Genomic DNA, 115,343 nt, shown 5'->3' with positions numbered 1-115,343 from the left:
AATCAGGGGAAATGCAAAAATAATGACTCATTTTGGGGAAATGGAAAGTGAAATGAAGAAATAGCCTTAAATATGTTATTTAGCGGGTTTTGATATTAATCATTGTTCTTTCATTACGGCGGAAATGTATTTATTTTGTGAATTTCTGCCCATACATAAGCTTTTATGATATAATTGTCACTGCCTTGTTTTAACAAAGGATTGTCATAAATATATAATTTCGGGGAAGCAAGGGTGATTAAATTGCCAGACATTCGACAAAAGTTTACAGACATTAAGGAGCAAGTTGAGCACAAAGTATTTCATCCTTACTTGCTAAAATATATTGAAAAGCCAGTAATTGATGAAGATAAGCTGCTTATTCTCGTGTCCATTATGGATCGACTCGAATTGTCTTACAATGAGATGAAAAATTACGCGCTGACAACTATGCTTATTCAAATTGCCCTTGATACCCATGAGCATATATCTAACGCTTCAGTAGATGAGAAAAATAGACAATTAACGGTTCTAGCTGGGGATTATTATAGCGGCTTATATTATAAATTATTAGCAGAGTCCGAAGATATCAGCATGATTAAAGAACTCTCAAAAGGAATAAAAGAAATTAATGAACATAAAATTTCGATCTATCAAAGAGAACTAAATGGAATCGAAAACTTAATGACTAGTATAAAGAAAATTGAAAGCTCTTTACTCGTCAAATTCTCCGAATGTTTTAAAGTGGACTTGTGGAATGAGTTTATTGCTAATCTATTCTTTTTCAAGCGTTTACTTCATGAAAAAAGGCTTTTTATGGAGGCTGATAGCAGTTTAGTTTTCAAGACGTTGAAAGAATTGACCATAGCAAAAACACATCGCTCGATAGAAAATCTGTCAGATAAACAACAGAGTGATTTGCTTGTAATTTGTGATCGTTACCTAGATTCTTCAAAACAATTCCTCTCAAAAGGAATGAATCAGCTACCATATTTAAATGATATGCTTGAAGCTAGAATTACTTCGATCATTAATGAACATCAACCAATTGCGAAAACTTTAGTGGAAGAAGGGTAAGCATATGCAGCAATCTAAGGAACAACGTGTTCATAAGGTCTTTGAGAAAATATCCGATAACTACGATAAAATGAACTCGGTTATTAGTTTTCAACAGCACATCAAATGGCGTAAGGATACAATGAAAAGAATGAATGTCAAGCCAGGTTCGAAAGCGCTGGATGTATGTTGTGGAACAGGAGACTGGACGATTGCTTTAGCTGAAGCTGTGGGTCCTGCCGGTGAAGTTACTGGACTGGACTTTAGTCAAAATATGCTAAATGTTGGGGTTGAAAAGGTAAAAAAACTAGGCTTAAAACAAGTTAATTTAATACATGGAAACGCTATGGAACTCCCTTTCCCTGATAATAGCTTTGATTATGTAACGATTGGGTTTGGTTTAAGAAATGTACCTGATTACCTTCAGGTTTTAAAAGAAATGAATCGCGTATTAAAGCCAGGAGGGATTGCAGTTTGCCTTGAAACCTCCCAGCCTACCTTAATTGGTTATAAACAGCTTTATTATTTTTATTTCAAATTTATCATGCCGTTGTTTGGTAAGTTATTTGCTAAGAGTTATCAGGAATATGCGTGGCTCAACGAATCCGCACGTAGTTTTCCAGGTATGAAAGAATTAGCTCGAATGTTTGTGACTGCCGGATTTAAAGATGTGTTTTATAAACCATATAGCGGCGGGGCAGCGGCGGTTCATATTGGAAATAAGAAGTAATTCTTTTTTAGATTTGTAAACAGGACGAAAAGCTGGTGAATACAAATGAAATTAAAGATGATGTATTCATTTTTGAATTCAGATATTAATACAATTGAAAAAAGGTTGGAAGAGACCATCCAAGCGGATTCTCTTCTTTTGAAACGGGCTTCTTTGCACACCTTGCAGGCAGGAGGGAAAAGAATTCGGCCTGTTTTTGTTTTATTGGCGGGTAAGTTTGGACGCTACGATATTAATGTGATGAAAAACGTTGCAGTTGCTCTAGAACTCATTCATATGGCTTCCCTTGTTCATGATGATGTAATTGACGATGCGGATTTACGAAGAGGGCAGCCTACTGTTAAGGCAAAATGGGACAACAAAACGGCGATGTATACGGGCGATTTTATCTTTGCACTTTCGCTTGAGTTGATGAGTGATATTAATAAGCCTTTAGCTCATAAGATATTAGCTAATACGATTGTTGAAGTAACGGTTGGGGAGATTCAACAAATAAAAGATAAGTATCGTTTTGATCAAAATCTCAGGGACTATTTACGAAGAATCAAAAGAAAAACAGCGTTGCTAATTTCCGCAAGTTGTCAGTTGGGTGCGATTGCTGCAGATGTGGATGAGTCGATTCATAAAAAACTGTATCTATTTGGTTATTATGTCGGAATGGCATTCCAAATTACAGACGACATTTTGGATTTTACCTCTTCCGAAGAGGAGCTTGGTAAGCCTGCAGGCAGTGATTTGCTTCAAGGAAATATTACGGTGCCTGTTCTTTATGCAATGGAAAACGAAACAATTCGACACGAAATTGAAAAGGTTCATCAGAATATCGAACCAGTTCAAATACAAAGGATTATCACACTTATTAAAGAGTCTGGTGCAATTGAAAAGTCTATCGCATTAAGTGATATGTATCTAGATAAGGCACTGAGGGTGCTGGAAGATCTTCCGACTAATAAAGCCAAAAAAACACTACGGGATATCGCAAAATTTATTGGACGGCGTAAATATTAGTGAAAAGAGAGTAAAACATTTGTTTTCTCTCTTTTTATTTGCATTTTCGGCAGAATGAAGGCGCTTTCGACTTGCGAAATATTCGAAAAAATGATAACATCTTCATGGATTGTCCCACTATGGCAATTATTATACATACTATATTAGGAGTGGAATTCATGGAAAAAACATTTTTAATGGTGAAGCCTGATGGTGTACAGCGTAATTTAATCGGAGAAATCGTTGCTCGATTTGAAAAGAAGGGCTTCCAATTAGTTGGCGCTAAATTAATGAGCATCCCGACTGAACTTGCCGAGGAGCACTATGGTGAGCATAAAGAACGTCCATTCTTTGGTGAATTAGTCGACTTCATTACCTCTGGTCCTGTTTTTGCTATGGTTTGGCAAGGTGAAAATGTGATTGCTACTGCACGTCAAATGATGGGCTCTACTAATCCTAAAGATGCAGCACCAGGAACAATCCGCGGCGATTTCGGCTTAACTGTTGGTAAGAATGTTATTCACGGTTCGGATTCACCTGCAAGTGCAGAGCGTGAAATTGGATTGTTTTTTAAAGATGGCGGAGTTGTAGAATACTCAAAACTAGTTAACGAATGGATTTACTAAGTTAGATATAAGAGGCACTTGTATAGCTTATACAGGTGCCTTTTTGTATGCGTATACATTTGAAAAAATAAAAATATTTTAGAAACAATAGTGTACAAATAGAGTTTCTATTATTATCATTAGATAAATAATCATCAAGCAATTTATGCTATTTTCAGATAATTATACTAGGTTTATTAGTCTGTTTATGGTATATTTATAAAAATCCTTTAATGAGTTGAAGGGGGAAAGTGTAATGGGAATGAGATATTTAACAGCTGGAGAATCACACGGCCCACAATTAACGACAATACTAGAGGGACTTCCAGCAGGAATGCCATTAGTAGCTGAAGATATAAATACTGAGCTTGCAAGGCGGCAGCAGGGGTATGGCCGCGGCAGAAGAATGCAGATCGAAAAAGATACTGTCGAAATTTTATCAGGAGTTCGACATGGACAAACACTTGGATCTCCGATTGCTCTAGTAGTTAAGAACAATGACTGGAAGCATTGGACAAAAATTATGGGAGCAGATCCATTAGAAGAGGGACAAGAGGATGAAGTAAAACGTAAAATAACCCGGCCAAGACCTGGACATGCAGATTTGAATGGAGCAATAAAATACGGGCATAGGGATATGAGAAATGTCCTAGAGCGTTCATCTGCCCGGGAAACAACTGTAAGAGTAGCAGCAGGTGCTGTTGCGAAGCAGCTTTTAGCTTTAGTCGGCGTTACACTCGTTTCTCATGTCGTTGAGATTGGCGGTATAAAGGCAAGTGCTGACTCTAGTTTATCGATGGAAGAATTAAAACAAAGAACAGAGCTCTCACCTGTACGCTGTGCAGACCCAGAAGTAGAACAGGCCATGATGGATGCAATAGACAATGCTAAGAAGAATGGAGATTCAATCGGCGGCGTTGTTGAAGTAATCGCAGCAGGTATGCCTGCTGGGGTAGGCAGCTATGTGCAGTATGATAGAAAATTAGACTCAAAGCTGGCAGCAGCGATTGTGAGTATCAATGCATTCAAAGGAGTAGAGTTTGGCATCGGCTTTGAGGCAGCGAGAAAGCCAGGAAGTGAAGTACATGATGAGATCATTTGGGATCAAGAAAATGGTTATACTCGCAAGACAAATCGTCTAGGCGGTTTTGAAGGCGGTATGACTACGGGGATGCCAATTGTCGTGCGCGGAGTTATGAAGCCAATTCCAACCCTTTATAAGCCTCTTATGAGCGTTGATATCGATTCAAAGGAGCCATTTTCGGCAAGTGTTGAACGTTCAGACAGCTGTGCTGTTCCTGCAGCAGCAGTAGTGGCAGAAAATGTTGTTGCATGGGAACTTGCTAATTCTCTCATAGAACAATTTAATAGTGATCGCTTCGATACATTCGCAGCCGAAATTAAGCGTCAGCGTGAATACGCGAGGGAATTTTAAATGGAGACGATTCAAATTCAAACGAGCTCCAAAAGCTATAAAGTGTTTGTTGGCGAAGGTGTAAGAACTGAAATCAGCAATTTTTTGAATAATCATTTTGCAAATGTGACTAGAATACTAATTATTACAGATGAAACAGTTGCGAAAATACATCTGGATAAACTAATACCGCTCTTGTCTGAATGGAAACCGGTTATTTTTACTGCTCCTAGTGGTGAGAAGGCAAAAACATTCGAGGTATACTATGAAGCCTTATCTATGGCATTAGAAAACCGACTGGACCGTAAATCTGTTATTCTCGCACTTGGTGGTGGTGCAGTAGGGGACTTATCAGGTTTTGTTGCAGCATCTTTTATGAGGGGAATACCATTTATCCAAGTTCCCACTACCATCCTTGCTCATGATAGTGCAGTTGGCGGAAAAGTGGCCATTAATCATCCTCTAGGAAAAAATATGATTGGGGCTTTCCATCAGCCAGAGGCCGTCTTTTATGACCTTGAACTGCTCAATACGCTCCCTGAGCAAGAAATTCGTTCTGGTTTTGCAGAGGTTATTAAACATGCCCTCATTTATGATGCAGACTTTTATCAATGGTTAAAGACAGAAATCCATCATCTAAATGCATTAACCTCTGAACAATTATTTGAATCACTTACAAAAGGGATTCAAATCAAAAATGAATTTGTGTCTAAGGATGAAAAAGAGACGGGAATCCGTGCTTTCTTAAATTTTGGCCATACACTTGGACATGCGATTGAATCAGAAATGGGTTACGGTAATTTCACACACGGTGAAGCAGTAATGATTGGAATGATTTTCGCTTTAAAGCTTAGCAATGAGGTTTCAGGGCTGTCCTTTAAAACGGATGAATTTATTTCATGGGTTCAAGGACTTGGGTATCAAACAGAGATACCAGCGCAACTTTCGCCTGAGCGTTTGCTGTTAAAAATGAAGCAAGATAAAAAGTCATCCGGTGGATTAGTAAAATTTGTCTTATTAGAGCAAATTGGGCAGCCAAAACTTCAAGAGCTTTCGGATGAATTTTTATTAGCACGTATCAAGAATCTGTAAAAACAAGGGGGAGCTTTTCATGATTAGAGGGGTGAGGGGTGCAATCACCGTTGATTGCAATTCCGAAGAAGTAATCATATCAGCAACAGAAGAGCTTTTAAAACAAGTAATTGAAGGAAACAATATCCTTCCAGAACAGGTTGCTTCTGTTTTTATTTCAACTACGGATGACCTAAACGCAGCTTTCCCTGCAAGAGCACTGCGTAAATTTCCTGGCTGGACCTACGTACCGGTTATGTGTATGAGAGAATTGGCAGTACCAAATGCTCTGCCTTTATGTGTAAGAGTCATGCTGCATGTAAATACGGATGTACCACAGGAAGAGATTGTTCATGTTTATTTAGGAGGGGCTAAGGTTTTACGCCCTGATTTAGGCAATACCCTGACTAAGTAAAAGCTATAATAAATCATCAAAAGGATGGAGTGGAAATAAATGAGATGGAAAAAGCAGTTATTAACACTGACTCCATATCAGCCGGGAAAATCAATTGAGTCAGTTAAGAAACAGTACAAATTAGGCCAGATTATAAAACTTGCATCGAATGAAAATCCATTTGGATGTTCAAGTAAAGTGCATTCTGCCCTGCAAAGTCAGCAGCCAGGCTTTGCTATTTATCCAGATGGGTATGCGACCACCTTAAGGGAATCAGTAGCTTCCTTTTTAAAGGTCAACCAAGACGAACTGATATTTGGTAATGGGTCAGATAATATTATTCAAATCATCTCAAGGTCATTGCTCCACCCGGGTGCAAATACTGTGATGGCTACACCTTCCTTCTCTCAATATAAACATAACGCAGTGATAGAGGGAGCAGAGATTAGGGAAATCCCATTACTTGATGGTCAGCACGATTTAGAAAAAATGTATGCAGCGATTGATGATCATACCAATGTTGTCTGGGTTTGCAGTCCTAATAATCCGACTGGTACATACGTCTCAAAAAACAATTTAATTTCATTTTTAGATAAAGTACCAGCACATGTTTTAGTGGTGTTGGATGAAGCTTACTATGAATACGTATTTGCAGATGATTATTATAACTCAATTGAATTAACACGGACTTATTCAAATTTAATTGTATTACGAACTTTCTCAAAAATTTACGGTCTTGCCTCTCTAAGGGTTGGCTATGGTGTTGCAAATCGCTCCATTATTCAAGCTTTGGAACCTGCAAGAGAACCTTTTAATGTTAATTCATTTGGCCAGGTGGCTGCACAAGCTGCACTTGAAGATCAAGAGTTTGTCCAAAATTGTAAAGAGAAAAACAGACAAGGTTTGACTCAATTCTATGAATTCTGCGAACGACACAGTCTGAGCTATTACCCTTCTCAAACTAATTTTGTTTTAATAGATATCAAGGCCGATGCCAATCAAGGGTTTCAATATTTATTAGAAAATGGCTATATCGTTAGATCCGGTAAAGCTTTAGGATTCCCTACTTCTTTAAGAATCACAGTTGGCTCTTCTGACCAAAATGAAGGTGTACTAAATGCATTAGGAGAATTCTTGACTAAACAAAATACAGAGAAGCTCAGTAAAAACTAGGGGGACTACCAATGAAAGGCCGAGTTTTTGTTATTGGGCTTGGATTAATTGGCGGTTCTTTAGCTTTATGTATTAAGAAAGAACATAAAGATGCTATCATAATGGGCTATGATATTCATCCAGAACAAGCTAGACTTGGAAAAATGCTAGGTGTTATTGATGAAGTAGCTGACGATATCGTTGAAGGTGCTAAAACCGCTGATTTAATTATTATTTCCGCACCAGTAATCGAGACGGAAACGATTATTCAATTATTATCAGAGGAATCGTTAAATCCAGACGTAATTATTACGGACACCGGAAGTACAAAAAGTAAAATTGTTACTAATGCAGCATGCTTAAAGAAAAAAGGATACACCTTTATTGGGGGGCATCCGATGGCTGGTTCCCATAAAAGTGGTGTATCTGCCGCAAAAGAGATTCTATTTGAAAATGCCTTTTATCTATTTACCCCAGAGGATCATATTGAAAAATCAAAGGTGGAAAGATTAAAGGAATGGCTCAAAGGTACAAATGCAAAATTTTTAACTGTGACTCCTGATAACCATGATTATTTAACGGGAATTGTTAGTCATTTTCCACATATCATTGCGGCATCGATTGTCCGCCAAACAGAAAGGTTAGCGGAAGGTGAAAGTCTCATTCCACGTTTAGCTGCAGGAGGGTTTAGAGATATTACTAGAATTGCTTCGAGCAGCCCGGAAATGTGGAAGGATATATTACTGCATAATCGTGAGGTTTTGATCGAGTTAATCGATAAATGGAAGGAAGAAATGGATTGGGTAAAGGTGTTGCTTGAGCAAGAAAATAGTGAGGGGATTTTGAGCTATTTTCAGCAGGCAAAGCAGTACCGAGATGGTCTCCCGGTTAGAGAAAAGGGAGCTATTCCTGCATTTTACGATTTATTTGTCGACGTTCCAGATTATCCAGGTGTTATTTCAGAGGTTACAGGTTACTTAGCAAAAGAAAATATTAGTATTACAAACATCCGCATACTAGAAACTAGAGAAGACGAAATTTATGGAGTACTTGTCATTAGTTTTCAAACCGAAGAGGACCGCAGGCGGGCAGAAAGATGTATTCATACCTGTTCTAGCTATGCTACCTCGATTGGAACATAATTTGATTTGAATATAGGTGATGAAATGGAATTAATAGCATTACAGCCAACATTGAATGGTTTAAAGGGCAGTATAGAAATACCTGGAGATAAATCAATTTCACATCGTTCTGTTATGTTTGGTTCTATTGCCCAAGGTGTAACAAGGGTAACAAACTTCCTGCCGGGCGATGATTGTTTAAGTACCATTTCTTGTTTCCGAAAGTTAGGAGTCGTAATTGAAGAAAATGAAGAAGGTCTAACGATTTACGGGAATGGATTTGATGGTTTACAAGAACCTAATGAACTATTGGATGTTGGAAATTCCGGAACAACCATTCGACTATTATTAGGAATTTTAGCGGGAAGACCATTCTTCTCATCACTAATTGGTGATCAGTCAATTGGAAAAAGACCGATGACTAGGGTAACGGAGCCTTTAAGAACGATGGGGGCGAAGATTGACGGCAGAAAAAATGGAGAATTTACTCCACTTAGTATTCGTGGTGGAAAATTAAATCCTATTAACTATAACATGCCAGTAGCAAGTGCTCAGGTAAAATCCGCTTTAATCCTTGCTGGCCTTCAAGCTGAGGGAGAAACGACTATAATTGAAAAAGCTGAATCACGTGATCATACAGAAAGAATGATTCGTAAATTTGGCGGGGAAGTCGGGAAGGATAATCGAAAAATTACAGTAAAAGGAGGTCAAAAGCTTATTGCTTCTGACATTCTTGTACCTGGAGATATTTCGTCTGCAGCGTTTTTCCTTGTTGCAGGTGCAATTGTGGAAGGTAGTGAAATTCTCTTAAAAAATGTGGGTCTAAATCCGACTAGAACGGGAATCATTGAGATCATGAATCAAATGGGAGCTAATTTAGAAATTCATAACAATGATGAAAATTCCTTTGAACCAGCTGGTGATATTACCATTAAAACTTCAAGGCTAAGAGGTACTGTTGTTGAGGGGGATGTTATTCCGAGATTAATTGATGAAATTCCAATCATTGCCTTATTAGCGACACAAGCTGAAGGAACAACAATCATTAAAGATGCATCGGAGCTTAAAGTCAAAGAAACAAACCGAATTGATACCGTCGTTCGAGAATTAACAAAGCTGGGTGCTTCCATAGAAGCAACTGATGATGGAATGATTATTCATGGCGGTACTGCCCTAAGAGGTGGGAAAGTATCCAGTCATGGTGACCATAGAATTGGAATGATGCTTGCAATTGCCTCCTTAATTTGTAAGGACCAAGTAGAGCTAGAAGATCCCGAGGCCATCTCAGTTTCTTATCCGAATTTCTTTAATCATCTAAATAGCCTAAAAAACTAAAGCTGCCTTCGCGCAGCTTTTTTAAGTCTATATTTTCCTGTCATAGTTTTAAAGATGGACTCATAGCTTGTCTTAAGAAGGAAAGCTGTGAAAAGGGTGGTAGGATGGGTTATATCATTGAAAATGCTAATATCTTAAAGGAGACGAAACTTACAAAATCATCACTGCTGATTGAGGGAAATCATATTGCAGCAAAGAAAGAACATATACATCATAATAAACTTATAAAAATGAATGCAGAATCATATATCATGACCCCATCTTATGTACTTTTAGACACAAGAGTACCTCTTAACACTTCCTTTCAGGAATTTCGAAAATACATGGTTGAAAACTTTCTTTTGAAAGGATGTACCACATTACTTACCTACAGTTCAATAACATACGAAAATGAATTAGCAGAAAAGATAAAAGAAACGAAAACGGCTCTCATTAGCAGTCCTATCGATTTTCTCATTGGTGTAAATATTCCACTGCGTCTTTTAACTCCATCATTTATCAGAAAATGTAAGAAAGAAAAAATTCCTGCCATTTTTATCGATGTAGGGGACCTTGATGAACTAACCAACATTCCATGGGGGTGGATTAGAGAGGCACTTTTTCCTTATAACTGTCCAATTGTTCCATTAATTTCCAATCATTTCAAGAAGGATGCAAGAAGGGCTTTGTCGAAATGGAAGGATATAATGGAAAATGAAAAAATTCCTGCCATCCTTGACGAATTGAAAGAGAATCAGCCATTGTCCGTTCCAGTACTAAATAAGCTCGGTTTATATCCGCAAAAGGCAAGTTTATTGCATGGAGCAGAAGTAAGCTATAATCTATACCTTAAAGCTAGAGAAATCATCAATGTTGATGAAGTTGAATTATTTCATTATCATAGTGATAGACTTCTAGTTACAGTCAATAAGGGAAAAGTAGTTCGTGCAGGAGAAGAGGTTTTATTTAAACCTGGATATGGAGAATATGTTAGGGTGCGAATCCCATCTTATTTTGCGTTATAGTTAATTAAGGGAACCGAGAGGAAAGAGATAATGGACAGAGTGAATAAAATTATTACAATGTTGGAAAACGGCCAACATAATGAGGCCATAAATGAATATAATGTTGTATTAACCAAAGGTCAGCCCGATGAAAAATTCCTTCTTGCTGAAGAAATGTTCCAATTTGGATTTTTAGCTGAATCAAAGGCACTGGTTGAAAACCTATTAACCATTTATCCTGAAGAGGGTGAACTGCTCGTCTTACTCGGCGAAATATTAGTCGATGCAGGCGATGAGGAACAAGCAATTCTTGAATTAGAAAAGATCTCTGAACATGACCCCAGCTTTGGACAATCTCTCTTGCTGTTAGCAGATTTATATCAAGTTCAAGGTTTATATGAAGTATGTGAAAGAAAACTGCTGCAAGCAAAGGATTTATTGCCAGATGAGGTTATCATTGATTTTGCTCTTGGTGAGCTCTATAGTGACCAAGGTGAAGTAACGAAGGCTCTGAAATCATATGAGGCTGTGTTAAAGGAGCAGCAAGAGATTGCAGGAGTAAGTATTTACCAACGAATGGCGGAGCTTTTAAGTGCCTCTGGAGAATTTGAAGAAGCTCTATTCTATTATGACAAGGCTATTGATCAGAAATTAGAGATTAATACACTATTTGGTTATGCCTTTACAGCACTTCAAGCAGGATATAATCGGACTGCCATTGAAAAGTTCGAGGAATTAAAAGGGCTGGACCCAGAATACCATTCCCTATATCTACATCTTGCAAAAGCATATGAACGGGAAGAAGAACTTGAAAATAGCTTAAAGGTAATACAAGAAGGAATTAAGCAGGATGAATTTAATAAGGATTTATTTTTCTTTGGCGGCAAGATTGCCATTAAGCTCGCACAACCGGAGCTTGCCGAACGATACTTCCGTGAGGCACTTGCATTAGACCCAGGATTTACTGAAGCAGCATTAACTTTAAATAAGCTCTTCTTTCAGCAAGAGAGGTATGAAGCCGTAATCGATTTGATTTCACAGCTTGACTTCATAGAAGATGAGGAACCCCAGCTCTTATGGGATGCAGCATTAGCATACGATAAGTTAGAGGAATATTCCGATGCATTAGACAAATATAAAATTGCATATACTTTTTTTAAGAATAATGAAGCATTTTTGAACGATTATGGTTATTTTTTAATTGAGGAAGGAAAAATCGACCTTGCTGCCGAAATTTTTAAACAGTTACAAAAAGGTGATCCAACAAATGGAGAGTATGCTGATTTGCTTGACCGTCTAATTAGTAGAGAGAACTAATAAAAAGCTGAATATACAGAGGAGGGAAACTATCATATGGCAACCCCTGTTTCTGTCAACGAGAAAAAGGACTTTATTCGCTGGTTTTTAAATCATTATCAATTAAAACGAAGAGAGTGTGTTTGGATTCTTAATTATTTAATGAGTCACGACCAATTAATGGAGAAGGTCCATTTTGTAGAGCAAGCACAGTATTGTCCGCGTGGTTTAATTATGTCCACTCACTGCGTTGATAAGGTACCATTTCGCTTTTATAAAGAGAATGTTATGACAACTGATGCTGAAAAATCCTTTCATGATATTCGCTTAAATCGTGATGAAGATATTTTTATTCAATTAAACTTTCATGCATCGAATCAAGCGCACCAATACGCTGCTGTATTAGAGGAAAACCCATTTGTTCCGAAACACCTTCAAGTAAATGAAAAAGACGGAATCATTGCAGAACAATTTTTGCAAAACAGCATTGAACGTTTTCAACGCGAGAAGCTGCTTCAATTAATTGATGAAGCCCTTGATAAGCAGGATAAAACAGCCTTTCGTGCCTTAACAGAAAAGCTAAATCAACTTAAAGAAGCAGAACAAAATGGAAGCTTGCGATAAGCAAGCTTCCATTTTGTTTGTTTACTGAATTTTTTCTCTCTTTTCCTTTTATGTTTTATAAAAAAAAATGATATGATGGAACTAATGGTGAAGAAAAGGGAGGTGTGTATAAATGAAGTGGGTATCAAAGGATATAGAAATATATTTAACTGCAAAAGAATACGTGGATACCGCAGTAATCCCATTGTATTCTGTTTCATTTGGAAATGAAATGAAACAATCTGCATCAAACGCAGAATTTATTACGTTACTAACGAATTACCTGGAGAGACAATTTACTGGAAGACTGATGTTGGTTCCTCCATATACATACTTAAAAAGTGATCAGTATGAGGATATAATAAATGGATTGAAGAAATGGGAAGAGAATATTGATAAAGAACAGTTTAAACATATATTTTACATAACGTCTGAGATTGATTGGAAGAACTTTGAGGACGAGCTTAAAGGTTCATTAATTTGGCTTCCATCTCTGCCGCTGGAGCATTTGAATGAATCACAAAGGATTTCAATGGTTGAAAGTCAAGTAAAGCAGCTCCAGTCCCTTTTTACGCAAAAGTGGCATGAAAATTTGTAATTCTTTGCTGATTAACATGTTTTTAAAATAGTATGATATTGACCTAGGATAAAGATTGATATATCATGGTTATGTCCTAGTTTTATATGTGTTTAATTTATGTCCGATGGACTTAACTTGTGAATAGAGGGGGGATAAGCATGAGTAAGCATCGCGTATCAAGAAGACAATTTTTAAGCTATACTTTGACAGGTGTAGGGGGTTTTATGGCAGCAGGTATGTTAATGCCAATGGTTCGTTTCGCCATTGATCCTGTATTAAAGGCCGAAGCAGGTGGAGATTTTATTGCAACTCCATTGAAAATTAAAGACATCACTACAGAACCACAAAGAGTCGATTTCACGTTTGAGCAAAAGGATGCTTGGTATACTTCAGACGTTACTAATACGGCATGGGTTTATAAGGATGAACAGGATAACATTGTTGCCCTATCTCCAGTTTGTAAACACTTAGGTTGTACTGTTGGTTGGGCATCAAGTGAAGACCATCCGGATCAATTCTTCTGTCCATGTCACTTTGGGCGGTATACAAAGGATGGAACAAACGTAAAAGGTACTCCACCACTAGCACCACTTGATGTGTATCCAATTCAAGAAAAAGACGGTTTACTTTACTTAGGCAAAGCTGAACCACGGACAAAGGAGGCGTAATCATTGTTAAACAAAATTTACGATTGGGTAGATGAACGTTTAGATATTACGCCTTTGTGGCGCGATATCGCAGATCATGAAGTCCCTGAGCATGTAAATCCAGCGCACCATTTCTCTGCGTTCGTTTATTGCTTTGGCGGTCTAACGTTTTTTGTTACGGTTATTCAAATTCTTTCTGGTATGTTCTTAACGATGTATTATGTGCCAGATATTAAAAACGCGTGGGAATCTGTTTTCTACCTTCAAAATGAAGTAGCTTTCGGACAAATCGTACGCGGTATGCACCACTGGGGTGCGAGTTTAGTTATTGTAATGATGTTCTTACATACATTACGCGTTTTCTTCCAAGGCGCATACAAAAAACCACGTGAACTTAACTGGATTGTTGGAGTTCTCATTTTCTTCATCATGCTGGCTTTAGGTTTAACTGGTTATTTACTACCTTGGGATATGAAAGCGTTGTTCGCAACAAAGGTTACGCTTCAAATTATTGAAGCAGTTCCGTTTATTGGTGTTTACCTTAAAACGCTACTATCGGGTCATGAGACTATTGTTGGTGCTCAAACCCTTACTCGTTTCTTTGCGATTCACGTGTTCTTCTTACCTGCTGCTTTATTTGCTTTAATGGCAGCACATTTCATGATGATTCGTAAACAGGGTATATCAGGACCACTTTAATACTATTTGATACCCAAATACTTTTTTAGCTTAATTTACGAATAAAGGAGGGGGATTGTTCGATGCATCGCGGTAAAGGAATGAAATTCGTAGGTGACTCACGTGTTTTGGCACCTGAGGCCCGTACGAGTAAAAATATTCCAAAAGATTACTCAGAATACCCTGGTAAAACAGAGGCATTTTGGCCTAACTTCCTTTTGAAAGAATGGTTGGTAGGGGCAGTATTTCTTGTCGGCTTTTTATGTTTAACTGTTGCACATCCGAGTCCACTTGAAAGGATTGCGGATCCATCAGATACAGGTTATGTACCAATGCCAGACTGGTATTTCTTATTCTTATACCAATTATTAAAGTATGAATTCGCAGCAGGACCTTATACAGTAATTGGAGCAATGGTTATCCCAGGACTAGCATTTGGAGCATTATTACTAGCACCGTTCATCGATCGTGGACCTGAACGTCGTCCAAGTAAACGTCCATTAGCAACTGCTTTTATGCTGTTAGCGTTGGCTGCAATTACATTTTTAACATGGCAAGGTGCTTCTACTCATGACTGGGAAGCAGCAAAGGAATATGGTAAAATTGTTGCTGATGTTGAAATTGATAAGACATCTGAAGAATATAAAATTGCTTCCGAAAATACATGTATCACTTGTCATGGAGACAGCTTCCAAGGTGGAGCTGGTGCCCCAACCTTAATAGAAACAGGTCTTTCTGCTGAGGAAATTGCGACCATTGCAAAAGAAGGTAGAGGATCAATGCCTGCAGGTGTCTTTAAGGGTGATGACGATCAGCTTAAAAAGCTATCTGAATACATCGCAAACTTAGGGAAATAATAAATGATTGTATAAAAGCTGACGGATTTTCGTCAGCTTTTATTATTAATAAGTGGAAAAGAGGAATCGTATTGAAATGGTTATATCCTCTGTTGGCTAACAGGTCATTTTTATGGCTTTTACTTATCGTTAATATTGCAGGAACAGTCTATGGGTATGTGTGGTATGGGTGGCAATTAAAAGAAACTCCTTCTATTTTCCTTATTTTTGTTCCGGACAGCCCTACAGCTAGTTTGTTTTTTGTTTTTGTAATCATGGCGTTCCTGTTAAAAAAGAACGTGCCGTTAATTGAAGCCCTTGCGATTGTTACATTGTTTAAGTATGGCATCTGGGCTGTAGTCATGAATCTACTAGTTTTCAATGTTCAAGGCGAGCTGGATTGGGTAGGAGTTATGTTGATTTTTTCTCATTTTGCCATGGCAGTTCAAGCATTATTGTATTCTCCCTTTTATCGGTTTAAATGGTGGCACCTCATAGTAACGTCGATATGGACACTTCACAATGATGTCATCGACTATGTTTTTTTCATGCTCCCGAGATACCATATGTTAAATGAATTCACACCTCAAATTGGTTATTTTACCTTTTGGCTATCGATGTTATCAGTAGGAATCGGTTACTATTTAGTGATACGCCCGAATCGTTTTAAACTTACAATTTAAAAACTAGATTTAAAATAGTTTTTTGATAGGATAAAAGATGGTCTAACCTTGTCCACCCCCTCATACATTTTAATAGTAATGATAGGGGGGACAAGGTTTGAAGTATAAAATGGTTCTAATATTCTTAATTGTCATTATGCTAACTCCCATGACGGTAAGTGCGCATGAGCACACGCCGATAGAGAAGCTTGATAATATCTCTGATGAAGCACTTCAAATGATAAAATTTCAGAGATATGATGATGGAAAAAAACTTTTGAGTTATTTTTCAGAACAATTTACTGATATTTCCAACAAAGAACATCCTTTTACAAGGGATGAATTAAGGATCATTACCGTTTCTCATGACGAGGCAATGGAGGCGGCAGCAAGCCCAAGTATGGAATATGAGGAAAGAGTCCAAAGACTTACGAAGTTTCGTTTAGTCGTTGATGCTATTGCTACTAGTCATCAACCATTATGGACTGAAATGAAGAATCAAATTTTAACGGCATTCCAGGACGCTAAGGAAGCCGCAAGTACAGGCGATACCGCACATTTTCACTCAAATTTCAATAATTTTATGGCCTTATACAACGTTATTTATCCAAGTATGAAAATTGACGTTTCAGCAGAAAATATTCAAAGAATTGACGCTCGTATCAATTTTATTGATGAATATCGCTCTGAGGTTGTAAATAATGTCAAAAGCCAACAGGAATTAGAAGGACTTGAAATGGATTTAAAGAATCTTTTTGAAAACATGGATGAGGATGAAGCAGACCCATCTCTTTGGTGGGTGATTATTTCAACAGGAAGCATAATCATTTTAACGCTTTCTTATGTAGGTTGGAGAAAATATCAGGGTGAAAAGGATATGCGAAAAAACCGTTCTAGAGTTCATAAGGATTAAGTTGAACTTCGCAAAGATGATTACACCGTTAGAAGTACTGGAGGTTCAAAATGGGATTTTTAATTTACTTTCTTATCGTTATGTTGGTACCCCTTTGGGCTCAATTTAGAGTGAAGGGGACTTTTGTCAAATATTCTCGTGTACAGAATACAAGCTATCGGACAGGAGCAGAGGTAGCAAGAGACGTACTTAATGCAAACGGATTGTTAAATGTTGGAGTTGAAGAGGGAAGAGGATTTTTAAGTGATCACTATGACCCGAGAACGAAAACAGTAAGGTTATCCCCTGAAAATTATCGTGGTCATTCCATCGCTTCTACTGCCATCGCAGCGCATGAGTGCGGGCATGCAATACAAGACGCACAGCGATATGCATTTTTACGCTTTCGTCATGCTTTAGTTCCTGTAGCAAATATTGGTTCTAACTTTTCTTGGATACTTGTTCTAATTGGGATATTTTTTCAAATGAGCGGGCTGTTGTTAGCTGGTATTGTGTTTATGGCAGCGGCCGTACTTTTCCAAGTTATTACGTTGCCAGTTGAATTTAATGCCTCTAATCGGGCAATGGACCAAGTCGTGTCTTTAGGATTAATTCGCAATGAAGAAGAGCGGAATGCAAGAAAGGTTTTAAACGCAGCTGCATTAACATATGTAGCAGCGGCTGCTGTAGCTGTTTTGGAGTTATTAAGGCTAGTCCTTATTTTTACGGGAATGAATAGAAGTAATGAATAAAGCAATGTCCAGAAGGACATTGCTTTTCTAGCTGTCTAGCGCAAGCGGCCTAGGGGCTCGGGGTCATAAGCATGTCTAGTTGCGGCTCCTTGGGACGAAGGCATAAGCCTCCACATTTCAGACAATCCGTCAAGAAGGTTAAAAAGCAATCTTCTCGCCAGCTCGTCTTATGCCTGTCGCCCCTGAACAAGGCACTTGCGCTTTTCTATATTTCAATAGGTTTTTTATTTTCATCTAAGGTGAAACCTTCTCCGTGTACATCATGGACAACGGTGACCGAAACAAAAGCATGTGGGTCAACAGAGGTGATTAAATTTTTCAAACGTACAATCTCATTTTTAGCTACGACACAATATAACACTTCACGTTCTATTTTTGTAAAAGAGCCATAACCCTTAAGTACCGTAACGCCACGATCCATCTCATCCATAATTTTTTTCGCAATATCATCATTTCTATCAGAGACAATCATCGCACCTCTGGCCGTATACGCTCCTTCTTGAATAAAATCAATCACCCTCGCTCCGATAAATACTGCGACTAATGTATACATTGCCTCTTTATAATTCAGATAGGTAAGAACAGACGCCCCAATCACACATATGTCAAAGATAAACATAGTCCTTCCTATACTCCAACCTGCATATTTCTGGACAAGTCGTGCAATGATATCCACTCCACCTGTTGTACCACCATAACGAAAGATAATGCCTAATCCAATTCCAAGAAACACACCGGCAAATAGTGCAGCCAGTAATAGGTCATCCTTTAGAGGCATGTTGATAGAATAACGTTGGAAAATCCACAAAAATACAGATAGGCCGACTGTCCCAATAATAGTATAGATAAAAGCGTTCCTTCCAAGTAATTTCCAGCCGATGAAAAAGAGAGGGATATTTAAAATTAAGTTTGTATAAGATGGATCCCATTTAAACATGAAATAAAGAAGAAGGGTTATACCTGTAAAACCGCCTTCAGCAAGTTTATTTTGCATATTAAAATTGACCAGTCCAAAAGACATAATCGCTGTTCCAATTAGAATAAATAAAACATTTTTCATTTTAAGACCAAATATCACGATTTTTCCTCCTCTGCCAAATTTTCCCCATTCAGCGGTTTTTATTATAACGAATTCACAATAGAAGAGCAATTCTAAGCAGGAAAGTTTATACTTAGTATAAAAATATTTGTAAATCGAACTTATTTTAGCTAATGTATTTAGTAGATGTAATTCGCAGGAAGAGGTGAATGGGTGTGCCCGAAGGGAAATCTATCAAAGATCTGCAGACGGAAGTAGATACATACATAGGTCAATTTAAAGAGGGGTATTTTAGCCCTCTAGCGATGGTGGCTCGCCTGACAGAAGAGCTTGGTGAACTTGCTAGAGAAGTTAATCATTATTATGGTGAGAAGCCTAAGAAATCCAGCGAAACCGAAAAGGCGATTGAAGAGGAACTGGGAGACCTTCTTTTTGTCATCATTTGCCTGGCTAATTCATTGGATATTGACTTGGAACAGGCTCATGATTATGTCATGAATAAATTTAATACGAGAGACAAAGATCGCTGGACCAGGATAAAAAATAAAGATGAGGAGAGTAAGTGAATGAATAGTGTAAAAATTATTATAGCGGGACCCCGTGGAAGGATGGGGAGTGAGGCCGTCAAAATGGTAACGAATACTGAACATTTTGAACTAGTTGCAGTAGTTGATCATAAACACGATGGTCACATGTTAAGTGACATAGATGGTTTCCATTCAATTAAGAATGTCCCAATTTACTCAACAATCGAAAAGACCCTGCAAAGCGTTGAGTGTGATGTATTAATTGACCTAACTACACCTGAGGTAGGAATGCACCATGCCAGGACAGCGCTGCAATATAATGTGAGGCCAGTTGTAGGAACGACTGGGTTTACAAAAGCTGATTTAGAAGAGTTGGACAAGATATGTAAGGAAAAGAAGTTAGGTTGTATTATTGCTCCAAATTTTGCCCTTGGCGCAGTGCTAATGATGAAGTTCTCGCAAATGGCTGCAAAGTATTTTAATGATATTGAAATAATAGAACTTCATCATGATAGAAAATTGGATGCTCCATCAGGCACTGCTGTTAAAACAGCTGAAATGATGGCGGCTGTTAGGGAATTTAAAGAGCAGGGTCATCCGGATGAGAAAGAAACAATTAATGGAGCAAGAGGTGCAGAGTTTAACGGAATGCATATTCACTCCGTGAGACTCCCAGGACTAGTTGCACATCAACAGGTTTTATTTGGTTCAGATGGTCAAACATTATCGATTCGTCATGATTCCTATAATCGTGCCTCCTTTATGTCTGGTGTGAAGATAGCAGTAGAAACTGTAATGAAGCAAGATATTTTTGTTTATGGACTTGAAAATATTCTAGAATAGGAGCACTACAATGAATATAGCTTTAATAGCACACGATAATAAAAAAAATGACCTTGTACAATTTGCAACAGCATATCAAACAATCTTTTCAAAACATACACTTTTTGCAACTGGAACTACTGGGATGAGAATCCAAGAGGCAACTGGATTACCTATTACAAGATTCCAGTCTGGCCCGCTTGGGGGAGATCAAGAAATAGGTGCGATGATTGCAAAAAATAATATGGATGCGATTTTCTTCTTTCGTGATCCGCTGACTGCTCAACCACATGAACCCGACGTAACAGCACTCGTTCGTTTATGCGACGTGTACTCTATTCCTCTTGCAACAAATATGGGGACTGCTGAACTTTTGATAAGAGGTTTAGATGAAGGGTTCTTAGAGTGGAGAAATATTCTTCATAAAAACGGTGAAAGTCATGAGCGATAAGTCCTTACATATTCTAGCGTTTGGTGCCCATGCTGATGATGTTGAAATTGGCATGGGAGGCAGTATCGCGAAACTTGCAGCAAATGGAAAAAGGATAGGAATTTGTGATTTAACGGACGCAGATTTATCTTCAAATGGAACCATCGAATTAAGGAAACTGGAAGCAAAGAAAGCGGCTGAAATATTGGGTGTGACAGAGAGATTATCACTGGGAATACCAGACAGGGGTCTCCTTCTTAAGGAGGAATTTATTAGAGAAATTGCTTCCGTCATTAGACGATACCAGCCGCAAATTGTCTTTGCTCCCTATTTTGAAGATAGACATCCTGATCACGGGAACTGTGCCCGCCTTGTAGAAGAGGCGGTCTTTTCTGCTGGGATAAGAAAGTATTTAACAAAAAGTGATGAAGAACCTCATAAGGTTTCAAGTGTATATTTCTATATGATAAATGGCTTTCATAAGCCAGACTTCACCTTCGATATCTCAGAGACAATGGAGCAAAAAATAGCTGCTTTAAGGGCATATAAAAGCCAATTTGAACAAACAGAAAACAGTGTTGAAACACCACTTGTAAATGGTTATATAGAAACTGTAGAAGCAAGGGAAAGATTATTTGGTCAACAAGTTGGAGTAAAATTCGCAGAAGGTTTTAAATCAAAAGTGCCAATCCTCTTGTATCGTGACTTGATTGGAGATTAAAAATGAGGAAATTAAAAATAGGAATTACCTGTTATCCCACCGTTGGGGGCTCAGGAGTCGTAGCGACAGAATTGGGAAAAATGCTGGCTGAGAAGGGACATGAAATTCATTTTATCTCATCCAGCATTCCTTTTAGACTTAATCGAATTTATCATAATATTTTTTATCATCAAGTTGAAGTAAATCAATACTCTGTTTTTCAATATCCACCCTATGACATCGCTTTAGCTAGTAAAATGGCAGAGGTTGCAAACAGGGAGAAATTAGACATTCTTCATGTTCACTATGCGATTCCGCATGCCGTTTGTGCGATATTGGCAAAACAAATGTCCAACGTGGATGTAAAGATTGTCACCACCCTTCATGGGACAGACATCACGGTATTAGGCTATGATCCATCGCTAACAGAAGCCATCAAATTTGGCATCGAAAAATCAGATGTTGTAACAGCAGTTTCGAGGTCATTAATCGAGCAGACTTATGAACTAATTCAGCCAGATAAACAAATCGAAACCGTTTATAATTTTATTGACGAAAGAATTTATCAAAAAAGAGATGCAAATCATTTAAAGAAAGAATTTGGAATTAAAGATAACGAAAAGGTTGTTATCCATGTTTCGAATTTCCGACCTGTTAAACGAGTTCAGGATGTTGTAAAGACATTTGCCAAAATTTCAGCAGCAATGCCGGCTAAATTGCTGCTAGTAGGGGATGGTCCTGAAATGACACCAGTCTGCAGGTTAGTAAAAAAATTAGGTTTAACGGATAAAGTCCACCTGCTCGGAAAACAGGAAAATCTTGATGAATTGTATTCAATCAGTGACCTAAAGTTATTATTATCAGAAAAAGAAAGCTTTGGGCTGGTAGCTCTTGAGGCAATGGCCTGCGGCGTACCTTGTATTGGGACGAATGTTGGCGGAATGCCTGAAGTCATTCAGCATGGAGAGACAGGATACATCTGTCAATTAGGAGATATTGAAGATATCTCTACGAAGGCGATAAAAATATTAAATGACCCACATATACATCAGCAATTTGCTGCTAACGGAATTGCGGTGGTTAACACAAAATTTAGAGCCGAACAAATTGTCGCGCAATATGAACAATTGTATTTTAAGCTCTTAAATTAAGGGTGAATAGTATGAAAGAGTCTTTTATAGCAGCGGTACCAGTTTTAAGAAAACTGGAGAACGCCGGGTTTGAAGCTTATTTTGTCGGGGGTTCTGTGAGAGATTTCCTTTTAAATAAGGAGATAAATGACGTGGATATCGCTACCTCAGCAACTCCTGAGGAAGTAAAGCAAATATTTTCAAAAACTGTGGATATAGGGATTGAGCATGGAACTGTATTAGTTCTTTTTCAAGATCATTCATATGAAATCACTACATTTCGCAGTGAAACAGAATATGAGGATTTCCGCAGACCAAAAGAAGTAGCATTTATTAGAAATCTAACGGAGGACCTGCAGCGTAGAGATTTCACTATGAATGCCATTGCTATGGATAAAGACGGAAATCTTATTGACCCGTTTAACGGAGAAAATTCGATTAAGAACCAAATCATTCGAACAGTTGGAAAAGCAGTTGAGCGGTTTCAAGAGGATGCTTTAAGAATCATGCGTGCTGTGCGTTTTGTCAGTCAGTTATCCTTCAAAATTGAAAAGGAAACGCTAGATGCACTGATTTGTTTGGTACATCTACTCGAGAATATAGCGGTTGAGCGAAAACAAGCTGAGTTTGACAAATTACTTTGTGGTGTAGATCGGAAACAGGCATTAGAACTAATACTTCAAACGAATATTTATTCCTATTTACCAGGTTTATCGAACAAAGAAGACAACATTAAATTAATGTTTGAGTACAAGCTGGAAAAGTTAAACCGACGTGAAATGTGGTCATTGTTAATTTACTGTCTGAAAATTGATAAGAGTGGTATCGAGGAATTTCTCAGAGGCTGGCGAATCCCATTAAAGGAAATCAGGGAAATTCAGCTAATTCTTCATTACTTATATCAGAGATTCGAAACAAGCTGGTCCTTGTATAGTTTATATACTGCTGGCAAAGATGTTTTTGTTTCTTCGGAAACTCTCTACCTTGTTATAAAGGGTATTGAAGATCAAAATACGATTCCGCACTATTTACACTTGTACGAAGGACTGCCAATTAAAAAGCGATCAGAAATGGACGTGACAGGTAATGACTTGATGCGTTGGTTTAACAAACCCGGCGGACCATGGGTCAAGGAGCTCTTGTTTAAGGTTGAGCAAGCTATTATAGCTGGTAAAATAGTAAATAATAAAAAAATCATAAAGGAGTGGCTGATGGAGTGCAATCACAACTGAGGAAAGACTTGCTTGATGCCTTCACAAATGCCGGAGAAGCCTACTTATCAGGGCAGCGGATTGCAGAATTGATTGGCTGCTCTAGGACGGCTGTCTGGAAACATATTGAAGAGCTTCGTAAAGAAGGTTTCGAATTAGAAGCTGTACGACGAAAAGGATACCGGATTGTGAGAACACCCGAAAAGATAACTGCTGATGAATTAAGACTTGGACTAAAAACAAATTTCATCGGTAAAAACGTTCATTATGAGGAAAGCGTTGAATCCACTCAAAAAATAGCACACCGATTAGCTTATGATAATGCACCTGAAGGTACAGTTATTATCGCAGAAGAACAGGTATCAGGGCGTGGTAGAATGGATCGGAAATGGCACTCACCTAAGTATACGGGTGTTTGGATGAGTATAATTCTCAGGCCAAATATCCCACTGCCAAAGGCTCCTCAATTAACCCTGTTAGCAGCGGTCGCAATTGTCCAAGCAATTGAAGACCTTACCGATTTACTGCCGGAAATAAAATGGCCAAATGACATCCTTATAAGAGGGAAAAAGGTAACAGGTATACTAACAGAACTTGAAGCAGAAGCAGATCGTATCAATTCAGTCATTATCGGAATCGGAATCAATGTTAATCAAACAATAGAAGATTTCCCTAGTGAGCTGCAGGAGATAGCCACCTCACTTTTCGTTGAAAAAGGTGAAAAAGTATCCCGATCGGACCTAATCAAGCGTATCTTTATGAACCTGGAAAAATTGTATCTCCTATATTTAGAAGAAGGTTTTCTTCCCATAAAGCTTTTATGGGAAGGTTATGCCATAAGCATTGGCAGAAAAATAACAGCCCGTACCTTATCTAATTCTATTACCGGTACCGCACAAGGCATTACAGATGATGGAGTTTTAATAATGATAGACGACCATGGCAAAACACACCACGTTTACTCCGCGGATATAGAACTATAATGCATAGCAGGTATTATGGATGGCTGTGTTAACGTGAAATTATGATATTAGCACTCTGTTGATTTGCGCGGAAGGCACGAAGACTCCTCGAAAATGCTATCGCATTTTCTTCGTGCGTGGGCGGATTCAAGGAAGGAAATTCAAAGTCCTGCGGGAGGACGGGTCCGGGGAGACCCCACAGGCGCTGTAGCTAGACAGGCTCCCCGGACCGCCCGCGGAAAGCGAAGTGCCTCCGGACAGGCAGAGACCGCCTGTCCCTGCGAAGACTATTCTAAGGAGCATTCCTTAGTGGAGCGCGAATCAACAGAACAATTTAAAGCAGCCTACTGAAAAGATTATCTTGCGGTTTTCTGAATTTTTTCTTATAATTCAAATAATGGGCGGTATCGCTTTCGAGCTGCACCTGAAACTGCTTTTTACAATTAAAAAAGGTTTCTGCCTAGATCCGTAATACGGACCGGGACAGAGGGATAGAACATGTAAAAGAGTACCAAGATCCTCTGCCTTCAGATGGATCTTTTTATTTGCTCTTTTTTAGCCCCTCTTCCTACTAAAAAGGAGGGAATGTTGGTGAAGCAAAGTACAGATTTCTTGAAAATGAAAGAAAGCAAGGAAAAAATCGTCATGCTTACTGCTTATGATTACCCTTCTGCGAAACAGGCCGAGCAAGCAGGAGTGGATGTAATTTTAGTTGGAGACTCTCTTGGTATGGTGGTACTTGGATACGACTCTACAGTACCAGTGACGATGGAAGACATGATTCATCATACAAAAGCAGTGAAAAGAGGAGCTAAAAACACGTTTATTGTTGTTGATATGCCGTTCTTAAGCTATCATTTATCCGTTCGGGATACTTTACTGAACGCCGGCAGATTAATTCAAGAGACGGGTGCTCACGCCGTAAAGTTAGAGGGAGCAGATGAAGTAATTGACCAAATTGCAGCTCTTACACAGGCTGGTATTCCAGTTTGCGGCCATCTTGGATTAACCCCGCAGTCTGTTGGTGTATTGGGCGGTTATAAAGTTCAAGGAAAAGATGCTAAAGATGCAATGAAATTGCTGCATGACGCAAAAAAATGTGAGGAAGCGGGGGCATTCGCTATTGTACTAGAATGTGTACCAAAGCAGCTTGCTGAGGAAGTAGCTAAGAATGTAACCATTCCTATAATCGGTATTGGTGCAGGGGTGGATGTAGACGGACAGGTACTCGTCTATCACGATATCTTAGGGTATGGTGTGGAGAGGGTGCCTAAGTTTGTAAAGCAATATTACTCCCTAAATCCATTTATTATTGAATCCATTCAAACCTACGTAAAAGAAGTAAAGTTGGAGCAATTTCCAGAGGATAAGCACTCCTATACAATGAAAGAGAGAGAGCTCAGCGGGCTTTACGGAGGATTAAAATGAGAGTCATTACCACAATACAAGATATGCAAACTGAAATAATAAAACTGAAATCTCAATCCAAATCAATCGGATTTGTGCCAACCATGGGGTTTTTACATGAGGGTCATTTAACTTTATTAAAAAGAGCGAGAGAAGATAATGACGTTGTGGTGTTGAGTATCTTTGTAAATCCATTGCAATTTGGTCCGACAGAGGATTTTTCAGCCTACCCTAGAGATTTTGAGCGAGATCGATCCTTAGCAGAATGCGAAGGAGTAGACTTCCTTTTTTATCCTTCAGTAGAGGAAATGTATCCGCATTCTTCATCAGTTAGAGTGATCGTTCAGGAACGTACAGAGGTTTTATGTGGGAAATCTAGACCTGGCCATTTTGATGGCGTTGCTACTGTTTTAACAAATCTTTTTAATATTGTGCTGCCCAAAAGAGCTTATTTTGGCAAGAAGGATGCCCAACAAGTGGCTATTGTAGACGGGCTAATCACGGATTTCAACTTTCCGATACAATTAATTCCTGTAGATATTGTTCGTGAAGAAGATGGCCTTGCCAAAAGCTCTCGCAACGTTAATTTATTGCCAGATGAGAGACGTCAAGCTGCAACTCTATATAAAAGCTTAGCCGCAGCTAAGGAGATCATAGATGCTGGGGAACGGAACCCTCGGACAATAAAGAATTTAATTTCAGACATGATTACTTTAGAAACCGATGGACAAATTGATTATGCAGAAATCTATTCGTATCCTCAGTTAAATGCATTGGACAATCTAGAGGGTACCTGCATCATTGCGATTGCAGTTAAATTTTCAAAGGTTCGCTTAATAGATAACATCATCCTAGAGGTCAGCAAGGAAATTGGGGGAGTAAAATAATGTTTCGCCATATGATGAATGGAAAAATCCACCGTGCTACGGTAACGGAAGCAAATCTAAATTATGTTGGCAGTATTACGATAGATGAAGATTTACTAGATGCCGTTGGTATGGTTGCAAATGAAAAGGTTCAAATTGTTAATAACAATAATGGTGCCAGACTTGAAACGTATATTATCCCAGGTGAGAGAGGCAGTGGTGTCATTTGTTTAAATGGTGCCGCAGCACGGCTTGTGCAAAAAGGGGATATTGTGATTATCATCTCCTATTGCTTAGTAGCGGATGAAAAGGTCAAAAGCCATCAGCCTAAGGTTGCCATTATGGATGAACATAACAGAATAAAAGAACTAATTTATGCTGAACCAGCATTAACGATTATGTAATGAAATCCCTGTTAGCCGGGGATTTTTTCTTTTTTTATGATAATTTTATATACTATAACGTGAGGTTTTCTTTTTCTTTTAGCTTTTTTGTGATACCGTTTTAATGAAGGTTTGAGGTGTTATATAGAATGATAAATAAATTTGTTGTGGTGGATTTAGAAACTACAGGAAATAACCCTAAAAAAGGGGATAAAATAATCCAATTTGCTGCTGTGGTTATTGAAGACGGGAAAATCACGGAAAGCTTCTCATCTTTAGTCAATCCCCAAAGGCCAATCCCAGCTTTTATTGAAGAATTAACAGGCTTAGAGGATAACATGGTAAAAGATGCACCATTATTTACAGAAATAGCCCCAAAGGTTAACGAGTTATTAGAAGGTGCTTATTTCGTTGCTCATAATGTTTTATTTGATTTGTCCTTTTTGCAGGAAGAATTAATTCAAGCAGGATTTGAAGGCTTCTATGGGTCAGTCTTAGATACGGTTGAAATGGCGAGAATCATATTCCCTACTGCCGATGGCTATAAGTTGTCAGATCTGGCGGTTAGAGAGGACCTGCAACATGATCGCCCTCACCAAGCTGATAGTGATGCTCAAGTAACGGCAGAGCTTTTTCTAATTCTTGTAAATCGGTTATCTCAATTACCTGAATTGACTCTGCGTCAGCTTTCGCAGCTTTCAGGAGGGCTAAAAAGCGATTTGCAACAATTGATAGATGAAATTATTTTAGAATTAGACCAGATAAGTGTGAGTTGGCAGGAATCGCTTGAAATATGCAATCATACTTTTGCATTGAAAAAACCTCTCAGCATTTCAATGTTAACAAACAGGCAGTATCAGGAAGATGACCAATATCCATCCAGTGAAGATGAAAAAGTCGTAATGGTCAAAAAGGCTTTTACTAACTTCGAAAAGAGAATAGGTCAATTTCAAATGATGGACGGGGTTTACCGTAGTTTCCATTCAGGGAAACATACTCTGATAGAAGCTGGAACAGGTGTTGGAAAATCTCTAGGATACCTGCTTCCGGTTGCTTATTTCTCAAAGCAGAATAAGCAGCCAATTGTAGTGAGTACACATACGATTCAGCTTCAAGAGCAAATTATTTACAAAGAAATCCCTTTATTAGCAAAAATCCTTCCTTTTGAAATAAAGTGCGTTTTGCTAAAAGGGAGAAATCATTATATTAGCTTGGAGAAATTTGCACTGTCCTTGTTAGAGGAAAATGACAATTACGATACCACGTTAACTAAAATGCAAATTCTCGTTTGGCTGACAGAAACCAATACAGGCGATCGAGATGAGTTAAATCTCTCAAGCGGAGGCAATATTTTTTGGAATAAAATTAAAAATGAACAAACCATTTTTTCGATGAATAAAATTTGGCAGGAGAAAGATTTTTATTTACGGGCCCAAAGCGAAGCACAGAGTGCGGACATCATTATTACCAATCATTCATTGTTATTAAGTAATCTTTCATCGGAAACATCCATATTGCCTAATTTTGATTATGCCGTCATTGACGAAGGACATCATTTCGAGAAGGTGGCAAGTCAATACTTTGGCCGTTCATTAGACTACTTAACAACTCGCCTGCTTCTAAGTCAATTTGGGCAATATGAGCAACGCATGCTATATTATGAGCTCGAAATGATCCTTGATTCTTTAAAAACTGCCAGGGAAGAAGTACTAGAGACAGGAAAAATAAATCAACTTGCCGCTGATCTTTCCTATGAGATGGACGAGTTTTTTAAACTGACTGCCCTATATGCAAAAACAAATTCTGCAGAAAGAAGGGGCATAAACCGAGCGAAGGTACGTTTCACACATAACGATGGCGGTAAAGAAAGAAATGCGCTGGTCCATAGTGCCGAGCGTTTCGCCTTTCTTTTGAAAGACCTCCAAACAGCGATAACACATTGTTTAGAGCTGATAAAGAAAAGTAATGGAGCACTAACGAGTAAGCAAAAAGGAAAACTGGAGGAAATTATATCCTTTAGAAATGAACTAGAGGAACTGAGATTGACCGTGCAAGATTGCTTTATTAAAAAGTCCGATGATGTTAAGTGGATAGAAATAGACTTCCGTTCACAACAGAATGTAACGACCTTCTATGCCCAGCCTGCGTTTGTATCAGCTTCGCTAAAAGAGAGGTTTTTTAACATTAAAAGGGGAGTTGTGTTAACTTCGGCCACTCTAACTGTTAATCATTCATTTGATTACGTTATAAACGAAATCGGACTTGTGAAAGACAACACTTTGACAATGGTCATCCCGTCTCCTTTCGATTATAAAAATCAGGTTCAGCTTTTAATTCCTGATGATTTGCCAGAAGTAAATGCAACAAGTCTAGAAGATTACGTGATTGCCATTACCGAGCATATTATAACAATTGCTGAAGCAACAAAAGGAAGAATGTTGATTCTCTTCACGGCTCACGACATGTTAAAGAAAACCTATGAGCTTATTAAAGAAAGTGGATTCCTCAATGACTTTGCGATGATTGCTCAAGGGATTACCAGTGGCAGCCGATCAAGACTAACTAGGAATTTCCAAAGGTATGATAAAGCCATTTTGCTGGGAACAAGCAGCTTCTGGGAAGGTGTAGATATCCCTGGAGAGGATTTATCCTGCTTGGTAATTGTCAGGTTGCCATTTAGTCCGCCTGACGAACCCCTGACAGAAGCAAAGTGTCAAGTAATCAAACAAAGGGGTGGTAATGCCTTTACGGAGTATTCATTACCAGAAGCGATTCTCAGATTTAAACAGGGCTTTGGACGTTTAATTCGTACTGAAAAAGATCGTGGAATTATGTTGGTTTTTGATAAGAGGATTACTACTACGAAATACGGTAAGGCTTTTCTAAAATCTATACCAGATGTACCGATGAAAAAGGGAAATATCGATGAGCTGGTAGAAATAATATACAAATGGTTATAATGAAATTTGGAAAAATTACACATCCTAATAATATGGGAGGTATGTGTATGAAATGGTTATTACTTATGGCAGCAATCTTTTTTCAGTTCTCTTCGATTGCAAGTGCCTCTTCTTTTGAATATGGTAATGTTGAAAGTATCGACTTAAATTTGAACGACCATGAGATTGCTGTTACTTTTTTGGGTTTAGGTGATGGTGAGGCTACCCTTATTCAAGGCTCTAATGGAGAAAATATCTTGGTTAATATGGGTGGAGAAGAAACAGGCGAGGACTTAAGTGAAATACTGAAAACATACGGTGTTAAAGAAGTTTCAACACTAATCATTACAAATCGTCAAAATCTGTTTGTTGACCAACTCACTCAAATCATATCAAAATATAACGTAAAGAAATTGATTTCAACACCTGAGATAACAAACGAATTAAAAAATAAGAAGGAGTCCTTTCCCGAAGTAGAAGTTATATCATGGAACGAGGGCACAACTCAAGACCTATTTCCCGATTTATCCGCCGAGGTTCTATTTGCCGGAAATGGTGAGAATGAAGGAATTGATTTTACGCTGAAGTTTTTTAAACATCGGATTTTTTTAATGACTTCCTCTAGTGATTATGTAGAAGAAAATTTATTAAAGAAAACTTTAGATGACGTTACAATTTTTAAAGTACCGAACTGGGCTATAGAAGATTCGCTATCGGAGAAATTGATTCAATATGTGAATCCGCAAATATCGATTCTGTTTGAGTCAGAGCAGCATCAGCCTGACCCTGATATTATCTATGATTTGCAGGATACATGGTCAGAAGTCTTTTTTACCAAAAAGCATGGGACGATAACAATAAAATTTACTGAAAATAACTATGAAGTATTCACCTTTCCTGTAGAAAAGGAAGACTATAGCTGATATTATTGCTTTAGAGAGATAAAGGAGGAATACTATGGAATCAAAAATAGAAGTCCTCTCGACTGTAAAGCTTCAGCATAGTCCGGACTTATACAAAATTGTTGATGCCCTTAACCGAACATTAAAACAACAGGACCTAATGTTCGGCTTGGCACTCGACAAAAAAGATCAAAGTAAAGCTATCTTTACTATTTATCGTACATAAAGATGTAAAGCGGAGGAAACTGTCCAACTTTGACGGATTGAAACGTCCGAAAAGGTAGGAGCCGTAGCTGGAAGAAGTGGAGTACAATGAAAAAAATAATTTTATTTCTAGTTTTATTTATTGCTGTTTGTGTAGGGTTTTTTGTTAAGGTATATGCAAGCGCCCAAGAGCCGCTCAATGTGGCAGAAGAAAAAGCTGTCTCCTTGGCAAAGGAAAAGGTCGAGTTAAGTGAAGTAGAGGACTTCCATATTTACCACGGAACAGAAACCGTAAGTGTTCTTGAGGGGAAAAATAAAAAAGGCGAAAATATTATCGTATGGATTCCTGAGAAGAGCAAGAAAGTAATTTGGGATAAACGGAAAAATGGAATTTCAAAAGAGGATGCAGTGCAAAGACTTTTGGAAGAGAAAAGTCCAAAAAAGATTATTTCTGTAAAATTAGGAATGGAAAATAGTATCCCATTATGGGAAATATACTATCGTTCTGAAAATAATTTAATAAATTATTATTATGTTGATTTTAAAACAGGTGAATGGCTAAAAAAAATCGAAAATTTATAGCTTCATTGGAGCAGGAGGAGAAGGAAATGGCAGTTAAATTAGCAAATAGGGTACTATCACTAACACCGTCAACCACATTAGCAATTACAGCAAAGGCAAAAGAACTAAAGGATCAAGGGGTGGATGTGATTGGTTTAGGTGCTGGTGAACCCGATTATAACACTCCACAGCATATTTTAGATGCTGCAACAAGGTCTATGAATGAAGGGCATACAAAGTACACTCCTTCAGCAGGCTTACCAGCATTAAAGAAAGCCATTATTGAAAAATTTGAAAGAGACCAAGGTCTTTCCTATAAACTAAATGAAATCATCGTAGGAAACGGTGCGAAACATGTGTTATATACGCTTTTTCAAGTGCTCTTAAATGAAGGTGATGAGGTTATTATCCCGACACCTTATTGGGTAAGCTATCCTGAGCAAGTTAAATTAGCGGGCGGCGTTCCTGTATACGTAGATGGATTAGAGTCACAAAGTTTTAAGATTACACCTGAACAGTTAGGTTCGGTCATTTCGGAAAGAACGAGAGCAGTTATTATCAACTCGCCAAGTAATCCGACAGGTGTTATTTATACAGCGGAGGAACTGCAGGAGTTAGGTAAATTATGCCTCGAAAAAAATATATTAATCGTTTCGGATGAGATTTATGAAAAGCTTATATATGGTGAAAATAAACATGTATCGATTGCGCAGCTATCTCCAGAATTAAAGGAACAGACCATTGTGATTAATGGAGTTTCGAAATCACACTCTATGACAGGATGGCGTATCGGCTATGCTGCAGGCAATAGGGAGATTATCGAGGCGATGACCAATCTTGCGAGTCATAGTACCTCTAATCCTACGACAACTGCACAGTATGCCTCTATTGCAGCCTATAATGGTCCTCAGGAGCCAGTAGAGGAAATGCGGCAGGCATTTGAACATCGGTTAGAAGTGATTTATAATCAATTAGTTTCAATCCCCGGTTTTACCTGTGTAAAGCCTCAAGGAGCTTTTTACTTATATCCAAATGTTAAGGAAGCAGCTGAAATAACAGGATATCCGGATGTTGATGCATTCGTTGAAGCATTATTAGTAGAGGCTAAGGTAGCGGTGATTCCAGGCTCTGGGTTCGGTACTCCAGACAATATCCGTCTGTCCTATGCAACCTCACTAGATTTACTAGAGAAAGCTGTAGCAAGAATGAAGGAATTTGTTGAATCAAAACGTCAAGATTAAAAATATTGGATGACCTGAAAAAGTCTGCTTCTGCAGGCTTTTTACTTTTATTATAAAATCTGGTTATTCCAATCCTCTTACTAGAGAGAGGTTGTTCATGTTATACTAATCAAGAGGTGTCTTATAGATGAAAACAAATATATTATCATGGCTTCAGGAAGGTAATATAACAGTTCCCGCTGTATTATTTTCTGAGTACCGAAATATGAATCTTAATGAATATGAACTTGTTCTTTTATTAAATATTATTACCTTTATAGAAAAGGGAAATGACTTCCCTACCCCAGAAGAGCTTTCCTTACGTATGACGATTAACGTTTCGGAATGCAACGATATTCTGCGAAGATTAATCCAAAAAGGGTTTATTGAAATCATAGATGAATACTCTCAAGATGGAATCAGGTTTGAAAAATACTCCGTTCAACCTTTATGGGAACGACTTGTTGAACAATTTTTAATGAAAAATAAACAGATAGAAGAAGTTACCAAGAAGGCAGACGAAAGCGATCTTTACACGTGTTTTGAGAAGGAATTTGGCCGTCCTCTATCCCCGTTTGAATGTGAATCGTTAGCTATGTGGATGGATGATGACCATCATGATTCCATTATCATAAAGGCAGCACTTAGAGAATCGGTCATGTCAGGAAAGTTAAATTTCCGGTATATTGACAGGATTCTTTTTGAATGGAAAAAGAATGGGATAAAAACGATTGAACAGGCTAAAAATCATGGACGAAAGTTTCGCCAAAAGCAAACACCAAATAGACCTGCTCAAGATACTCAAGCCTCTACAACTACTTCTGTGCCATTTTACAATTGGCTGGAGCAATAAGTATACAGAACGAGAGGAAAATTCCTCTCGTTTGTTTCCATTTTATTTACTAATATATTAATACTCATGGCAGGTGACTTTCTTTGTTAAACAATACACAAATACGTTTTTGTCTAGATAAAATGGACGAAATGTTCCCTGATGCACATTGTGAACTAGTACATTCAAATCCATTTGAGCTGGTCATTGCTGTGGCATTGTCTGCTCAATGTACGGATGTCCTTGTCAATAAGGTGACCAAGGAATTATTTAAAAAGTACAAAACTCCTGAAGATTATTTAAGTGTACCAATAGAGGAACTGCAAAATGATATACGCTCGATCGGACTCTACAGAAACAAAGCAAAAAATATCCAAAGTTTGTGCCGATTACTTTTGGATGAATACGATGGTGAAGTCCCGCGTGATCGTGATGAATTAACAAAACTTCCTGGTGTTGGCAGAAAAACGGCAAATGTTGTTGTATCGGTAGCATTTAATATTCCTGCTATCGCGGTGGATACACATGTCGAGAGGGTAAGTAAGCGCCTTGGAATATGCCGCTGGAAGGATTCCGTATTAGAAGTTGAAAAGACATTAATGAAAAAAGTACCCAAGGACGAGTGGTCTGTTACTCATCATAGATTGATTTTCTTCGGAAGGTATCATTGCAAAGCACAAAATCCACAATGTCCTAGCTGTCCATTATTAGAGCTTTGCAGGGAAGGTAAAAAGAGAATGAAAGCGAGGGAAATAGTGAATGGATAAACTAATCATCCCTTATCTAGAGGAACTGGAATTAGAAGCTTCGGAAGTGAATATTTCTTTCTTAATATCGAAATGGGACGGAGTAAAATCTGACCTTGAAACTCTTTATCGTAATCGAGATCAACAAGCCACACTTCAATTAATGAAGAAAGGGATTATCTATTTTATTCAATTTTTATATTGGTCAAATGGTAGACAAGTTAATTCAAAGGAACCTATTCCTTTCAATCAATTTGAGATCAAACCGGTTAATTTCGAAGAAAGATTAACATATATACTTTCTAGGCCTAACTTATTTCATTCATACCGCCAGCTCTCCGAGTTGTTTATAGAGCAAGAAAAACTATTGGCTAAAAAAAATATCGTAAAAAAGCGTCTAAGCCAAAAGGGCTAGACGCTTTTTTGTTAGCGGAGTTTTATCCTCCATTACCATTACCGTTTCCGTTGCCATTACCGTTGCTATTCCCTGGCTCTGTAGTTACAGGTTCATCACTACCGGTACCGTCACCTTCGTCATTACCATTACCAGTACCATTACCATTTCCGGTACCGTTACCATCATCCGATTCTTCCTGTTGAGGCAAAGGTATTTGGACAGAGGTTGTTGCTGGATCACTTCTCTTACCGTCTATAATAGCTGTGATTGTAATGCTATACGTTGTGCCCGGTGTTGGATTCTGAAGTGTAACCACTCTTTCTGTAACAGTTGATGTGTTTGGTTCAATGCCATCAGAAACTGTTATTTCAAATTGAACATTAGCATTATCTTGTTTGTTGTAATCCCATGTTAGGGTCACATTATTTTTTCCTGCATCATAGACTGCTTGTGGATTGCTAGGTGCAGCAATCTTGTTGAATTTCTCTGAGACCGTTTTTGGTGCATGACCTTTCACGGCATACTCTGTAATGACCTCACTGTTCGGAGTAAATTCGCTTGCTAATGCAGGTGGTTTAGAACCTTTTTCAATTCTAACCTTTTGCACGCTGTCAGGAACAGAGAAGTCAGGTGTCTTGATATCTTTAGATACATATTCCATGAGATTCTTAAAGATTAATTGTGCGATTTTTTGGTCCGCTCCTGGTTGAATAGGTGTTTTAATACTGGAATAACCCGTCCAAACAGCCGCAGTGTAGTTGGTTGTGTACCCTGCAAACCATGCATCGGGAACAACCTTGCTGCTAGTAATATTCCATTTTTTCATATCAGCTTCTGAATAGTTAGTGGTACCTGTTTTCCCTGCAATTGGAAGTCCTGGAACCTTTGCTGCTGTACCAGTACCTGGAGAAACAAGAACGCTCTTTAACATATCTGTAATCATGAAAGCAGTAGAATCCTTCATGACAACTTTTGATTCTGGTGCAGTGTCAAGAACTGTCCCATCTCGAAGGACAATTTTTTTGACTGCATAAGGTTTAGTATACATTCCGTTATTTCCAAAAGCACTATAGGCTCCGGCCATTTGGAGAGGAGATACTCCTACTGTTTTGTCTCCAAAGCCGCCGATGGCATAGGATTCATAAATTTCTTTTAATGGAATGCCCAGGTTAATAGCAAATTCTTTAGCCTTTTCTAAACCAACCTGCTGAAGAGCTTGGACGGCAGGAGTATTTCTGGAATACTGCAGGGCAGTACGCATAGATATTGCTCCCATATATTTGTTATCCCAGTTGCCAAATTCTTGGCCAGTGGAATATTTAATCGGTTTATCCTCAATTGTCTGATAGGTACCCCAATTAAGGTATTCTATAGCAGGGGCGTAATCGAGAACTGGTTTAATGGTCGAACCGGGCTGCCGCTGCGTGTCAATCGCGTAGTTAAACCCACGGCTGACTTCTTGGTTACGTCCGCCGCCAATTGCACGGATTTCACCTGTTTTTGTGTCAATGAGAGCTATCCCTGCCTGAAATTCAGCATCAGGATAGTTGATAACTTCATCAGTATTAAGTATGGTATTTACTTGCAATTGTGCACTTTGATCAAGGGTTGTATGAATGGTTAACCCATCTGAGAAGATATCAAAGTCACCTTGCTCCTCTACTTCATCTATAACCGCATCAACAAATGAATCAAACGGCTTCTCATCTCTTACTCTTTCCTCTTCTTTTACTAATGAGGCTGTTACAGGCACACTTTTTGCTTCTTCTAATTGCTCTTTAGTGATATATCCATGCTGTTCCATTAACATTAAAACAATATTACGTCTCTTTTCTGCTAAATCAGGGTGATCAAATGGATTGTAATTATTTGGGCTTTGCGGCATTCCAGCCAGCTGTGCGGCTTCTGGAAGGGTAAGCTCACTTAATGGTTTTCCATAAAAGATCTTTGAAGCCGTCGCAAGACCATGGCTATTTTCAGATACAAAGACTTTGTTCACATACATTTCAAAAATTTGGTGCTTTGTATATTTTTGTTCAAGCTGATAGGCCATCCATGCTTCCTGGACTTTACGCTTGATGGTTTTTTCAGGTGTCAAAAATGAATTTTTAATAACCTGCTGTGTAATCGTACTTGCGCCTTCAGAACCAAATCCTTCACGGAAATTGGCAACAACCGCACCTGCCAAGCGGATGGGATCCAAACCATGGTGTTTATAAAATCGAACATCCTCCACTGCTAAAACGGCATCTTCAACAAGTTTTGGTATATCCTTGTAGTTTACGTATTCACGATTTACCGAACCAACTTCTGCAATCAGCTCGCCATCTTTATCTAAAACTTTAGAAGAGATGGGGTCTTTTAATAATTTTGGATCAAGTTTAGGAGTATCCTTTACTAAATAAGCAAAAGTTCCAACGCCAGCCAAAATACCAATAATTCCAAGTGCTACAAGAACTAGAAGAATTTTTTTAACGATACCGCTAGGTTTTTTCTTCGCTTTTTGTTTTCCTTTGGACTGTTGGAGTTTTTTACGGCGCTCCTCTCTCGATTCTGCCATGATAAATTTCCTTCCTTTCATACATCAACCATTTTCACTAAATCTAAAAATGAAAAAGTTTATCTATTATTTTAATATAGTCAATTCTTGGTTGAAATCCAAGAGGAATTAGTATTCCAATTTGCTCGATTTCTTCCTTTGTAATCGACTTTCTTCCCCCATTTTTCATTCTATCCCAAAAGGACAACAAGTGTTTGGCCTGCATAAAAAAAACTTGTTCCTTCTTTGAAAATCGAAGAATAACAAAACAGATACCACCTTGCGAAACCACTTCTTGCATATGATCGATTTGATGCTGGTGAAAATTTTTCAAGGGAAACGAGGTTGGATTTGCCGTTTCCTTTGCCTCAAAATCGATGTATTTACCTTTATATACTCCGTTATAGTCAGTTGTCGAAGCTTGTTTGAAATATGCTTCCTTAATGACAGCAGCACTTCTTTTAGGATAATCCACTTGAACAATTTGAACGGGTGTAGGTTTTTTATGAATAACAGCAATATTTCTTTCTCGGTAATACTCATTCGTTTCGTTCAAATCATCTTCAAGGGTCATGCCTCTATTACTATAGGAGTGATTATTTTTTTTCTTTACATTGGTTTCTGTTTCGGTTCCTTTTGGAATATACCTTTTACCGTTTGGATAATTAAAATTCATGATAAGCACCTCTCAAGCTATTACTTATCATATCAAATCTCTGTTGTTATGGGGTGTATAAAATTTTCTGGTAAACACACGCTAATAAAAATAATGTACCTTGACTCTGGGGAAAAAGCATGATTCTTTTTTCATAAATCATCCATTCTTAGAAACTATCTTTTTTGAAAGTAGAAGGTGAATATGAATCATCTTACAATACATGAGATTGAGACCATCAGTCAAATTAAAGCTGATACGATTAAAAAGAATCTTGATAATATAACAAGGACTGATGCGTATTTCGCTTATTACAAAAAAAATCCTGATATTATTTGGTCATTTCTAGCCAGCATGGTATCAAGAAATGGTGGATATAATATGTGTGATTTGGAGGGACATGTCTTTCAAGAAATGTTAGACCCTAAAACTAGAAAAGAATTATTTCTTACCTTTGAACGCGCCAATTGGTTGATTTTTCACGACATCTACCCTCAATTACTGGTCTATCATTATTCGACGAAAATAAAGCGTCCAATGTTTCATTTGCTTCCATACTTTAAATGTTCTGAATTCATCCAAAAAGAGTGGGAGAGGTATTGGAGAGAAGGAGACCGGGAAAGACTTACAACCGCATTGATAATTAATGAGCAAAATGTTATTCATAATCCTGTTATCCAGCATCCAGTATATAAAAAGAGAGTTTTCCAGTCATGGATTTTTAATATTCAAGATTGGCTTCATTTCAGCTGTGTCCTATTTCCGACATGTGGCGGAGAATTATATGGGGCAAGTGTAAATGGCTTTAAATCACTCTCTAAACGAATTAATCTCGGAAAGAGGCTTGCAAGAATTTTAACCCAACCACGTCTATTCCCGTTATTTTTCGAATTTGCTGATAAAACGCCGCATACTGGGTCTCGCTATGATTACGAACAATATTTTAAGACCAAAACAAAACGAAGGACACCCATATTAAGAGCAACCTTTCCGATCATTGAGCACAATCATTATGACTATGAGGATTGGAGCAAGCATAAGTTAATTTCCCCTTCATGGCTGCATTTTCCAGCAAGACATCGCCATCCCATTCACTTAACGGACTGGTACTTTGAAAAATCAAATCAGCTTGATTTAATGCTAGCGTTACATAGAGCGGCACATGTAAAGAAAATATAAAAGCAAGGCGAATGCCTTGCTTTGTTTACTTCCAATTTTATTCTGCCGGACGATTTGGTCCTTCTAGTTTTTTATCGCCGTAGCCAACTTTATTTTCAACTTGTGTTGCTCCGGATTTTTTGTTTTGTTTCTTTTTTGACATTATCAACACCTCCAATTTTAGCTTGTTCGATTTTTCCTTTTTTCATGCGAAAAGAGGCAGTGTCGAAACGGAAGGTAATAATTGCTAAATTGGCACTTTCTTTGCCGAATCTCTTCTAGTTTTGTCAGTGGGGGAGGAAGCCCTAAAAAGAAAGCGAATAATACCTAGTATATAATCGCGAGGAGGTTCTTAATTTGATGAATTCGTCATTGCCGGAAAAGGAAAAGCTGCTTTCTATGCTGACAGAGATACATGATCAATTAGAAGAATTGGAGATAGTTCTGGAAGCATCTTTCTCAGACCTTCGCATTCAAATGAATAATGAAGAGCTAAATAAATTATCCGCACCTGTTCAAAGGCTCTCTAAGCTTGAAGAAGAAATAGATAAAATAAATTCAACAACAAATGAGACAAATGCTGAACAAAACAATTCAGTTACAAAAGCACTAAAACTTGAAATGGGCTTTTGGTTACCGATAGAATATGAATAAGATAAAATTGAGTAGCTTTATTAAAAGCTGCTTTTTATTTTGTAGAGTATTGGAGAAAGGAATAAGGGAAATGTCAGAAGAAATACTGGATTTAACCAAAAAGCTGCTAAACTATAACCGTTTATTTATGCATTATTTCGAGGAAGCTCGGGAGACAGGGACCAGCCATGATTTTCATGAAGTGATTAAGCCTTTTGCCAACGAGGTTAAGGAAGTAGCCCAAGAATGGGGTGTATTAATGAAAAGCTGGTTAGTAATTAATCCGCATAAACATCTCCATCTTAAACAAATCGATACGACTTTAGATCATATTGATCAATTATCCATACAGGCATTTTTCCCGAAAACAAGTCGGTCAAGATTTTTAAACGCAAATCGGACAGTTGAATTTTTTTTGTTAGAAATCGTAAAAGAATTAGAAAAATAAAAGAGATGCTTTGGCTGCATCTCTAATAGGCTTGTCTTACTGTTCTTTTCTTTATTATGATTTTTCGATGAGGGAGTCTTCCTTATAATCGTCAGGAATTACAGCGCCCAGAGCTTCAAGCTCACGTACAAGAAGGCGATATTCTTTGATGTTTATCTCGTTGTGAATATAAGCCTTTTTAGCAAAATCCATTAATGTGTTTACATCATCGGTGATGTAATCCCGACTTTGATTAAATTTGCTTTTAAGTGAGCGAATGTCCATATGTAACTCCTCCTTCATCTTTTTTTTATAGTAACACGAAAAAAAAGGATTCCTAGTTTTTAAAATATTTAAACTTTAGACAAATTTCTCTACATTTTGACATTGAAATCTATTTGGAAATATGCACCCCTCACTTCATTGTTACATAGTGTGTAGTAATGAAAAAAGCGGAGGAGATGTTTGCCCATGCACGGTAGAAATAGATCAAACAATTATATAAATCATGAATACTCGGGGCAAATGAATTACAGGAACATGGGATATTATCCAGCTGATTTTCAATTCGTTCCTCGTAATCAGCCATATCATTACCAAGTACAAAGCATGGAATGGTACCCATATCAACAACAGAACCCTTACTTTCAGCAGAACTATCAATCACCATATCAACCTTATGATTCGACCTCTCAGCCTGGTGGAAATCTTGCGCAAATGTCCAATCCAACGGGGAATTATCCTCCTAAAAATGCACAATTTTTATTTCAAAACCCTCTACAGCCTAAGGAGGAAATGCTGTCAAATCAGTATATGCCGCAAATGAATGGATACAATGTGATGAACCCGTATCCAAAACCGAATGCAATGATCAAGCAGCCTGGGGGAATTCAATCTATTATGAACTCTTTTAAATCACAGGACGGGACAGTCGACGTTAATAAGATGGTCAATACAGCGGGGCAGGTAGTAAGTGCGGTAACCCAGGTATCGTCCCTTGTCAAAGGGCTTGGAGGAATATTTAAAGCATAAAAACAGAAGAAAGACGGCAAAAAGCCGTCTTTCTTTTTGGGTGTTTGTCGAAAAATTTATGGATTGATTTTTTTATTTTACCTCTTTAGTCCTCTATAGTAATCGTTTTACCTCTAACTTGTGGAATTCGAATGGTTAGTAAACCGTCACGATATGAAGCCTTAACCAATTTTTCATTAATAGTCATAGGTATGGGAATAGTCCTTGAAAGTCTTTGTTGTGAAACTCTTTTTTGGAAAAAATGGTTGTTTAAATCTTCCTTTGTTTCCATTTCTTTATTTTCAAGGGAAATACTTACATGATTAGGTAAGACATTAAGACGTATTTGCTCCTTTTTAACCCCCGGAAGCTCAGCTGTAATAATGTATTCATCCTCTGTTTCCCGAACCTCTACAGGAAAAGCTCCACTTGGAAACGGATTATTAAAAAATTCATCGATAGATTGTAAAACTCCCTTTACGGGCTTTTCGTGAATAAAGTCATTCATCGTTCTAAAAAAATCACGAAATTGCTCAGGTTTAACCTTCTTTTGGTTGTTTTGATCACTTGGAGGCATGGAAGACATATAACTTTCCCTCACTTTCCGTATTTTCTCACCATATCATATGCATTAGGCTATTGTTTGTGCAGGGTAATAAGTTTGCGATAAATTATGAACCTTTTATTACAACTGTATTTTAGTGATAAATGTCACATGAAAAATTTTCTATTATTTATATCATGAGAATGTAATTTACCAGAAAGTGAGGGAACAGAATGTTCTGTAATCAATGTGAACAAACTCCTGTTGGAGGCTGTACAGTCGTGGGTGTTTGTGGGAAAGATGAAACGATTTCAAGCTTGCAGGATACCATTATCTACGGATTAAAAGGAATCGCAGCCTACCGGACACATGCAAATCAACTAGGGTATACGGATTCATTTGTTGATACAACGACACAAGAAGCACTTTATATGACATTAACGAATTCTAATTTCAATGTTCAAGAACATATCGAAATGGCAATGAAGGTGGGGCAGGCCACTGTACGCGTGATGGAAATGCTCGATGAAGCACATATAAAGCGTCTGGGTATACCCGAGCCAATTCGTGTTAGCCAAAACAAAATTGAAGGAAAATCTATTGTAGTTTCAGGTCATAACTTATTTGCACTCGAGGAATTACTTAAGCAGACAGAAGGAAAAGGCATTAATATTTATACACATTCTGAAATGCTGCCAGCACATGGGTACCCAGCATTAAAGAAATATCCTCATTTAAAAGGTAATATCGGAAAGGCATGGTATGACCAACGACGCCTTTTCGAAAAATTCCCTGGTGCAATTCTTGCCACGACCAACTGTGTAATGCCAATTAAAGGTACATATGCAGATAGAATGTTTAGTTATGAAGTAGCAGGTCTTGAGAATGTACAAAAAATCATCAATGAAGATTTTTCACCATTAATCGAGAGAGCGTTAGAGCTTCCGGAAGCGGATATCCATTCGGACGAAACCTTGCTTACAGGATTCCATCATGAAACGGTACTTGGCTTAGCACCAGAAGTTATAGAGGCAGTAAAGGCTGGTAAAATTAAACGGTTCTTTGTCATTGCTGGCTGTGATGCGCCTGGTAAAGGGGGAGAATATTATCGGGAATTAGCCACGTCTCTTCCTCAGGAAACGGTTATTTTGACCACATCATGTGGTAAGTTCCGTTTTAACGATGTTGATTATGGTGTTGTTCCAGGAACAAATATTCCTCGTTATATCGATTTAGGGCAGTGTAATAACTCCGGATCTACAGTAAAGATTGCGATGGCATTGGCTGACGCATTTGGCTGCGAAATCAATGAGCTTCCTGTTAGTATTGTATTATCTTGGTTCGAACAAAAAGCTGTAGCGATTCTTTTAGGGCTCTTTAGCTTAGGAATACAGGATATTCGTATTGGACCAAAACCGCCTGAATTTATCTCAGAAGGTGTATTGCAGGTTCTAAAAGAAACTTTTAACCTAAAATTAATTGGTACCGCTCAAGAAGACATGGAAGATATGCTTCAGTTATCAGAAGCTTAATCCATATAGAAAAACCGCAGCTGTAGACGCTGCGGTTATTTAAATTAAGTTAATTTCTGAAAGCAGGACATCTATATCTAGAAGCATATTTCCATTATCATCTACTTCGATTAGTTCGTCCTTTTTCATTTTTGTCAGTGTCCTGCTGATGGTTTCGCGGGTAGTCCCGATCATACTGGCCAAATCACGGTTCGTAAACTCAGACTTAAGTAGAATTGTTCCATCCTCTAATTCCTTTCCATGCTTTTGCCCAAGACGGATGAGGAGTTTGATTATTTGCTCATATGTATTGTTAAGAATTTGTTCTTCCAGCCGGTTTTGCAAATCTACGATTTTTTCTCCCAGCACCTTAAATACTTTAATACTTAATTCAGGATATTCTATGAGAATACCTTCAAATTTTGAAATAGGGACTGCAATCAGTGTTGAGGGTTCAAGAACTTCTGCGTACGCAGGGTAACTGCCTTTTCTAAAGAATCCAACGTGTGGAAACATTTCACCCTTTTTCATCATGGCGACAATTTGTTCTTTTCCGTTAATATCACTTTTGTATACCTTGATTTTTCCATCATAAATGAAATAAACATTTTCTAAAGGGTCACCTTGGAGAAAAACATGACTTTGCTTTTTCCATTCCCTTGCAATGGAAATGTTGGCAATCTTGGTTAATTCGTAGTCATCTAATTCCCTAAAAAGCATGAACTCAGAAAGCACCTTCTTAATATCCTCAATTCTCATGCTATACCTCCACAGACGAAATAAAATACCTTATACTATTGTAACAGACAAATAAATAATAATTAACAAGCTTTTTCTACGAACATTTATTCGCTATAATGGAGTAACGAGGTGATCCTATGAAATTGAAAAAAAACCTGCAAGAAATTCTTGCCGATTTAAAAATAAATGACAGTTTTAAAGAAAATATTGTTACCTGGAAAACACTTGAAGCCAAAGAAGCCCAAACCGTGTCTCTTCCAGACAACCTTCATACGGCATTAAAAGAATCACTGAATAGTAGAGGAATTGAAAAGCTGTATACACACCAAAAAACTGCATATGAAAATATTATGGCTGGAAATAGTGTAGTAGCCGTAACTCCTACTGCTTCAGGTAAAACATTATGTTATAACCTGCCAGTACTACAAAGTATTTTATCTAATCCAAACGCTAGGGCTCTTTATATGTTTCCTACCAAAGCACTGGCACAGGACCAGAAGAGTGAAATAAATGAAATCATCCAGTCGGCGGAAATTGATATTAATAGTTATACCTATGACGGCGATACGCCAGCAAACATTCGTCAAAAAGTACGTAAAGCTGGTCATGTAGTCATTACCAACCCAGATATGCTTCATTCAGCCATCCTGCCTCATCATACAAAATGGGTTTCACTTTTCGAGAACCTCAAATTTGTGGTGATTGATGAGCTTCATACGTATCGAGGTGTCTTTGGAAGCCACGTGGCCAATGTCATTCGCAGGCTAAAACGGATTTGTCGTTACTACGGCAGCAACCCCGTATTTATTTGTACATCTGCTACGATTGCCAACCCGCTTGAACTTGCTGAAAATCTCACCGAAGAAAAAATGGTCTTGATTGATAATAATGGTGCTCCAAGTGGAAACAAACACTTTCTTTTTTATAATCCGCCTATTGTAAATAAGCCCTTAAATATAAGAAGAAGTGCAACACTTGAGGTTCGGAAGATCGCAGGGGAATTGTTAAAGAATAAAATTCAAACGATTGTCTTTGCCAGAAGCAGAGTTCGAGTAGAGATCATTTTAACCTATCTGCAAGAATTGGTAAAAAATCAATTAGGTGCTAAATCGATTATGGGATATCGCGGTGGCTATTTACCAACCGAACGGAGAAAAATTGAAAAAGGCCTGCGTTCCGGAGATATTTATGGAGTAGTCAGTACCAATGCACTCGAGTTGGGAGTGGATATTGGCCAGCTTCAGGTATGTATTATGACTGGTTATCCTGGAACCATTTCCAGTGCATGGCAGCAGGCAGGGAGAGCAGGAAGAAGACATGGGGAAGCCCTCGTTATTATGGTTGCAAGTTCTAGCCCGCTCGATCAATATATTATCCAAAACCCAGAATACTTTTTTAATAAAAGTCCAGAGACAGCAAGGATTAATCCTGATAACCTGATTATCTTAATTGATCATATGAAATGTGCGGCTTTTGAGCTGCCTTTTAAAGCTGGCGAGCAGTTTGGAAACATTGGAACAGAGGATTTGCTAGAATATTTGACAGAGGAACGGATTTTGTACCAGAACGGTGATAAATGGTACTGGATGAACGATTCGTTTCCAGCACATAATATTAGTTTGCGCTCCGCTTCCCAGGAAAATGTTATCATTGTGGATCAATCAGATGTTGCTAATGTAAGGGTAATCGGAGAAATGGACCGTTTCTCGGCTATGACCCTGCTGCATGATGAAGCCATCTATCTGCATCAAGGAACCCAATTTCAGGTAGAAAAACTCGATTGGGAAGAAAAAAAGGCATTTGTTCGGGAAGTGGATGTGGATTACTTCACTGATGCTAATCTAGCCGTACAACTAAAGGTGTTAGAAGAGGACAAACTTAAAAAGATGGAGTATGCAGAAGTTGGCTATGGAGATGTGAGTGTCCGTGCAATGGCTACCATCTTTAAGAAAATCAAATTTGAGACCCATGAAAATATCGGTTCTGGCCCAATCCATCTCCCTGAAGAGGAGCTCCACACGAGTGCTGCGTGGATTTCGCTAAATAAGTCTTTCGCTGAAATGGGACAGGAGCGATTAGAGCAAGGGCTTGTTGGAACCGCACATGCCTTGAATCATATTGCACCTTTATTTGTCATGGCAGATCCACAAGATATCCATGTGATTCCACAAGTTAAAGCTGACCATAACGAAAAGCCGACTATTTTCTTCTATGACCGTTATCCTGGCGGCATTGGCTTAGCTGAGAAAATTCATTCTGGAATGTCAGTGGTATTTTCGGAAACAAAAAAAATGATTGATAACTGTAAATGTCAAACCGGATGTCCATCGTGCATTGGAACAGACGCAGCAGGTGAGACCGCAAAAAGGGATACATTAAAAATAATCGAAGCTTTTATAAATCCTTCCAATTAAATCGAGGAAGTGCTGAAATGTCATTGAAAAATAAATTAAATCGTTTAAAACCGCATATTTCAGGAGGAGCAACAGAAAAAAATACAACTCCTCCCTCTGAATCTGCGAGGATCGAGATACCATTCCTTCCTAAATGGGAAAGTGAAAATGTGTCCCCTTATTTTTTAGATCAGGATTACTGTCTCATTCGTGAAGTAAAATATCCGTTGTCGCAAAAGCATGGTCACTACCATTTTCATGATTTCCTTACAGCTGTTGATATTTGGAATAAGCAGCCGATTAGCCATCCCTTATCAGCCGAAGGGCATTCTGCCGAAGAATTATTCTTTTTTGATACAGAAACAACAGGTCTTGGCGGTGGAGTTGGGAATACGATTTTTTTACTTGGTTATGCGAGTGTAATTGGTCAAAACCTAGTTTTAAGGCAGCATATTCTCCCGCATCCAGGTGCAGAAGTCCCGTTATATCAAAGCTTTCTCGAGAACGTTAACTATAAAACATTAGTCACATATAATGGGAAATCCTTTGATTGGCCGCAAGTAAAAACCAGGCATACCCTTGTAAGAGATCATGTACCGAAGCTTCCAGCTTTTGGTCACTTTGATTTATTTCATGCTGCAAGAAGACTTTGGAAACATAAATTGGATCGTTTAAAGTTGGCGGTTGTCGAAAAAGATGTCTTAGGGATAGAACGGCAAGATGATATCCCAGGTTTTTTGGCTCCGATGATTTATTTTGATTTCATTGAGAGTAAGCAGCCTGATGGAATGCTTGGAATCATAAAGCACAATGAAATCGATATTTTATCGCTTGTTACGTTATATACCCATCTAACCTTTCAACTCTGTGGAATAGACAACAACCAAACAAGGAAAGAATCATTTGAAGTCGGACGTTGGTATGCTTCACTCGGTGAAAAAGATGAAGCTAGAAAGGTACTGACGAAGCTTGTAGACGGCAGCGATTTTACATCCTTACAAGCTAAGCTCGCATTGGCTTATCAATCTAAAAAAGAGCAAAACTGGGAAAATAGTTTACCGTTATTTATTGAAGTGGCGGACGCCGAAAATTCCACGTTGAGTATCGAAGCATGTATTGAAGCTGCTAAAATATATGAGCATAAAATAAAAGATTATAAGCTTGCCTTGGATTATTGCCTAAAGGCTTTGGAAATAGTGGAGAATATCAATATTCCAATACAAAAAGTAAAGCAACAGCTTGAAATAAGATTGACTCGATTAGAGGAGAAATTCGCTAAATTCCCCAGGTAAAACCAACATTCGTCAACTCTCGATTATTTGTAACAAAAATTTCACAATTAACTCTGAATTATTCGATTTCCCATATTGTTTCTTATAGTTGAAACATGTAAAATATTAAACTGTGAGTAAAAAACGACTATAAAACAATAATGGGGTAGATACTATGTATAAAGCAATCTTGTATTTATTTTTTGTTGTTGTTTGTTTGACTGCAGTTCTTTTTTCAAGCTTAAAAGATAACTTATATTCGATGCTATAAAAGTAAAAGCGACATTCGTTCAGATTTAGACATTTATCCCTGTGCGCTTGAACTAGACAGTTGTCTAAGTGAAGTTAATCTTAAATAGATATATGAAAAATAGGTATTTTCATTAGTACAAGAAATTCCCTTCTATCATAGGCTGTTAATGTAAACAGAATATAATTTTGAAGGGAGAGCTTATATTGTATCTTGGAACTAATTTTGCGCCGCCAGTCATTCATCCGACTCAACAATTCGTAAACCACACCTTTTCAACAACCGTGGTTCCGCATATTCATCCAAAACATATAACAACTATTAATCATCACATGTTCCAGCACAAACACTATTGTCCAACTACAGCTTCTTGCGCTGAGGAGTGTTGTAACCAGCACATTAACTGTTGTCCAGGTCCTATGCCGGCACCTGCACCAACGGCTGTTGCTGGAGCTCAGAGCAATGCTTTACCACCAGGGAACAACATGCCGCCTAATATGGGACCAGGCATGATGGGACCGGGCATGGGTCCAGGAATGGGACCAGGCATGATGGGACCAGGCATGATGGGACCAGGCATGGGTCCAGGAATGGGACCAGGCATGATGGGACCGGGTATGGGTCAAGGAATGGGACCGGGCATGGCACCAGGTCAATTCCCTCGTCCGCGTCGTTTCAGGTGATAACATTACTAACAAGGGTAAATCTGCCCTTGTTTTTTTTATTTATTTTGATATCTTAATAAAAAAGATGGCGCTTATTTGCTGCCAAATAAGGAGAATAACCTTGATTAAAGTGTTAGCCATATCAGGCTACAAACCGTTTGAATTAGGAATTTTTAAAAATGACCATCCTGCTGTTTTGTTTATTAAAGCAGCACTAAAGAAAGAGTTAATTCCAATGATGGAGGCTGGATTAGAGTGGGTCTTGATCAGCGGACAACTGGGTGTGGAGCTGTGGGCTGCCGAAGTTGTTATTGAACTAAAATCAGAATTTCCTGATGTGAAACTAGCTGTTATCACCCCATTTCTAGACCAGGAAGCCTCTTGGAGTGAAAACAACAGTGAATGGTATAAATCAATTCTTGCCCAAGCAGATTTCATCGACTCAGTAACAAAAAAGGGATATGAAAAGCCTTGGCAGTTTCGTTTGAAAAATCAATTCTTTATTGAAAAAAGCGATGCACTGCTCCTCCTATATGACCAAGAGAAAGAAGGAAGCCCAAAATACATATATGAAATGGCAGTACAATATCAAAACAAGCATACATATCCTATCCAGCTAGTCACATTTTATGATTTACAAGTAATCGTAGAAGAAGAAGAATTAAAACGTTTGGATTTTTAATGATATGCACCTAATTACTATCGATTAACAGGATAAGAAAGAAAAATTGACAAAACGGCTTATTTTTGAAAAAATAATAGGTAATGATTAATGATTGGCGAATGACTTGAGGTGGGAATTGAATGGTGTCCGATAAAGTGAAATTAACCGCTAAGGATATTTTAGAAAAAGAATTTAAGACCGGAGTCCGAGGGTATAAACAAGAAGATGTTGATAAGTATCTAGACTTGATTATCAAGGATTATGAAATGTTCCAACAGGAAATTGAAGATCTGCAGCAAGAAAATCTCCGCTTGCGTAAACAGTTGGAAGAAACATCTAGAAGACAGCCTGTAACACAGCCTGCAGGTACGACGAATTTTGATATCTTAAAGCGTTTATCGAATCTGGAAAAACATGTTTTTGGGAATAAACTATACGATTAACAGATAGTACCTTGATTTCCTAATTAAAACCATTGATTAATAAATAACAAATGCATATAATAAGAAAGTACTTATTAATAACGTTCGGGTAATCGCTGCAAGGAGCAATTGCGAATTGTAGAGGAAAGTCCATGCTCGCACGAGCTGAGATGCTCGTAGTGTTCGTGCCTAGCCAATTCATAAGCTAGGGCAGCCTGAGCTTTGGCTTGGCTGACGGCCGGGAAAATACCTAAGTCCATACGGATATGGTATGAATACCTATAAAAGTGCCACAGTGACGGAGCCTTTTCAGAAATGAAAAGGGTGGAACGCGGTAAACCCCACGAGCGAGAAACCCAAATAATGGTAGGGGCACTTTCTCTGAGGAACTGAACGAGGAGAAGGACAGATTCTATTGAATCTGTAGATAGATGATTACCACCTAAGTACGAGGCGTTTAACGCCGTTTGTAGTACTATGGAACAGAACATGGCTTACAGAACGTTATTAATGTCAATAATGTTAATGGTATCGACTCTCCTTATGAGGAGAGTCTTTTTACTTTTTGCATGGGCTTACTGATTTTGGTCTATAATGGTATGATAGGCAAGCATACATTCATACATAAAAATGTAAAACAAATAAGGGTGGACGAAATGGGAAAATATCAATTAATTGCAACCGCCGCGATGGGTTTGGAAGCATTAGTAGCAAAAGAAGTACGTGCTCTCGGTTACGAATGTGAAGTAGAGAACGGTAAGGTAATCTATACAGGTGACGAACAAGCCATTGCTCGCAGTAATATGTGGCTGCGAACCGCAGACCGAGTAAAAATAAGAGTAGGTGAATTTAAAGCCTATACCTTTGATGAATTATTTGAGAAAACAAAGGCATTGCCATGGGAACAGTATCTCCCAGAAGATGCGGAGTTTCCTGTAACCGGGAAATCAGTTAAGTCAAAGTTATTTAGCGTTTCAGATTGTCAAGCGATTGTGAAAAAGGCTGTTGTGGACAGAATGAAAAGCCATTATAAGCGGAGTTCTTGGTTCGAGGAGACTGGTGCTTATTTTCGAATTGAAGTGGCATTGTTAAAAGATGTTGCTACCATAACGATTGATACAAGTGGTCAAGGACTCCATAAACGGGGATACCGTGTCGATCAAGGGGAAGCGCCATTAAAGGAAACGCTCGCGGCTGCTTTGGTATCACTGACAAATTGGAATCCTAATAAACCGTTTATCGACCCTTTCTGTGGTTCTGGTACGATTCCAATTGAAGCTGCTTTGATTGGTCAAAACATTGCTCCAGGTTTTAACCGAGAATTTGTGTCGGAATATTGGAATTGGATTCCAGGAAAAGTATGGGACGATGCTAGAACAGAAGCCGAGGATTTAGCAAATTATGACCAGCCATTGGATATTATGGGGACTGATATTGATCATCGCATGATCAAAATCGCTCAGGAAAACTCCTTTGAGGCAGGACTTGGTGATCTCATCCAATATAAACAAATGCAAGTAAGAGACATTACAACCACCAAGGAATATGGTGTTATTGTTGGCAATCCTCCATATGGCGAAAGACTTGGTGAGAAACAGGCTGTTGAGCAGATGTATAAGGAGATGGGACAGGCGTTTAGTAAGCTTGATACTTGGTCCATTTATATCATGACTTCTAATGAACAATTTGAGCAATTTTATGGGAGGCCAGCTACAAAAAAGAGAAAACTGTTTAATGGCTTTATCCGAACAGATCTCTATCAATATTGGGGAAAAAGACCTCCCCGTACAGTGGAATAGTACTGATTAGAACAATTGGAGCCTGCTTGAGGAGGCTCCATTTAATTCGTTTATAGGAGTGGTTATATGCAAGACCGTATTCCATTTGTCGTATCTAAAACCGAATCCTTTTATGACAAGTTAAGTGAATGGATTGGCGACTTATTTTATGATATTTTACCAGAAGCAGGTTTTGAATTACGTGATGAACAAATCTTTATGGCCTTCCAGCTGGAAAAAGCATTTAAAGAAAAAAAGGTCATGTTTGCAGAAGCGGGAGTTGGTACCGGAAAGACCATCGTTTATTTACTTTACGCGATTATGTACGCCAGATATACAAATAGACCAGCCATCATTGCCTGTGCGGATGAAACATTAATCGAGCAGCTTGTAAAAAAAGAAGGTGACATTGCCAAGCTTGAAAAAGTACTTGGACTGAATATTGATGTTAGATTGGCAAAATCAAGGGATCAATATCTTTGCTTAAAAAAGCTTGATTATGTTAGGCATGAGGACTTTAACGATGATATTGCCGGAATCTATGAGGAATTACCAGATTTCGTTCATAGTGATGGCTCTATGCAAAAGTTTGAAAGATATGGTGACCGCAGGGATTATCCATCGTTGTCCGATGATTCATGGGGGAAAATTAACTGGGATAAGGTTCAGGACTGTTTTTCTTGTGAAAAAAGACATCGTTGCGGGCTCACTCTAAATCGTGATTTTTACCGTCACGCAAAGGACTTGATTATTTGTTCACATGATTTTTATATGGAGCATATTTGGACAAAAGAATCACGTAAACGAGAAGGACAGCTGCCGTTATTACCTGAACACTCTTCCGTTGTTTTTGATGAAGGACATTTACTTGAATATGCAGCACAGAAGGCGTTAAGCTATCGTTTCACGGATTCTACGCTAGAGACCTTACTAACAAGGTTGATGGAAAATGAAGTGCGTGAAAAAACGTTATACACCATTGAAGAAGCTCTTTTAGACAATGATAAGTTTTTTAGTGCTATTTCACAGCACGCTGTCCCGTCAGAAGGCTCAGAAAAACAAATGATTACTATGCATCCTTCATTAATTCAATATGGTACAACACTGCTTAATAGGCTCCAAGCAATTGAAGAGGAGCTAGTCTTTGAGAGCGAATTGTATGTAATTAATGAATATGATTTAAAAATTGTAGAAGAATATTTGGAGCAGATTACGTACTCGTTATCACTCTTCCTTAAAGAAATGAATGGAATTACCTGGTTCGAAGAAAAAGGGTATGAACGGACACTTGTCATTATGCCAAAAATGGTTGAAGAAGTCATGAAAGATGAAGTGTTCTCACAAAAGAAACCGTTCATCTTTTCTTCTGCGACATTATCGAACGAAAAGAAGTTTGATTACATTGCAAATAGCTTGGGAATTATAGAGTATTTATCCTTTTCTGTTGATTCACCTTTTGATTATGAAGAAAAAATGGAAGTATTCCTTCCTCGATTCAATCCAACCTCGATGAATGATAAACTAGATTATGTCATCAGTAAAATTGTTCAATCAGAAGGTCGGGCACTGATTCTTCTCAACAATCAAAATGAATTAAAAAGCCTAAAAGAAAAGCTTTCAGGGAATATTCCATACCCTGTTTACTTTGAAGGGGATGAAGAAATAAGCACGCTTGTTTCAAAGTTTCAAAATGAAGAGCACGCTATTCTTTGCACCATTCATCTTTGGGAAGGCCTAGATATTCCTGGTAGATCATTAGAAAATGTGTTAATTTTCTCACTTCCATTCCCTCCTAATGATCCCGTGTTTACTGCGAAGCGAAATGGTGTTAGTGACCCATTTGCGGAAGTGGATTTGCCATATATGCTTCTGCGATTAAGACAGGGGATTGGTCGTCTAATTAGAAGTGAGAGCGATCGAGGCAGTGTTCATATCATGCTGCATGAAAATATCGAACCAGCATTATTGCAGAAAATTAAAGATGTTCTGCCGACAGAAGCAATAGAAGTATAAGCAAAAAGGTCAGCACCGCATGCTGACCTTTTTCCTATCTGCCTAATAAACGAAGTCCCTCAGCAGTCATTTTCTCCGGTGACCATGCCGGTTCCCAAACAAGGGTCACTTCAACCTTTTTTGTTTCCTCGATGCCTTCGATACTATAGCGTACTCCTCTTGTAATACTGTCATGTAGGGGGCAGCCTGGTGTGGTTAATGTCATCGTAACCTCTACGTCATTATTATCCGTTACATCTATATTATAAATTAACCCTAAGTCGACAACGTTAATATTCAATTCAGGGTCATATACACTTTTTAATGCTTCAACAACTTTATCTTTTAGATTCATGATAAACACCTCTTTATTTTTGTAGGACTTTTAGAATACTGATTGATATTAGAATAAATACAAGGGATAAAACAAATTGACCAATATTAAAGATTAGTATGGACTCAAAAATGATTGAAAAGAATACCACAACTACTGCAAAAACAAATAAAGAAAACAAGGGAATGACAATCTTCTCATTCATCATATCTTTTAAGGATGGAACGGATTTTTTGCCGATTTCCTTACTGTATTTATATGTCCACCACAGGAAGGGAACAATTTTATATAGATATCCCATAATGCTTAGGACAATCCATAGTAATAAATATAAGTAAACGAACGGCCCGATTAGAAGTGAATTTTGTTCACTCCATAAAGCCATGAAGGCTGCTAAATGGACGATGTTCCCTAATCCAATTGCCATTAATGCAAATGTGAAGGAATTATCTAGTTTTTTCTTCAGCCTCTTTTTAATAATGATAGAGATATGCCAGCTGAAAACTGAAAAACCTGCTAGCAGTAAGAAAAATCCTGCTTTTAATAGATAATGATTCCCGTTAAAAAATGAAAGTATTGTAATTACTAGACCGGAAATATAAATTCCATATACATATCGTGCTTGCACCATTGGAAAACCGTGTGATAATGAAAACATCGGAACCATTTTATAAGAAAAACCGAATATTAGTAGAGTAAACCAACCAGTTACACCCATTAAAAGATGGCTTTTAAAAATAGCCTGATAGTAGTCAGCAGCAAAGCCTATTTGTAGTGAATATATCAACGTTATCCCCAAAAATATAGTTAAGAATAAACAAACCAGTGCACTTCCAACAAACGCAGTTAGAATATTTGGCTTTGCCTGCTTTCTAAGGGTCATAAACATTTGAAATAAAAACATTAAAATACCTAAGAGCATTAAAATTCCTGGAATCAATGCGTTTTGTGGTGAGACATATAACATCCATGAGAAAGTTGAGATACCAATAGCTGTAACAAAAAACTGGATAAAACCAAATTTTTCATTCCAAATTGGCGTTAGGAAAGCAACTGGTACTAACTGATACATGGCACCCATTGCTACCATTAGAGCCCAGCCCAAGACCAGCAGGTGAGCGGCTGACCAAATTGCTGGTATGCGAAAACTGCCATTCACCACCATTTGTCCATTCACTAGGAGTAGGAGTTGAGATAGTACAAGTGCTACTAAACTGAAAAGAATAAATGAGAATGGAAGCTTAATATTAGTTTCACTTCCCATAGTCTGATGAAGCATAATCATTCACCTTCTTATCGGAAGATTTCAATTTTAAAACTTCCGTCGTTTTGTTGTTCTGTACGCTGCTTATATCCTAGTTCCTCAAGCTGTTCATAAAGGAACATAGGTCTTCTATCGTTAATAATGGTTAGTACTTCACCTTCACCTAAATTTTCTAAGGCTGCAAGAGTCCTCATCATGGGCTGTGGTGGTTCTAAACCTCTGTTATCTAATATCATTTTGTATCACCTTTTCATACTTTTTTTAGGCATTCTTTGTAAAGGTAACCTTCCAGTGCTTTGCCTCAATTTCCTCTGATTCATGTGCAAAGCCCTTTGCTTTTAATACAGCAAACAAGGGTACAGGCTTAAAAGGGGCATGGAGAATAAAAATATCATTATCTTTTACTTCCTTGATCGCTTCCATAATTTTTTGGAAAGGTTCAATCTTATTCTTTAAATCATCTCTTACATCTAGCTCGATAATCTTCTGTTCCATTTTTAACAGCTCCCTGAATGTTTTTTTAATAGAATAATTCCTGTTCCAGTCCATCGCGGTCAATTAGATAGAAGCCGGCTTCGCACTGGTTAATGTAGTTTTTCTTTTTTAAATGGTTGATTGCTCTGCTGACTGTTTCCCTCGAAGTGCCAATCATGTTCGCAAGCTCACGATTTGTAAATTGGGTTGTTAGCTGATAATTGCTGCCAACTTGTTCACCGTTGGACTGACAAAGTCTTATAAGTAGTAATACAATTTGTTCGAAGGTATTATGGAGAACCTGCGCCTCTAGCCTTCCTTGGAGATCAACAATTTTCTCTCCCAACACTTTAAATAGCTTGATGCAGAGTACTGGATTAGCGATTAGCGTTTCTTCAAATTTGGCTATTGGTATGACAATAAGATTGGCCTCTTCTAACACCTCCGCATGTGCTGGAAAGTTTCCTTCTCGGAAAAACCCTGCATGTGGAAACATCTCACCGGGTTCGAGTATCGAAACAATTTGTTCCTTCCCGGAAAAATCTGTTTTATAGATTTTGATTTTTCCAGAATGGATAAAGAATACCCGATCAAGTGGATCGTCCTGCATAAATACATACATCTTCTGCTTATAACAGCGAGTCAATGCAATTTTTATAAATGGCGCAAGCTCCACATCCGATAATTCTTTGAATAGCGGCACATCTGACAATCTTTTATTTATGTCCTCTTGCCTCATTAACATCACCTTCGTATTAGTAATCCTTAATTACCTTTATTTTAGCAGTGATTTAAGAGCAATTATGTGACCTCCATCATAGATAGCATATTTATTGAAAATAATTCTCAACAAAAAAATAAAAAAAATCCACAAGGCTAAGCTTGCGGATTTTCTTTCTGATTACATTCGTAGCATTCAAAGCAATAGATCTTTCGGTCGTCGGATTGTATGCCGTTAAAGAAGCCTTCTAAACAATAAATCTCTTTTGCACATGAGTTGCAGTAGCCTATCAATTCTTTCATCCTATTTTTCTCCTTCCGGTAATGCAGTCTTTCTCTAGATTTCATTTTATAACAGAATTTATCTTTTGATGTTTTTTTTATCCATAGATTTTCAGAAAAATATGATAAAATACAGATGGTTAATAAAAAGGGGGATTTATTATGAGAATGACTCCGGAGCAAGTAGAGAAGAAGTTTTTAGAATATGTTAAGAAAATGAGTGCCTATAATGAAGCACTTGGGTTGATCTATTGGGACCTAAGGACTGGTGCTCCAAAGCAGGGAATGGATCAGCGGTCTGAAGTAATAGGCATGCTTTCCTCTGAAGTTTTTAAAATGTCTACCTCTGAAGATATGGCCGCATACATAGCAACGCTTTCGAATAATAATCTATCTGAAAAGACAATGAAAATTCTTCAGGAATGTAAGAAAGAATACGAACGCAACAAAAAAATCCCTGCGGACGAATACAAGGAATATGTTATTCTTCAATCAAAGGCAGAATCTGTCTGGGAAAAAGCAAAGGACCAGTCTGACTTTGAGTTGTTTAGACCTTATTTAGAGAAACTTGTGGCAACCACAAAACGCTTTATAAATTATTGGGGTCATAAAGGAAATCCATATGATGTTTTATTGGATTTATATGAACCGGGGATGACAGTTGAAGTCCTTGACCGGGTTTTTGCAGATTTAAGGGAGAAAATTGTACCGCTGGTCAAGCAAATCGCTGATTCTCCAAATAAACCTAAAACAGAGTTTCTGTTTAAAACCTTTAAAAAGGATAAACAGAAGGCGTTAAGCTTGGAAATTCTTGCGAAAATGGGTTATAACTTCGATGCTGGCAGACTTGATGAAACAGTGCATCCCTTTGCTACCGGCTTAAATCCAGGCGATGTCAGGGTTACAACCAATTATGATGAGCAGGATTTCCGTACAGCTGTATTCGGTACCATTCACGAAGGCGGCCACGCGTTATACGAACAAAATATTTCAAAAGACTTGATTGGCACTCCATTATGCACGGGTACATCAATGGGTATCCATGAATCACAGTCCCTTTTCTATGAAAATATTGTCGGGCGCAGTTTTTCTTTTTGGAAAAATAACTATGAACTATTGAAGACCTATGCAACTGGTCAGTTCGATGATGTTTCCATTGAAGATTTTTACCGGGCTGTAAATGAATCGAAGCCTTCGCTGATTAGAATCGAAGCAGATGAATTAACATATCCTCTTCATATCATTATTCGTTATGAGATTGAAAAAGGTCTATTTAATGGTGAGATAGAGGTGAGGGACCTTCCGAAGGTTTGGAATAAATTATATCAAGAATATCTAGGCATTACACCAGAGAATGACGCTAAGGGTGTACTTCAGGATGTCCACTGGGCAGGTGGGAGCTTTGGGTATTTCCCGTCCTATGCGCTGGGGTACATGTATGCTGCACAGTTTAAGAACAAAATGCTAGAAGATCTGCCCAATTTTGCCCAACTGTTAGAGGAAGGTAATTTACTGCCAATCAAGGACTGGCTGACGAAGAATATTCACCAATATGGTAAGCAGAAAAAACCACTAGAAATCCTTCATGATGTAACAGGGCAAGGTTTAAATGCTCAGTATCTAATCGATTATTTGTATGAGAAATATGGAAAAGTCTATCAATTAAATAAATAGAAGGCGAAGGAAGGGGAAGAAAATTTCCCTTCTTCTTTATTTCATAAAGGTGTGTGTGTGATGGGGAAAATTGGTCCAATTATGATGATAGCAGTCAGTGCAACTTTGTGGGGAATCATAGCCATTTTTGTAAGGAAGCTGGCACTTTTAGGTTTTACTTCAATGGAGATTGTCACCCTGAGGGTTGTCACAGCCGTTTTATTGCTCGGGATCATTGGCATAACAAAATATCCTGGACAAATGAAGATTCGTTTTGTGGATAGTAAGTATTTTATTGGAACTGGAATCTTTAGCATTGTCCTATTTAATTGGTGTTATTTTACTGCAATCAATCAAATGAGTCTATCATTTGCTGTTATTTTACTGTATACTGCACCAACATTCGTTGTTGTTCTTTCGTATCTATTTCTAAAAGAAAATATGGATAGCAGGAAGATTATTTCAGTGATTGGGACTTTGATAGGCTGTGCTCTAATTGTTGGGGTTAGTTTCAATGATAGTCCAACCATTAACCTTGTTGGGATTCTAACAGGCCTTGGTGCAGGCTTTGGATATGCGTTATATACTATATTCGGTAAATTCGCGTTAGTAAAGTATCGCCCTTTCACGGTTACTTTTTATACCTTTTTAGTGGCTGCGGTCACGTTACTACTATTTACCGATCTTATTGAAAAAAGAAGTATGTTAGTTAGTGGCGAAGTCATCATTTACGGAGTAAGTTTGGGTTTATTTCCAACCGTGATAGCTTACTTATTATACACTAAGGGACTAGAAAAAATGGAGAGTAGTAAGGCATCGATAATCGCGACAGTGGAGCCTGTTGCGGCTACATTGCTAAGTGTCTTCTTGTATAAAGAAAACTTTGGGATGTTGCAATTTGTTGGTACGGTTATTATTCTGTTATCTGTTATTCTGATAAATTTGCCAAAACAACCTATAGAATTAATAAAAACCGGACTTCAGCATAAGTGAAGCCCGGTTTCTTGATCCATTACCAGGAATTCCAAGTTTTAAATCCTGGTGAGCCAGGAGGTGCATTTTGAATCATATCGATAAACGGTATTGTGTAAGCAAATAGGATGAGGGCAGCGGTAATACCAAGCCATAATTTCCAGTTTTCAAATATCATTGGAGCTTTTTCTTCTAAATTTTCTGCTTCACCAACAGGGAATTCTTCTTCTCCTTTAGGTGCAAAGAAAGCAAGGTTAACAAAGATAATAATCATTAAAATGATTCCAAGGAATAAAATGGATCCGCCAACTGCTTGTGCAATTTGGTAAGGAATCCATTCAGCTGCTTGCGCTGCATCTCCGTAAGTTGAGAAGGCTGAACGTCTAGGACCGCCTAAAAGTCCTTGGAAGTGCATTGCACCTGACATAAACACCATTCCGATAAACCAAACCCAGCCTTGAATAATTCCTAATTTGTTCATTGCTTTCGTTAATTTTCGACCTGTTAAGTGTGGTACCAACCAATAGGAGATACCAAAGAACGTTAACACAACCGAGGTTGCAGCAGTTAAGTGGAAATGGCCTGTTACCCAAATTGTGTTATGAACGACTTGGTTCATTTGGTTGGAAGCATTGATTATACCTCCAGCTCCAGCAGGAATAAAACTTGCCATCCCGATAAATGGAACGGTAAAACGAGCGTCATTCCAAGGTAAAACCTTAAACCAGCCAAATAGTCCTGTGGCACCTTTAGAACGGCCAAATCTCTCAAAGGTTGCGAATAAAGAAAATGCCGTCATCAATGATGGAATAATAACCATAAACGTTAGAACAACCTGTAAAAATTTCCACGCTGGATCTATACCAGGCTCCATTAGTTGATGGTGGAAACCGACAGGTATGGAGAAAAGTAAAAACAGAATAAAGGATAGACGTGCTAATGAATCTGAGAATATTTTTCCGCCAATAATCTTTGGAACAATTGCATACCAGCACATATAGGCTGGTAGCAACCAGAAATACACAAGCGGATGCCCGAAATACCAGAACAATGTACGGCTTATTAACACATCGACTGTATCAACTAAGCCGAGTGACCATGGAAGTAACTGGAATAAAACAGTTGATGCAACACCTAAAGTTGCTACGATCCAAAGGACTGTATTAATGACAGCCATAAAACTTAACAGCGGGCTTGGTTTTCCTGGGTTTTCCTTCCTCCATTTTGCATAGGTCATAATTTGGGCCGCTCCGTCAAGCCAGCTTCCAACTACAACAAAAGTCATCCCTAAGTAGAAAATCCAATGTGCTTTTAATGGTGCATAGAATGTATAAAGAACAGAAGCCTCTTTCAGTAAAACCATGGTTGCAGCCATGATAGTTCCAACAGTCATAACCCAAAAGCCAATCCAGCCAATCCGGCGTGCTGCTGGTGAGTGAGTACCAGCTGTCCGGCTGACAGCTGCATATTGGAATCCCATAATAAAGAACGTTGTTAAAACAAGACCCATTAAAACACCATGTACGGTTAAAATTTGATAATAATCAATACCCCATGGAAGCTCAAATTTACCAGAGCGCACAAGGGTTTGCAGTAATCCCATTAGACCACCTAATGCTAATGCGATAAAGGCAACATAAAAGTGTGCCATCGCAAGCTTTCCATCACGTGGATCAACTTTTAATTTTGCTGTTTGGCTGCTCATTATTTAACCACCTTTATCTTTGAACTCATTAAGTGGTGACCAGTACCGCAGTACTCGTTACAAACCACTAGGTATTCGCCTTCTTTATCGAACGTCGTGACAATTTCGTTGACATAACCCGGTTCTAGCATCATATTGATATTCGTGCCAGCTACTTGGAAACCATGGACAACGTCTTTTGTTGTGGCAATTACTTTTACTTTTGCTCCAAGTGGAACTTCTACTTCACCAGGATTGTAGAAGAATGCCGAAGCAACGTACACTAATTCATAGTCCCATTCTTTTCCTTCAACCTTATTTAATCCAGGCTTATCGAATGGAGCCTCTGTATCAACTTTTTTTGGATCAATAGTAGTTAAACAGCTAGGCGGCTTGTTTCCTAAATAAAAAGCGCTTACACCTACAACTGATAAGAAAACCACTAGTGCGCCTATTCCGAATATAAGCCAAATTTTTTCAAACTTATGCATATGCATGGTTTTTTCCCCTTTCCCTCTCTAAAAACGATCTAAGAATAAGAAGTAGACACTTACCCATGTGACAACTATAAAGATTCCCAAAAAGAAAACGGACGCTAATGTCCCTTTAAGAGAAGAGCTGTCTTCAATTTCTGTTTTTTTGTTTGATTTCAGTTCCGCTTTCGCCATCCCCAAAGACTCCCTTCAGAATAGTTTAATTAGATAAAATAATAAGTTCTCTTTCATAATACAAAACAATTGTGAAGAAAAAATAACAAAATTGACAGTTCACAAAATGTTCATTCCTTAGATAAACACTATGTTAATAGTAATAAATTGATATAACAGTGATTTATATCACAATAGTAGTGGTGGATATGTGGCTAAATTGTGAACTATCACTTATTACCTGTGATAAAAGTAATTGATTAAGTCTGTTATGATAAAAAAAGCTTGTTTTACCAATAGTTGGCACAAATTTGAAACTTTTTCATAGAATAATTATAGAAGTATCTAAATTTTGAGAAGCGAGCGTGTTACGAATGGAAAAATTTTATTGTGAACCATGCCGTCTCCTCTATGACCAAATTGAATATTGTAAAGTCTGCGGGTCCTTAGCTGACAAAAAGATTAAAATTGAGGTTCAAGCCCAATCAGAGAAACAGTAAGAGATAATAAAGCGCCGCAATCGGGGTGCTTTTTATTTGTTTTAAAATCGCTTATGTTAAACTTGTGTTGATTACATAAAAATGGGGTATGAGAATGTTTTTACCATCATTTTCTCTAGAAGGAAAAAAAACAATTGTAACAGGTGCAGGCAGAGGAATTGGACGTGCTTTGGCAGTCGGGTTAGCTGAGGCTGGAGCGGATGTCCACTTCTTTCACGAACAGAGGTGGAACTTCATGAAACGGCACGAATGATTGAAGGTTTGTGAAAAAAAGCTTTGGTTATTCCAACTGATGTAACGAAGCGGAAGACGTTCAAGGAGCAATTCAAAAAATGGTAAAAGAATGGAGAGGAATTGATATCCTCATAAATAATACTGGAATGAATATTCGCTCAAAAGCGTTTGAGGTTACTGATCAAGAATGGAATACGATTATGGATACTAACCTAAGATTTGCGTTCATGATGTCACAAGAGACTGGAAAGATTATGAAGGACCAGGGCAGGGGCGGCAGAATTATTTCTATTACATCAGTAGGCGGACATGTTGCACTAAGGACTGGCGTATTATATGCAGCAACGAAAGCCGCATTAATCCAAATGACTAAAGTACTGGCTCTAGAATGGGGGCAATATAATATTAATGTTAATGCAATTGGTCCTTGGTATTTTAAAACTCCGCTAACGGAAATGCTTTTAGCTGATAAGGAATATGTAAATGATATACTAGCTGTTACGCCATTGAAAAGGGTTGGCGAGCTTCCAGAATTAGTAGGTCCAGTTGTTTTCCTATCGTCTTCTGCGGGGGATTATGTACATGGACAAACTTTATTTGTCGATGGCGGCATGACCATTCAGGGCTTTTAAAAAAATGGAAATGTTTTCGTAATGATTTACCTGCAGCATCTCAGTTATAATCAAAGAGCACAACAACAACAACCTTCAAAACGTTGGCTTCCCTCTAGCAGGGAAGCTTTTTTTTGTACATAAATCTCCTAATATTGGTAAAAATACCATTACCTACATTGAAGGAGAATAAACCGAATGCCAACGATTCTTTCAATAGCAGAAGCAGTTCCGGAGTTTGAAATTAAACAAGAGCAAGCGATTGACTTTGCCAGAGAACTCTTTTCAGAAAGGTTTAAGGATATCGAAAGGCTCCTTAAAGCCTTCCAAAACGGACAAATCGAAAAAAGACATATCGTAAAAAATATCGAGTGGTATAAAGTGGACCATTCATTTGCAGAAAAAAACAATGCTTATATTGAGTCCGCTGTGACACTAGGAATGCAGGCGATTAAGAACTGTCTTAATAATGAGAAATTTTTAACCAGAGAAATACATTGTGATGAAATTGATGCGATATTTTATATTTCAACAACGGGTATGGCAACTCCCAGCATTGAGGCAAGAATCATGAACCTATTGCCTTTTCGGGAGCACACCAAAAGAATTCCCATTTGGGGGCTCGGATGCGCTGGAGGTGCTGCCGGACTATCACGGGCATTTGAATTTTGCAAAGCCTACCCGGATTCCAAAGTTTTAGTGCTTTCGGTTGAACTCTGCAGTTTAACTTTTCAAAGAAACGACTTTTCAAAGAGTAACCTAATTGGAACCTCACTTTTTGCCGATGGCGTGGCGTGTGCATTGATTTGTGGAAATGAGGTAAACATTGAGAATTTTTCCGCTAAAACGACTTTGCCGGGCATTATGAATACTCAATCTACGTTAATGCAAGATTCCTTAGATGTTATGGGATGGGATATAAGGGATCAAGGTCTATTTGTAGTGTTTTCCAGAGATATCCCGAGTATTATTGAGGAATGGCTGAAACCAAATGTTAGTAAATTTTTAAGTGAGAATCAACTCCAGCTTTCTGAGATAAACCATTTTATTGCACATCCTGGCGGGAAAAAGGTGATTGAAGCTTATATAAAATCATTAGGAATACCTGTTTCGATGACCGACATTTCACTCGACGTGTTAAAGCAATATGGAAACATGTCGTCGGCGACTATCCTTTATGTCCTTAAACGATTTATGGAATTGGGTGGTAATGCCGGGTCCTACGGACTTTGCACCGCTCTGGGGCCGGGATTTAGTTCAGAATTGCTTTTACTGAAATGGGGGTAAATGATGATTCCTTTTTTAATATTTATTTCTGGTATGATTATTCAACGTTTACTTGAGCTGGTGATTGCTCGAAGAAATGAGAAATGGATGAAGGAACAGGGTGCGAGAGAGTTTGGTTTAAAGCATTATCAATTTATTGTGCTGATGCATTCTTTGTTTTTTGGTGTCTTACTATTTGAGAAAATTACCTTTTCTCGTGAGTTGTCAGCTTTTTGGCCATTGTTGGCAGTACTGTTTTTTTGTACGCAGCTGATTAGAATTTGGGCAATTACATCACTAGGACGTTACTGGAATACCAAAATTATTGTTTTACCCAACGTTGAAGTTGTTAGAAGAGGTCCATACCGTTTTATCAAACATCCCAATTATTTGGTTGTCTCGATTGAACTTTTGATCGTACCATTGATGTTCGGTGCTTACATCACGGCAGGTTTGTTTACGATATTAAATATACTTATGCTGTCAATCAGAATCCCTGCGGAGGAAAAAGCGCTGCGGGAACTAACTGAATATGAAAGCAGCTTAGGAAGTTGTAATCGGTTTTTCCCAAAATTGTTAAATAAATATGACAATTAACTTAGGTGTATTGAAAATGATTATCAGCTGTGATATTCTATTTTTAAAGTAGAATGAAAATCATTCTCATCACAATTGAGCGGATAGGAAGGTGTTACTATGGCTTTTGCTTTAGTAGGTGGAACGGTAATCATATACGCATTTGTCATGAAGCACGTCTTAAAAAATGTAACTCATTAACGATATAACGAGAGTAAGCCAAGGATGGTATCCTTGGCTTGTTTTTTTGAGCCTGGAGTGACCGAAGAGTATAAAGATAAAGCGTTTGGGTTAATCCAGGAGATCTGGAGTGACCGAAGAGCATGAAGAAAAATTGTTTGGGTCAATGCAGGAGGTCTGGAGTGACCGAAGCGCATGAAGAAAAAGCGTTTGGATCAATGCAGGAGGTCTGGAGTGACCGAAGCGCATGAAGTAAAAGCTTTTGGATCAATGCAGGAGGTCTGGAGTTACCGAAGAGCATGAAGAAAAAGCGTATGGGTCAATGCAGGAGATCTGGAGTGACCGAAGCGCATGAAAAAAAAGCGTATGGGTCAATGCAGGAGGCCTGGAGTGACCGAAGAGCATGAAGAAAAAGCATTTGGGTCAATGCAGGGGGTCTGGAGTGACCGAAGAGCATGAAGAAAAAGCGTTTGGGTCAATGCAGGGGGTCTGGAGTGACCGAAGCGCATGAAGAAAAAGCTTTTGGGTCAATGCAACAGGCCTGGAGTGACCGAAGAGCATGAAGAAAAAGCGTTTGGGTCAATGCAGGAGGCCTGGAGTGACCGAAGAGCATGAAGAAAAAGCATTTGGGTAAATGCAGGGGGGCTGGAGTGACCGAAGAGCATGAAGAAAAAGCGTTTGGGTCAATGCAGGGGGTCTGGAGTGACCGAAGAGCATGAAGAAAAAGCGTTTGGGTCAATGCAGAAAGCATGGAGTGACCAAAAATCAAATTAAACGGCTGGGTGGTCACTCCGCTTGATAGTTATTTAAAACTTACTTTAGATATAGTATGTACAATGCCTATTTCCAATTTTAGTATAGTTCTTTTTCAATACCCGTCTAATCTGTTTCTTAGAGCCAATCACTTTACACCATTCGAAAACCAAATTAGTGGTGATTTTTATATCGGGAAACAGTAACTGAAGTTCCCTCACAGACCGCAATATCGCATCTTCTACCTTTTCTTGACGACCACAAGTATTACATATTAGTACATTCTCACCAGGCAAAATCTCATAGGAATAACATGAACCACAAATAAGCCCTTTTTTCAAATTTTCATAGGTATACGGTGGTACTCGCGTATAGGGTGAACTCGGTTTATGTTCCTTCACTAATTCATCAGCAAGTTTATAGTGGTTGTCATTTAATATAGAAGATCTAGCATTTAATTCTTCAAAATAGCGAGTGAGTTGTGTGGGATATAATATTGGCTTCTCCAATGGTGCCTGATAGAGGGTGAAGGCAGAATTAACAAAGAAGACATTTGATTTTATAGTAATCGAGTATTTTTTCTTCTGAAAGACTTGCCGAAGCAGGGTGTCGCTTCTTTTGATTTGATCTAGCGGATTCTGAATCTCAGTATGATTCATGGTAAAAAACTGATCAGGTTTATAATAATAGTCACCTTCAAAATTTTTTATTTCACAAGGGAAATGGATTCCTTGACTAATGATAAAGGAATCCATTTGAAAATTTGTAGAGTTCGTCTCCAGTCGTAAATCATTCAATATAAGGAATTTTTTGGGTCCAGTCCCTCAGATAATTGATCAAACATCACCTCACCTTTGTAACCTTTTTCAAGTTGTAAATAAATATTTTTCTCTTTGACTGGTAATACCATACGATAGTTCAAAGATCGAAACAACTTAAATTCCTCTGACTCGTAACGTTCCTTATATGCCATATTCCACATCCTTCTTATCTAATAATTCAATAGTACCTGAGCGGAGAAAAGAATGCGTGAATATTATGTTAACAATTTTAGTTTTCACGATAGGAAAAGTTTGAATTATCGTATAAAATATAAAATATTACAAAGTTGTGAACAAGGGGAAAAAGACTATGGTGCAAACGGCAATTACACAAGAAACCATTCTATCACTTAAAAATAAGATCCTTGCTTTATATGAATATCTTATTGAACAAGGTGATACGGAGAACGCAGAAAAAACAAAGCAGTTAGCAAAGAAACTGCAAAATAAGGAGTTTATGATTGCATTTTGCGGTCACTTTTCAGCTGGAAAATCAACGATGATTAACAAAGTGGTCGGAGAAAACTTGCTGCCATCGAGCCCGATTCCCACCTCTGCGAACCTTGTAAAGGTAAAGTCAGGTGAAGAATATGCGAAGGTTTTTTTCAAAAATGACAAGCCGCGGGTGTATTTGGCACCATACGATTATGAATTAGTAAAGAATTACTGCAAGGATGGCGACCAAATTGAGGAAATCGAAATCAGCCATGCAGACTCACAGTTGCCGCCTAATACGGTTATTATGGATACTCCTGGAATCGATTCTGCAGATGACGCACACAGGGTCGCAACAGAATCAGCTATTCACCTGGCCGATTTAGTTTTATACGTGATGGATTATAATCATGTCCAAGCAGAGCTGAACTTTTTATTCACAAAAGAGTTAACGGAAGCAGGAAAAGAAGTTTATCTCGTTATTAATCAAGTTGATAAGCATAAAGACGAAGAACTCACATTCCGCCAATTTCAAGATAGCGTCACGGATTCATTTGCTGCATGGGGAGTCAAGCCAGCGCGTATCTTTTATACGTCATTAAAGTACCAAGATCATAAACTAAATGAATTTAATGATCTAAAAACATTTATTGCACAAAAATTGCAGAATAAGGACCAACTAATACAGCAGTCCATTTTTCATTCACTGAAGAAAATAGCACAAGATCATCTTGATCAAGAACGTAATAAAAGGGAAGAAGAGCTTCAGCCAATTTTTGAAGTATTAAATGAGCTGCCTGAGGAAGAAAAACAGCAATTAACACAAACCTATCAATCCCTGAGCACAAACCTAAAAACTCTAGAAAAAGGCGTCGAGGAAACAGAAAAAGAAATGGACCAAGAAATAACAAAGATTTTAATCAATGCTTATTTAATGCCTTTTCAAACAAGAGAATTAGCTGAAAGCTTTCTTGAAGCCGCACAGCCAGAATTTAAGGTAGGTTTTCTTTTCTCCAAACAAAAAACACTTGAGGAGAAGAATGCACGGCTCGAGCGGCTGTACCAGGACCTTCAGGAAAAAACAAAATCACAGCTTGAATGGCACTTGCGTGAATATCTAATCGCGATTCTAAAGAACAATAGTTTAGATGAACAGGAGCTGCAAAATAAAGCACAATCGTTTTCTATCGAAGTTCCGCTCGATTTAATTGTTCAAACAGTTAAGCAGGGAGCCCGTTTATCTGGTGAATATGTGCTTCATTACACAGAGGACTTGGCGAACGGCATTAAAAAAATAGCACGCGAGGGTGTTCTAGATTTTAAACATGCGCTCATGCCTGTATTAGCAGCAAAAACAAAAACGTTGACCGAAGTGTATCAAGAAGAGTTTAAAAGTATGGAAAAATACGTAAGCGCACTATCTGAAAAAACTAATTTTGCAGAAGAAACAGCAAGAAAAGAAGCTGCCGTGGGCAGGTTGTTAACTGAATCAACAGAAAGCATCATTGACAATCACTTGATATTTCAGCAAGAGGAAGAGGACGCTGAAGTTGTACATGGTACGTCTCTTCCGGAGACAGAGTCTGTTCAGAAGAGCAAGCCGCTGCCATCTGTAACCCAGGTAGAAAACACTGTAACCAAGAAAAATGAAACAGAAAAAGCTAGAAGTCATTTACAAAGTATGGTTGCTCGATTAGATCAATCTGCAAAGCTTATTGACAGTCTGCCCGGTTTTAAAAAGCTTGCGAAGGAATTAGAAGACAAAGCTGACAGATTGGCGCACAAAGGATTTACTGTTGCTTTATTTGGAGCATTTAGTGCCGGAAAGTCTTCTTTTGCAAATGCTCTCATGGGGGAAAAGGTACTTCCTGTATCGCCTAATCCGACAACTGCGGCGATTAATAAAATTAAGCCTGTAACCGATCAATATCCGCATGGCACGGTGCTGGTCAAATTTAAGGAAGAAAGCGCCATACTCGAGGACGTAAACCGTTCTTTGAAGTTATTTGATCTGCAAACATCTGCCTTAGAAGGCGCTGCAAAAGAAATAGATAAGGTCATGCTTGAAAAAGGGCAGGAAGGAATAGCGGAAAAGACACACTATGCATTTTTACAGGCATTTAAAAAGGGCTTTCCCCTCCATGGAAAGCAACTCGGAACAGTCCTGCAAACGGACTTAAACGAATTTGCTGATTTCGTGGCGCTGGAAGAAAAGTCGTGCTTTGTTGAATGGATTGAGCTTTACTATGATTGTGAGTTGACTCGCAAAGGGATTACCCTCGTTGATACACCAGGGGCAGATTCGATTAATGCCCGCCATACGGGAGTAGCATTTGATTATATTAAGAATTCTGACGCAATATTGTTCGTTACGTATTATAACCATGCCTTTTCAAAAGCGGACAGGGAGTTTTTAATCCAGCTCGGCCGGGTAAAGGAATCCTTTCAGCTCGATAAAATGTTCTTTATTATTAATGCGATTGACTTAGCTGAAAATGAGGAAGAGAAGGAAACCGTTGCAGAATATGTAACGGAGCAATTAATAAAATATGGGATCCGGAAACCACACCTCTATCCATTATCTAGTTTGCTGGCACTAAAGGAAAAATTAGAACCAAACACAGATGCAAAGTCGGGTATGGGGAATTTTGAAGGAGATTTCTATCATTTTATTTCAAATGATTTAACGGAAATGGCTCTCACATCAGCAGGTAACGAATTAAACCGTGTGCATGAAATAGTTGGAAAACTAATTGAGAATTCAAAAGAAGACCAATCCGTTAAAGAAAAAAAACGCGCGGAAATAGAAAAACAAAAAGCGATGATTAAAGCTTTACTAGAAAAGCAAATACCAGATGGTTTACAAAAAAGAATAACCCAGGAGGGTGAAGAACTTCTTTACTATATTAAACAAAGAGTATTCCTCCGGTTTGGTGACTTTTTTAAAGAATCCTTTAATCCTGCTTTGTTAAGAGATGACGGAAGAAATTTAAAGAAGGCGTTACAATCAGCTTTGGATGAGCTATTAGAAAGTCTAGGCTTTGATTTCGCTCAGGAGCTCCGGGCAACAACAGTCAGACTAGACTCTTTTGCTGGAAAAGTTTTAGCGGATTATTATTCTGGCCTGACTCGAAGCATGAAGGAAATAAATAAAGACTTATCATTTTCAACTTTTGAGATGAAACATGAAGAGGAAATTGAGTTTCCTTTAGCTTTCAGTGATTTAAATAAACAGCTGTTTACAAAAGCACTGTCTTATTTTAAAAATCCAAAATCCTTCTTTGAAAAAAATGAAAAGAAGCATATGAGTGATGAGCTGTATCAAGTTTTAAATGTCCCTGCGGATGATTATCTGAAATCTGAAGGTCAAAAATTAGCAGAATATTACTCCGGTATTGTGTCCGGCCAATTTGAACAATTAATCACCGAAATAGAGCAGCAGGCAGACAATTTTTATTTAAGTCTTCTTACCGCCTTAGATGGCGGGGTATCCATCGAAAAATTACAAGAAGTATACCAAAAACTTGAAGAGTCTAAGTATTAATTCATTGGGGGGATGGCTATGAATCTAATAATCAACAAAGAATGGCTGTTAAAAAACTTAAATGAGCAAAATGTCCGTATTGTGGACTGCACTTTTTCTTTAGCCGACCCTCAAAAAGGCAGACAGGAGTATGAAAACAATCATATTCCTGGTGCTTGTTATTTTGATCTTAATGTAGATTTATCAGGCGAGGTCGCTGAACACGGCGGCCGGCACCCAATGCCTGACCTCGATGCGCTTATTCATAAACTTGAACTTGCAGGTATTGATGAAAACACAACAGTAATCTCTTATGATCAGGGTGAAGGTGCGTATGCTGCGAGGTTTTTGTGGCTGCTCCAATACCTTGGACATGAAAAAGTTTTTGTTTTGAATGGTGGCTTTAAGGGCTGGCGTGAAGGTAACTACCCGGTAACATCAGAGGTTCCAACTTTTAACAAAACCACCTTCCAGCCTGCTATTAATCATGACCTGCTTGCAAGTATGGCAGAAGTTAAGGCAGCGGCGGATGGACAGAATTCCAACATAGTCTTGATTGATTCGAGAGAAGAAAGACGCTATATGGGTTTAGAGGAACCAATTGATAAAAAAGCCGGCCGGATTCCTGGCGCAATTAATAGGCCATGGTTCGAGGGACTCGATGCAGGCTATTATAAGCCGTCAGAAATACAAAAACAACGGTTCTCAGAGATTAATCCTGAAAAAGAAATCATTGTTTACTGTGGGTCGGGCGTTACGGCTGCACCCAATTTTCTAGCATTAAAGGAAGCAGGGTTTGAAAAGGTAAAACTTTACTTGGGAAGTTTTAGCGACTGGATTTCCTATCAAGAAAACAAAATAGAGTAGGTTTTTATGCTATAATAGAAATCGTGTTGTTTTTAAATGATCGGAGGTCAAAACATTGGAAAATCAAAAACCTTCACTTATGCTAGTTGATGGAATGGCACTGTTATTTCGTGCTTTTTATGCTACCGCTGTAACAGGTCAATTTATGATAAATTCAAAAGGGATTCCGACGAATGGGATTCACGGCTTTATTAAACATTTATTTACTGCCGTTTCTTCTTTTAAACCATCCCACGTGGCAGTTTGCTGGGATATGGGCAGTAAAACATTTCGCTCCGAATTATTTGACGCCTATAAAGGGAATCGGAGTGAAGCACCAATCGAGTTAATCCCTCAATTTGACTTAGTTAAAGAAGTAGTGGCAGCTTTTGACATCCCTAACATTGGGTTAGCGGGCTATGAAGCAGATGACTGTATCGGAACAATTGCCTCTCAAGCTAAGGAGCACGCACATGTTTCCATTTTAACTGGAGACCAGGATATCCTTCAGCTTTTGGATGAAAGTATTTCGGTCATATTATTGAAAAAAGGCTATGGGAATTACCTTGTTCATACTCCTGATACCTTCTTTGAGGAGAAAGGGATCAAACCGCGCCAAATGATCGATTTAAAAGCTTTAATGGGAGATCCTAGTGACAACTATCCTGGGGTAAAGGGAATTGGTGAAAAAACGGCTCTTAAGCTTTTAAAGGAATTTGAGCATGTAGAGGGGATCATATCCAATCTTGACCGTCTTTCAAAATCTCATAAAACAAAAATTGAGCAGGATTTAGAAATGCTCCATTTATCACGCATGCTTGCAGAGATTAAGTGTGACGTCCCTGTGACATGTGACCTTACAGAAGCTGGTTTGAAGATTGAGAAAGAAAAAGCTATGAATAAATTAAATGAACTAGAACTTCGCGGCTTGCAGCGTCTGCTGCCGCTTGAAGCATCGTTTGTTTCCTAAAACCCGAGGCTGTCCCAACTAGGGACAGCCTCCTTCCGTATCATTTACTTATTAACCGTCGGCATTTCTTTATTGAAAAATGCGAGAAATATTAATAAATAGGCTTTAATTTCGTTGGTGAGGATATATTGGTGACTCCGGAGAAAAAAACTATTGATAATGCTTTTTAATAGGATAATCGCTAAAATGCAATTATAATATAAATGATGATAGGAAATTGACTAAAAAATAGGGGAGCCGGTGTTGCCGGTTGAGAGGTTATCCATGAGATAATGACCCTTTGAACCTGATCTGGTTAACACCAGCGGAGGGAACATATTTAACAAAAGGATCTTTGTTAGTGTGCGCCCATGCTTAAAACTAGGGCGCTTTTTTATTTTTATAAACGTCCTTTTAAGTAAAAAACGTGAAATGTTATCCAGGCCTTTTTCCTGCAAATTACATAAAAGAGGATGATGAGATTGAAGACATGGTTTAGTTTGTTACTATCTGTCTTATTAATTGCAGGCTGTGGTACAAATACAAAGGAAAATTCACAGGGAAGTGAGCAAGAGAATAAAAAGAGCCTAGAAAAAGTTACGGTTGTATTAGATTGGACACCAAACACGAACCATACAGGGTTATATGTTGCGAAGGAAAAAGGTTATTTTAAAGAAGAAGGCCTTGATGTCAAAATTATTATGCCGGGTGAAACGGGTGCTGACCAATTAGTTGCGTCCGGAAAATCACAATTTGGAGTTGGCTATCAAGAAGGTGTAACACAGGCTCGGATTCAAGGTGTCCCGCTTGTCTCAATTGCGGCTGTAATTCAGCATAATACATCTGGATTCGCCTCCCCTGCAGATAAAAACATTATTACGCCAAAGGATTTTGCGGGTAAAACATATGGCGGTTGGGGATCACCTGCAGAAAAATCTGTAATCGATTCATTAATGAAAACAGAAAATGCCGATGTTGAGAAGGTGAAAATTATCAATATTGGAGACACGGATTTCTTTACCGCGGTTAAAAAAGATATTGATTTTGCTTGGATATATTATGGGTGGACCGGAGTTGAGGCAGAGCTGCGCGGTGAGAAGATAAACATGGTATATTTAACAGACTACTCAGAAAAACTAGATTATTACACCCCAGTATTAACAACAAATGAAAAAATGATTTCAGAAAATCCTAACACGGTAAAAGCATTTGTAAAAGCAGCTGCTAAAGGGTATGAATTTGCTATCGAAAACCCAGGTGATGCAGCAGATATCTTATTAAAGGCTGCGCCAGATTTAGATCCAGAGCTTGTAAAAAAGAGTCAAGAATGGTTAGCGCCTAAATACCAGGATGATGCATCACGCTGGGGTGAACAAAAGCTTGAGGTATGGGAGAACTATGCTTCCTGGATGTATGAAAATGGATTACTTGAAAAAGAATTAGATGCTAAAAAAGCTTTTACAAATGAATTCTTACCTGAATAGGAGTGGTTATTATGGCAAATGCACTAGTCAGTATACAAATCATCCCAAAGCCGTCTGATGGTGGAGATGTGATTCCTTATGTGGACGAAGCAATTCGAGTGATCGATGAATCCGGGGTAAAATATGAGGTCCATCCGTTAGAGACGACAATGGAAGGCGAGTTATCCCATTTGTTTTCAATCATTGAAAAAATGAACGAACGGATGATGGAAATGGGCAGTAAAAATGTGATTTCTCAAATAAAAGTCCTTTACCAGCCTACAGGTATTACATTGGAAACCCTGACGGAAAAATATCGATGAACTTTTTAATTAGAAAAGGATGGAGACCGATTGCGGTTCTCATTCTTTTGTTCATTTTATGGGAGATCATTGTAAAGATAACGAAAGTACCTGATTGGCTCTTACCGGCACCTACAATGATATTGAATGAGATTATTTCAGGTTGGACATCGTTTTATCCAGATTTAGTCTCAACATCGAAAATTGCGGTCGAGGGGTTTTTGGTAGGGACGACAGTTGGATTGGTTGTTGCTGTCTCGCTGCATTTGGTCCCTTGGATCCGAGACTCAGTGTACCCGTTGCTTATATTATCACAAAATGTTCCGATTATTGTCCTCGCCCCCCTGCTCGTCATATGGTTTGGATTTGGATTATTACCTAAAATAATTGTAATTACCCTAACCTGTTTTTTCCCAATCACTGTGGCAGCTTTAGACGGTTTTAAACAAGTTCCATATTCCCATAAACATTATATGTTGATGGCTGGGGCTGGCAAGTCTCAATTGTTTTGGAAGCTGGAATGGCCATATGCACTCCCATCCATTTTTTCGGGCTTAAAAATTTCTGCAACTTATAGTGTTATGGGGGCTGTCATTTCTGAATGGCTCGGAGCGGAAAAAGGAATTGGTGTTTATATGACCTTAGCGTCTTCTTCATTTAGGACAGACAAGGTATTCGTTGCCATTCTATCGATTATGGTATTAAGTCTCTTATTTTTTGCAGTTATAGTTGCAGCCGAAAAGTATTTCATTCGTTGGCAAAGCAAAGGAGGCAACGTGGAGTGAGTCATTTACTAGTTGATCACATTGTAAAAAGTTTTGGACCAAATGAGGTTCTTTCAGATTTATCTTTTTCGATTGAAAAAGAAGAGTTTGTTACCATTATCGGTCCATCCGGAAGTGGAAAAAGTACAATCTTTAACTTAATTGGCGGGATAATGACTCCCGATAAAGGAATCATTCAGCTTGAAGGGAATAATATTATTGGGAAACGCGGCTCGATTAGTTTTATGCCACAAACCCCTTCCCTCTTGCCTTGGCGGACTGTTTTGCAAAATGTATTGCTCGGAGCTGAACTGCAGGGGAAAAAGGACCGTGATAAAGCGATCGAAATGCTTCATAAAGCCGGTCTTGCTGATTATGTGCATGCTCGTCCGGAAGAGCTCTCCGGCGGAATGAAGCAGCGTGTCGCGTTTATACGAGCCCTGCTAAGTCCCCAATCTCTCATTTGTCTGGATGAGCCTTTTTCAGCTCTTGATGAATTAACCAGATTAGAGATGCAAAAATGGCTTCTTTCGATTTGGGAGGATTATCGTCGAACCGTGCTGTTTGTTACTCATTCGATAGAAGAAGCATTATTTCTATCGGATAGGATCATTGTGATATCCGTAAAGCCAACTAAAGTGGCAGCAGAATTCGAGGTCCCATTCAACCGCCCGCGGGATGAAAGCTTGTTTTTAGATGAGGAATTTCTAAAATGGAAGAGGACTGTTACTTATTCATTAAAAAACGAAGGAAGTGACAACGATGGAGAAGCTAATAGACGCACATATTCATTTAGATCAATATGATGACATTGAAATTGCTGCGCTAGCTGAGGAGAACGAAGCCATTGAAGCCATGGTTTCAGTTTCGATGAATCTGGATTCCTGTAAAAAGAATTTAGTTTTATCGGAACGATTTCCTATCGTAAAACCAGCATTTGGTTTTCACCCTGAGCAGCTACTGCCAACAGAAAAGGATCTTGATGAACTCATAAACTGGATGAGAGTTAACAAAGACAAAATGGTTGCTATAGGAGAAGTAGGGCTGCCTTTTTTTATGAGGGCAGAAAATAAAGTCACAAAAAAAGACTATGGCCGCTATATTGAATTGCTTGAAATATTTGTGAATCTAGCAAAAAAATGGGAAAAGCCTCTCTCTCTTCATGCGGTTTATTCTGATGCCCCGGTTGTTTGTGATCTTCTCGAAAAGCATTCTGTTCCTAAGGCTCATTTTCACTGGTTTAAAGGGGATCTACGGACAACCGAGAGAATGCTGGCAAACGGATACTTTGTTTCAGTTACTCCAGAGGTTGCTATGGAAGAACCTGAAAACATCGCTTTAGTTCAAAATTATCCGATTAATCAAATCATGGTTGAAACTGATGGTCCATGGCCCTTTGAAGGTCAATTTATGGGAAAAAGGACACACCCTCTTATGATGAAGGAGTCGCTTAAAAAAATAGCGGAAATCAAAGGTATGAAATTTGAGGATATAAACACGCAAATTCGAAACAATACTAAAAGATTTTTTAACATATGATTTATTGGATATATTACATATTTCTTTATTCAAAGGGTAAATGTTTAGATCCTATAGCCAGAGGCTGTCCCAAAGATGGGACAGCCTTTTCCATTTTTATTTAGTGTTGCTTTTTTTAGCAGCATTTTCTAATTTACTTTTAGGATCTTCTGTCATTTCCGCATCCTGACCATAACCTTGTGGATTCACTCCAGGTGCCTTGACACCGCGATTTCTTGAACCGTGTTTACTCACCGCTGTTCACCTCCCATTTTTTTAGTATTTCCACGTGAGAATAATAAAACTCAACTTTCTAAACAATAAAGATAAGAGGTGATATAAATGAACAAAGGTGTTTATTTAGCCCTATCGAGTATTGCTTTAGCACAAGGCTTAAAGATCCCCATTCATTACTATAAAAAGAAAGAATGGCGCCCAGACCTCTTTTTCCAAACGGGTGGAATGCCAAGCTCCCATTCAGCGGGGGTTTCTACACTAACCACCTATATTGCTTTACAACGCGGGCTGCCAACATTTGATTTTGCCCTCTCCCTAGTTTACGGGCTGATTGTTATGTATGACGCTCAAGGTATTCGACGGCAAACGGGTGAACTTACCTTAAAGGTAAATTCCATGCATGATTTAATGGAAAAAGTAGATAAAGAAGAAAGTGTAGAATTTGAACAAGAATCTCCCAAAAAGTTGAAGGAAATGTTAGGACATCAGCCTGAAGAAGTAATCGGCGGTGCGCTCCTTGGGGCATTAGTAGGAGTAGTTGGGCATTTATGCACAAAAAATAGTAGAAAAATGTCGAATTTTAAGTTAAAATCGGATAGAAGATGGTTTTAGATTGCTTGGAGAGGGATGGAGAAGCCAGTGCGGACAGTTGATGAGTACTTGCATTACTTGGAAGGAAAAGGTTTTCAATTTCAAGAGGATGCAATCGGTTTTATTTATTTCGGAAAACACTACACGAATGCTTCCGATGAATTAATTAATTCTGCAATAGAGATTACATTAAAAGCCCAGAAAACCTTTGATGGAAGCTTTTATGTGTCATTATTAGAAACCCTTGTTTCGAGCAAAATACAAACAAGAAATGCGGCCCTAAAGTTTGTTAAGGAAAGAGAATTAGTGGCTATATAAGTAAAAAAAATCCTCCATTAAAGGAGGATTTTTTTCTTACCCTTGAACGCTCTTGTTTTTTCTAAGCAAAGGAAATTTATTTGCAGGAAGCTCTGCAAAAATCATTCCTGCAAAAATAAGAAGGCAGCCAAATAGTGCACTAACAGATAAGCGTTCATCAGCCCAGTAATAACCAGCAATCGCAGCAAATACAGGCTCCATTGCGAATATTAACGCCACTCTTGTGGCAGTTGTGTATTTTTGAAAATTTGTTTGAATCAAAAAAGCTAGTGCCGTAGCTAACACACTGGTGATCATTAAAGCAACAATGACATCCTTCGAAAGTAAAATTTCTACATTAAATGATTTTCTCCAATCTTCAAATATAAACGCTGAAAGGATAGATAAAACCGCCACCGTAGAAATTTGTATTACGGTTAACAATAAGGTTGGATGTTTGTTCGAAAACTTTCCCGTGAATATAATTTGAAGAGCAAAGCTAATCGCACAAATGAACACTAAACCATCGCCGATATTTAAAGACGAAACATCAGTCATTGTCAGCAGAAATAAGCCAACAGTTGCAATCGAAACTCCGATTACGGCATTTCTGCTTGGAAATTGTTTTAATAAAAACATTGAAAAAAGTGGGACGAAGATGACACTTAACCCAGTAATGAACCCGGCTTTAGAAGTGGTTGTATATAATAAACCGATGGTTTGAGTGGCGTAGCCAAGGAATAGCCAGAAACCAATAAATAAACCGGACGCCAGCATTTTTAAATTCAATAAAGCAATCTGCTTTCGTTCAAAGAGAAATAGCCATAATAAAAGCATAACTGCTGCAGCTAGAAAGCGGATTCCATTAAAGGAAAATGGATCGAGCAAACTAATCGCATTTTGAACAAGAACAAAGGTTGTACCCCAAATAAATGTGACGAATAATAAGCTAATATCTGCAAATATAGGCTTTCTCATGAAGATTACTCTTCCTCCAATGTATTTTTTCGGATTGCAAGACGCGCTAATTCATCCGCTGTTTTATTTTCAATGCTTGGTATCCATTTCATAAAAAATAAATCAAAATGTTTGGAAAGTTGTAATGCTTTATCCAGTAACGGGGCATACAATTTGTTTTTGACAAATTCCTTCTCAACACCTTTATTTACTAAATCTGAATCAGTTCGAAAGGATACAAGGGAATGTGAATAACCTTTTTCTAAGCAGATTTCTAGCGCTTTTATAAAGGCATGATATTCTGCCTCATGATTAGACATTATTCCGAGTGGAATAGAATATTTTTCCGCTGTCCCATTCCCTTTAATAAATATTCCAGCACCGCTTGGCCCTGGGTTACCAGCACTGGCACCGTCGATATATACCTCAATCAAAGCAGACCCTCCAGTTTCATAATAATTGAAAGTTTATCATAATCTAACACAAGCAGGAAATATATTTTTCCTATTTCTACTTTGTTGATGTGGGTATGCTAAGATTAGATGTTTTAACATATTGTAAGAAAGTGCCAGCTGTAAATCTTACTTTTCAACTCAGAAATTTTTTAAGGAAGGTTGAAAATCATGAAATATAAACTTGAATGGAATTATAAAACGGGGAAAAATGAAAAAATACAATTTACTTCTGATTGGATATCAACCGATTTGGCAATACAAGCTGGTGAAGAGCTTGAAAAACTAGGAAAAGCAAGTGATATCTACTTTTATGACGAAGTAGGTACATCGTGGATTTTAAAAGAGCTGAAAAAGCTAGTCACTGAAATTGAAGATGACCCTCATGAAATTACCGTTTATTTTGATGGTGGTTTTCAAAAGGAAACTAATACTGCTGGTCTTGGCGTGGTTATCTTCTTTAAACAAGGGAAAAAGAAATATCGTATCCGGGCGAACGAGATGTTCAATGAGATGGAAACAAATAATGAAGCTGAATACGCTGCTTTTTATTATGCATTAACGATTTTAGAAGAATTAGGTGTTCATCATCTGCCGTGTGAATTCAAAGGAGATTCTCAGGTCGTGTTAAAGCAGTTGGAGGGTGAATGGCCATGTTATGAGGACGTACTCAATGCCTGGCTCGATAGGATAGAAGAAAAAATTAAATCACTATCTCTTACACCAAAGTACACGCCTATTCCAAGGAATGACAATAAAGAAGCAGACAAATTGGCGACACAGGCGTTAGAGGGGAAAGAAATTTTCGCGAAGACACAAATCATTTAAGAACGGGGTGCCGTAATCTCATGAAAAATTCAAGCAGAAAAGAACTGTTTAATCATGTTGAAACCCTATTGGCTCATTATTGTAATGGCTGCTTTGTGCATCAGCAGTTTAAACAAGAAGGCGGCAGGAGGTTTGCGCATCGCTTTTGTATTTCACAATGTACAGTAGGGGAAAGGCTGCAAGAATATGGGAAAAGGCTGACATGAATAGCAGTTCTCAGCTGTAGAATTGTTCAATGTGGATTTACCATCTAGGTGCCTGAGAAAAAAAGAAAAAAGGCTGGGGTTTTACGCCAGCCTTTGGTTGTGTTTGATGATTATAGTTTTACTACGTTAGCAGCTTGTGGTCCACGGTTTCCTTCAACGATTTCGAAAGAAACTTCTTGGCCTTCTTCTAAAGACTTGAAACCTTCGCCAGTGATTGCGCTGAAGTGTACAAATACATCGTCTCCGCCTTCAACTTCGATAAAACCGAAACCTTTTTCATTGTTGAACCATTTTACTTTACCGTTTTGCATCTACTATTTCCTCCTAAGCCTTTCAGGACACCTATGAAAAGTGCCAAAGATAAATATTATCATGACCACAAAGATAATATAAATACTATTCAATTAATGATACATGACGCTTTTAATATACATGAATATTTTTGGGCAGTCAAGGAAAGTAAGCGCTTTTTTACCCAGTAAATTGTATTAACATGCATATTCAAAATTAATAAATCTATCTAAACATAAAATTTTAACAGCCTCATATTCTTATAAAAATGGTTGATAAAGGGTGAGGAGTATGTACCGATTTTCGGTTGAGGGAGATGAATGGATTTTAAGATTCTCGCCGCAAATTTACATCGAAGCTGAAGAAAAACAAGTTGTCCTGATGTCATTGCTTCAAATCGGAAATGATTTATCATCTTATTCACATGGTGATGCCTTTCTTATGTTTACAAAGAAGATAGGTGCGATCGTTTTTGACGTTGAAAGAATTCCATCATTTATTTTAACCGTATCTAACATTATTCCAGAAGAAAATTGGTATATGCAGGATTCAAACTTAAAACTTATACAATAAAGAATAGAAATAGGTGGTCAGAAGTGACCACCCATTTTTGTCATGAAACAGACAAATTTTATTGCTTTACGAATTGCCATGCATTCTGTATCTTAAGATTATCCTCATTAAACTCTAACAATCCATAACCAGGACAGAAAAACTTATTTTCAAATAAATACGTACAAGGCAGCTTTTCATCTCCATCAAAGAAAGTTGGTGTGTCTCCGTCTAAATAAAAAGTATATACCATTTCTCCTTGTTGATAATCCCCAAAAAAAGATGTAATCGTGTCTGAATTCAGCTTTGTTAATGGCTCTATAATTTTTTTACTAGGTGACCCGTTCACCATTAAATAATCGGGGTGATTTATTAATCCTATTGATACCAGAACCTTTTCATTTTCTTCGACCCCAACAATATGATCATCTTTCAAAGAACGGATTGAAAAATTACGTCCATTATGAATGATACAAGGATCCTGATTAAAGTCGATAGTGAGTAATCCAGATTTAGCACTTAAATAGTTTCCGCAGGATGCTTCGATTATGTCCAAATTCGGTTCACTCCATGATTGTTTCTCTTCACTAAGTGATCCAAGTTGCTCCAAAATTTCCTCGACTATCTCCCATCCAACATTATTGCTCGCAGCAGTAAAAACGCCGATATTATGTTCTGGAATTAAGACGATGAACGAGCGGTAAGTACCGATTCCGCCACTATGCCACCAATAGTTAATCCCTTTATCGAATTCTTTAATCCAACACAATCCAATAGAGCTTTCTGGTAGGGTATACCGATTAGCCTGCAAGCTAAATATCTCTTGAAATGACTCTTTACTTAGAAATTTTTTCCCATTGTATCTTCCATAAGATAAATACATCTGTCCGAAATTAGTCATGTCTGCTGTATTGGATATACAGAAGAATGAACCATGGCAGGCAGCGTTTTCAGGAAATGAATGATCTACTCTGAAGGAACCATCGTCTGACTTTTCATGTTGTAGAGCTATAGGATAGGTCATGGCTTTTAACGGGTCATACATACTTCTGTACATCTCAAGAGGGGTGAAAATTTCATCATTCATGAGCTGAGCAAACCTTTTTCCTGCAACTCTTTCAGCAACATATCCTGCAAGATTGATAGAATGGTTTCCATATGAATACATCGTATTTGGCGGCGCAACAAAAGAAAGATTAGGAACCTCTTCTCTTACATATTTCTCAAGAGCGTCGTTGTCTCTGCTTCCAAAAAGGTCACCACCATCAGGCAGTCCTGCAGTATGAGTTAGTAACATACGCAAAGTGGTGATTTCTACAGCGCCAGGAAAACTAAGCTTTAACTCAGGTACATACTCTTTTATCGGACGATCTAATTCTAGTAAACCTTGTTGTACAAGCTTTATGATTAATGTTGCGGTAAGCGTTTTACTGACTGATCCAATTCGAAATAAAGTAGCAGGAGTGATGTCAACTCCTTGTTCCTCGGTGTTTGTAGTTCCGTATCCTTTCTGAAATATCACCTCTCTATCAGTGAATATTGAAATTGCAAAACCTGGAGCTTTTTCTAATAAACTTACAGCTAAAGAATTAATCTTTTCAAAATTCAACATCTTTTTGTACCTCTTGTTATGTATGTAAAATTTACCAAATAGAGTTCTATTATATAATGAGTAAATCTATTGGTCTAGTAATGGATATATTTTTATTCTTTACAAATAGACAAATGAAGTGGGAAAATGAATGCTGGATGCTTTAAAAAGGAGCAATCAAAAAATGAAATTAATTATTGCCGAAAAGCCAGACCAAGGTTCAACATTGGCTTCTATATTTAAACATAAAAAACAAAATGGATTTATTGAGATTTTTCCAAACGAAACGTTTACAAATGGTGCATACGTCACATGGGCAATTGGTCATTTATGCCAGCTTGTGAATCCCGAAGCATATGAACCCGGATGGAAGAAATGGTCATTAGATAATCTGCCAATGATACCTGCTCAGTTCCAATATGAAGTGACGAAGGATAAAATAAAACAATTTTCCGTTATCCAAAAGCTTGTTAATAATCCAGCGGTAACAGAAATTATTCATGCAGGGGACGCCGGGCGTGAGGGTGAATTAATCATCCGTAATATTCTTCGGATTACGGGTTGCCGGAAGCCAATGAAACGTCTATGGATATCCTCTTTAACACCTAATTCAATACGTGAAGGTTTTAATAAATTATTAGATGAAGATCATACTAGAAATCTATATTATGAAGCATACACTCGAGCGTGTGCAGATTGGGTAGTTGGAATGAACGCATCAAGACTCTATAGCTTGCTTTTGCAAAAACAAGGCTTTTCTGATGTGTTTTCAGTTGGCAGGGTACAGACCCCCACATTGGCTCTTATTGTAAAAAGAGAATTAGAGATCGAGAATTTTAAATCTGAACCCTTCTGGGAAGTCATTGCCCATTTTAATATTGAGGGCAAGAAATATAGCGGTAAATGGCAGAATGATGGAGAAACCCGAGTAAAAACAAAAGAAATGGCTGAGAAGGTTGCCGCGTTTTGCAGGGATAAACCTGCAGAAGTATCAGATGTACAATCGGAGAGAAAAGAGTTTTTGCCACCGTTACTCTATAATCTTTCTGCTCTTCAGGCCGAAGCAAATAAACGATTTAAGTTTTCACCGAAGAAGACGTTAGATGTGCTGCAGAAACTATACCAAAAAGGGAATGTTTCGTATCCCCGCTCGGACTCGCGGTATGTAACAAAAGAAGAAGCGAATACTTTTCCAGAAATTCTTACGAAATTAAGTCATATTAGTGGATATGATAAGTTTTTTCCACTGCCAATTGAATCAATTGCCGATAACAAGCGGTATGTAAATGAAAAAAAGGTAACAGACCACTATGCGATTATTCCTACCGAACAAATTCCAAATATAGACCGGCTTGATCCCGATGAAAAGAAACTTTACGACCTCATTGTTACAAGTTTAATAGCCGCACACTATCCAAAAGCCGTTGCCGAATATACAACGGTAACAACTTTAGTAGATGGACGGGCAGTTTTTCAATCAAAAGGTAAGGTTCAAATCGAAGAAGGATGGCGGAAGGTAATCAACCAAAAGGAAAAAGAGGATGAACCGGCTCTTCCACAACTAACAAAAGGAGAACAAGGAAGTACGGCAAAGGTTGATGTAAAAGAAAGCCAGACACAGCCGCCGAAACGCTATACAGAAGGTCAGTTAATTACGTTAATGAAGACGGCAGGGAAGCACATCGAGGACAAGGAAATGGAGAAAATCTTGTCCAAAACGGAAGGGTTAGGTACCGAGGCAACGAGAGCTGGAATTATTACCATGCTGAAGGATAGAAAATATATCGATGTAACCAAGAACTTAGTATACGCGACAGCAAAAGCTAGAATTTTAATTGAAGCCATTGGACAGGAAATCCTTGCTTCCCCGGAAATGACAGCCAAATGGGAGCAGAAATTAAAAGAAATATCAGAGGGCGCTGCTTCTCCAAAGAATTTTATGGAACAAACAAATAAAATGGTCTCCCACTTAATCTCTTCAGGAGTGGGACATTCTACTAATTGGGTCTTTTCAGAAGATGTGCGTGAAAACTTTACCCCTAGTAAAAAGATGACAAAGGGTAAGGGCGGTACAAAGCTGGGCAAATGTAAAAAGTGTGACGGCTCCATTGTCGATAAAGGCAGCTTTTACGGGTGTTCTAACTATCAAAAAAACCAATGTAATTTCACGATATCTAAAAAAATTCTTGGAAAAAACATTACCCAAAAGAATGTGAAACTTCTTTTATCTGAAGGGAAAACGGAGTTAATTGAAGGTTTTACCAATAAAGATAAAACGTTTAATGCAAGGCTTTTTCTTGATGAACAGGAGATGAGGGTTAAGTTTTTATTTGAAGAACAGAGTTCCAAAACTGTGACAAAGTTATAATTCAACTTGTCACTATTTTTTATCTATAGTACACTTTTAAGAGAGTAATTTTTTTTGGAGGTAAGGGATGCCAACACCGAGTATGGAAGATTATATAGAGCAAATATATATGTTAATTGAAGAAAAAGGATACGCCCGAGTTTCAGATATTGCAGAGGCATTATCTGTTCATCCCTCCTCAGTAACAAAAATGGTCCAAAAGCTAGACAAAGATGAATATCTTGTTTATGAAAAATACAGAGGCTTCAGCTTAACAACTAAAGGGAATAAGATTGGAAAGCGCCTTGTATTCAGACATGATTTACTGGAGCAATTTCTTAAAATCATCGGAGTAAAAGATGAAAATATATATAAAGATGTTGAAGGAATCGAGCACCACTTAAGCTGGGATTCGATTGAAAGAATCGTTGACCTCGTTCAGTTTTTTCAAGAAGATGAAACCAGAATTGATGCTTTAAAAGAAATTCAGAAACAAAACGAAGCCGAATAAAACTAAGCACCTGGTAGAAACCAAGTGCTTTACTGTTGTTTTCGTAAAGAATGCTTCATGAGACCCATTTCGTCAAGGGAACTACAAAAAAGGGCTCCATGAACGCTTCATGAGACCCATTTCATCAAGGAAACTTCAAAAAAGGGCTCCATGAACGCTTCATGAGACCCATTTGATCAAGGAATCTATAAAAAAAGGCTTCATAATCACTATTTTTATAAAGAAATTTCAATGATCGGCTTTTATGAAGCATTTCAATGTTTCCTTTTGAATCAGAATAAGTTTGGATAATGGTCAAAGGATTGTTCCTGCTCAGGGCTTAGAACAAGTTTCCCATCGTGATCCTCGGCTGCTTGAATGCCTTGGATGACACCGACTGATGCTTCCATTAACGCTTTTTGATAGGAGATGACCCGGCCTCCAGATGTAACAAAGCTAATAATATCACCAAAATGGTTTCGATGCAGGCCGACTACTGTTTCCATAACATTTCCCCCCTTTGCTCGATATTCTTTCTAAAATTCCCGAAAAATAAACTACGAGGGAATAGATATTTAACAAAAAAAGCAATAAAATACATAGAAAAGAAGCATCGGTCTACCCCGATGCTTCTTTTATTACTCCCAATTGAAAGGAGTTTCTTGGTATACGTAGTAGTTGAGCCAGTTTGAAAAGAATAAATGTCCATGGGAACGCCAGCGATTAATTGGCGGTTTTGTTGGATCATTGTTAGGAAAATAATTTTCCGGGATATGAATTTGCAGCCCTCTGCTAATATCACGATTGTATTCCTGTGCTAATGAATCTGATTCATATTCCAAATGTCCTGTTATCATCACATGTTTTCGATCCCTAGAGGCAATAAGCAGTGCCCCCGCTTCCTCAGACGCGGCTAACAGCGTAAGCTCAGGGTTATAATGGATTTCCCCAATTGATACATCTGTATATCGAGAATGGGGAGCATAAAAATGATCATCAAAACCGCGTAAGAGTAAATCATTTTTCTCGAAGATTTGATGCTCGTAGATTCCCGAACATTTACGCGATAATTCAAATTTATCAATCCCATAATGATAAAAAAGTGCGGCCTGAGCTCCCCAACAAATATGCAGGGTAGAGGTGACATTGGTTTTTGTCCAGTCCATAATTTCTGTAAGCTCTTCCCAATACTTTACTTGCTCAAACTCCATCAGTTCTACTGGAGCACCTGTGATAATCATGCCATCATATTTTTGATTTTTGACCTCTGAAAAAGTGGTATAGAATTGTTCTAGGTGCTGTTTGCTGGTGTTGGTAGATTCATAGGAATTCGTTTTTAAAAATTTGACGTTTACTTGCAGCGGGCTGTTCCCCAATAGCCTTAATAGCTGCGTTTCTGCTTTTTCCTTCTCAGGCATTAAATTGAGAATAAGAAGTTTTAAAGGACGGATATCCTGGCTGATGGCCCGTTCATCGTCCATAACAAAAATATTCTCATTTTCGAGTATTTCTCGTGCAGGCAGCAGCTTTGGAATGTTAATAGGCAAGGTGCACTCCCCCTTATTTCTAATCTGTTAATTATATAGTATTTTTTAAATATTTGGTCTATAACATTATAAACATTATCTTAGTTTCAGAAAAGAATAAAGTTTTGTGAGTATTAATACACGAAATAAATCTGTGATTTGATACAATAAAAGAGGTTAGAAATTCTAGTGAATGCGGGGGATCATTTTTGCAAATGAAAACATCATTTAAGTCCGACATTGAAATTGCACAAGAATCGACCATGAGGCCAATTGTTGATATTGCTGAATCAATTGGTTTAAAGGAAGATGACCTCGAATTATATGGCAAGTACAAAGCAAAAATCTCGTATGAAGCGCTTAGGAATATTGAAACAAATGAAAGTGGGAAAATTATCCTTGTTACCTCTATCAATCCAACGCCTGCTGGCGAAGGGAAATCAACGGTAACAGTTGGTCTTGGCGATGCCTTTAAACGCATTGGTAAGAAAGCAATGATTGCAATGCGCGAACCATCATTGGGTCCGACAATGGGAATAAAAGGCGGTGCTACCGGAGGAGGTTATTCACAAGTATTGCCAATGGAAGACATAAACCTGCATTTTACCGGGGATTTGCACGCAATTACTACAGCTAATAATGCTCTTGCTGCATTATTGGATAACCATATACAGCAAGGGAATGAGCTTAAAATTGATCAGCGGCGGATTGTCTGGAAACGCGCTGTTGACTTAAATGATCGTGCACTAAGAAAAGTTATTATCGGTCTTGGCGGGCCGCTTCAAGGAGTGCCTCGAGAAGATGGTTTTGATATTACGGTGGCATCAGAAATTATGGCCGTTCTATGTTTGGCTTCAGACTTACAGGATTTAAAATTGCGATTAGCCCGAATGGTGGTCGCCTACAACGATAAAAAGGAACCTGTTACAGTAGGGGATTTAGGTGTTGAGGGGGCTCTAACTTTATTGTTAAGGGATGCAGTTAAGCCAAATCTCGTGCAAACGATTGAACACACTCCTGCACTCGTACATGGCGGACCTTTCGCTAATATAGCTCATGGCTGTAATAGTGTGATTGCCACCCGTGCAGCAGCAAAGCTGGCAGACTTTGTCATTACAGAAGGCGGATTTGGTGCTGACTTAGGAGCAGAGAAGTTTTTACATATTAAAGCAAGAAGTGCTGGTATTAAACCAGAGGCAGTTGTAATCGTTGCAACCATCCGTGCATTAAAGATGCATGGCGGAGTTACAAGGGCAGATTTGGCAAAGGAAAACATCGCTGCCTTAACATTGGGCATGGCGAATCTGCAGAAGCATATCGAGACAATCAAATCCTTTGGATTACCAGTGGTGGTAGCGATTAATAAATTTATCACAGATACAGAACTTGAAGTTCAGACATTGCTAGAATGGTGCAAGCGCGGGGGTGTGCCTGCTGCTTTAACAGAGGTCTGGGAAAAGGGAGGTGCCGGTGGTGTAGAGCTTGCAGAAACATTGTTATCTGTAATCGAAAAAGAACAAAATAACTTTAAGCTTTTATATGACGTATCAGACTCCATTGAAACAAAAGTCAGAACGATTGTTCAAAAGGTATATGGCGGTAAGGATGTAGAATTCTCAACGAAAGCTAAAAAGCAGCTCTTAGACTTTGAAAAATTAGGCTGGTCTAATTTAGCGATCTGTATGGCAAAATCGCAATATTCCTTATCCGATGATCCAACGAAATTAGGAAGACCAACTGACTTTATCGTTAATGTAAGAGAGTTCAAACCATCAATTGGTGCTGGTTTTATTGTTGCGTTAACCGGGGAAGTAATGACTATGCCGGGATTACCGAAGAAACCTGCAGCATTGAATATGGATGTGGACGAAACGGGCAAGGCATTAGGGCTGTTCTAATAAATTGAGGTGACTTGAATGTTCGATCCTACCGCTTTCGATAATATGAAAGTAGTTATTGAAGGGGCGTTATATGATTTAGATTTAGCGGGAGAAATTGTTATTACGGACCGGAACGACATCGTCAATATGGCAAAAATGTCACGCAGTTTTGATGTTCACTTTCAACTAACTTCATCTCAACAAGCTAGCGTGACGGCTAAATTAGAAATAAAAGCAGATTTGATAAACCTTGCTGCAGAGTTACTGCCAAATTCTTTGTCACAGAAAGATGCTGGATGCACAATAAAGCTGCAATTTTTTCATTATGGTATTACCGATGAAGGACAATTAAAAAAAATACGAGAAATTATGACTGATATTTGGGGGGAATCAAGACAGATTAGTCAATCTGTAACGTATACACCTTCAAAATCACTGATTCATAATTCTATTTCAATTGAATTCGCCAGACTGATTAACGAGGATCAAATGGATGATTTGGTTGATATGATCGATTTTATGATTAAGACCATTGAACATTTACAATCTTACCTTATAAACCTTAGTTAAACTGTTTGCAACCAGCTATCTATTTAGCTGGTTTTTTTATCGATATGTATGTTTACAAGAAAACGATTTCAAGGTACCATTATTTTAACTAGATATTAGGACCTCATACCAATTTTAAGGAGAGATAACATTGGTTAAAACGGCATGGGTAACTGACAGTACATCATTTTTAGATGAAGAATTAAGAAATCATCCTGATTTATATACAATACCATTAACAATCTTATTAGATGGCGAAGAATTTGCAGACGGAATTGATTTAACGGCGGCCGAGCTTTTTGCTAGATTAAAAGAAGTTAAGGCACCCCCAAAAACTTCACAGCCCTCTGTAGGTGTTTTTCAGGAATTATACAAAAAACTTTCACAGAATTATGATCAAATTGTAGCTGTTCTATTATCAGGAAAGCTTAGTGGTACTGTCTCTTCAAGTGAACAGGCTGCAAAGCTTGTTGATATTCCTGTTAAAACCTTTGATTCCCATATTCTAACTGCACCAATGACGGCTTTATTAAAAAAAGGGATGGAATTAATGGACGCAGGTAATAGCGTTGAATCTGTCATGGATCATTTGGAATCATTAAAGAAAACAAATGAGACGTATGTTCTAATTGGAAGCTTAGAGCAGCTTCATCGCAGCGGAAGGATGTCCGGTTTACAGTTTTTCTTAGGAAGCATGCTTAATGTAAAGCCCATCATTTCAATCGAAGAAGGCGCCCTTAACACAAAAGAAAAAGTAAGAAGTGATAAAAAGGCGAAGGACAGGATTCTAGACTACTTTAAATCCTCTTATGAAAAAAATAAATTTAAAGAAGTATATCTTTTATATGGATTACACCAGGAACATGCAAATGAATGGAAAGTGGAATTAGAAAGACTTTATCCTGAGTTAAAGGTTATTCCCTGTCCGTTAGGTGCGGTTATTGGAGTCCACGCAGGTGAAAACACGCTTGGAATCAGCTGGCATAATGGGTTGAAATAACTTTATCCCCATGTGAGCATACTAAAATGGCAGTTCATTTTAGGTAAGGGGGTAATTACCATGAAAAATAAAAATTTGACACGTGAAGAGATTGAGAAGCAGGACCAAAAAAATGATGTTGAACTTGGCGGAGAGTATACCATTGGTAACACCAAGTCACAAAGCCAGAAAAAAAGCGGCCGTCAGGCAAACAAAAAATAACTCCGAATTCTCGGGGTTATTTTTTGTTTGCTTTTCATGTTAAAATACTTGGGTGAAGGAAGGTGTTTTACATGAAAAATCAAATGATAGAACAAACGAATACGTTTGTCCGCAGTCAATTAGGTGAAGACGCAACAGGACATGATTGGTTCCATGTTGACCGCGTCAGACGGACAGCATTACATATTTGCAAACAAGAACAAAACGGTGACCCATTTATTATTGAAATGGCCGCACTTTTGCATGATATCCCTGATGAAAAGCTTAATGACAGTGCGGAAGCAGGGAAAAACAAACTGAATTCATTTTTAAAAAGTATTGCGTTGCCTGAAGAGGTACAAAACGCTATTGTGGAAATTATTGATTCTATTTCATATAAAGGTGGACGTAAAGCGGAGCTAAAGACGATTGAAGCAAAAATCGTCCAAGACGCGGACCGGTTGGATGCAATTGGTGCAATTGGCATTGCGAGAACATTTGCATACGGCGGTAAAAAAGGACAACCGATATACGATCCCAGCATACGTGTGCGAGAGGAAATGAGTTTAGAAGAATACCGCAAAGGGAAATCAACGAGCATTCATCATTTCTATGAAAAACTGCTAAAGTTGAAGGATTTATTGAACACAGATACTGCAAAAAAAATGGCAGAAAGCCGTCATCAAACGATGGTGGACTTTCTAGAACAATTTTATCTAGAATGGGATGGTCAAGACCGATGAAAATGCTGACAGTAGAAAATGTAACAAAAACGTATGGAGAAAAACAGTTATTTAATAACATCTCCATTACCATCGGCGAAAAAGAACGGGTCGGTTTAATTGGCATTAACGGGACGGGAAAATCTTCACTTTTAAAAATTATTGCCGGATTGGATCAGCCTGATGATGGAAAAATTATCACAGGCAAGGATTACTCAATTGCATTTCTAGATCAACAGCCTGACTTAGATCCAGCTAAAACAGTTCTAGAACAGGTCTTTCATGGTGAAGCACCGATTCTAAGGTTAATGCGCGAATATGAAAAAACACTATTACTTTTGAATACATCTCCAAATGATACGAAGGTTCAAGAGGATCTTTTCCAATTACAAAAGCAAATGGACGCTTTAAATGCATGGGATGCTAGCACAAATGCAAAGTCGATCTTAATGAAACTAGGAATTGAGGATTTCACAAAGAAAGTTGGTGAACTCTCTGGAGGACAGAAGAAACGTGTAGCGCTAGCTCAAGTCCTTATTGCTGAGCCTGATCTACTTATACTTGACGAGCCTACGAACCACTTAGACTTTGACTCTGTAAAATGGCTTGAGGATTATTTAAGCCGATATAGCGGTTCCATCCTTCTTGTTACACATGACCGTTACTTTTTAGACCGGGTTGCGAACAGAATGTTTGAGCTTGATGGCGGAAACCTTTATAGCTATAAAGGAAACTATGCTGCATTTTTAGAAGCCAAGGCAATCCGTGAAGAAAATGAGGCTGCTACCTTTGAAAAGAGGCAAAATTTGTTTAGACGTGAGCTTGAGTGGATGAGGCGTGGTGCAAAAGCGAGAACAACCAAGCAAAAAGCAAGGATTCAGCGGTTCGATGAACTAGAAGATAAGCTTTCAGGCGGGAAGCCGACTGGTGAAAAGGTGGATATCTCCTTAAATGGTAGCAGGCTTGGGAAACAGGTATTCGAACTCAAGGACGCGTCAAAGCGGTATGGGGAAAAAACAATCTTAAATGACTTTAATTTACTTGTAAAACCAGGAGACCGGCTCGGGATTATCGGCAGGAACGGGGCAGGCAAGTCGACATTGTTGAACATCCTGGCTAAGAAGCTTCCACTTGATGAAGGTGAGTTCATCATGGGACAAACAGTAAAAATAGCTTATTATACGCAGGAAAACGAAGATATGGACGAAAACAAGCGGATGATAGAATACATTAAAGAAACCGCTGAAGTGGTCGAGACGTCGGATGGTAAAACTTTATCAGCAGCGCTCATGCTTGAACGCTTTTTATTCCCGCCATTTTCACATGGAACACCAATTCGTAAATTATCCGGAGGAGAAAAGCGTCGTTTATACTTGCTAAAGCTATTAATGACCGCACCAAATGTTCTCTTACTAGACGAACCCACAAATGATCTTGATACTCAGACATTAACGGTTCTAGAAGATTACTTGGAAGAATTCCCTGGCGTAGTAATTACAGTATCCCATGACCGTTATTTCCTGGATAAAGTCGTAGAACAGCTGCTTGTCTTGCGTGGTGAAGGACGAATCGATTCTTTCTTTGGAAATTATAGCGAGTATCTTGAAAAAGAATCAGCTGTAGAAGCCAAAAAGATCGTAACTAATACGCCTGCTCAAACTAAAGCTCCAGAAAAGGAAAAAAAGAAAAGAATGACCTTTAAAGAGAAGAAAGAGTGGGAAGAAATAGATGAAGTTATTGCTAAAACCGAAGCTCGTTTAGAAGAAGTTGCGGAGGAAATGGGAAACACAGGAAGTGACTTCACCAAAGCCCAAGATTTAATGAAACTAGAAGCAGAACTAAACGTAAAGCTTGAATATTTAATCGAAAGATGGGAATATTTAGCTGAATTAGCGGAAAGTGAGTAGAAAGGTGCGTCCACGAGACGTGCTTTTTTATATGGGCAAAAATTTATATCAGCGTTCCACATTTCCACAAGACCAATTTCTAGAATGAAATATCACCATTATGTTAAACTTGTAAAGAGAAACTAAAGAATTAGGTGAAATTCATGAAAATTAAGGGTATTGAACCAACTCCAAGCCCGAACACTATGAAAATTATCTTAGACCAAGAACTGCCTATGGGGAAAAGCCATAATTATAAAAAAGAAACAGCTGCAAATGCACCCGTTGTTATCCAAAACATCCTTCAAGTCGAGGGAATTAGAGGTGTTTATCATGTAGCTGATTTCCTAGCGGTTGAACGTAATGCGAAATATGACTGGAAGGATTTGCTGCCGCAAGTCCGAAAGGCGTTTGGGGAAACAGCGGAACAATCAATGGAAAGCCCCAGCCAAATAGACGAACACTTTGGGGAAATCAAGGTTGAGGTCCAAATGTTTAAGGATATTCCCCTTCAGGTTAAGCTGACAGATGGTACCACAGAAAAACGATTTGGGATGCCTGAATACTTTTTAAAAGCTAGAGAACGAGCGCAGCTTCCAGACGAAAATTATATTCTTCTCCGCAGATGGGATCAACAGGGCGTTCGCTATGGAGACTTCGACCAAATTGGTCAAGAAGTCGTTGAGGAATTAATTGCCGCTTATCCAATTGAACGGCTAGAGGAACTTGTATCCGGAGCACAAATAAAAGAATCCGCTGCTAAACCAAAGCCCATACGAGATCGCAAAAAAGTAACTCTGGAATCATTAGAGAATCCCAATTGGCAGATTCGCTACCAATTGCTTGAACAAATGGTTGATCCTGAGCTAGGAGATTTACTGGTATTAGAAAAAGCATTAGCAGATGAAAAGCCATCTATACGCAGACTTGCGACCGTTTATTTAGGAATGATTAAGGACCAAGCTGTTTTGCCTTATTTATATAAAGCATTAAAGGATAAGACAGTCACTGTTCGCAGGACTGCAGGTGACTGCTTATCTGACCTTGGATTCCCTGAAGCAAGTACAGAGATGGCGAAAGCACTTCAAGACTCCAGCAAATTAGTTCGTTGGCGGGCTGCGATGTTTTTGTATGAAGTGGGTGACGAAACAGTATTACCTGCATTAAAGGCAGCAGAAAATGATCCTGAGTTTGAAGTCAGCATGCAAATCAAGATGGCAATCGAAAGAATTGAAGGCGGCGAGGCTGCTAAAGGTTCTGTATGGAAGCAAATGACTGAGGCGCGCAAAACAGAAAGTTAATTGGAATTGCACATAGTAAATTAGATATAGTACACTGCAAATATAGAAAGTGAGGTTTTTATGATGTCAATGGCATACGAAGAATACATGAGACAAATGGTTTTACCAATGCGTGAGGAGTTAACAAGAACAGGATTTCAAGAACTTACAACAGCTGAAGAAGTTGAAAACTACATGGAGAATGCTAGTGGAACAACACTTGTTGTTGTAAACTCCGTTTGCGGATGTGCTGCTGGACTTGCTCGTCCTGCTGCAACACAGGCTGTATTAACAAGTGAGAAGAAGCCTGACCATCTTGTAACCGTTTTTGCTGGACAGGATAAGGAAGCAACGGCGAAAATGCGTGAGTATTTCGAGGGAATTGAGCCTTCATCACCATCAATGGCGTTATTGAAGGGAAATAAAGTGGTACACTTTATTCCGCGTCATGATATTGAAGGAATGCCAATGGAATCTATTATGGATAATTTAAAGGCTGCATTTGATGCCAATTGCTAAAAGGATGTCATTTGACGTCCTTTTTTTTGGAGGTTTTTGAGTGTCATGTTTGTTACCACAGCTGGACGAACCAATCAGCAAATGATTGAAAAAGCAATAGATATAGCCGATGGATTAGAAGTACCGTACATACACCGTCGAAAGAGGCCAATTCAAACGTTACAAAAAGAAACCAACAGTGAGTGTATTGTTGTAGGAAAGGAGAGGCTTGAGCTATTTCCGTTTGGAGCTAAGCAGCCCTTCTTTTTCCATCCAAATTCTGCGATGTTTCGAATCAAGCGGCTGGCAAACGGTGAACACGACCCCTTTGCTGAAGCAGCACAACTTACCGAGGGAATGTCATTCCTAGATTGCACACTTGGTCTTGCCTCAGATTCAATTGTGGCAAGTTACATAGTTGGAGCTGATGGTTTGGTGACAGGCACCGAGGGTCAAAAGTATTTGGCTTTCATGATCGAGGAAGGACTGAAAACTTGGGATTCGGAAAACCAAGACATGAATAAGGCAATGGCTAGAATACAGGTTATTCACAGCCATGCACTAGAATACTTAAAATCCTTGCCGGATAACTCCTTCGATTGTGTTTATTTTGACCCGATGTTTGATGAGTCTATCCTTGAATCGGATGGGATAAAGGCGTTAGGTCAGATTGCTCTTTATGATGATTTGAATGAGGAGACGCTAGAGGAAGCGTTGAGAGTATCGAAACGTAGAGTCTTGTTAAAGGATCACTATAAGAGTAAACGGTTTGAAAAATATAATTTTCATGTTATGCGCAGAAAGACTGCTAAATTTCACTTTGGTTTTCTTGAAAAATAAGAACTTCTACCAATCTGTAAGAAATGATTTTTCCATTTTGCAGGCAAAAGAAGTATAATAATTGGTAGGAGTCAAAAAATATCGGAAAAATTAAGCTAATTCTTCCATGTACAAAGGGGAATGTAGATGAATAAATGGATTCGTAAATCGTTTGTAGTACTCGTTTCACTATTAACTTTTGGACTTATCACTCCGACTCAATTAATAAATAACGTAAATGCTGAGAAACCTACAGAGAGAGATACGATTGAAGCAGCACTGTTAAGAGGTTATGCTCAGGAAAATAGCTTTTTTGAGACAGAAGAAGTAGTAGATAAACAAAAGTTCCTCGAAGAGCTAATCAAACAGGCAGAGCTGCAATCCTATCAAAAATTTGGTACCAGGATTAAACCTGTAATTGAAAATGAGTTTCGCGAGATCATTATGCCAAATATCGAAAAGGCTTTGCAGGAAACAGCTGCACAATTCCCTGCTGAGGATTTATTAAATTTAGCTATTACGGAGACTCCAGGTAAGGGGCAATCAGAAAAAATCTTTAATATCAAAAACAGTGAAACCAATATGGATGTTCTTCGTTTTCATGTGAGAAGAGATAATCCACCTCAAGCTGGTTACTGGTTTAATTTTCATTACCATACTTATCATGATGGGTTTCAAAGCCATCATGAGCTAGGGTCTATTTATTGGGATAAAAATACCCCGCCTAAATGGATGAGTTAAGGATTTGCGAAACAATAGTAAAAATTTTATTATAATTATTGAAACCTTTCCTAGAGAAACTCGTATATAGACTATTACCTAAAATGGAGGAATGTAAAAATGGCAATTAGTTTATCCAAAGGTCAAAAAGTTGATTTAACAAAGTCCAATCCTGGGTTAACAAATGTAGTAGTTGGATTAGGATGGGATACGAATAAATATGATGGCGGGAATGATTTCGACCTCGATTCATCTGTTTTCTTATTAGGTGAAAGCGGCAAGGTTACAAACGAAACCGACTTTGTATTTTACAATAATCCACAAGGTGCCAATGGTGCTGTTGTACATAATGGAGATAACCGTACTGGTGCAGGCGATGGTGATGATGAACAAGTAAATATCAATCTAACTGCAATTCCTGCTAACATTCAACGCGTTACTTTCACCATTACCATTCATGATGCACAAGCAAGAAACCAAAACTTTGGTCAGGTTTCGAATGCATATGCACGTATTTTCAATGAAGCAACTGGTGAAGAATTAATTCGTTATGATTTAGGAGAAGATTTCTCTATCGAAACAGCGGTTGTTGTTGGTGAACTATACCGTCATAACGGTGAATGGAAGTTTAGTGCGATTGGAAGCGGCTATCAAGGCGGCTTAGCAGCTCTTGCTACAGACTTTGGATTACAAGTAGGATAACATCTAGAATAAAGACCCAGCGTATGCTGGGTCTTTGAACAAAACTTATAATATCCGGGAGGAATTTTTTTAATGTGGGAAGGTATTATTGAAACTTATTCATTATTTTTTGACTGGCAGCATTGGGTCGAGGTTCTTTCAGATCCAGTTAACTGGGGATTAATTGGTACCCTTGTTATTCTCGAAGGGTTATTGTCAGCCGATAATGCTCTTGTTCTAGCAGTAATGGTAAAACACTTACCGCCAGAACAACGTAAGAGAGCCCTTTTTTATGGTTTACTAGGTGCTTATATATTCCGCTTTATCGCAATTGGAATTGGGGTTTATTTAATTAAATTTACCTTGGTTAAAGTTTTAGGAGCAGCTTATCTTGCTTGGTTAGCGATTAAATATTTTATTGATAAACGAAAAGCCAATCAGGCAGCAGAATCAGAAGAAGAAGAGCACGGGATTAACCAAAAAGGCTTGCTCATTCGATTATTTGGTACCTTCTGGGGAACGGTTGCTGCAGTAGAATTAATGGATATTGCTTTTTCTGTTGACAGTGTTCTAGCTGCTTTCGGAATTAGTAATGAAGTTTGGGTACTGCTGCTTGGCGGTATGCTTGGGGTTCTTATGATGCGTGGTGTTGCCGGGGTATTCTTGGCATTAATTGACCGTATTCCAGAACTTGAGACATCAGCTTATATTTTGATTCTATTAATATCTGCAAAAATGTTTGCCGGAGTCTTCGGTGTTCATGTAAGTCATATTACATTCTTCGTTATTTTACTACTTGTATTTGGAGCGACTTTCATTGTTCATTTTATGAACAAAAAGAAAGAAGTTTCTAAGGAATCATAATTATTAACGTACGACATAAAATGGGGAGCAGACGAAAGTCAGTCCCCATTCTTTTTATTTAAAGGAGTCATTGAGAATGAAGTATTTTACTTATTTTTATGAAAATGAGCTTGAGACATTATTCTTTGAGAAACCAAAGGAATTTAATAAGTATAGTGATCGTGAGCTTTTATCTTATGGACTTGGAGCAACTCTTTACATGCCGGCAACTCGTCCCAATATTCATCAAGATCTCCTTTCTAAAAAGCATGAGGGGTTAACATCCCTTGTAATTGACTTAGAGGATGCCGTAGGTGATATGGAGGTTGATAAAGCGGAAAAGCGGCTTGTTGAGGAACTGCTTAAATTATATAGTGAAATCAATAATCATTATTTAACAATTGACGACCTGCCTCTTATGTTTATCCGGATTCGAAATATCGAGCAGCTTCAAAGAATTAAGGAACAACTAGGAAATGCAATTGAATTGTTAACGGGAGTAGTTTTACCAAAATTTAATGCAGAGTCTGGCGGGGAATTATTGTCAGAGGTGGTTAGTATTCACACAGACCGCAGGCCTTTTTATGCAATGCCTATTCTTGAGAGTGATAAAATCATACATAAAGAAACTAGAATGAAAGAATTAATGGCGATAAAACGTCTGCTTGACCGCTATAAGGAAAATATATTAAATGTTCGAATTGGGGCGACTGATTTTTGCGGATTGTATGGAATTCGCAGAAGTGTGGATACGACTGTTTACGAGATTGCTGTCTTACGAGATTGCATTGCAGATATTATAAATGTTTTCCAACGGTCAGAAAGTCCATACGTAATTTCGGGACCAGTCTGGGAGTATTTCTCCTCCAAACCAAGGATGCTAAAACCACAGCTTAGACAAACTCCTTTCCGCGAACGTTATGGTGATGAAGGCTTAAAATGGCGGGCTGAATTAATAGATCAGAATATGGATGGTTTAATTAGAGAAGTGTTAATGGATATTGCTAACGGGCTGACCGGAAAAACCATTATTCATCCAACACATATAAAAGCCGTCCAGGCACTAAATGTTGTAACATACGAGGAATATATCGATGCCTGTTCCATTGTTGAAGCAGAAAACGGTGAAAATGGAGTTAAGAAAAGTGATTTTTCCAATAAGATGAATGAAATTAAGCCGCATTTGTTTTGGGCCCAAAAGACCATCTTAAAATCTCAGCTTTACGGGGTGCTGCATGAAGGATACACAAATATCGACCTTATCAAAAAAGACGTATACGTATACAATTCTTGACAAAATTACTGTTGACATTGAAGTAACTGCTAATTCATATCAATTACCGCTTGAAGAACTGTTTACAATGGCAGCTAGAATCAATAAAAAACGGTCGTTTCTGTTTGTTAGTAAGGTTCTTGGAAAACATTTACCAATACAACCGCAAAAAGGCCTATTGGCTGCTGCTTTACTTGCGGCTCGATATGCAGAGAGTATTAGAAAATTGAATAGCCATGTATCAGAGAGTCTGGTTAGATCTTTTGGGAAAAAAGAGACAGATTTCCAAAGCGTTTCTTTTATACCCAAGTCTGTTAATCCTGTTGTAATTGGATTTGCAGAGACCGCTACATCACTTGGACACGCTTTTTTTGATTGCTTTGAAGAAGCAGAGTATTTCCATACAACAAGAGAAGTGATGGATCATCTAACACCTTGTATTACTTTTGAAGAAGAGCATTCGCATGCTACTTCTCATCGCTGTTATATTCCGATCGACATGATTGATCATAAGCGTGAAATTATCTTGGTAGATGATGAAATGACCACTGGAAAAACGGCAATCAATATTATCGAATCGATCCATACCCAGTTTCCTAGAAAAGACTATACCGTTATCTCGATATTGGATTGGCGTTCAGAAGAAAATAAACAACAATTCACACAACTAGAAAGAAAACTGGGGATAAATATAAATGTTGTTAGCTTGATGAGCGGTAAGGTACAAGTAAATGAGATGGGTAACCTTCAAGAACTAGAACAGCAGCCTGATACATATAAAGAAATAAAAACTTGTTTGGAAGTAATATCTTTATCCGCCTTTTTTGAAAAAGGAATTGCTGGCAATTGCAATGAGACTCCCTATCTCAAGGAAACTGGCCGCTTTGGAATAGATAGCAAAAACAATCTTGTTCTTCATCAGAAAATAAATAACGCCGCCTCTGTACTAAGACAACGCAGAATGGGTTCAAAAACACTATGTCTAGGGAGCGGGGAGTTCATGTATATCCCTATGAAATTGGCTGCGGAAATGGGAAGAAATGTCTTCTATCAATCTACTACTAGAAGTCCAATCTATATTCAAAACATCCAAGGGTATGGGGCAAGACACGGAATCGCATTTCCTAACCCAGAGGATCAGGAAGTAGCTCATTTCGTTTACAATATTCCTCCAGGTGAATATGATGAATTATTTGTTTTCTTTGAGAGAGAAGTACCTGCTGAAAATCTTCAGCCATTATTAAAACAATTTGAAAAACTACAGTTAAAGTCGATTAAAATCGTCTTTTTCTCAGATTGATAGGGGTGGAAGAATGCCTATGATAACCAATCAGCCTGCTAAAATAGGAAGCTATTCTGAGGATGATGTTCTTTTTCTACTAAAGGATTTGAGTAATATTCAGCTTGAAGACTCAACCCTGAATCGTGAAATGAGAGTTCAAGCTGGACAGCATTATAGTGAATCATTGCCGATCGAATACCAGCCGCCAGAGGAATATGTTGATTTGTTTTGGAGTACCGCCAATGAGTATAAATCAAAAGTGGCACTATGCGTTGGTATTGTGGCAGAGCAAATCTATCGCAATAAGGGTAATCAAACCATCCTCGTATCTCTTGCCAGGGCTGGAACGCCGGTTGGAATTCTAGTTAAAAGGTATATAAAATTCCGCTACGGCATTTCTTTACCTCATTATAGTGTCTCGATTATCCGTGACAGAGGTATTGACGAAAATGCACTGCACTATATACTTGAAAAACACACAGAAGGTAACATTCAGTTCGTGGATGGATGGACCGGAAAAGGAGCCATTTCGCTGGAATTAACAAAGGCATGCCAACAGTTTGAAAAAAATTATCAAATCCAGCTTGATGACCAACTTGCGGTCATTGCCGACCCTGGCCATTGTACGACACTTTTTGGAACGAGAGAAGACTTTCTCATTCCAAGTGCCTGCTTAAATTCGACCGTCTCAGGACTTGTGAGCCGTACAGTATTAAATGACACGTATATTGGTAAAAACGATTTTCACGGAGCAAAGTATTACCAGGAACTTCTCCCAAGTGATGTTTCGAATGATTATATTGAATTGATTGCTGGTGAATTTTCTGCCATCAGTCAAGAAGCAGAGGAAGTCGCTTTACCAAGAGAACACGAGGAAATTAATGTGGAATTTAAAGGTATGCAGGATGTTAGAACCATCCAAAAACAATTTGAAATAGGAAACACGAATTATATCAAACCAGGAGTCGGCGAAACCACGAGAGTACTACTTCGGAGGGTCCCATGGAAAATCCTCATGCGCGATCCTTCAAGTCCTTATGTGAGACATATTCTTATGCTCGCTGAAGAAAAAGGAGTAGAAATAGTGACGTATCCGGAAATGAATTATTTGTGTATGGGGTTAATTAAATCGGTTAAGGGGACTAGTAAATGATAACTGCATCGGATCTTGACCGCACACTCATGTATTCTGATCGAGCAATAGAAGAATTCGGAATACCAGCGAATCTTGTGTTGAAGCCGGTTGAAATGATAAAGGGAAAATGGGCTGGGTATATGACGGAAGCGTCATTTTCCATGTTAAGAGAAGTTAATAAGCACAGCTTGTTTATACCGGTTACAACAAGAACAACAGAACAATTTAAACGGTTTGTGATTTTTGAAAAAGAAATACCATTGTCTTACGCGATTACGACAAATGGAGCACATATTTTGTATAATGGGGAGCCTTTAAAAGAGTGGTCGGAACATTTAATCATTCAATTGAGAAATGGATGTGCCTCTGAGGAAGAATTACTCTCTGCCTTAAAAAGGGCTGGAATTACCTTGGATGGGGAAAGAAAGCAGGCTGAAAACCTATTTTTTTACTTTGTATTAAACTGTCTTCCGAGCCCATCAGAACTCTCAGCAATTCGTGGGCTTACAGCCAATTATGGCTGGAAAATGAGCCTTCAGGGCAGAAAACTCTACTTTATTCCAACTGCTATTAGCAAAGGGAAGGCACTTGAATATATTTGTAACCGAGAAGGAATGGAAGCAATGGCGGGCGCAGGTGATTCTGTTTTAGATTGGGATTTTCTAAAGAATTGCCGCTATCGATTCGTCCCAAGCCATGGAGAGCTCCTAAAAGTGAAGGGACCAGCAGATTTCACGCTGACAAACCAGCTCGGCGTTGCCGCTGGTGAAGAAATACTCCAGCATTTCCTTAAGTCTTTAAAACTCAAAATCTAATTTTTTTTAATATATGGATAAAACAAATAAAAATAAATCGAACTGAATAATGCAAAAGAACCACTAAAAAATAGGACAGCAATACTAACACTGGCAAGAACGGGAGAAAGAAACAGAGTAAAAAGTAAGCATAACCAGAACAAATCAATCATAACGAAGGTTTTCGAGACCATTAAATCCATAATGATACTTAATTCCTCGCTAACATCTTCCATTCTTGGCCGCTTGTATTTAAACCTCATGAAGTCACCTACTTGTAGTCTTGAGTACTCAATCATATGTAAGGACAAGGAAGAATGTGAAAAATGAGGAAATGAGGAAATTACTCGTCTTCTTCTCTTGAAATGAAACATTTTACGATTACTTTCGTATAAACAATGAACCAATTATTTAACTGTGATATGATGGTAAAGAATACCCTTACATAATTTAACTGTTACGTACAAAAAATCTTTCGCTTTTTTGAGGGAAGGGATTATGAATGAATTTACCATACAACCAAATGCATATCCGACCTGTATCCCTTTCTTTTGAAAATTGGCTGGATATGCTGAAAATGCCGCTGTCAGAACGGCCAGAATTTTCAATAGCTCAGGGAAATATTCAAATTGGGCAAGTACTGGCAAAATTTCTTGGAATTCCGATTGATAGTGATGATTACTATAATCAGCTTTTTGATTTTGTGAATTCCACTGAAAGCGGATTACATTTATTAAGTGAGGAATCACTAAATAAGCACATTGATAATCAGCATTTTCAATCGATTCAAAAGGTATTGAATATAAGTCAGGAACAAAAGCTTTCCATTAATCGATTCACCGCTTTTCTTGATGGTGAGCGGCTGCTGTATAAATCAGATATCCCAGCCATTCATCGGAAAATTAGAGAAGCGATGATTAGTACGCTTGAACTATTTACTCAGCGTGAAAAGGACGGGTTAAAGAATCACGAACTAAGAAGGGTTTTAGTCGACGTAATAAAATGGTCGATAAACCACTTAAATCCGTTATTAGATACCGTTAACCTGCAAAAGGAAATGCCTAAATTCTTATGGTATGGCGATATGAAACGAAGTCAGCATTATTTTGTCTATTATTTAATGAAGATTGGCTGTGATATAGTCATTTTTCATCCAGAAGGCAAGGATGTGTTAGCGGGATTTGAGGATGATGAATTTTTTACGCATCATTACCCAAATAAACAACAAGCCGCACCGTTTCCAAAAGAAAGAAGAAACCGCCAAACCACTGTTGCTTACCGTGCATCAAGAGAGATTGAGACGATTCTCAATCAGGAGGGCTCAGGTTTATATAAACCGTGGCAATTACGGGAGTATACGCCGTCTTCCATCACCTTAAAAACAACCTATGATGAATTATTTATACTCGGAAAGGAAATCGCGATGGTTCGACCAGGCTTTGAAGTAGAGAACGGACAAGTTAAAATTCCTTCCCTGTTCGCTAAAATTCAGGGCGTGAGTAAAAACAGGAAGGAGTATTGGGAGCGAATTCACAATCTCACAGAATTCGAACACAGCCTGTTAATCCGTCAATTACCGTTCACATGGTCAAGCTCTAACGATTTTCGTTTTCATTACCGAAATGCACTTGGCAGAGATGGATTGCTGAATCCTGAAATAATGATGCAGGCACATTATTGGCCGTATTCATTTTTACCAACTGGATTACAAAATGGGATCGCGAATGCCATTCGACGGATTTGTGAAAAGCCGGGTTTAAAGTCGTTACCTGGGGAAAGCATGGAAGAGGTAAGCATCTATTTGTTTAGTCAGGCGATGTTTACACCGAAAGAAATTATCCAGTTAATGGAGAAATTTGATTATTCACAGCATATACCGAAGTTGATCATTTATAACAATGAATGCCGCGGTATGCTATCTAGATCAGACGCTGCCCTTATCCTGCTTTTAAACCAATTTGGTATTGATATAATCGTATATAATCCGCCAGGCCATAATGATATTGAAAATTTCCTTCATGATAGTTTATTCGATACGCACTGGCTTGAGGATGTTGTTTTTGAATTAGAATATAAGGAACCTTTCAAACTGAAGAAAAAGTTCTTTCAAGGAATTATAAAAAATTTAAGGGGAGATTAAGTAGTGAATCTACCACAAAATCAAACTGCTAACTTAATGACTGAGGAACCACTTAGTGAAGCAAAGATTTCAGATATTAAGCTTGCCCTCAGGAAGGAAACGGAAGTTCAAAATCTGGCAAAGTCTATAGATGAACGTGATCAGATAAAAATCTTAGAGTTTGGTAAAGAGCCTGCTGTGCAAATTTCCCGATTCTCTGATCAAATCTTAGGTAATATGCGGACCACGAAGGTCGAAGATTCCGGAGAGCTTCTAAAGCAGCTAACCAAAATAATGGATAAGTTTGATCCAAAGGACTTTCAAAAAACTTCTCCCGGATTCTTCGGGAAGCTCTTTAAAAAGGGCGAAAAGATGATTGAAAAGGTTTTTGGAAAATACCAAACGATGGGTTCTGAAATTGATAAGGTGTATGTGGAAATTTCTAAGTACCAGCATGAGATGGTGGATTCCACAAAAATGCTCGAACAAATGTATGAGCAGAATTATCAATTTTATATGACGCTGGAAAAATACGTGGTTGCCGGAGAAATGAAGGTAGAAGATCTAAAAAATAATCAATTGCCACAATTAGAAGCACGTGTTGCGTCAGGCGACCAGATCGCTTCCATGCAATTGGATACGTTGAGAAATTCAATTGAGGCTTTAGAGCAGCGAATTTATGATCTTGAAATGGCAAAGATGGTCGCGCTGCAGACAGCACCGCAAATACGCTTGTTGCAAAGAGGAAATACAAAGCTGATTGGAAAAATCAATTCCGCTTTTGTCACAACGATTCCAATCTTTAAGAATGGACTCATTCAGGCGGTTGCTGCAAAAAGACAAAAGCTTGTTGCTGATTCAATGAGTGAACTAGACCGTAGAACAAATGAAATGCTTTTGAAGAATGCGCAAAATATTTCTAAACAAAGCACAGATATTGCAAGACTTGCAGGCGGTCCAAGTATTAAAATCGAGACCATCGAAGAATCCTGGAACATCATCATTAAAGGTATGCAGGAAACAAGAGCCATTGAAGAAGAAAATAAACGCTTACGTGTAGAAGGAACAAAGCGCCTAGAACAACTACAAGACAACTTTAAAAAATTGAAACAACAATACTAATTGATTGTTAAATTTAAAAAATTTTATTATGAGGTGAAAGTTATGGCTATTAGCTTACAAAAAGGTCAAAGAGTCGATTTAACAAAAGGAAATCCAGGACTATCTAAAATCATGGTAGGTTTGGGCTGGGACCCAGTTCAAAGCGGTAAAAGCGGAGGCGGCGGTCTCTTCGGTGGATTATTTGGCGGTGGAGGAGCAGGCGGCGGTGCCAATGTGGACTGTGATGCTTCTGTAATTTTGCTAGGTGCAAACGATAAAATTCAAAACAACAATGACGTGATCTACTTTGGTAATTTGAAAAGCAAAGACGGCAGTGTGCAGCACTCTGGAGACAACTTAACAGGTGATGGAGACGGGGACGACGAACAAGTTATGGTAGAACTAAGCCGTGTTCCAGCAAGCGTTCAAAAGCTTGTATTTGTTGTTAATATTTATGATTGTGTAAAAAGAAAACAACATTTCGGCATGATCCGCAATGCATTTATTCGTGTAGTAAATCCATCAAATGGTCAAGAAATGATTCGTTATAACCTATCAGATGATTACAGCGGCAAAACATCGTTAGTGGTTGGGGAAATTTACCGCCACAACACAGAGTGGAAGTTCGCTGCTGTTGGAACTGGTACAAACGCAGCAAGCTTAAGTGAAGTAGTGCGTTCATACAGTTAAGACTACAGGAACAAGCTATGCTTGTTCCTTCTAAAATTAAGTTCTAAAGAGGTGATCTAGTTGGGCATCAATTTATCTAAAGGACAAAGAATTGATCTTACAAAAACAAATCCTGGATTAACAAGAGCCATTATTGGTCTTGGGTGGGACACGAACCGCTACCACGGCGGACACGACTTTGACCTCGATGCTTCCGCATTTCTGACAGACGCAAATGGGCGGGTAACGCAGGATTTGGATTTTATCTTTTATAATAATTTAGTGCATGCGTCAGGCGGAGTGGAGCATACGGGCGATAACCGGACTGGTGAGGGTGATGGGGACGATGAGCAAATAAGAATTGATTTCAGCAAGGTTCCTTCACACGTCCATCGAATTGCGATTGCCGTAACGATTCATGATGCAGACTCACGAAATCAAAACTTTGGACAGGTTTCCAATGCCTTCGCCCGTTTGTTTGATGAAGAAACAAATCGTGAAATTCTCCGTTTTGACCTTGGTGAAGACTTTTCCGTCGAAACCGCCGTTGTTATTTGTGAGCTTTATCGTCATAACGGTGAATGGAAATTTAACGCCATTGGCAGCGGATTTTCAGGCGGTTTAGCGGCACTTTGCCGGAATTATGGACTTGAAGTATAGAGTTTTTCGAAAAGCTACCTTTTTTTGGCAGCTTTTCTTTTTTTATGTATAAAAAATAAATCTTGTTTTTTAAAACGAATACTTTTGGAAATTTTACTGATAAATGAGATATATCCGAGAACTCCGATTTCCACCAATTAATTACCAATTATTCAGCACAATCTACCATGTTATAATTCTAGTAAAGGTCTAATTTACTAGGAGGATGATAATATGCGTAAATGGGTTGTTTCCTCCATTATTGCTGGATTATTTTTGTCGATGATCACCACCTCCCAAGCCTCGTTTGACAGCATTAAACTTGGTGATTATCCAAGAAACTCTGAACTCTATCAATTTATTAATAACGAATCCAATCTCGAACAATTAAACGAAATGATACTATTACCAAAAAGCCTTTTTGATGAAAAAGCGGCTGCAGGTATTATTACTAGAATTTCTAATTTGCCAGAAGCTCTTTTAGAAAAAATCAACGATCAAGACATTACCCTTAAACTGTTTATTGGAAAATTAACAGATAACCAAACAGCTCGCTACTTAGCTGGGCAAATTCCCCGTGGGTACAATTCACAAACTACGTGGGATGAAGTACCTGGAATTGGTGGCTCGCAAGTGGTTTTGGTGAAAATAGGGAGCAGTGAAAAAGGGAAAGGGCATGGCTCTGTGAATTTAGAACTGCACGAAATCGCTCATTCGATTGATCATCTTGTATTCCAAAATGTTAGTAAAAGTAAAGAATTTCAATTGATATGGGAGGAAGAGAGAGGAATTTTATTTCCTGGAAACTCTTATTTCATCCTGCATGCAGAGGAATACTTTGCTGAAACCTTTGCCATGTACTACCTAAACGAAGAAACAAAAGTACAATTGGAAAAACTAGCTCCTCAGACGTATGACTTCTTTCAAAGGCTACATTAATGTTCCGCATATGTTAGTATCAAGGGTTATACTTATGCAATCATTATGGTAAAATGAAAAACATGAATGCGAGACAAGGGAGTGTCAGTTTTGAAGCAATATTTAGAGCTATGCGAGCATGTTTTGAAAAATGGCCACGAAAAGGGAGATCGTACCGGAACAGGGACAATCAGTACTTTTGGCTATCAAATGAGATTTAATTTACAAGAAGGATTTCCTTTATTAACCACTAAAAAGCTTCATTTAAAATCGATTATTTATGAATTGCTCTGGTTTTTAAACGGCGATACTAATGTCCGATATTTGCAGGAAAATGGTGTGCGAATTTGGAATGAGTGGGCTGATGAAAACGGCGAACTAGGGCCAGTATATGGACATCAATGGCGTTCATGGACGGGTGCTGATGGTACGACTGTTGACCAAATTAGTGAATTGATTGATCAAATCAAGAACAATCCAAACTCTAGAAGACTGATTGTGAATGCATGGAATGTAGCGGAGATTGATAAAATGGCTTTAGCACCATGTCACTGCCTGTTCCAATTTTACGTTGTTGATGGGAAATTATCTTGTCAGTTGTATCAACGTTCAGCAGATGTATTCCTTGGTGTGCCATTCAATATAGCCTCTTACGCTTTACTGACAATGATGATTGCTCAGGTTTGTGACTTGGAGCCGGGTGAATTTATTCACTCATTCGGTGATGTTCATATCTATCAAAATCATATTGAGCAAGTGAAAATGCAAATGGAGCGAGATCTGCGTTCATTGCCGAAAATGAACATCAATCCACATGTTAAGGACATTTTCTCATTTTCCTTTGAGGATTTTACTTTAGAAGGTTATGATCCACACCCACATATTAAAGGAGCGGTCTCTGTATGATTTCTTTTATTGTGGCCATGGATGAAAACAGAGTCATTGGCAAGGATAATGAATTGCCATGGCATTTACCAGAGGATTTAAAATTCTTCAAACGAACCACAATGGGGCACCCGATTGCGATGGGGAGAAAAACGCATGAATCGATCGGTCGGGTTCTGCCTGGAAGAGAAAATATCGTAATTACCCGTCAGGTAGATTATAAGAGCAATAATGTGACAATTTTCTACTCAATGGAGGAATTCGTGGAATATTGCCGTAATCAGGATGATGAAATCTTCGTAATAGGCGGTGCTGAAATTTTTAAAGAAACGTTTCTTTATGCAGACCGTCTTTACATAACACATATTTACGAAGAGTTTGAGGGAGATACTTATTTTCCGGAGTTCAATGAACGTGAATGGGAGCTCATCTCCTGTGAAAAAGGAATAAAAGATGAGAAAAACCCTTATAAGTATGAATATAGAATTTATGACCGCATTACCAAAGGCAGCCATTAATTTTGGCTGTCTTTTTATTTTAGGCTCTGTTAAAGAAAAATGTTGATAATGCACTCTGTTGTTTTTCGCGGAAGGCACGAAGCTCTCGAAAATCCAAGTTCTCGGTAACAACCTTGTCCCGGATCTTCTGATAAAACGTTGTTCCCCAATTTATCGTAACAATCTGACCAGGGTAGTGCCCGATAATCCAAGACTCCCCAATTTATCGTAACAATCTGTCCAGGATAGTGCCGATAATCCAGGGCTCGTCAATTTATCGTAACAATCTGACCAGGATAGTGCCGATAATCCAAGACTCCCCAATTTATCGTAACAATCTGTCCAGGATAGTGCCGATAATCCAGGGCTCCCCAATTTACGTAACAATCTGACCAGGATAGTGCCGATAATCCAGGGCTCGCCAATTTATCGTAACAATCTGACCAGGATAGTGCCGATAATCCAAGACTCCCCAATTTATCGTAACAATCTGACCAGGATAGTGCCGATAATCCAAGACTCCCCAATATATCGTAACAATCTGACCAGGATAGTGCCGATAATCCAGGGCTCCCCAATTTATCGTAACAATCTGACCAGGATAGTGCCGATAATCCAGGGCTCCCGAATTTATCGTAACAATCTGACCTGGATTGTTCCTATAAACCTAGACTCTCCAAATTACGGTAGCAATCATACCGGGATAGTGATGATCATCCAAGGCTCCCCGGCAATCACGAGGATAGCGCGAAGTGACTCAGGACAGGAGTCCACCAGTTACTGCGGAGATTCTATAAAGAATCTTTTCTTAGTGGAGCGGAAATCAACAGTCCAATTTACACAGCCTTATTTTAAAAAAATATCATTTAACCTAATCAATTTTTCCTCTCCTGCTTTATAATATTTTAGAACACAAAAAGGAGGCAACAATGTTTAGGCTAATCACATGCTTTTTGTATATAAGCGGTTTTCTAATATATAGTATTCCACAGCTAACTAGAATAAAGAAATTAAGTCATTTACCAGTTAACCAACTTGATAAAATTGCTCATGAATACCCAAAACGATTTTCGAAGACTTTCATGAAATTGACAGGCTCTGATGTACGTGTTGAGGGTTTGGAATTGATTCCGGAAGGACCAGTTGTTTTCATAGCGAATCATGAAAGTGATTTTGATATTCCTGTTCTACTTACGACAATTGATAAACCATTCGGTTTTGTTTCAAAAATAGAAGTTAGGAAAGTGCCAATCCTCTCTGCGTGGCTCGACGCCATTAACTGTATACTCATTGATCGTAAAAACCGTGAGCAAGCACTTAACAGTATGCAGGAAGGTGTTAAATTACTCAAAGAAGGTCATTCTCTTGTTATCTTTCCTGAGGGAATGAGAAGCATGGGAGGACCTGTCCTCCCCTTTAAAGTTGGGGGAATTCGCTTAGCACAGGACGCAGGAATGCCAATTGTACCGATTGCCATTAAAGGTACCGCAGATGTTTTTGAGAAAAATGGACGATTAATAAAACCTGCTCAAATTAAAGTAACCATTGGTGAGCCTATCAATCCTAAAATTCATTACCATAAAGACTATAATGATTTAGCCGAAGAAGTTCGGCGAATCATTATTGATAACCGTGAAGAGAGTAACATTGCATCATAAAGAAAGAAGCATCGGCAATGATGCTTCTTTCTTTTTAAAAATAGGAACCATTTAATTCATAATCAGCTAATTTATCAAGCATTCCTTTAAATTCATCTGGATGGCAGAAGTCTTCCTCATGGAAATGTGCTTTCACCCATTCAATTAATTCATTAGGGCTGTTAAAGTATTCCCCGCTGCTATCGCTTTTACGAATCATATACCTGCCGTTCTCTTCATCGATGGTTACTTCAACTGGCAGGGCTCCATCAAAACTACTGAGTGAAAATTCCATCTTCATCACATCCATTCCATATAAGTTTCTAATAGTATATGTTTCTCTTGCTGAAATTATAAATGTTAATTGACTAATTGTCAAAATATTTCTAAAATTCACAATAGGAATTTACATTGACTTCAGCTGTAGTTCTTGGTAAATTGTTAAGAGTAAATGGTAGAGAAATAAATGCTAATCATCACATATAGGTAATATTTCTTAGATAATGTGAATTTAATATGAATTATTGCGTATATTTTACTCAAAAGTGTTTATCAATACTATAATCGTAGTAGAAAGATAATTAACTAAAGGGGATGTAAATCAATGTTCTCAAATATTGGAATACCAGGATTAATCCTTATTTTAACACTGGCCCTCATTATTTTTGGCCCTAAGAAGCTGCCGGAAATTGGCCGTGCCTTCGGACAAACGTTAAAGGAATTCAAGAAATCAACTCGTGAATTAACCGATGACGTGATGAAGGACATTGATGAGGAAAAACAAAAATTGACTAAATAAGGTGTAAGATTCTTTCTTGCACCTTTTTTTCTTCAATGGAATTTTAAACTATAAAAATGGTGTAAATAACATTTACTATAAGAGGATACATTCTCAACCTTTTGAAATTGGCAGGGGAAATACATGGAAGATAAAGAATTACAATTAGTTGATCATTTAGATGAGCTGCGTAAACGGATCATTATTTCGGCCGTTGCTTTCGTTGTTTTTTTTATTGTTGGATTCATTTATGTGACAGATATCTACGATTGGATCGTTCGAGATCTGGATGTTAAATTGATTGTACTCGGACCGAGTGATATTATCTGGGTTTATTTTATGATTGCGACGGTTATTGCGATTGCAGGTACCATCCCAGTGTTAGCCAGCCAACTATGGATGTTTGTAAAGCCAGCACTTAAACCTATAGAAAAAAGAATTACCTTATCCTATATACCAGCACTGTTTATATTATTTATCATCGGTCTGTCTTTTGGTTACTTCATCATTTTCCCAATGGTACTTGAGTTTTTAGTCAATATGGGTGCAGACATGTTTGTAACCAATTTTACAGCTGAAAAATATTTCCGATTTCTTATGAATATGACCCTTCCGTTTGGAGTATTGTTCGAGCTTCCAGCGGTCGTAATGTTCTTAACGGCATTAGGCATTATTAATCCATTTGTGTTATCGAAAATCCGAAAATACGCATACTTCGTGTTAATCTTAATTGCAATCGTCATCACACCTCCAGATTTTATGTCGGATTTTGTAGTGACTTTACCATTATTGCTGTTATATGAAATTTCAATAAACCTATCGAAATTTGTTTACAAGAAACGAATGAAGAAAATGCAAGAAGAGGAAGAAGAGTTTGCTAATGCATAAACAGTGATACAAGGACCTTCAGAGATTCATTTCTTTGAAGGTCTTTTCTAGATATTTAATGCCTGTCCCCCTTGATCAAGGAGCCATCGCTTTTTTAATTCCAAATTATTTTTTAGAAAATAGGGGAATTTATATCTTAAAGAATAAGGAACAGGTATAATACTATGGAGTAAATCCTAGGGATGTGAATAAATGAGCAAGATTAAGATTGTCACGGATTCAACCATGGATATGACAATAGAACAGGCAGACCAATTAGGTGTGGTTGTAGTTCCACTTTCCGTAACAATAAAAGGAGAAACCTATTTGGACCGCGTAGAAATTCAGCCTGCTGAATTTATGGAAACGATGAAAAGTTTAGAAGAATTACCGAAAAGCTCCCAGCCATCAGCTGGAACTTTCCTAGAAGTGTATGACAGACTTGGGGAAGAAGGCTATGAAGTAATTTCCATACATATGACAGGTAAAATGAGCGGAACCGTTCGCTCTGCTGAAAGTGCTGCCCAAATGACGAATACGAAGGTAACTGTAGTGGACTCAAAGTTTATTTCAATGGCACTCCAGTTCCAGGTTCAAGAAGCGGCTGAAATGGCGAAGCAGGGCAAGAGTGTTGAGGAAATCCTTGACCGGCTTGATCATGTTTGTGAACATACGAAGCTTTATATAATGATTGATACTTTGGAGAATATGGTAAAAGGCGGACGGATAGGGAAGGGAAAGGCATTCATTGGATCCTTACTAAATATAAAGCCAATTGCTTCTTTGGAAGGTGCCGAATACACCCCAGTTGCAAAGGTCCGAAGTCATTCACAAGTGGTGAAATGGCTCGCTAGGCAATTTGCAGAGGATGTAAAAGGTAAAACTATCAAACGTGTGGGCATCGTTCATGCAGAGGCACATGAGTTGGCCACAAAATTAAAAAACTCGCTCATTGAATTAACAGGCTACAACAGTATTTCTGTTGATTATACAGGTCCAACAATTAGTACGCATACAGGACCAGGTACCATTGCATTAATGTATTACTATGAATAATATGAGGATGGGGCATTAGCTCCATCCTTATTTGTTTATTACCTGAATATCGTTTCCTTGTACACTATACCCAAGTCTCCGCAAATGCTTACGAATACCACTTCGCTCCCATGTTCTAAGAATCATGATTTCCAGCATTTTTTTCGGATAGAAGATTCCGATGTTGGTCAGTTCCTCGAAGGTCATCCCCTCTTGAACATGCTTTTCAATAACTTCGTCACGTTTTTCAATAATCGATAAAAATTTCCACATCGCTTCAGTAAATTCTTGTTTGGTAAAGATACCCTTCTGATGACCTGTGATATAGGTGTCTGCGTTCAGTTCTAGAAGACGTGTACTGGAGGCAATAAACTCGTCAATATCCCCATCCGTACCAAAGTACCAAGGTCCAAACGCTGTCATATCAAAATCGCCGACGTAAACTGCACCTAATTCCGGAAAATAGGGTGAGGTATATCCTTTTGTGTGACCAGGTGTATGTAGAAAGTTTACCTTAACGCCGCTAAAGTTGTATTCTTCTTCATATTGATAGGTACCAGAGATCTCTCCGAGGTTTTGCACCCATTCCTTTGGAAGGTGCTTTCTTAATGTTTCAACTCCCTTGGGACCCCATTCCTGGTAGACTCCGTTCCCTCTAGCAATTCCTTCGATTGATTGAATGGTTTCAAATTCGAGTGGATTTATCCATTTTTCTGCATCTCGTAACAAATGGTTATGCAGTGTATGGTCGGGATGGTAATGGGTATTAACAACCAATTCAACTCCATATTGCTCGTCAAGAGCACGTAGTTCGGCTGGATCTGCTCCAGTATCAATGAGCACCTTATCCTTACTATTAATATACAAACTTCTTGAAAAGGGAACCTTACTATTATTAGCTCCTTCAATAATCATAATGGGACCGATTCGTCTCATCCATAACACCTCCATTTTACTATACTTTCTTTTCGAAATTTTCTGTTTTGTCGAATGAATACTCATTCATAATACCATATAATATCCATACCTTAAACCTTCTTTTTATTCCTTATGGATGAATAACCATCAGGATTGTCCTATGTAACATTCTTAGTTTTTTGGGTAAAAATAGCTTTTTTGGTAATGCTAAAAAAAATTGAATTAAAAAGGTGTTGCCTATGTTCAAATGGTTGTCAGGGAAAAAAGCCGAAGAAACACCAAAGGCTCATAGTTTAGACTTAGAGGAACTAAAGGAGCAGCTTAAAACTGAATTAAATGTCGGTACTGATCTTGTCTTCAGAACAATGAAAAGGGACGGGGAGAAGCTTATTTTCTGCCTGATGAGTTCATTAATTGATTCGACAAGACTTGATGATATCGTTATTAGATCCATATTAAACAATAAGGATATTGAATGGACTTGTGAATCTATTGCAAAAGTCTTACCTATGATTTCTATAACTGCAGTTAATCAATTAAATGAAGTAGTTGCCGGAATTAATGAAGGAAAAGTGTATATCTACGCAGAAGGGCAGCCCTATGGGATTCTAGCTGATGTTGAGAAGACCATTCAAAGAGGTCTAGAAAAAGCTGAAACAGAATCACTGGTTTATGGTCCGAAAATATCTTTTACTGAATCACTACAGGGTAACATGAATATTTTAAGGCACAACATCAAAGATGAAGATTTTTGTGCAGAAGACCTAACTGTAGGTAAACGATCAAAAACAAAAGCTAAGCTTATCTACATTAAGGGGATTGCTGATGAAGAAACAATCCAAACCTTTAGACAACGGGTTAAGGATCTAGACCTAGATTATGTCCCTGGAACAACGG

Annotated in this window: 127 protein-coding genes, 1 other RNA gene, 1 pseudogene and 1 riboswitch (2 of these 130 running past the window's edge); of the genes and pseudogenes, 100 read left to right on the top strand and 29 right to left on the bottom strand. The window is 38.2% G+C overall.

Going from position 1 to position 115,343, the window contains the following annotated elements:
• From mtrB to F4694_RS07310, 21 genes are all read left to right on the top strand, one after another.
• Positions 1-64, top strand: partial view of a trp RNA-binding attenuation protein MtrB gene (gene mtrB / locus F4694_RS07410; protein WP_179596414.1) — the 3' portion only. The gene continues 173 nt to the left of window position 1, outside the view; only the last 64 of its 237 coding nucleotides appear in the window; the start codon falls outside the window, past its left edge; the stop codon is at positions 62-64.
• 170 nt (positions 65-234) lie between these two features.
• Positions 235-1,056, top strand: coding sequence for a heptaprenyl diphosphate synthase component 1 (locus F4694_RS07405; RefSeq protein ID WP_308806316.1), 822 nt, complete (start codon positions 235-237; stop codon positions 1,054-1,056).
• Positions 1,057-1,060: 4 nt separating this feature from the next.
• On the top strand, positions 1,061-1,765 hold the full coding sequence (locus tag F4694_RS07400; RefSeq protein WP_179596410.1) for a demethylmenaquinone methyltransferase: 705 nt from the start codon (positions 1,061-1,063) through the stop codon (positions 1,763-1,765).
• A 45-nt stretch (positions 1,766-1,810) separates the two neighbouring features.
• A complete protein-coding gene (hepT, locus tag F4694_RS07395) occupies positions 1,811-2,773 on the top strand; it encodes a heptaprenyl diphosphate synthase component II (RefSeq protein ID WP_179596408.1) in 963 nt (320 codons plus the stop codon).
• Positions 2,774-2,931: 158 nt separating this feature from the next.
• The gene (gene ndk / locus F4694_RS07390; protein WP_179596406.1) at positions 2,932-3,378 is read left to right on the top strand and encodes a nucleoside-diphosphate kinase; all 447 of its coding nucleotides are present in this window, start codon (positions 2,932-2,934) and stop codon (positions 3,376-3,378) included.
• Positions 3,379-3,619: 241 nt separating this feature from the next.
• Positions 3,620-4,792: a chorismate synthase gene (aroC, locus tag F4694_RS07385; protein WP_179597089.1), complete on the top strand. Its 1,173-nt coding sequence runs from the start codon at positions 3,620-3,622 to the stop codon at positions 4,790-4,792.
• Entirely contained in the window at positions 4,793-5,863 is a 1,071-nt protein-coding gene (gene aroB / locus F4694_RS07380; RefSeq protein WP_179596405.1) for a 3-dehydroquinate synthase, read from the top strand.
• A 19-nt stretch (positions 5,864-5,882) separates the two neighbouring features.
• On the top strand, positions 5,883-6,257 hold the full coding sequence (aroH, locus tag F4694_RS07375; RefSeq protein WP_179596402.1) for a chorismate mutase: 375 nt from the start codon (positions 5,883-5,885) through the stop codon (positions 6,255-6,257).
• A 39-nt stretch (positions 6,258-6,296) separates the two neighbouring features.
• Positions 6,297-7,409, top strand: coding sequence for a histidinol-phosphate transaminase (gene hisC, locus F4694_RS07370; protein ID WP_179596400.1), 1,113 nt, complete (start codon positions 6,297-6,299; stop codon positions 7,407-7,409).
• Between the two features lie 11 nt (positions 7,410-7,420).
• Positions 7,421-8,530 (top strand): prephenate dehydrogenase, encoded by a 1,110-nt coding sequence (locus F4694_RS07365; RefSeq protein ID WP_179596398.1) that lies wholly within the window; start codon positions 7,421-7,423, stop codon positions 8,528-8,530.
• A gap of 24 nt (positions 8,531-8,554) precedes the next feature.
• Positions 8,555-9,844, top strand: a complete 1,290-nt coding sequence (gene aroA, locus F4694_RS07360) for a 3-phosphoshikimate 1-carboxyvinyltransferase (protein ID WP_179596396.1) — start codon at positions 8,555-8,557, stop codon at positions 9,842-9,844.
• Between the two features lie 104 nt (positions 9,845-9,948).
• On the top strand, positions 9,949-10,848 hold the full coding sequence (locus tag F4694_RS07355; RefSeq protein ID WP_179596394.1) for a hypothetical protein: 900 nt from the start codon (positions 9,949-9,951) through the stop codon (positions 10,846-10,848).
• A 30-nt stretch (positions 10,849-10,878) separates the two neighbouring features.
• Complete coding sequence (locus F4694_RS07350; protein ID WP_179596392.1) at positions 10,879-12,144, top strand: tetratricopeptide repeat protein; 1,266 nt, start codon at positions 10,879-10,881, stop codon at positions 12,142-12,144.
• Positions 12,145-12,180: 36 nt separating this feature from the next.
• A complete protein-coding gene (locus tag F4694_RS07345) occupies positions 12,181-12,747 on the top strand; it encodes a ReoY family proteolytic degradation factor (protein WP_179596390.1) in 567 nt (188 codons plus the stop codon).
• 112 nt (positions 12,748-12,859) lie between these two features.
• Positions 12,860-13,324, top strand: a complete 465-nt coding sequence (locus tag F4694_RS07340; protein WP_179596387.1) for a YpiF family protein — start codon at positions 12,860-12,862, stop codon at positions 13,322-13,324.
• A gap of 140 nt (positions 13,325-13,464) precedes the next feature.
• Positions 13,465-13,974 carry a QcrA and Rieske domain-containing protein gene (locus F4694_RS07335; protein ID WP_218895561.1) on the top strand — a complete coding sequence of 170 codons (510 nt, stop codon included), beginning with the start codon at positions 13,465-13,467 and terminating at the stop codon, positions 13,972-13,974.
• Positions 13,975-13,977: 3 nt separating this feature from the next.
• Positions 13,978-14,652 (top strand): menaquinol-cytochrome c reductase cytochrome b subunit, encoded by a 675-nt coding sequence (gene qcrB, locus F4694_RS07330; RefSeq protein WP_179596385.1) that lies wholly within the window; start codon positions 13,978-13,980, stop codon positions 14,650-14,652.
• Positions 14,653-14,714: 62 nt separating this feature from the next.
• Entirely contained in the window at positions 14,715-15,488 is a 774-nt protein-coding gene (locus F4694_RS07325) for a menaquinol-cytochrome c reductase cytochrome b/c subunit (RefSeq protein WP_179596383.1), read from the top strand.
• A 71-nt stretch (positions 15,489-15,559) separates the two neighbouring features.
• Positions 15,560-16,150: a lipoprotein heptaprenylglyceryl N-acetyltransferase LhaT gene (lhaT, locus tag F4694_RS07320; RefSeq protein ID WP_179596381.1), complete on the top strand. Its 591-nt coding sequence runs from the start codon at positions 15,560-15,562 to the stop codon at positions 16,148-16,150.
• A 97-nt stretch (positions 16,151-16,247) separates the two neighbouring features.
• Entirely contained in the window at positions 16,248-17,042 is a 795-nt protein-coding gene (ypjB, locus tag F4694_RS07315) for a sporulation protein YpjB (protein ID WP_257029169.1), read from the top strand.
• A gap of 50 nt (positions 17,043-17,092) precedes the next feature.
• Positions 17,093-17,773 (top strand): zinc metallopeptidase, encoded by a 681-nt coding sequence (locus tag F4694_RS07310; protein WP_179596379.1) that lies wholly within the window; start codon positions 17,093-17,095, stop codon positions 17,771-17,773.
• A 205-nt stretch (positions 17,774-17,978) separates the two neighbouring features.
• On the opposite strand, the gene F4694_RS07305 is transcribed toward F4694_RS07310, so the two are convergent.
• Positions 17,979-18,851: a YitT family protein gene (locus F4694_RS07305; RefSeq protein WP_179596377.1), complete on the bottom strand. Its 873-nt coding sequence runs from the start codon at positions 18,849-18,851 to the stop codon at positions 17,979-17,981.
• Between the two features lie 170 nt (positions 18,852-19,021).
• Between F4694_RS07305 and F4694_RS07300 the strand changes: the two genes are divergently transcribed.
• The 18 genes from F4694_RS07300 to F4694_RS07215 all read left to right on the top strand — a co-directional run bounded on the left by F4694_RS07300 (position 19,022) and on the right by F4694_RS07215 (position 35,069).
• Complete coding sequence (locus F4694_RS07300) at positions 19,022-19,378, top strand: nucleotide pyrophosphohydrolase (RefSeq protein ID WP_179596375.1); 357 nt, start codon at positions 19,022-19,024, stop codon at positions 19,376-19,378.
• Positions 19,379-20,182, top strand: coding sequence for a 4-hydroxy-tetrahydrodipicolinate reductase (gene dapB, locus F4694_RS07295; protein ID WP_179596373.1), 804 nt, complete (start codon positions 19,379-19,381; stop codon positions 20,180-20,182).
• Between the two features lie 10 nt (positions 20,183-20,192).
• Positions 20,193-20,612, top strand: a complete 420-nt coding sequence (gene mgsA, locus F4694_RS07290; protein WP_179596371.1) for a methylglyoxal synthase — start codon at positions 20,193-20,195, stop codon at positions 20,610-20,612.
• The gene (gene bshB1, locus F4694_RS07285; protein WP_179596369.1) at positions 20,602-21,312 is read left to right on the top strand and encodes a bacillithiol biosynthesis deacetylase BshB1; all 711 of its coding nucleotides are present in this window, start codon (positions 20,602-20,604) and stop codon (positions 21,310-21,312) included. Before mgsA ends, bshB1 begins: the two co-directional genes overlap by 11 nt.
• Positions 21,313-21,314: 2 nt before the next feature.
• The gene (gene bshA / locus F4694_RS07280; RefSeq protein WP_179596367.1) at positions 21,315-22,442 is read left to right on the top strand and encodes an N-acetyl-alpha-D-glucosaminyl L-malate synthase BshA; all 1,128 of its coding nucleotides are present in this window, start codon (positions 21,315-21,317) and stop codon (positions 22,440-22,442) included.
• A gap of 11 nt (positions 22,443-22,453) precedes the next feature.
• Positions 22,454-23,653: a CCA tRNA nucleotidyltransferase gene (locus F4694_RS07275; RefSeq protein ID WP_179596365.1), complete on the top strand. Its 1,200-nt coding sequence runs from the start codon at positions 22,454-22,456 to the stop codon at positions 23,651-23,653.
• On the top strand, positions 23,638-24,615 hold the full coding sequence (locus F4694_RS07270) for a biotin--[acetyl-CoA-carboxylase] ligase (protein ID WP_179596362.1): 978 nt from the start codon (positions 23,638-23,640) through the stop codon (positions 24,613-24,615). Before F4694_RS07275 ends, F4694_RS07270 begins: the two co-directional genes overlap by 16 nt.
• Before the next feature lie 570 nt (positions 24,616-25,185).
• Positions 25,186-26,022 (top strand): 3-methyl-2-oxobutanoate hydroxymethyltransferase, encoded by an 837-nt coding sequence (gene panB / locus F4694_RS07265; RefSeq protein WP_179596360.1) that lies wholly within the window; start codon positions 25,186-25,188, stop codon positions 26,020-26,022.
• Positions 26,019-26,888 (top strand): pantoate--beta-alanine ligase, encoded by an 870-nt coding sequence (gene panC, locus F4694_RS07260; protein WP_179596358.1) that lies wholly within the window; start codon positions 26,019-26,021, stop codon positions 26,886-26,888. The genes panB and panC overlap by 4 nt, the downstream gene beginning before the upstream one ends.
• On the top strand, positions 26,888-27,271 hold the full coding sequence (gene panD, locus F4694_RS07255; RefSeq protein WP_179596356.1) for an aspartate 1-decarboxylase: 384 nt from the start codon (positions 26,888-26,890) through the stop codon (positions 27,269-27,271). The genes panC and panD overlap by 1 nt, the downstream gene beginning before the upstream one ends.
• Before the next feature lie 128 nt (positions 27,272-27,399).
• Positions 27,400-30,210 (top strand): ATP-dependent DNA helicase DinG, encoded by a 2,811-nt coding sequence (gene dinG / locus F4694_RS07250; protein ID WP_179596354.1) that lies wholly within the window; start codon positions 27,400-27,402, stop codon positions 30,208-30,210.
• A 47-nt stretch (positions 30,211-30,257) separates the two neighbouring features.
• The gene (locus F4694_RS07245) at positions 30,258-31,112 is read left to right on the top strand and encodes a ComEC/Rec2 family competence protein (RefSeq protein ID WP_179596352.1); all 855 of its coding nucleotides are present in this window, start codon (positions 30,258-30,260) and stop codon (positions 31,110-31,112) included.
• Between the two features lie 34 nt (positions 31,113-31,146).
• Entirely contained in the window at positions 31,147-31,317 is a 171-nt protein-coding gene (locus F4694_RS07240; protein ID WP_179596350.1) for a YpmA family protein, read from the top strand.
• Positions 31,318-31,403: 86 nt separating this feature from the next.
• Complete coding sequence (locus F4694_RS07235) at positions 31,404-31,877, top strand: cell wall elongation regulator TseB-like domain-containing protein (protein ID WP_179596348.1); 474 nt, start codon at positions 31,404-31,406, stop codon at positions 31,875-31,877.
• A gap of 26 nt (positions 31,878-31,903) precedes the next feature.
• Positions 31,904-33,097 carry a pyridoxal phosphate-dependent aminotransferase gene (locus F4694_RS07230; RefSeq protein WP_179596346.1) on the top strand — a complete coding sequence of 398 codons (1,194 nt, stop codon included), beginning with the start codon at positions 31,904-31,906 and terminating at the stop codon, positions 33,095-33,097.
• 127 nt (positions 33,098-33,224) lie between these two features.
• Positions 33,225-33,929, top strand: a complete 705-nt coding sequence (locus F4694_RS07225) for a DnaD domain-containing protein (RefSeq protein WP_179596344.1) — start codon at positions 33,225-33,227, stop codon at positions 33,927-33,929.
• An 83-nt stretch (positions 33,930-34,012) separates the two neighbouring features.
• Complete coding sequence (nth, locus tag F4694_RS07220; protein WP_179596342.1) at positions 34,013-34,675, top strand: endonuclease III; 663 nt, start codon at positions 34,013-34,015, stop codon at positions 34,673-34,675.
• Positions 34,668-35,069 (top strand): YpoC family protein, encoded by a 402-nt coding sequence (locus F4694_RS07215; RefSeq protein WP_179596340.1) that lies wholly within the window; start codon positions 34,668-34,670, stop codon positions 35,067-35,069. Before nth ends, F4694_RS07215 begins: the two co-directional genes overlap by 8 nt.
• A 22-nt stretch (positions 35,070-35,091) precedes the next feature.
• Here the strand turns inward: F4694_RS07215 and F4694_RS07210 are convergent, their stop codons facing one another.
• Both F4694_RS07210 and recU read right to left on the bottom strand, forming a co-directional pair.
• Positions 35,092-37,611 (bottom strand): penicillin-binding protein 1A, encoded by a 2,520-nt coding sequence (locus F4694_RS07210; protein WP_179596338.1) that lies wholly within the window; start codon positions 37,609-37,611, stop codon positions 35,092-35,094.
• Positions 37,612-37,654: 43 nt separating this feature from the next.
• Positions 37,655-38,266, bottom strand: a complete 612-nt coding sequence (recU, locus tag F4694_RS07205) for a Holliday junction resolvase RecU (protein ID WP_179596336.1) — start codon at positions 38,264-38,266, stop codon at positions 37,655-37,657.
• Positions 38,267-38,449: 183 nt separating this feature from the next.
• Here recU and F4694_RS07200 point away from each other — a divergent pair, with 183 nt between their 5' ends.
• The 3 genes from F4694_RS07200 (at position 38,450) to F4694_RS07190 (ending at position 40,484) form a co-directional block, all read left to right on the top strand.
• Positions 38,450-39,424, top strand: coding sequence for a DUF2515 family protein (locus tag F4694_RS07200; protein ID WP_179596334.1), 975 nt, complete (start codon positions 38,450-38,452; stop codon positions 39,422-39,424).
• 336 nt (positions 39,425-39,760) lie between these two features.
• A complete protein-coding gene (locus tag F4694_RS07195) occupies positions 39,761-40,057 on the top strand; it encodes a hypothetical protein (RefSeq protein ID WP_179596332.1) in 297 nt (98 codons plus the stop codon).
• Between the two features lie 70 nt (positions 40,058-40,127).
• Positions 40,128-40,484, top strand: a complete 357-nt coding sequence (locus F4694_RS07190) for a DUF1798 family protein (RefSeq protein ID WP_179596331.1) — start codon at positions 40,128-40,130, stop codon at positions 40,482-40,484.
• Between the two features lie 54 nt (positions 40,485-40,538).
• Here F4694_RS07190 and yppF read toward each other — a convergent pair whose 3' ends face one another.
• The gene (yppF, locus tag F4694_RS07185) at positions 40,539-40,748 is read right to left on the bottom strand and encodes a YppF family protein (protein ID WP_179596329.1); all 210 of its coding nucleotides are present in this window, start codon (positions 40,746-40,748) and stop codon (positions 40,539-40,541) included.
• A 130-nt stretch (positions 40,749-40,878) separates the two neighbouring features.
• Positions 40,879-41,193 (bottom strand): hypothetical protein, encoded by a 315-nt coding sequence (locus tag F4694_RS32085; RefSeq protein ID WP_257029168.1) that lies wholly within the window; start codon positions 41,191-41,193, stop codon positions 40,879-40,881.
• Between F4694_RS32085 and F4694_RS32080 the strand changes: the two genes are divergently transcribed.
• Positions 41,181-41,495, top strand: a complete 315-nt coding sequence (locus F4694_RS32080) for a YppG family protein (protein WP_257029167.1) — start codon at positions 41,181-41,183, stop codon at positions 41,493-41,495. The genes F4694_RS32085 and F4694_RS32080 overlap by 13 nt on opposite strands.
• An 85-nt stretch (positions 41,496-41,580) precedes the next feature.
• Here F4694_RS32080 and F4694_RS07175 read toward each other — a convergent pair whose 3' ends face one another.
• The gene (locus tag F4694_RS07175) at positions 41,581-42,060 is read right to left on the bottom strand and encodes an Hsp20/alpha crystallin family protein (RefSeq protein ID WP_179596327.1); all 480 of its coding nucleotides are present in this window, start codon (positions 42,058-42,060) and stop codon (positions 41,581-41,583) included.
• Between the two features lie 191 nt (positions 42,061-42,251).
• On the opposite strand from F4694_RS07175, the gene hcp reads away from it, so the two are divergent.
• A complete protein-coding gene (gene hcp, locus F4694_RS07170) occupies positions 42,252-43,550 on the top strand; it encodes a hydroxylamine reductase (RefSeq protein ID WP_179596325.1) in 1,299 nt (432 codons plus the stop codon).
• A 39-nt stretch (positions 43,551-43,589) separates the two neighbouring features.
• Here hcp and F4694_RS07165 read toward each other — a convergent pair whose 3' ends face one another.
• On the bottom strand, positions 43,590-44,288 hold the full coding sequence (locus F4694_RS07165) for a Crp/Fnr family transcriptional regulator (RefSeq protein WP_179596323.1): 699 nt from the start codon (positions 44,286-44,288) through the stop codon (positions 43,590-43,592).
• A gap of 119 nt (positions 44,289-44,407) precedes the next feature.
• Here F4694_RS07165 and F4694_RS07160 point away from each other — a divergent pair, with 119 nt between their 5' ends.
• The 8 genes from F4694_RS07160 to F4694_RS07125 all read left to right on the top strand — a co-directional run bounded on the left by F4694_RS07160 (position 44,408) and on the right by F4694_RS07125 (position 53,726).
• Positions 44,408-46,684 carry a DEAD/DEAH box helicase gene (locus F4694_RS07160; RefSeq protein ID WP_179596321.1) on the top strand — a complete coding sequence of 759 codons (2,277 nt, stop codon included), beginning with the start codon at positions 44,408-44,410 and terminating at the stop codon, positions 46,682-46,684.
• A 17-nt stretch (positions 46,685-46,701) separates the two neighbouring features.
• A complete protein-coding gene (locus F4694_RS07155; protein WP_179596319.1) occupies positions 46,702-47,955 on the top strand; it encodes a ribonuclease H-like domain-containing protein in 1,254 nt (417 codons plus the stop codon).
• Positions 47,956-48,390: 435 nt separating this feature from the next.
• Positions 48,391-48,867: a CotD family spore coat protein gene (locus F4694_RS07150; protein WP_218895559.1), complete on the top strand. Its 477-nt coding sequence runs from the start codon at positions 48,391-48,393 to the stop codon at positions 48,865-48,867.
• 106 nt (positions 48,868-48,973) lie between these two features.
• Positions 48,974-49,531 (top strand): SLOG family protein, encoded by a 558-nt coding sequence (locus tag F4694_RS07145; protein ID WP_179597079.1) that lies wholly within the window; start codon positions 48,974-48,976, stop codon positions 49,529-49,531.
• Between the two features lie 122 nt (positions 49,532-49,653).
• Positions 49,654-49,956 carry a cell division regulator GpsB gene (gene gpsB, locus F4694_RS07140; RefSeq protein ID WP_179596317.1) on the top strand — a complete coding sequence of 101 codons (303 nt, stop codon included), beginning with the start codon at positions 49,654-49,656 and terminating at the stop codon, positions 49,954-49,956.
• A gap of 80 nt (positions 49,957-50,036) precedes the next feature.
• An RNA gene (gene rnpB / locus F4694_RS07135) (RNase P RNA component class B) lies at positions 50,037-50,437 on the top strand.
• Between the two features lie 154 nt (positions 50,438-50,591).
• A complete protein-coding gene (locus tag F4694_RS07130; RefSeq protein WP_179596315.1) occupies positions 50,592-51,734 on the top strand; it encodes a THUMP domain-containing class I SAM-dependent RNA methyltransferase in 1,143 nt (380 codons plus the stop codon).
• Positions 51,735-51,800: 66 nt separating this feature from the next.
• The gene (locus F4694_RS07125; RefSeq protein ID WP_179596313.1) at positions 51,801-53,726 is read left to right on the top strand and encodes an ATP-dependent DNA helicase; all 1,926 of its coding nucleotides are present in this window, start codon (positions 51,801-51,803) and stop codon (positions 53,724-53,726) included.
• A gap of 34 nt (positions 53,727-53,760) precedes the next feature.
• On the opposite strand, the gene F4694_RS07120 is transcribed toward F4694_RS07125, so the two are convergent.
• The 6 genes from F4694_RS07120 to F4694_RS07095 all read right to left on the bottom strand — a co-directional run bounded on the left by F4694_RS07120 (position 53,761) and on the right by F4694_RS07095 (position 56,800).
• Positions 53,761-54,060 carry a metal-sulfur cluster assembly factor gene (locus F4694_RS07120; protein ID WP_179596311.1) on the bottom strand — a complete coding sequence of 100 codons (300 nt, stop codon included), beginning with the start codon at positions 54,058-54,060 and terminating at the stop codon, positions 53,761-53,763.
• A 13-nt stretch (positions 54,061-54,073) separates the two neighbouring features.
• The gene (locus F4694_RS07115; RefSeq protein WP_179596309.1) at positions 54,074-55,318 is read right to left on the bottom strand and encodes a hypothetical protein; all 1,245 of its coding nucleotides are present in this window, start codon (positions 55,316-55,318) and stop codon (positions 54,074-54,076) included.
• Between the two features lie 14 nt (positions 55,319-55,332).
• Complete coding sequence (locus tag F4694_RS07110) at positions 55,333-55,539, bottom strand: DUF2249 domain-containing protein (protein ID WP_179596307.1); 207 nt, start codon at positions 55,537-55,539, stop codon at positions 55,333-55,335.
• A gap of 25 nt (positions 55,540-55,564) precedes the next feature.
• Positions 55,565-55,798: a DUF2249 domain-containing protein gene (locus F4694_RS07105; RefSeq protein WP_179596305.1), complete on the bottom strand. Its 234-nt coding sequence runs from the start codon at positions 55,796-55,798 to the stop codon at positions 55,565-55,567.
• Between the two features lie 25 nt (positions 55,799-55,823).
• Positions 55,824-56,516, bottom strand: a complete 693-nt coding sequence (locus tag F4694_RS07100; RefSeq protein ID WP_179596303.1) for a Crp/Fnr family transcriptional regulator — start codon at positions 56,514-56,516, stop codon at positions 55,824-55,826.
• A 137-nt stretch (positions 56,517-56,653) separates the two neighbouring features.
• The gene (locus tag F4694_RS07095) at positions 56,654-56,800 is read right to left on the bottom strand and encodes a hypothetical protein (RefSeq protein ID WP_179596301.1); all 147 of its coding nucleotides are present in this window, start codon (positions 56,798-56,800) and stop codon (positions 56,654-56,656) included.
• 141 nt (positions 56,801-56,941) lie between these two features.
• Here F4694_RS07095 and F4694_RS07090 point away from each other — a divergent pair, with 141 nt between their 5' ends.
• The gene (locus F4694_RS07090; RefSeq protein WP_179596299.1) at positions 56,942-58,453 is read left to right on the top strand and encodes a carboxypeptidase M32; all 1,512 of its coding nucleotides are present in this window, start codon (positions 56,942-56,944) and stop codon (positions 58,451-58,453) included.
• Positions 58,454-58,513: 60 nt separating this feature from the next.
• Positions 58,514-59,425, top strand: coding sequence for a DMT family transporter (locus F4694_RS07085; protein WP_179596297.1), 912 nt, complete (start codon positions 58,514-58,516; stop codon positions 59,423-59,425).
• Between the two features lie 19 nt (positions 59,426-59,444).
• Here F4694_RS07085 and F4694_RS07080 read toward each other — a convergent pair whose 3' ends face one another.
• Genes F4694_RS07080 through F4694_RS07070 form a run of 3 tightly spaced genes read right to left on the bottom strand, consistent with a single transcriptional unit; the run spans position 59,445 to position 61,756 of the window.
• Complete coding sequence (locus tag F4694_RS07080) at positions 59,445-61,109, bottom strand: b(o/a)3-type cytochrome-c oxidase subunit 1 (RefSeq protein WP_179596295.1); 1,665 nt, start codon at positions 61,107-61,109, stop codon at positions 59,445-59,447.
• Complete coding sequence (locus F4694_RS07075) at positions 61,109-61,585, bottom strand: cytochrome c oxidase subunit II (protein ID WP_179596293.1); 477 nt, start codon at positions 61,583-61,585, stop codon at positions 61,109-61,111. The genes F4694_RS07080 and F4694_RS07075 overlap by 1 nt, the downstream gene beginning before the upstream one ends.
• 21 nt (positions 61,586-61,606) lie before the next feature.
• Positions 61,607-61,756, bottom strand: a complete 150-nt coding sequence (locus tag F4694_RS07070; RefSeq protein WP_179596291.1) for a cytochrome c oxidase subunit 2A — start codon at positions 61,754-61,756, stop codon at positions 61,607-61,609.
• A gap of 573 nt (positions 61,757-62,329) precedes the next feature.
• On the opposite strand from F4694_RS07070, the pseudogene F4694_RS07065 reads away from it, so the two are divergent.
• From F4694_RS07065 to F4694_RS07055, 3 genes and pseudogenes are all read left to right on the top strand, one after another.
• Positions 62,330-63,101 (top strand): annotated as a pseudogene (locus tag F4694_RS07065) (SDR family NAD(P)-dependent oxidoreductase).
• A 177-nt stretch (positions 63,102-63,278) separates the two neighbouring features.
• A complete protein-coding gene (locus tag F4694_RS07060) occupies positions 63,279-64,367 on the top strand; it encodes a type III polyketide synthase (protein WP_179596289.1) in 1,089 nt (362 codons plus the stop codon).
• Between the two features lie 6 nt (positions 64,368-64,373).
• The gene (locus F4694_RS07055) at positions 64,374-64,943 is read left to right on the top strand and encodes an isoprenylcysteine carboxyl methyltransferase family protein (RefSeq protein ID WP_374757421.1); all 570 of its coding nucleotides are present in this window, start codon (positions 64,374-64,376) and stop codon (positions 64,941-64,943) included.
• Positions 64,944-65,920: 977 nt separating this feature from the next.
• Here F4694_RS07055 and F4694_RS07050 read toward each other — a convergent pair.
• Positions 65,921-66,610, bottom strand: coding sequence for a nuclease-related domain-containing protein (locus F4694_RS07050; RefSeq protein WP_257029165.1), 690 nt, complete (start codon positions 66,608-66,610; stop codon positions 65,921-65,923).
• 38 nt (positions 66,611-66,648) lie between these two features.
• Complete coding sequence (locus F4694_RS07045; protein ID WP_179596283.1) at positions 66,649-66,828, bottom strand: hypothetical protein; 180 nt, start codon at positions 66,826-66,828, stop codon at positions 66,649-66,651.
• 158 nt (positions 66,829-66,986) lie between these two features.
• On the opposite strand from F4694_RS07045, the gene F4694_RS07040 reads away from it, so the two are divergent.
• The 8 genes from F4694_RS07040 to F4694_RS07005 all read left to right on the top strand — a co-directional run bounded on the left by F4694_RS07040 (position 66,987) and on the right by F4694_RS07005 (position 76,497).
• On the top strand, positions 66,987-70,655 hold the full coding sequence (locus F4694_RS07040) for a dynamin family protein (RefSeq protein ID WP_179596281.1): 3,669 nt from the start codon (positions 66,987-66,989) through the stop codon (positions 70,653-70,655).
• An 18-nt stretch (positions 70,656-70,673) separates the two neighbouring features.
• Complete coding sequence (locus F4694_RS07035; RefSeq protein WP_179596279.1) at positions 70,674-71,501, top strand: sulfurtransferase; 828 nt, start codon at positions 70,674-70,676, stop codon at positions 71,499-71,501.
• Positions 71,502-71,556: 55 nt separating this feature from the next.
• Positions 71,557-72,450, top strand: a complete 894-nt coding sequence (locus tag F4694_RS07030) for a 5'-3' exonuclease (RefSeq protein WP_179596277.1) — start codon at positions 71,557-71,559, stop codon at positions 72,448-72,450.
• 220 nt (positions 72,451-72,670) lie between these two features.
• Positions 72,671-72,782: riboswitch (TPP riboswitch) on the top strand.
• A gap of 129 nt (positions 72,783-72,911) precedes the next feature.
• Positions 72,912-73,913, top strand: a complete 1,002-nt coding sequence (locus F4694_RS07025; RefSeq protein WP_179596275.1) for an ABC transporter substrate-binding protein — start codon at positions 72,912-72,914, stop codon at positions 73,911-73,913.
• Positions 73,914-73,924: 11 nt separating this feature from the next.
• Positions 73,925-74,215, top strand: coding sequence for a thiamine-binding protein (locus F4694_RS07020; RefSeq protein ID WP_179596273.1), 291 nt, complete (start codon positions 73,925-73,927; stop codon positions 74,213-74,215).
• Positions 74,212-74,979, top strand: a complete 768-nt coding sequence (locus tag F4694_RS07015; protein ID WP_179596271.1) for an ABC transporter permease — start codon at positions 74,212-74,214, stop codon at positions 74,977-74,979. The genes F4694_RS07020 and F4694_RS07015 overlap by 4 nt, the downstream gene beginning before the upstream one ends.
• Positions 74,976-75,764 carry an ABC transporter ATP-binding protein gene (locus F4694_RS07010; protein ID WP_179596269.1) on the top strand — a complete coding sequence of 263 codons (789 nt, stop codon included), beginning with the start codon at positions 74,976-74,978 and terminating at the stop codon, positions 75,762-75,764. Before F4694_RS07015 ends, F4694_RS07010 begins: the two co-directional genes overlap by 4 nt.
• Entirely contained in the window at positions 75,721-76,497 is a 777-nt protein-coding gene (locus F4694_RS07005) for a TatD family hydrolase (RefSeq protein ID WP_179596267.1), read from the top strand. Before F4694_RS07010 ends, F4694_RS07005 begins: the two co-directional genes overlap by 44 nt.
• A 96-nt stretch (positions 76,498-76,593) precedes the next feature.
• On the opposite strand, the gene sspL is transcribed toward F4694_RS07005, so the two are convergent.
• Complete coding sequence (sspL, locus tag F4694_RS07000) at positions 76,594-76,731, bottom strand: small, acid-soluble spore protein L (protein WP_034674074.1); 138 nt, start codon at positions 76,729-76,731, stop codon at positions 76,594-76,596.
• An 87-nt stretch (positions 76,732-76,818) separates the two neighbouring features.
• On the opposite strand from sspL, the gene F4694_RS06995 reads away from it, so the two are divergent.
• Together F4694_RS06995 and F4694_RS06990 are read left to right on the top strand one after the other, a co-directional pair.
• Entirely contained in the window at positions 76,819-77,325 is a 507-nt protein-coding gene (locus F4694_RS06995; protein WP_179596265.1) for a divergent PAP2 family protein, read from the top strand.
• 15 nt (positions 77,326-77,340) lie between these two features.
• Complete coding sequence (locus tag F4694_RS06990; protein WP_218895556.1) at positions 77,341-77,622, top strand: DUF6123 family protein; 282 nt, start codon at positions 77,341-77,343, stop codon at positions 77,620-77,622.
• 36 nt (positions 77,623-77,658) lie between these two features.
• On the opposite strand, the gene F4694_RS06985 is transcribed toward F4694_RS06990, so the two are convergent.
• Together F4694_RS06985 and F4694_RS06980 are read right to left on the bottom strand one after the other, a co-directional pair.
• The gene (locus F4694_RS06985) at positions 77,659-78,579 is read right to left on the bottom strand and encodes a DMT family transporter (protein ID WP_179596263.1); all 921 of its coding nucleotides are present in this window, start codon (positions 78,577-78,579) and stop codon (positions 77,659-77,661) included.
• 5 nt (positions 78,580-78,584) lie between these two features.
• Positions 78,585-78,992 carry a reverse transcriptase-like protein gene (locus tag F4694_RS06980; RefSeq protein ID WP_179596261.1) on the bottom strand — a complete coding sequence of 136 codons (408 nt, stop codon included), beginning with the start codon at positions 78,990-78,992 and terminating at the stop codon, positions 78,585-78,587.
• A gap of 189 nt (positions 78,993-79,181) precedes the next feature.
• On the opposite strand from F4694_RS06980, the gene F4694_RS06975 reads away from it, so the two are divergent.
• Complete coding sequence (locus F4694_RS06975; protein ID WP_179596259.1) at positions 79,182-79,838, top strand: reverse transcriptase-like protein; 657 nt, start codon at positions 79,182-79,184, stop codon at positions 79,836-79,838.
• Positions 79,839-79,858: 20 nt separating this feature from the next.
• Positions 79,859-80,044 (top strand): zinc-finger domain-containing protein, encoded by a 186-nt coding sequence (locus tag F4694_RS06970; protein WP_179596258.1) that lies wholly within the window; start codon positions 79,859-79,861, stop codon positions 80,042-80,044.
• 110 nt (positions 80,045-80,154) lie between these two features.
• On the opposite strand, the gene cspD is transcribed toward F4694_RS06970, so the two are convergent.
• The gene (gene cspD / locus F4694_RS06965; RefSeq protein ID WP_026563856.1) at positions 80,155-80,355 is read right to left on the bottom strand and encodes a cold-shock protein CspD; all 201 of its coding nucleotides are present in this window, start codon (positions 80,353-80,355) and stop codon (positions 80,155-80,157) included.
• 271 nt (positions 80,356-80,626) lie between these two features.
• Between cspD and F4694_RS06960 the strand changes: the two genes are divergently transcribed.
• On the top strand, positions 80,627-80,908 hold the full coding sequence (locus F4694_RS06960) for a hypothetical protein (RefSeq protein WP_179596256.1): 282 nt from the start codon (positions 80,627-80,629) through the stop codon (positions 80,906-80,908).
• Between the two features lie 58 nt (positions 80,909-80,966).
• On the opposite strand, the gene F4694_RS06955 is transcribed toward F4694_RS06960, so the two are convergent.
• The gene (locus tag F4694_RS06955; RefSeq protein ID WP_179596254.1) at positions 80,967-82,499 is read right to left on the bottom strand and encodes a serine hydrolase domain-containing protein; all 1,533 of its coding nucleotides are present in this window, start codon (positions 82,497-82,499) and stop codon (positions 80,967-80,969) included.
• A 163-nt stretch (positions 82,500-82,662) separates the two neighbouring features.
• On the opposite strand from F4694_RS06955, the gene F4694_RS06950 reads away from it, so the two are divergent.
• A complete protein-coding gene (locus F4694_RS06950; RefSeq protein ID WP_179596252.1) occupies positions 82,663-84,846 on the top strand; it encodes a DNA topoisomerase III in 2,184 nt (727 codons plus the stop codon).
• Positions 84,847-84,913: 67 nt separating this feature from the next.
• The gene (mntR, locus tag F4694_RS06945) at positions 84,914-85,336 is read left to right on the top strand and encodes a transcriptional regulator MntR (protein WP_179596250.1); all 423 of its coding nucleotides are present in this window, start codon (positions 84,914-84,916) and stop codon (positions 85,334-85,336) included.
• A 272-nt stretch (positions 85,337-85,608) separates the two neighbouring features.
• Here mntR and F4694_RS06940 read toward each other — a convergent pair whose 3' ends face one another.
• Positions 85,609-85,821: a DUF3892 domain-containing protein gene (locus tag F4694_RS06940; protein WP_179596248.1), complete on the bottom strand. Its 213-nt coding sequence runs from the start codon at positions 85,819-85,821 to the stop codon at positions 85,609-85,611.
• 132 nt (positions 85,822-85,953) lie between these two features.
• Positions 85,954-86,862, bottom strand: a complete 909-nt coding sequence (gene metA / locus F4694_RS06935; RefSeq protein ID WP_179596246.1) for a homoserine O-acetyltransferase MetA — start codon at positions 86,860-86,862, stop codon at positions 85,954-85,956.
• A 188-nt stretch (positions 86,863-87,050) separates the two neighbouring features.
• Between metA and F4694_RS06930 the strand changes: the two genes are divergently transcribed.
• From F4694_RS06930 to F4694_RS06855, 16 genes are all read left to right on the top strand, one after another.
• On the top strand, positions 87,051-88,739 hold the full coding sequence (locus F4694_RS06930; protein WP_374757413.1) for a formate--tetrahydrofolate ligase: 1,689 nt from the start codon (positions 87,051-87,053) through the stop codon (positions 88,737-88,739).
• An 18-nt stretch (positions 88,740-88,757) separates the two neighbouring features.
• On the top strand, positions 88,758-89,291 hold the full coding sequence (locus tag F4694_RS06925) for a hypothetical protein (protein ID WP_179596243.1): 534 nt from the start codon (positions 88,758-88,760) through the stop codon (positions 89,289-89,291).
• A 130-nt stretch (positions 89,292-89,421) separates the two neighbouring features.
• On the top strand, positions 89,422-90,270 hold the full coding sequence (locus tag F4694_RS06920) for a DegV family protein (RefSeq protein ID WP_179596241.1): 849 nt from the start codon (positions 89,422-89,424) through the stop codon (positions 90,268-90,270).
• A 60-nt stretch (positions 90,271-90,330) separates the two neighbouring features.
• Positions 90,331-90,471 carry a hypothetical protein gene (locus tag F4694_RS06915; protein WP_179596239.1) on the top strand — a complete coding sequence of 47 codons (141 nt, stop codon included), beginning with the start codon at positions 90,331-90,333 and terminating at the stop codon, positions 90,469-90,471.
• 71 nt (positions 90,472-90,542) lie between these two features.
• Positions 90,543-91,193 carry an HD domain-containing protein gene (locus F4694_RS06910; protein ID WP_179596237.1) on the top strand — a complete coding sequence of 217 codons (651 nt, stop codon included), beginning with the start codon at positions 90,543-90,545 and terminating at the stop codon, positions 91,191-91,193.
• Entirely contained in the window at positions 91,190-93,079 is a 1,890-nt protein-coding gene (locus tag F4694_RS06905) for an ABC-F family ATP-binding cassette domain-containing protein (protein WP_179596235.1), read from the top strand. Before F4694_RS06910 ends, F4694_RS06905 begins: the two co-directional genes overlap by 4 nt.
• Before the next feature lie 143 nt (positions 93,080-93,222).
• A complete protein-coding gene (locus F4694_RS06900) occupies positions 93,223-94,359 on the top strand; it encodes a conserved virulence factor C family protein (protein WP_179596233.1) in 1,137 nt (378 codons plus the stop codon).
• Between the two features lie 63 nt (positions 94,360-94,422).
• A complete protein-coding gene (locus tag F4694_RS06895; protein WP_179596231.1) occupies positions 94,423-94,857 on the top strand; it encodes a BrxA/BrxB family bacilliredoxin in 435 nt (144 codons plus the stop codon).
• 45 nt (positions 94,858-94,902) lie between these two features.
• A complete protein-coding gene (locus F4694_RS06890; protein WP_179596229.1) occupies positions 94,903-95,676 on the top strand; it encodes a class I SAM-dependent methyltransferase in 774 nt (257 codons plus the stop codon).
• A gap of 126 nt (positions 95,677-95,802) precedes the next feature.
• Entirely contained in the window at positions 95,803-96,396 is a 594-nt protein-coding gene (locus tag F4694_RS06885) for a YpjP family protein (RefSeq protein WP_179596227.1), read from the top strand.
• 99 nt (positions 96,397-96,495) lie between these two features.
• Positions 96,496-97,077 (top strand): TerD family protein, encoded by a 582-nt coding sequence (locus F4694_RS06880; RefSeq protein ID WP_179596225.1) that lies wholly within the window; start codon positions 96,496-96,498, stop codon positions 97,075-97,077.
• A 72-nt stretch (positions 97,078-97,149) separates the two neighbouring features.
• Positions 97,150-97,920 (top strand): TerC family protein, encoded by a 771-nt coding sequence (locus F4694_RS06875; protein WP_179596223.1) that lies wholly within the window; start codon positions 97,150-97,152, stop codon positions 97,918-97,920.
• A gap of 76 nt (positions 97,921-97,996) precedes the next feature.
• The gene (locus tag F4694_RS06870; RefSeq protein ID WP_179596221.1) at positions 97,997-99,193 is read left to right on the top strand and encodes an HpcH/HpaI aldolase/citrate lyase family protein; all 1,197 of its coding nucleotides are present in this window, start codon (positions 97,997-97,999) and stop codon (positions 99,191-99,193) included.
• A complete protein-coding gene (locus F4694_RS06865) occupies positions 99,135-100,472 on the top strand; it encodes a phosphoribosyltransferase family protein (RefSeq protein ID WP_179596219.1) in 1,338 nt (445 codons plus the stop codon). Before F4694_RS06870 ends, F4694_RS06865 begins: the two co-directional genes overlap by 59 nt.
• A gap of 13 nt (positions 100,473-100,485) precedes the next feature.
• Positions 100,486-101,607 carry a cysteine protease StiP family protein gene (locus F4694_RS06860; RefSeq protein WP_257029164.1) on the top strand — a complete coding sequence of 374 codons (1,122 nt, stop codon included), beginning with the start codon at positions 100,486-100,488 and terminating at the stop codon, positions 101,605-101,607.
• On the top strand, positions 101,604-102,404 hold the full coding sequence (locus F4694_RS06855) for a hypothetical protein (RefSeq protein ID WP_179596217.1): 801 nt from the start codon (positions 101,604-101,606) through the stop codon (positions 102,402-102,404). The genes F4694_RS06860 and F4694_RS06855 overlap by 4 nt, the downstream gene beginning before the upstream one ends.
• On the opposite strand, the gene F4694_RS06850 is transcribed toward F4694_RS06855, so the two are convergent.
• A complete protein-coding gene (locus tag F4694_RS06850) occupies positions 102,401-102,646 on the bottom strand; it encodes a hypothetical protein (protein ID WP_179596215.1) in 246 nt (81 codons plus the stop codon). The genes F4694_RS06855 and F4694_RS06850 overlap by 4 nt on opposite strands.
• A gap of 239 nt (positions 102,647-102,885) precedes the next feature.
• Here F4694_RS06850 and F4694_RS06845 point away from each other — a divergent pair, with 239 nt between their 5' ends.
• From F4694_RS06845 to F4694_RS06815, 7 genes are all read left to right on the top strand, one after another.
• Entirely contained in the window at positions 102,886-104,523 is a 1,638-nt protein-coding gene (locus tag F4694_RS06845) for a YceG family protein (protein ID WP_179596213.1), read from the top strand.
• 36 nt (positions 104,524-104,559) lie between these two features.
• On the top strand, positions 104,560-105,624 hold the full coding sequence (locus F4694_RS06840; protein WP_179597075.1) for a toxic anion resistance protein: 1,065 nt from the start codon (positions 104,560-104,562) through the stop codon (positions 105,622-105,624).
• Positions 105,625-105,666: 42 nt separating this feature from the next.
• A complete protein-coding gene (locus F4694_RS06835; protein WP_179596211.1) occupies positions 105,667-106,293 on the top strand; it encodes a TerD family protein in 627 nt (208 codons plus the stop codon).
• 60 nt (positions 106,294-106,353) lie between these two features.
• Positions 106,354-106,932, top strand: coding sequence for a TerD family protein (locus tag F4694_RS06830; RefSeq protein WP_179596209.1), 579 nt, complete (start codon positions 106,354-106,356; stop codon positions 106,930-106,932).
• Positions 106,933-107,145: 213 nt separating this feature from the next.
• Positions 107,146-107,850 (top strand): anthrax toxin lethal factor-related metalloendopeptidase, encoded by a 705-nt coding sequence (locus F4694_RS06825; RefSeq protein ID WP_179596207.1) that lies wholly within the window; start codon positions 107,146-107,148, stop codon positions 107,848-107,850.
• A gap of 90 nt (positions 107,851-107,940) precedes the next feature.
• A complete protein-coding gene (locus tag F4694_RS06820; RefSeq protein ID WP_179596205.1) occupies positions 107,941-108,735 on the top strand; it encodes a thymidylate synthase in 795 nt (264 codons plus the stop codon).
• Positions 108,732-109,232, top strand: a complete 501-nt coding sequence (locus F4694_RS06815) for a dihydrofolate reductase (protein WP_179596203.1) — start codon at positions 108,732-108,734, stop codon at positions 109,230-109,232. The genes F4694_RS06820 and F4694_RS06815 overlap by 4 nt, the downstream gene beginning before the upstream one ends.
• Before the next feature lie 248 nt (positions 109,233-109,480).
• On the opposite strand, the gene F4694_RS06810 is transcribed toward F4694_RS06815, so the two are convergent.
• Positions 109,481-109,789 (bottom strand): hypothetical protein, encoded by a 309-nt coding sequence (locus F4694_RS06810; protein ID WP_179596201.1) that lies wholly within the window; start codon positions 109,787-109,789, stop codon positions 109,481-109,483.
• A 351-nt stretch (positions 109,790-110,140) separates the two neighbouring features.
• Here F4694_RS06810 and F4694_RS06805 point away from each other — a divergent pair, with 351 nt between their 5' ends.
• A complete protein-coding gene (locus F4694_RS06805; protein WP_179596199.1) occupies positions 110,141-110,869 on the top strand; it encodes a lysophospholipid acyltransferase family protein in 729 nt (242 codons plus the stop codon).
• Between the two features lie 34 nt (positions 110,870-110,903).
• On the opposite strand, the gene F4694_RS06800 is transcribed toward F4694_RS06805, so the two are convergent.
• Positions 110,904-111,143 (bottom strand): hypothetical protein, encoded by a 240-nt coding sequence (locus tag F4694_RS06800; protein WP_179596197.1) that lies wholly within the window; start codon positions 111,141-111,143, stop codon positions 110,904-110,906.
• Positions 111,144-111,452: 309 nt separating this feature from the next.
• On the opposite strand from F4694_RS06800, the gene F4694_RS06795 reads away from it, so the two are divergent.
• From F4694_RS06795 to F4694_RS06785, 3 genes are all read left to right on the top strand, one after another.
• Entirely contained in the window at positions 111,453-111,647 is a 195-nt protein-coding gene (locus F4694_RS06795) for a twin-arginine translocase TatA/TatE family subunit (protein WP_045524138.1), read from the top strand.
• Between the two features lie 123 nt (positions 111,648-111,770).
• Positions 111,771-112,514, top strand: a complete 744-nt coding sequence (tatC, locus tag F4694_RS06790; RefSeq protein WP_179596195.1) for a twin-arginine translocase subunit TatC — start codon at positions 111,771-111,773, stop codon at positions 112,512-112,514.
• Positions 112,515-112,706: 192 nt separating this feature from the next.
• Positions 112,707-113,549, top strand: coding sequence for a DegV family protein (locus F4694_RS06785; protein WP_179596193.1), 843 nt, complete (start codon positions 112,707-112,709; stop codon positions 113,547-113,549).
• Positions 113,550-113,576: 27 nt separating this feature from the next.
• Here the strand turns inward: F4694_RS06785 and F4694_RS06780 are convergent, their stop codons facing one another.
• The gene (locus F4694_RS06780; RefSeq protein ID WP_179596191.1) at positions 113,577-114,464 is read right to left on the bottom strand and encodes an MBL fold metallo-hydrolase; all 888 of its coding nucleotides are present in this window, start codon (positions 114,462-114,464) and stop codon (positions 113,577-113,579) included.
• Between the two features lie 221 nt (positions 114,465-114,685).
• Between F4694_RS06780 and F4694_RS06775 the strand changes: the two genes are divergently transcribed.
• Positions 114,686-115,343, top strand: the beginning of a protein-coding gene (locus tag F4694_RS06775; protein ID WP_179596189.1) for a spore germination protein. 860 nt of this gene lie beyond the right edge of the window; only the first 658 of its 1,518 coding nucleotides appear in the window; its start codon is at positions 114,686-114,688; its stop codon lies off the right edge, out of view.

It is taken from the genome of Neobacillus driksii, from assembly GCF_013409995.1.
GTDB lineage: Bacteria > Bacillota > Bacilli > Bacillales > Cytobacillaceae > Neobacillus > Neobacillus driksii.
Note: the sequence above shows the minus strand (reverse complement) of the source record. Positions and strands in the feature narration are given on the sequence as shown.

Coding starts and splice junctions, on each gene's coding strand:
- F4694_RS07400 (WP_179596410.1), top strand. CDS start 1,061: ATGCAGCAATCTAAGGAACAACGTGTTCATAAGGTCTTTGAGAAAATA.
- hepT (WP_179596408.1), top strand. CDS start 1,811: ATGAAATTAAAGATGATGTATTCATTTTTGAATTCAGATATTAATACA.
- ndk (WP_179596406.1), top strand. CDS start 2,932: ATGGAAAAAACATTTTTAATGGTGAAGCCTGATGGTGTACAGCGTAAT.
- aroC (WP_179597089.1), top strand. CDS start 3,620: ATGAGATATTTAACAGCTGGAGAATCACACGGCCCACAATTAACGACA.
- aroB (WP_179596405.1), top strand. CDS start 4,793: ATGGAGACGATTCAAATTCAAACGAGCTCCAAAAGCTATAAAGTGTTT.
- aroH (WP_179596402.1), top strand. CDS start 5,883: ATGATTAGAGGGGTGAGGGGTGCAATCACCGTTGATTGCAATTCCGAA.
- hisC (WP_179596400.1), top strand. CDS start 6,297: ATGAGATGGAAAAAGCAGTTATTAACACTGACTCCATATCAGCCGGGA.
- F4694_RS07365 (WP_179596398.1), top strand. CDS start 7,421: ATGAAAGGCCGAGTTTTTGTTATTGGGCTTGGATTAATTGGCGGTTCT.
- aroA (WP_179596396.1), top strand. CDS start 8,555: ATGGAATTAATAGCATTACAGCCAACATTGAATGGTTTAAAGGGCAGT.
- F4694_RS07355 (WP_179596394.1), top strand. CDS start 9,949: ATGGGTTATATCATTGAAAATGCTAATATCTTAAAGGAGACGAAACTT.
- F4694_RS07350 (WP_179596392.1), top strand. CDS start 10,879: ATGGACAGAGTGAATAAAATTATTACAATGTTGGAAAACGGCCAACAT.
- F4694_RS07345 (WP_179596390.1), top strand. CDS start 12,181: ATGGCAACCCCTGTTTCTGTCAACGAGAAAAAGGACTTTATTCGCTGG.
- F4694_RS07340 (WP_179596387.1), top strand. CDS start 12,860: ATGAAGTGGGTATCAAAGGATATAGAAATATATTTAACTGCAAAAGAA.
- F4694_RS07335 (WP_218895561.1), top strand. CDS start 13,465: ATGAGTAAGCATCGCGTATCAAGAAGACAATTTTTAAGCTATACTTTG.
- F4694_RS07325 (WP_179596383.1), top strand. CDS start 14,715: ATGCATCGCGGTAAAGGAATGAAATTCGTAGGTGACTCACGTGTTTTG.
- F4694_RS07310 (WP_179596379.1), top strand. CDS start 17,093: ATGGGATTTTTAATTTACTTTCTTATCGTTATGTTGGTACCCCTTTGG.
- F4694_RS07300 (WP_179596375.1), top strand. CDS start 19,022: ATGGGTGTGCCCGAAGGGAAATCTATCAAAGATCTGCAGACGGAAGTA.
- dapB (WP_179596373.1), top strand. CDS start 19,379: ATGAATAGTGTAAAAATTATTATAGCGGGACCCCGTGGAAGGATGGGG.
- mgsA (WP_179596371.1), top strand. CDS start 20,193: ATGAATATAGCTTTAATAGCACACGATAATAAAAAAAATGACCTTGTA.
- bshB1 (WP_179596369.1), top strand. CDS start 20,602: ATGAGCGATAAGTCCTTACATATTCTAGCGTTTGGTGCCCATGCTGAT.
- bshA (WP_179596367.1), top strand. CDS start 21,315: ATGAGGAAATTAAAAATAGGAATTACCTGTTATCCCACCGTTGGGGGC.
- F4694_RS07275 (WP_179596365.1), top strand. CDS start 22,454: ATGAAAGAGTCTTTTATAGCAGCGGTACCAGTTTTAAGAAAACTGGAG.
- panC (WP_179596358.1), top strand. CDS start 26,019: ATGAGAGTCATTACCACAATACAAGATATGCAAACTGAAATAATAAAA.
- panD (WP_179596356.1), top strand. CDS start 26,888: ATGTTTCGCCATATGATGAATGGAAAAATCCACCGTGCTACGGTAACG.
- dinG (WP_179596354.1), top strand. CDS start 27,400: ATGATAAATAAATTTGTTGTGGTGGATTTAGAAACTACAGGAAATAAC.
- F4694_RS07245 (WP_179596352.1), top strand. CDS start 30,258: ATGAAATGGTTATTACTTATGGCAGCAATCTTTTTTCAGTTCTCTTCG.
- F4694_RS07240 (WP_179596350.1), top strand. CDS start 31,147: ATGGAATCAAAAATAGAAGTCCTCTCGACTGTAAAGCTTCAGCATAGT.
- F4694_RS07235 (WP_179596348.1), top strand. CDS start 31,404: ATGAAAAAAATAATTTTATTTCTAGTTTTATTTATTGCTGTTTGTGTA.
- F4694_RS07230 (WP_179596346.1), top strand. CDS start 31,904: ATGGCAGTTAAATTAGCAAATAGGGTACTATCACTAACACCGTCAACC.
- F4694_RS07225 (WP_179596344.1), top strand. CDS start 33,225: ATGAAAACAAATATATTATCATGGCTTCAGGAAGGTAATATAACAGTT.
- F4694_RS07215 (WP_179596340.1), top strand. CDS start 34,668: ATGGATAAACTAATCATCCCTTATCTAGAGGAACTGGAATTAGAAGCT.
- F4694_RS07210 (WP_179596338.1), bottom strand. CDS start 37,611: ATGGCAGAATCGAGAGAGGAGCGCCGTAAAAAACTCCAACAGTCCAAA.
- recU (WP_179596336.1), bottom strand. CDS start 38,266: ATGAATTTTAATTATCCAAACGGTAAAAGGTATATTCCAAAAGGAACC.
- F4694_RS07200 (WP_179596334.1), top strand. CDS start 38,450: ATGAATCATCTTACAATACATGAGATTGAGACCATCAGTCAAATTAAA.
- F4694_RS07190 (WP_179596331.1), top strand. CDS start 40,128: ATGTCAGAAGAAATACTGGATTTAACCAAAAAGCTGCTAAACTATAAC.
- yppF (WP_179596329.1), bottom strand. CDS start 40,748: ATGGACATTCGCTCACTTAAAAGCAAATTTAATCAAAGTCGGGATTAC.
- F4694_RS32080 (WP_257029167.1), top strand. CDS start 41,181: ATGTCCAATCCAACGGGGAATTATCCTCCTAAAAATGCACAATTTTTA.
- F4694_RS07175 (WP_179596327.1), bottom strand. CDS start 42,060: ATGTCTTCCATGCCTCCAAGTGATCAAAACAACCAAAAGAAGGTTAAA.
- hcp (WP_179596325.1), top strand. CDS start 42,252: ATGTTCTGTAATCAATGTGAACAAACTCCTGTTGGAGGCTGTACAGTC.
- F4694_RS07165 (WP_179596323.1), bottom strand. CDS start 44,288: ATGAGAATTGAGGATATTAAGAAGGTGCTTTCTGAGTTCATGCTTTTT.
- F4694_RS07160 (WP_179596321.1), top strand. CDS start 44,408: ATGAAATTGAAAAAAAACCTGCAAGAAATTCTTGCCGATTTAAAAATA.
- F4694_RS07155 (WP_179596319.1), top strand. CDS start 46,702: ATGTCATTGAAAAATAAATTAAATCGTTTAAAACCGCATATTTCAGGA.
- gpsB (WP_179596317.1), top strand. CDS start 49,654: ATGGTGTCCGATAAAGTGAAATTAACCGCTAAGGATATTTTAGAAAAA.
- F4694_RS07130 (WP_179596315.1), top strand. CDS start 50,592: ATGGGAAAATATCAATTAATTGCAACCGCCGCGATGGGTTTGGAAGCA.
- F4694_RS07125 (WP_179596313.1), top strand. CDS start 51,801: ATGCAAGACCGTATTCCATTTGTCGTATCTAAAACCGAATCCTTTTAT.
- F4694_RS07120 (WP_179596311.1), bottom strand. CDS start 54,060: ATGAATCTAAAAGATAAAGTTGTTGAAGCATTAAAAAGTGTATATGAC.
- F4694_RS07115 (WP_179596309.1), bottom strand. CDS start 55,318: ATGCTTCATCAGACTATGGGAAGTGAAACTAATATTAAGCTTCCATTC.
- F4694_RS07110 (WP_179596307.1), bottom strand. CDS start 55,539: ATGATATTAGATAACAGAGGTTTAGAACCACCACAGCCCATGATGAGG.
- F4694_RS07105 (WP_179596305.1), bottom strand. CDS start 55,798: ATGGAACAGAAGATTATCGAGCTAGATGTAAGAGATGATTTAAAGAAT.
- F4694_RS07100 (WP_179596303.1), bottom strand. CDS start 56,516: ATGAGGCAAGAGGACATAAATAAAAGATTGTCAGATGTGCCGCTATTC.
- F4694_RS07095 (WP_179596301.1), bottom strand. CDS start 56,800: ATGAAAGAATTGATAGGCTACTGCAACTCATGTGCAAAAGAGATTTAT.
- F4694_RS07090 (WP_179596299.1), top strand. CDS start 56,942: ATGAGAATGACTCCGGAGCAAGTAGAGAAGAAGTTTTTAGAATATGTT.
- F4694_RS07085 (WP_179596297.1), top strand. CDS start 58,514: ATGGGGAAAATTGGTCCAATTATGATGATAGCAGTCAGTGCAACTTTG.
- F4694_RS07080 (WP_179596295.1), bottom strand. CDS start 61,109: ATGAGCAGCCAAACAGCAAAATTAAAAGTTGATCCACGTGATGGAAAG.
- F4694_RS07075 (WP_179596293.1), bottom strand. CDS start 61,585: ATGCATATGCATAAGTTTGAAAAAATTTGGCTTATATTCGGAATAGGC.
- F4694_RS07070 (WP_179596291.1), bottom strand. CDS start 61,756: ATGGCGAAAGCGGAACTGAAATCAAACAAAAAAACAGAAATTGAAGAC.
- F4694_RS07060 (WP_179596289.1), top strand. CDS start 63,279: ATGCCAACGATTCTTTCAATAGCAGAAGCAGTTCCGGAGTTTGAAATT.
- F4694_RS07050 (WP_257029165.1), bottom strand. CDS start 66,610: ATGGATTCCTTTATCATTAGTCAAGGAATCCATTTCCCTTGTGAAATA.
- F4694_RS07045 (WP_179596283.1), bottom strand. CDS start 66,828: ATGGCATATAAGGAACGTTACGAGTCAGAGGAATTTAAGTTGTTTCGA.
- F4694_RS07040 (WP_179596281.1), top strand. CDS start 66,987: ATGGTGCAAACGGCAATTACACAAGAAACCATTCTATCACTTAAAAAT.
- F4694_RS07035 (WP_179596279.1), top strand. CDS start 70,674: ATGAATCTAATAATCAACAAAGAATGGCTGTTAAAAAACTTAAATGAG.
- F4694_RS07020 (WP_179596273.1), top strand. CDS start 73,925: ATGGCAAATGCACTAGTCAGTATACAAATCATCCCAAAGCCGTCTGAT.
- F4694_RS07015 (WP_179596271.1), top strand. CDS start 74,212: ATGAACTTTTTAATTAGAAAAGGATGGAGACCGATTGCGGTTCTCATT.
- F4694_RS07005 (WP_179596267.1), top strand. CDS start 75,721: ATGGAGAAGCTAATAGACGCACATATTCATTTAGATCAATATGATGAC.
- F4694_RS06995 (WP_179596265.1), top strand. CDS start 76,819: ATGAACAAAGGTGTTTATTTAGCCCTATCGAGTATTGCTTTAGCACAA.
- F4694_RS06990 (WP_218895556.1), top strand. CDS start 77,341: ATGGAGAAGCCAGTGCGGACAGTTGATGAGTACTTGCATTACTTGGAA.
- F4694_RS06985 (WP_179596263.1), bottom strand. CDS start 78,579: ATGAGAAAGCCTATATTTGCAGATATTAGCTTATTATTCGTCACATTT.
- F4694_RS06975 (WP_179596259.1), top strand. CDS start 79,182: ATGAAATATAAACTTGAATGGAATTATAAAACGGGGAAAAATGAAAAA.
- F4694_RS06970 (WP_179596258.1), top strand. CDS start 79,859: ATGAAAAATTCAAGCAGAAAAGAACTGTTTAATCATGTTGAAACCCTA.
- cspD (WP_026563856.1), bottom strand. CDS start 80,355: ATGCAAAACGGTAAAGTAAAATGGTTCAACAATGAAAAAGGTTTCGGT.
- F4694_RS06960 (WP_179596256.1), top strand. CDS start 80,627: ATGTACCGATTTTCGGTTGAGGGAGATGAATGGATTTTAAGATTCTCG.
- F4694_RS06955 (WP_179596254.1), bottom strand. CDS start 82,499: ATGTTGAATTTTGAAAAGATTAATTCTTTAGCTGTAAGTTTATTAGAA.
- F4694_RS06950 (WP_179596252.1), top strand. CDS start 82,663: ATGAAATTAATTATTGCCGAAAAGCCAGACCAAGGTTCAACATTGGCT.
- mntR (WP_179596250.1), top strand. CDS start 84,914: ATGCCAACACCGAGTATGGAAGATTATATAGAGCAAATATATATGTTA.
- F4694_RS06940 (WP_179596248.1), bottom strand. CDS start 85,821: ATGGAAACAGTAGTCGGCCTGCATCGAAACCATTTTGGTGATATTATT.
- F4694_RS06925 (WP_179596243.1), top strand. CDS start 88,758: ATGTTCGATCCTACCGCTTTCGATAATATGAAAGTAGTTATTGAAGGG.
- F4694_RS06915 (WP_179596239.1), top strand. CDS start 90,331: ATGAAAAATAAAAATTTGACACGTGAAGAGATTGAGAAGCAGGACCAA.
- F4694_RS06910 (WP_179596237.1), top strand. CDS start 90,543: ATGAAAAATCAAATGATAGAACAAACGAATACGTTTGTCCGCAGTCAA.
- F4694_RS06905 (WP_179596235.1), top strand. CDS start 91,190: ATGAAAATGCTGACAGTAGAAAATGTAACAAAAACGTATGGAGAAAAA.
- F4694_RS06900 (WP_179596233.1), top strand. CDS start 93,223: ATGAAAATTAAGGGTATTGAACCAACTCCAAGCCCGAACACTATGAAA.
- F4694_RS06895 (WP_179596231.1), top strand. CDS start 94,423: ATGTCAATGGCATACGAAGAATACATGAGACAAATGGTTTTACCAATG.
- F4694_RS06890 (WP_179596229.1), top strand. CDS start 94,903: ATGTTTGTTACCACAGCTGGACGAACCAATCAGCAAATGATTGAAAAA.
- F4694_RS06885 (WP_179596227.1), top strand. CDS start 95,803: ATGAATAAATGGATTCGTAAATCGTTTGTAGTACTCGTTTCACTATTA.
- F4694_RS06880 (WP_179596225.1), top strand. CDS start 96,496: ATGGCAATTAGTTTATCCAAAGGTCAAAAAGTTGATTTAACAAAGTCC.
- F4694_RS06875 (WP_179596223.1), top strand. CDS start 97,150: ATGTGGGAAGGTATTATTGAAACTTATTCATTATTTTTTGACTGGCAG.
- F4694_RS06870 (WP_179596221.1), top strand. CDS start 97,997: ATGAAGTATTTTACTTATTTTTATGAAAATGAGCTTGAGACATTATTC.
- F4694_RS06865 (WP_179596219.1), top strand. CDS start 99,135: ATGAAGGATACACAAATATCGACCTTATCAAAAAAGACGTATACGTAT.
- F4694_RS06860 (WP_257029164.1), top strand. CDS start 100,486: ATGCCTATGATAACCAATCAGCCTGCTAAAATAGGAAGCTATTCTGAG.
- F4694_RS06855 (WP_179596217.1), top strand. CDS start 101,604: ATGATAACTGCATCGGATCTTGACCGCACACTCATGTATTCTGATCGA.
- F4694_RS06850 (WP_179596215.1), bottom strand. CDS start 102,646: ATGAGGTTTAAATACAAGCGGCCAAGAATGGAAGATGTTAGCGAGGAA.
- F4694_RS06845 (WP_179596213.1), top strand. CDS start 102,886: ATGAATTTACCATACAACCAAATGCATATCCGACCTGTATCCCTTTCT.
- F4694_RS06840 (WP_179597075.1), top strand. CDS start 104,560: ATGACTGAGGAACCACTTAGTGAAGCAAAGATTTCAGATATTAAGCTT.
- F4694_RS06835 (WP_179596211.1), top strand. CDS start 105,667: ATGGCTATTAGCTTACAAAAAGGTCAAAGAGTCGATTTAACAAAAGGA.
- F4694_RS06825 (WP_179596207.1), top strand. CDS start 107,146: ATGCGTAAATGGGTTGTTTCCTCCATTATTGCTGGATTATTTTTGTCG.
- F4694_RS06815 (WP_179596203.1), top strand. CDS start 108,732: ATGATTTCTTTTATTGTGGCCATGGATGAAAACAGAGTCATTGGCAAG.
- F4694_RS06805 (WP_179596199.1), top strand. CDS start 110,141: ATGTTTAGGCTAATCACATGCTTTTTGTATATAAGCGGTTTTCTAATA.
- F4694_RS06800 (WP_179596197.1), bottom strand. CDS start 111,143: ATGGAATTTTCACTCAGTAGTTTTGATGGAGCCCTGCCAGTTGAAGTA.
- F4694_RS06795 (WP_045524138.1), top strand. CDS start 111,453: ATGTTCTCAAATATTGGAATACCAGGATTAATCCTTATTTTAACACTG.
- tatC (WP_179596195.1), top strand. CDS start 111,771: ATGGAAGATAAAGAATTACAATTAGTTGATCATTTAGATGAGCTGCGT.
- F4694_RS06785 (WP_179596193.1), top strand. CDS start 112,707: ATGAGCAAGATTAAGATTGTCACGGATTCAACCATGGATATGACAATA.
- F4694_RS06780 (WP_179596191.1), bottom strand. CDS start 114,464: ATGAGACGAATCGGTCCCATTATGATTATTGAAGGAGCTAATAATAGT.